The following is a 112,566-nucleotide window of genomic DNA, read 5'->3' as shown; positions in this document are numbered from 1 at the left end:
GCTGCCATGCCTTGTATCCCGCCCCTCGCTGGTCGACCTGTCGGCTCAACGCGGCACGCGGCGCAGCGATCCCGAGGCAAGTCGGGTTCCGGCGAAAGGATTCGGGCGCGGCCGTTTGATCGCGCCGGGCGGGGCGCGTGGCTCTTGCGCCGTCAGACGGCGCGGGGCGCCTTGTCGAAGACCTTGAGAACCTGGGCGAGGTCGTGACCGCGCTTCATCACGAGGCCGCCGGCCGCGATCACGGAGAACGCGCCCTGGCGGCGCGCGGTCTTCGGATTCTTCTCGATCCGATAGAGCGGCATCTCGGACGAGCGGCGGAACACGGAGAAGACCGCCCGGTCCTTCAGCGTGTCGATGGCGTAGTCGCGCCATTCGCCGCTGGCGACCATGCGGCCGTAGATTCGCAGGATTTCGGAGAGTTCGCGCCGATCGAAGGATACGAAGGGCGCCTGTGCGCGGGCCGAGCCGGGAAATTCCAGGAGGTTGGACGGCAGCTCGGCGGCGGATGCGGGGTCGATCAAGGGAGAGGCACCTCGTCTCGCATGCAGCGTTTCATGAACGCATCGTGACACGAAGTTGGCAATCGGCAAGCCCGTTCTCCAGGGGGGCTTGCTCGAAACTGAGGGGCGGAGCGGCGCTCAGGGAGCGTCCGGCTCGGCCTCGTCGGCGGTGAATTCCAGCTTGGCGGCGGCGAGGATGCGGCCCGGCTTGCCCTTGCGGCTGGTGGCCTGGAGGATGGCGGCGCAGCCTGTGCCGGCCAGCGCCGCGTCCGACAGGAGCGCCAGCGGGATCGACACCTCCATCGGCTCGCCCCGCCAGGTCCCGAGGACGCGCCAGTCGCGCACGGCATGGGCGTTGACGAGCGTCTGCCCGGCATTCTCGCCCTCGGATACCGGCACCTCGGCGCGGTCGTCGAAGGTGACGAGAAGGAGCACCGGCGGCGGCCCGGCGGCGGCTGCAGGGGCGGCCGGCCCTTCCGAGCCGGGCGCGACGCCCCTCGGCTGGGCGCTGATGCGCAGCATGTCGCCCGCGCGGCGCAGGACGAGGCGCGGCGGCGGCGAGGCGGGGGAGTTGCCGCCGAGGGCGAAGCGCGCCGAAACGGCGCCGTCGCGCCCTTCGGTGTCGAGGCCGGCCGAGAGGGCGGCGCGCAGCTTGCCCTCGTGCGAGCCGACCATCTCCGCCACGCCGTTCACCACGGCCTGGGGCGTGTAGAGCATCGAGGTCTTGAAGGCCTTGGCATAGGCGCGCTGGCGGGCGGTGTTGGCGTGCGAGCCGTAGGTATCGCTCCAGCCGATATAGTCCCAGTAGTCGACGTGATAGGCGAGGGCGAGGATGCCCGTCTCGTCCGCCAGATCGGCGAGCACCCGCTCGGCGGGCGGGCAGGACGCGCAGCCCTGCGCGGTGAAGAGCTCGACGACGCCGTGGATCTCGTCGCTCGTTGCCGTCTGCGCGCCGGCCGGCGACGCGGCGAGGAGCCCGGTGGCGGCGAGGAGGAGGGCGGAGGCGAGAAGCGCGCGCCCGCGCCCGAGGCCCCGCGCCGGAACCGTCACGGCCGGACCTGCGCGGCGGCGGGATCGGCGGCTCGGTCGTGGGACGGGGAGGGGATGCGGCGCTCGGTCATGGCGGCGAACCTAGAGGCGGCCCGTTTGACTCTCCAGTCAAAAGCGGGTGACGCCGTTGCGGTCGAGGTCACGAATGCGACAGCGCCCGGCCCGCGAAGCGCGGGGCCGGGCGCTGTGATGGGAGGAGGCGCGGGATCGCTCCCGCGCCGCTTTGGCGGGTCTCAGGCCGCGAGCTTGCGCAGCACGTAGTGCAGGATGCCGCCGGCGCGGAAGTATTCGAGCTCGTCCAGCGTGTCGATGCGGCAGAGGAGCTTCACCGTCTGCTTCGATCCGTCGGCCTTGGCGATCGTGGCCTCCATGATCTGCCGCGGCTTCACTTCCGTGAGGCCCTCGATGGTGACCGTCTCGTCGCCCTTGAGGCCCAGCGTCTGCCAGGACGTGCCTTCCTCCGCGAAGACGAAGGGCACGACGCCCATGCCGACGAGGTTCGAGCGGTGGATGCGCTCGAAGCTCTCGGCGATCACGGCGCGAACGCCGAGAAGCACGGTGCCCTTGGCGGCCCAGTCGCGGCTGGAGCCGGTGCCGTATTCCTTGCCGGCGAAGACGATGAGCGGCACGCCCTCGTCCTTGTACTTCATCGCCGCCGTGTAGATCGGCATCTGCTCGCCCGAGGGGAAGTGCTTGGTGATGCCGCCCTCGATGCCCGGAACCATCTGGTTCTTGATGCGGATGTTGGCGAAGGTGCCCCGCATCATGATTTCGTGGTTGCCGCGGCGGGCGCCGTAGGAGTTGAAGTCCACGGGACGGACCTGGTGGCTGACGAGGTAGTCGCCGGCCGGGCCGTTCGCCTTGATCGAGCCGGCGGGCGAGATGTGGTCGGTGGTGATCGAGTCGAGGAAGAGGCCGAGGATCCGCGCGTCATGGATGTCCGTGACGGGCTTGGGCTCCATCGTCATGCCCTCGAAGTAGGGCGGGTTCTGGACGTAGGTCGAGCGGTCGTCCCACTCGTAGGTCTCGCCGCCGGACGTCTGGATCTTCTGCCAGTGCTGGTCGCCCTTGAAGACGTCGGAATAGCGCGTCTCGAAGAGGTCGCGGGTGACGGTCTTGCGGACGATCTCCGAGACTTCCTGCGTCGTCGGCCAGATGTCCTTCAGGAAGACGTCGTTGCCGTTCTTGTCCTTGCCGAGCGGATCCTTGGTGACGTCCACGAACATCGAGCCGGCGATGGCGTAGGCGACGACGAGCGGCGGCGAGGCGAGGTAGTTCGCCCGCACGTCCGGATTGACGCGGCCCTCGAAGTTGCGGTTGCCCGACAGCACCGAGACGGCGACGAGGTCGTTCTTGTTGATCGCCTCGGAGATCGGCTCCGGCAGCGGGCCCGAATTGCCGATGCAGGTCGTGCAGCCGTAGCCGACGAGGTTGAAGCCCATGGCGTCCAGGTCCTTCTGGAGCCCGGCCTTCTCGAGGTACTCGGTGACGACTTGGCTGCCCGGCGCGAGCGAGGTCTTAACCCAGGGCTTCACCGTCAGGCCCTTCTCGTGCGCCTTGCGGGCGACGAGGCCGGCGGCGACCAGCACGTTCGGGTTCGAGGTGTTGGTGCAGGAGGTGATCGCCGCGATCACCACGTCGCCGTCGGCGATGCCGTGGGCCGCGCCCTCGACGTCGAAGCGCTGGGCAGCCGGCGAGGTTTCAGGCGTCTGGCCGGCCTGCGCCGCGCCTTCCGCCATGAAGCGCTCGTCACCCGCGGACTGGGCGGCCGTGGTCTTCTTGCGCCCGCCCTGGAGCTCGGGAAGGGCAGCGGCGAACTTCTCCGACGCCTCGGTCAGCGCGACGCGGTCCTGCGGGCGCTTCGGGCCGGCGAGCGAGGGGACGACGGTCGAGAGGTCCAGCGACAGCGTGTCGGTGAAGATCGGGTCTTCGCTCGACTCGTCGCGGAACATGCCCTGCGCCTTGGCATAGGCCTCGACGAGCGCGATGCGGTGCTTGTCGCGGCCGGTCGCCTCGAGATAGGCGAGGGTGTCCTTGTCGATCGGGAAGAAGCCGCAGGTCGCGCCGTATTCCGGGGCCATGTTGGCGATCGTCGCCTGGTCCTCGAGGGTGAGGTTGGCGAGGCCCGGTCCGTAGAACTCGACGAACTTGCCGACGACCTTCTTCTTGCGCAGCATCTCGGTCACGGTGAGGACGAGGTCCGTCGCGGTGGTCCCGTCCGGCAGCTTGCCCTCGATGCGGAAGCCGATGACCTCCGGCAGGAGCATGGAGACCGGCTGGCCGAGCATGGCGGCTTCCGCCTCGATGCCGCCGACGCCCCAGCCGAGGACCGACAGGCCATTGACCATGGTGGTGTGCGAGTCGGTGCCCACCAGCGTGTCGGGATAAGCGACGGTCTCGCCGTTCTCCTCGCGCGTCCAGACGGTCTGGGCGAGGTATTCGAGGTTCACCTGGTGGCAGATGCCGGTGCCCGGAGGCACGACGCGGAAGTTCTGGAAGGCGCCCGAGCCCCAGCGCAGGAAGGTGTAGCGCTCGCCGTTGCGGTCGTACTCGACGTCGACGTTCTTCTGGAACGAGTCCTTCTGGCCGAAATAGTCGACCATGACCGAGTGGTCGATCACGAGGTCGACTGGAACCAGCGGGTTGACCTTCTGGGGGTCGGCGCCGAGCTTGGCGGTCGCGTCGCGCATGGCGGCGAGGTCGACCACGGCCGGCACGCCGGTGAAGTCCTGCATCAGGACGCGCGCCGGGCGGTAGGCGATCTCGTGGCCGGCCGCGCCCTTGTCCTGGAGCCAGCGGGCGACGGCGCGGATGTCGTCGGCCTTGACGGTGCGGTCGTCCTCGAAGCGGAGCAGGTTCTCGAGCAACACCTTCATGGAAAAGGGCAGGCGCGAGACGCCGTCGAGGCCGTTCGCCTCGGCCGCCTTCAGGTCGTAATAAACGTAGGGGCGCCCGTCGACGGTGAGCGTCTTGCGGGATTTGAAGGTGTCGATGTTCTGGGACACGTTCTCAACCTTTTCGAACCGAACCGGGAGTCCGAAGGGCGAACGGCTTGAGCGCGGCGGAAAACGCGCTCGAAGATGCGGGTGCGACCATTTCCGCTCGTCCGCCCCTCGCTTTGCCGCGATGGGGCAAGGCGATGAGATCGGCGCTGTATGTTGGGGCCCTCCGGTCGCTGGAGGGGTTGGGGGCCTTATAATGAAGTTTGTAACGGCTATAAAGGGCGAAGATCGCAGCGCACGCGAAAAGCCCGCCGGAGCGATGAGTTTGAGTCAAGATCGGGTGAAGGCGGCGCCGCGCCGGAGCGGGCGCGGCCGATGACGGCGCTGCGCGTGCGCATCGAGGGCCTTGTTTGCGGCCGCGGCGGGGTTGCGGCGGCGGGGCCCGTCGACGCCGATCTCGCGGCCGGGGACGCGCTCGTCGTGTCCGGGCCGAACGGCGCCGGCAAGTCGACCTTGCTTCGAACGCTTGCCGGCCTCCTGCGGCCCCTCGCCGGCCGGATCTGCGTGTCCGGCATGGTCATGGCCGACGACGAGGCGCCGCTCGGCCTCTTCGAGATCGCCCACTACTTCGGCCACCGCAACGCCCTGAAGCCGGCGGCGACGGTCGCCGCCAATCTCGGCTTCTGGCAGCGCTTCCTCGGCGAGCCGGGAATGTCCGTCGGCGAGGCCTTGGCGCGTGTCGGGCTGGAGGGCGTCGGCGATCTGCCGGCCGGCCGCCTGTCGGCGGGGCAGGCGCGCCGCGCCGCCTTCGCCCGCCTCCTCGTCGCGCGTCGCCCGGTCTGGATCCTGGACGAGCCGACCACGAGCCTCGACGCCGCGTCGCAGGAGCGCATGTCGGAGATCCTCGCCACGCACCGCGCCGGGGGCGGCATCCTCGTCGCGGCGACGCACCTCGCGCTCGGCCTGACGGGCGCGTCGGAGCTGCGCCTCGCCGGCGCGCCGCTCTCCGCGCCCCCCGGTCTCGACCTCGACGAGGCCGCGCTCGCCCGCGCCGAGGGATGGCTGTGATCGCGCTCCTCAAGCGCGACCTCGCGCTCGCCCTGTCGGCCGGGGGCGGCGGTCTCGTCGGCATCGTCTTCTTTCTCGCCGTGGTGGCGACGATCCCCTTCGGGGTCGGGCCGGATCTCGCGCTCCTGTCCCGCATCGGGCCGGCGGTGCTGTGGATCGGGGCCCTCCTGTCCGCACTCCTGTCGCTCGACCGCTTGTTCCAGGCCGACCGCGACGACGGCACGCTCGACCTACTCCTGCGCGGCCCCGTGCCGCTGCCCCTCGCGGTTCTCGCCAAGTGCCTCGCCCACTGGTGCGCGACCTGCCTGCCGCTGGTCGTCGCCGCGCCCGTTCTCGGCCTGATCCTCGCCGTTCCGCCCGAGGCCCTCTGCGCCCTCGTCCTCACGCTCGTTGCGGGAACGCCGGCGCTCGCCTTCATCGGCGCGGTCGGGGCGGCGGTCGCGGTGTCGATGCCGCGCGGCGGTCTCCTCGTTTCGGTTCTCGTCCTGCCGCTGGCGATCCCGGTTCTCGTCTTCGGCGTTTCGGCCACCTACGCCGCCGTCAACGAGCCGGACCCGTTCCTGCCACCCTTCCTGATCCTTCTCGCGCTGACCCTGTTCTTCTCGGTTCTGGGGCCGGTGGCGGCCTCGCTGGCGCTGCGCGGCGCGGAGGACTGAGGCCGAGGCTTTTCGTAGGCGGCTCCGGGCCTCGGGAACGCCGGGGGCCGCGCCCGGTTCGGACCTCTTGAGCGAACCGGACGGAAGAACCCTCCCATGCCCTTGAAGCTTCAGCCCCTCAACGCCCAGGTCATGGTGATCACCGGAGCCAGTTCCGGCATCGGCCTCGTCACAGCCCGCGAGGCCGCCAAGCGCGGCGCCAAGGTGCTCCTCGTCGCGCGCGGCGAGGCTGCGCTGCGCGAGGCGGTGGAGGGCATCGTGGCGGCCGGCGGCGAAGCGGACTACGCCGTCGCCGACGTCGGCGAGATCGCCGAGGTGCGGGCCGCCGCCGACAAGGCGATCGCCCGCTGGGGCCGGATCGACACCTGGGTCAACGACGCCGGCGTCGTGATCTACGGCAAGCTCGCCGACACGCCCCTCGACGAGCACGAGCGCTTGTTTCGCACCAACTACTTCGGCGTCGTCAACGGCGCGCTGGTCGCGCTGGAGCACCTGCGGGGCCGCGGCGGGGCGATCGTCACCGTCGGGTCCATCGTGTCGGATCTCGCCGTGCCGGGGCAGGGCGCCTATTCCGCCTCCAAGCACGCGGTGCGCGGCTTCATCGAGGCGCTGCGCCGCGAGTTGATCGCGGAAGGCGCTCCCGTCTCCGTGACGCTGATCAAGCCCTCCGGCATCGACACGCCGATCACCCAGCACGCGGCGAACCATTTCGAGGACGAGGCGGCGCTGCCTCCGCCGGTCTACGATCCCGCACTGGTGGCCGAGGCGATCCTCCACGCCGCCGAGCATCCCCGCCGCGACATGACGGTGGGCGGCGGTGGCCGGGCGCAGGTCCTCTTCGCCGAGCACTTCCCCGGAATCGTGGATCGCTTGTCGGGTCTCATCATGCCGATCCTGACCGACCGGTCGCGGTCCAGGACGCCGGGCAGCTCGCTGTTCTCGGCCGGCACTGGCGGATACGAGCGCTCCGGTGCTCAGCCGGCGCGGCGCACCAGCCTCTACACCGCCGCCGAGCGCCATCCCGGCTCCGCGGCCCTCGTCCTGGCGGTGGGGGCCGTGGGTGTGATCGGCCTTCTCGCGGGCCGGCGGCGCAACGCCTCCGGGTTCGGCGAGCGGCGTCACCGTTCCTGGTGAGGCCGGCGCCCCGGCTTCAGCCGAACAGCGTCGCCGCGAGAGCCCGGGCATCGACGGGCTTCTCGCACAGGACCACCCCGTCATAGACCGAGGGGATGAACCGGCGGTCATAGCCGGTCGAGAAGACAAAGGGCACGCCGCGCGCCCGCAGCGCGTCCGCGAGCGGAAACACCGGCTTTCCCCGCAGGTTGACGTCGAGCACCGCTCCGTCGATCGCCCGCTCGGCGTCGAGGGCGGCGAGCCCCTCGTCGACCGTCGGGACCGGCCCCACCACTTCCGCGCCGAGGCCGCGAAGCTCGAAGGCCACGTCGTCGGCGATGTGGTACTCGTCCTCGACGACGAGGATGCGTTTGTCTCGAAGGCTGGAGACCGGCCGGGGCCGTGCGGGTCGGGCCTGATTGTGTCGCATGGCCATGTCGTTCATCCGCCGCCTCGCTTCGCCTTCGGCCCGCGCCAGGGACGCGGAGCGGCCGCGCCGCCTCCGCTCCACAGGGCACCAGAAGGTCAGCGCTTCGTTGCACAAATCAAGCGCGACTTCGTTAGTCCGCGGACAACCGCGAGGCGACGTAGTTTCGTCGCGCTGCGAAGGGGCGCGTCGCCTCAGTTGGCCGGCGGCGTTCCGGCCGAGGACTGGTCCGGGCTGTTGGCGGAGCCGGCGCCGTTGGTGGGCCCGTCGCCGCTGCCGGCGGAGTTGCCCGCATTGCCGGCGCTGCCGCTGCCGGAGCCGTCGCAGGCACCGAGCGCCAGGGCGGCAGCGATCATGGCGGGGACGAGGAATCGGGTTCGTGTCTGCATGTCGGCGTCGTCCGTTCGCGAGGGGTTTCGTCGCGCGGAAGAAGACCTCGCAGGTCGGATCGGTTGCTCGGCAAGGATCACGAAACGCGTAGCCTCGACCCTGAAAACAGCGAGCATCTCCCATGACTTAGACAGCCAAGGAAGCGGTTGGGCGATCGGCCGAACCGGCGCGAGCGTTGCGCCGTTGCTCCCCATGAAGCGGCCTTCGCGAAACTGAGGCGGGGCGCTGACGAGAAGCGGAGGCTTGGGACGCATGGACGCGCAACGCGGCGGCAAGAGCCGCGACAAGGGTATGGGTTGGATGGTCGCCGTGGGAGCCATCGTCGCTGCGGTCGTCGTGATCGGCGTCCTGACGAGCGGCTTCGGCCTCATGACGCCGGAACAAGCCCCCACCACGTCGGCCGCCGATCAGATCGAGCAATAGAACAGGGAGACTCCGACATGGCCAATGCCAGCAGGAACCACATCGGCGCGGGCGCGCAGGGCAAGCGGGCCGGAACCGGCGCGATGACCGACGTGCCGGCCGATCTCCTGGAAGAGAACATGGTGCTGAGCAACCGCGACAAGGCCCAGCATACCGGCGCCCGCGGCCTCGACGGCAAGGCGACGCAGGTCGAACAATTCCAGGACACGGTCATGAACCGCGGCGAGCGCGCCGACGATTCGAGCGACGAAGCCTGAACGGGAGGCGGACGAGGCCGAGTTCGGTCTCGCCCGCCTCCCTTCCGCCGTTCAGGCGGCCCGGCGACCCACCGGCGCCACGCTGCCCTGCGCTCGCCGCCCGCCCGCGGGGGCGGCGCCCGCCTTCCCCACGTCTTCGGCGAGGCCCTCCTGGCTCATCCGGTCGAGATGCTGGATCACGCCGTTGATCTGGTCGGACCCGATGGTCAATTCCCGGCAGGCATTGGAGATTTCGGACACGAGGTCCGCGGTCTGGCGGATGTCGGGCACGAGGGCTCCGACCTTGGCGCCGGCCTCCTCGGCGATGCCGACGGTCTTGGCCGTGAGCGCGCCGATATCGGCCGCGGCCACGGCCGCGCGTTCGGCGAGCTTGCGCACCTCCGATGCCACCACCGCGAAGCCCTTGCCGTTCTGCCCGGCGCGCGCCGCCTCGATCGCGGCGTTCAGGGCGAGAAGATCGGTCTGGCGCGCGATCTCCTGCACCACGCGGATCTTGTCGGCGATGTCGCGCATCGCCTGCACCGAGTGCTGCATGGCGTCGCCGCTTGCGGTCGCGCTCGAAGCCGCCTCCGCGGCGAGGCGCTCGGTGCGCGCGGCATTATCGGCCGTTTGACGAATGTTGGCCGTCATCTCCTCCATCGCCGTCGAGGCCTGCTCCAGCGAGTGGGCCTGTTCCTTGGCGAGGGTGCGCCGTCCTTCGGCCTCGGCGTTCCGCTGGCTCTCGAGCGCCTCGATATAGGTTGAGACGGAGAAATCCATGTCGAGAACGGCGAGCTTGATGAGAAGCGCGACGAGCTCGGCAGCCTCCTCGCCGCGCCGTTTGGAAAGCGGCATCCGGCCTGCGAGGAGGCGCGGCAGGATCACCTGGACCATCCGGCCGAGCGCGATGGCGTAGCCGCCCATGTACCAGCGCGGCTCGAGTCCGATGCGGGCGTGCCGGCGGCCGATTTCCTGGGCGTGGCCGACATAGTCGTCGTCGAGCTCGGCCGAGAGCAGCCGGTCCCAGTGCCGCGCCTGGCCCGACTTGGTCCGGGCCAGGTGCTCGCCGCTCTTGAAGAAGTGGGAGAGTTCGGGCGTCTGCGTGACGCGGGCGTAGAACTCGTCGAGGCCGGCCGAAACGCCCTCGCGGATCAGATCCGTGTGGCTCGCCGCCAGGGCGGTTTCCTGCCCGGTCAACTGGAGGAAGCGAAGGCGGGCTCGGAGGTCGTGATCTGAAGTCATCGGGGGCCGATCGGAGTTTCCTCGGGAACGAAGTTAATTGGCCATGATGACATTACCCAAGGCTGACGAACGCCGTGGCTCGGCCCGGCGAAACGAGTGGATCAAGGCCTTTTACGTACAAATACTGGTGGTCTTGTTCCTCAAGGTCGCGCGGTTGCCCGTCCGCCGTCGTTGGAACGATCGGCTTCGGGCGATGCTTTCGTAAGGAAACCCCCGACAAGGAGACGAGTCATGGATCGTGGATCAGGAACCACCCGCCGGCTGGACCAGTCGCCGACCGCGCCCGAAAGCGAGCGCGTGCGCCCCGACGCGATGGCGGCGAGCCCCTCCGACACCGAGATCCGGGCCGATCCCCGCTCGCCCGATCCCGATCTCCACCAGACGGCGGCCGCCGACGTGCAGGCCGACGCCGAGGCCGGCGCGCAGCCCGAGGACAGCAGCGGGCGCATCGAGCCGCTGAAGCGCCGCTGAGGTTGCACCTCTAGCCGTCCACGCGAACAAGAACGGGCCGGCCAGGAACAGCCCACAGGCCGCCCGTCTTGATGAAGCATCGCGGGCCGGCAACGGCCGGTTCGCCAAACGCCCGAGGAGCGACAAGAATGGCCAAGGAAAAGACGCTCGCAGACGCCTTCTACGAGACCCTCAAGGACGTCTACTACGCGGAGAAGCAGTCCGTGCGCGCGCAGAAGAAGTCGGCCAAGGCAGCGCAGTCCGCCGAGCTGAAGGACGCCTTCGAGACCCATGCCGAGGAAAGCGCCACCCAGGTCCAGCGCCTGGAAAAGGTGTTCGAGATCATCGGCAAGGCGCCGCGCGCCAAGACCTGCGAGGCGATGCAGGGTCTGACCGCCGAGATGGAGGAAGACCTCGAGGACTTCGGCTCCACCGAGGCCGCCGACGACGTGCTGATCGGCTGCGCGCAGGCGATGGAGCACTACGAGATCGCCCGCTACGGCCTCTTGAAGAGCTGGGCCGCCAAGCTCGGCTACGACGAGGCCGCGTCCCTGATCGAGGAAACGCTGGCCGAGGAGAAGAAGACCGACGAGCTTCTCACCCGCATCGCCGAAAGCATTCCCGCGGCGGGCGCGGCCGAGCAGACCGGCGGCAAGACCAAGAACGGTGCGCGCGCCGGCGCCCACTGATCCCTGCTTCCGACGCGACAGAACGGCCCGCCCGGCTCTGCCGGGCGGGCCTTTTCACGAGACCGGTTCCAGCGGGGAAGCGACGGCCGGCCACAGCCACCAGGCGAGCGCGGCGGCGAGAGCCATCCAGATCAGGACGATCGCGATCATGCCGGCCCGGCTGGCGGGGCGATCCCGCGCGGCTGCGGCGGCGCGGTACTCCCGCATCAGGTCTGGCGGGATCATCCGCACGATCAGCGCGATGGCCAGCGGCAGGAGGATGATCTCGTCGAGATAGCCGAGAATCGGGATGAAGTCGGGGATGAGGTCGATCGGGCTCAGGGCATAGGCCGCGACGGCGCCCGCGGCGAGCTTGGCCCGCCAGGGCGTGCGGGGATCGCGGGCGGCGATCCACAGCGCGACGACGTCCCGCTTCAGCGCCCGCGCCCAGGTCTTGATCCTCGTCAGCATGGCAGGTCCAATCCGCGAGGGTAGTGAGGCTCAACCCATACGCCGACGAGACCTAAGATTGTTCTGCGGGCCGCCCGCGACCCTAACCGCGACCCTAAAGGGCCAGAACCGCGCCCGTGCCGTCGCGCTTCAACCGCTCGGCCGCCTCGCGCGCGTCGAACATCATCGACACGCCCGTGCGCGCGCATTCCTCGATGAGGATGCGCGCCGCCACGTCCGACAGTTCCTCGCGGCTCTCGTCCCGGTCCGCGCCGGAGATCCGGCGCGCCGTGTCGCGAACGATCAGGAACGAGCCGGCGGCCCAGGCGCGGGCCACCGCTTCGCGCGCGGCCCGCTCGATCTCGACGACGTCCTTCTCCGGTCCGGTGCCGCGCCGCTCCCGCCGCGCACCCGGTTCGATGACCTGCATGTTCATGATGGTACTCCCGATGCCTGGGAATTGGTTCCCAAGCCGGAGATTGCAAGAGGCGGCGGATCACGGCTCGATGAGGTGACGGGGAGATGCCCGGGCCAGACCGATCCCCCGTCCGGCCACGGCGCCAGCGCCCGTTTCGCGCTCGTGCAAGGCTTCCTCAATCCGGCTCGGCCATCCTACCTCCGGAGAGTGCGAGCCGACGGCCCCGACTCTCACCCATGCGTCAAGGCGGACTCGACAATGACGGCTTGCTACGATATGCGAACGAGTGTTCGTTCTCAATCGGCTTCCGCCTTGTCCCTGTCATCGATTCCTTCCGACGAGCTCGCTCCCGCGGACCGACGGCGCCAGCAGATCCTGGCGGCCGCCCGCCGGGCCTTCACCCGCTCGGGCTTCCATGGCGCCTCGATGCACCAGGTCTGCGCCGAGGCTCAGATGAGCCCGGGCGCGGTCTACCGCTACTTCCCCTCCAAAGACGCCATCATCGAGGCGATCGCGGAAGAGGAGCAGGTGGCGGCCGGCGCCTGCATGGCCGCGCTCTTCGGCGAGGGCGACCTCGTCGACCGCATGACGACCGTCGCGATGGACTATCTGCGCGCGGCCCGCGATTCCGAGACGGGCGGCCTTCTCGTCGAGATCTGCTCGGAATCGCTGCGCAACACCACGGTCGGCGCCCGCTTCTACGAGATCCAGAAGGGCGTGCGGCTCGCGCTGCACACCGCCCTGGAGCAGGCGCAGGCGCAGGGCGAGCTGCGCCAGGACGCCGAGATCGATGTCATCCTGACCCTTCTCTTCGCCATCGGTGACGGCTTGATGATGCGCCTCCAGATCGAGCGCGACATCGAGCTCGATTCCGTCGAACCCTATCTCAGGCGGATGCTCTCCGCCCTCGTGGGCAAGGAGCGCCCGTGATGCCGCAGCGCCGTCTTTCTCGTGCCTCGGCTCTCGCCCTGGCGCTCGTCGTCCTCGCTCCGCCCGCCATCGCCGCCGGCGAAGGGGAGGGGGACCCGCCGCCGGCCCCGATCGCCGCGCCCGCGATCACCGTGGTGCGCGCGACGGCCGCGCCGATCGCCCAGCGCGCCAGCGTCACCGGCACGCTGACCCCGCGCGAGACGGTGAGCGTCGGCGCCGACGTCGAGGGCCTGCGCGTCGAGGCCCTGCTCGCCGACGAGGGCGACCGGGTCGAGGCGGGCCAAGTCCTGGCGCGGCTCGCCGCCGACACGATCGAGGTCAACCTCGCCCGGTCCGACTCGCAGATCGCCCGCGCCGAGGCGGGCATCGCTCAGGCAGAGGCGCAGGTGGCCGAGGCCGAGTCGGCCGCCGTCGAGGCGGAAGCGGCGCTGAAGCGCACGCAGGCCCTTTCGGGCAAGGGGATCGTCGGCCAGGAGATCCTCGACCAGCGCGTGTCGGGCGCCGCCGCGACACGCGCGCGCCTCGTGTCGGCCCGCCAGGGCATCGCGCTCGCCGAGGCCGACAAGGCGGCGGCCGAGGCCGAGCGGCGCGAGCTGGAGCTTCAGCTCTCCAAGACCGAGATCAAGGCGCCCACCGCCGGCCTCGTGCTGCAGCGCCAGGCGCGGCTCGGTCAGATCGCGTCCGTGGCGGGCGGGGCACTGTTCGAGATCGCCCGCGACGGCGAGATCGAGCTCGACGCCGACGTCAGCGAGACCGTGCTCGGCGCCCTCGCCAAGGGGCAGCCCGTGACGGTGACCCCGGCCGGCGGCCAGCCGGTGCAGGGAACCGTGCGGCTCGTCTCGCCCCGCGTCGACCAGGCGACGCGGCTCGGCCGGGTGCGCGTGGCGCTGCCGGCCTCGGACACGCTTCGCGTCGGCGCCTTCGCCCGCGGCGTCGTCGAGACGGCGAGCGCGCAGGGCATCCTCGTGCCGCGCACGGCTGTCGTCACCAACGAGCGCGGCACCACCGTGCAGGTGGTGACGAACGACGTCGTCGAGACGCGGGCGGTGACGCTCGGGCTCGCCGACGAGGCGCGCGTCGAGATCCGCGAGGGCGTCGCCGAGAACGAGAGCGTCGTCGCCCGAGCCGGCACCTTCGTGCGCGAGGGCGACCGCGTCCGGCCGATCGAGGCGGACGCCGCGACTGTGACGGCGGAGGCCGCCCGATGAACTGGAACATTTCCGGCTGGGCGATCCGCAACCCGGTTCCGCCCATCCTCCTGTTCGTGGTGCTGATGGCGCTGGGCGTCATCAGCTTCATGAACCTGCCGATCACGCGGTTTCCCAATATCGACGTGCCCGTGGTCTCGGTCACGGTGACGGAGTCGGGTGCGGCCCCGTCCGAGCTCGAAACGCAGATCACCAAGAAGGTCGAGGACGCCATCGCCGGCGTGTCCGGCATCAAGCACATCACCTCGACGATCACCGACGGCCAGTCGGTGACGGCGGCCGAGTTCCGCCTGGAGATCGAGACCGACCGCGCCGTCAACGACGTGAAGGACGCGATCGCAAAGATCCGCTCCGACCTGCCGCGCACGATCGACGAGCCGATCGTCCAGCGCATCGACGTCGAGAACCAGTCGATCGTCACCTACGCCGCCTCCTCGCCGGGCATGACGCCCGAGGAGCTCTCCTGGTTCGTCGACGACACGGTGGTGCGCGCGCTCCAGAGCCTGAAGGGCGTCGGGCGCGTCGAGCGCATGGGGGGCGTCGAGCGCGAGATCCAGGTCCGCCTCGATCCCGACCGCCTCGCCGCGCTGGGAGTGACGGCCGCGGACGTCAACGCGCAGCTGCGCGCGACCAACGTCGATCTTTCCGGCGGCCGGGCCGAGTTCGGCGGCCAGGAGCAGGCGATCCGCACCCTGTCCTCGGCCCAGACGGTCACGGGCCTCGCCTCGACGAGGCTGTCGCTGCCGGGCGGGCGCGAGGTGCGCCTCGACGAGCTCGGCACCGTCGCCGATTCCTGGGAGGAGCCGCGCTCCTTCGCCCGGCTCGACGGCCAGCCGATCGTCGCCTTCTCGATCTACCGCGCCAAGGGCGCCAGCGACACCGACGTGTCCGAAGTCGTCGCCGCCAAGGTGACCGAACTCGGCGCGGCCTATTCCGAGGTCCGCTTCAGCCGCATCGACGACAGCGTCACCTACACCTACGGCAACTTCGAATCGGCCATGGAGACGCTCGGGGAGGGCGCCTTCCTCGCCGTGGTCGTGGTGCTCCTGTTCCTGCGCGACTGGCGCGCGACGATCGTCGCGGCCATCACCCTGCCGCTCGCCGCCATCCCCACCTTTTGGGCGATGAGCATGCTCGGCTTCTCGCTGAACCTCGTCAGCCTCCTCGCCATCACCCTCGTCACCGGTATCCTCGTCGACGACGCCATCGTCGAGATCGAGAACATCGAGCGGCACATGGAGATGGGGAAGACGCCCTATCGCGCGTCCGTCGAGGCGGCCGACGAGATCGGCCTCGCCGTGATCGCCATCACCGCGACGATCATGGCGGTCTTCGCGCCCGTCTCGTTCATGGGCGGCGTTGCCGGCCAGTACTTCAAGCAGTTCGGCCTGACCGTCGCGGTGGCGGTGTTCTTCTCGCTGCTCGTCGCGCGCCTCATCACGCCGATGCTCGCGGCCTACTTCTTCCGGCCGCTGCGCCGCGAAGGGCCGGGCTTCTCCCGCCTCTTCGCGCGCTATCTTCTGATCCTCGGTCCGCTCGCGGGCCTCTGCGCCGGCGCGCTGTTCGCGCTCGCCGCCCTGCCGGAGGCCGCCGCCCGCGGCATCGGTGCGGCGGTGGCGCTGCAGCCGCTCGCGGTGCACCTGCCGCCGGTCTCCTGGGAAAGCGCGGGCGCGCTCTCGCGCGACATCCTGATCGGCGCCGCGGTGATGGTGGTGCTCCTCGCCTTCCTCAACCGGCCGCACCGCGAGGAGCATCGCGACGGCCTCCTGATGCGGGCCTATACCGGCTTCCTTGCCATCACGGTGAAGGTCCGCTGGCTGACGCTGGCGGTCGGCATCGGCCTCTTCGCCCTCGCGATCCACTCGATCCAGTACCTGCCGACCGGCTTCATCCCGAAGGAGGACGCCTCGCGCATCGTGGTGTCGCTGGAGCTGCCGCCCGGCGCGACGCTGGCCGAAACGCAGGCCATCACCGACAAGGCCGCGGCGAGCATCAAGGAGCTGCCCGAAGTCCGCTCCGTCCTGATCATCGGCGGATCGAGCCCGACGGGCACCCTGGAGGTGCGTCGCGCCGCGATGACCGTGGCGCTCACCCGCAAGTTCGAGCGCACCCGCTCGCAAGCCGAGCTGGAGCCGGTGATCGCCGACAGGCTCGCGGCGATCCCGGATCTGCGCTCCTTCTACGTCAACGAGCGCGGCGAGCGCGAGCTGTCGGTCGGCATCCTCGGCGAAGACGGCGAGGCGGTGTCCGAGGCCGCGGCGGCGCTCGAGGCCGAGATGCGGCGCGACCCGGTCTTCGTGAACCCGAGCGCCATGGCCTCCTTCGCCCGGCCGGAGATCCGCATCCGCCCGCGCCTCGACGAGGCGGCGGATCTCGGCATCGCGCCGAGCGCCATTTCCGAGACCGTGCGGGTCGCCACCATCGGCGACGTCGGGGCGAACCTCGCCAAGTTCAACGCCGGCGAGCGCCAGGTGCCGATCCGCGTGCAGCTGGCCGAAGACGAGCGGCGCGACCTCGCCGTGATCTCGAACCTGCGCGTGGCGACGGGCGCCGGCGGCACGGTGCCGCTCGACGCCGTGGCGGCGATCGACTTCGGCCAGGGGCCCTCGACGATCGACCGCTACGACCGCGAGCGCCTCGTCAAGGTCGGCTCCTCCATGGCACCGGGCCACGAGATCGGCGAGGGCACCGACCGCATCATGGCCTCCGAGGCCGTTCGGACCATGCCGCCCGGCGTGCGCCTCCAGCAGGTCGGCGACGCCGAGATCCAGGCCGAGGTCTTTTCCGGCTTCGCCTCGGCCATGGGCGCCGGCATCATGATGGTGCTCGTGGTTCTGATCCTCCTCTTCGGCTCGGTCTTCCTGCCGATCACCATCCTCGCCGCGCTGCCCTTCTCGGCCGGCGGCGTCGTCGGCGCGCTGCTCCTGACCAACACGGCGATCTCCATGCCCGTGGTCATCGGCATCCTGATGCTGATGGGCATCGTGACGAAGAACTCGATCATGCTGGTCGACTTCGCCGTGGAGCAGGAGAAGCACGGGATGAGCCAGCGCGAGGCGATCATCGACGCGGGCCGCAAGCGCGCCCGGCCGATCATCATGACGACGCTCGCGATGGCCGCGGGCATGGTGCCGGCGGCGATGGCGACGGGCGAGGGCGGCGAGTTCCGCGCGCCGATGGCGATCGCGGTGATCGGCGGCCTCCTCGTCTCCACCGTCCTCAGCCTCGTCTTCATCCCGTCCGTCTACACGATCATGGACGATCTGAGCCGCATCGTCGGGCGCCTCTTCCGCTGGGCCCTGAAGCCCAACGCCTCCGAGGACCTGACGCACGCAGCGCCCGTCACGGCCGGCGGGCACGGGCTGCCGGCCGTCGCGGCGCTGCCCGCGGGCGAGAACGACATGCGGGCGAGCTGGAAGCGCGTGACCGAGTACCGCAACCGCCTGGCGGACGAGCAGCGCGAGGACGACGCCCGCGGCAACGCCGACCTGCGCCCCGCGGCCGAGTAAAGCGCGGTCGACGCGACGAACGAAAACGGGCGGATGCGCAACGCATCCGCCCGTTTTCTTAACTGTCGCGGTGTTCGGCGTCTCAGGCCGCGAAGGGCTGCGGCTCCCACAGGGCGCGGCGCAGCCGCTCGATCTCGGCCCGGCCGGTGAAGGCGCCGCTCTGCCAGGGCTGCGCGACGACGAGCGGCTCGGGCTCGGGCTCGGGCGCCGCTTGCGCCGTCACCACCTCGCTCTCGATCTCCGCGGCCGCCTGCGCCCAATGCACGTGCTCGCGACCGCTCGGGCAGCCTTCGCGCATCCAGATCTCATAGGCGCGACGGCGCACGGCCTCGTCGAAATCCTGTTGAATCATGGTGTTGCACTCCCGTCGCCTTTTCGCAGGAACTGCGAAGGGCGCCGAAGGTTTCAAGGCCGCAACATGCTTTGCCGGGCAGAATGTCCCGTTATGGTTGCATGAGGGGGGTCAGGGCCCGCCCGCGACCGAGCCGGTGATCACCATCACGAGGTCGCCGAGGTCGATCGTGCCCGCGACGTTCAGCCGGTATTCTCCGAGGTCGCGCACGGTCAGTTCGCCGTCGCTGTTCTCGGCCTGGCGGCGCAGTTCGTCGAGGACGGCCTGCTTCAGCTTGTGTTCGAGCGGGGCGGTTTCCAAGGCGCTTCTCCTTCGTCGCGTCTGCCTGTTGTCCGATGTCAACGAGGCGAGGGCGCTGATGGTTCGAGGCGCGGGCTCGGATGGTCGCCGGTCAGCCGAAGGCCTTGAAGGCGACCGTCGTGAAGGTGTCGGCGACGCCGTTGATCGTTTGCAGCTGCTCGGTGACGAAGCGGCCGGTGTCCTGCCCGTCGTCGAGGTAGAACTTGGCGAGGAGGTCGTACTGGCCCGAGGTGGAATACACCTCGGAGATCTCCTCGATGCCTTGCACCAGCGCGTCCGCGACCTCGTAGGCCTGTCCCGGGCGGCACTTGAACTGGACGAAGATCGCTTTCATGACATGCCTTCCTGGCTGGACCCGTCCGCGAGATGCGCGACGAGGGGGCTCGCCGGGTCGAGAAGTTCGTCGACCACGTCGAAATGGTGGCGCCCCGGCGCTTCCAGCGCAACCGTGCGCGCGCCCAGCCCCGCCCAGGCATTGGCGAGAAGCGCGTTCTGCCGCCGGAACTCCGGCAACTCGGCGCCGCCGACGAGGCAGGTGATCGAAACGCCCGGCCGGGGCAGGAGGAGGGCGGGGCTCTCGGCCGCCGCCGAGATCGCGTCGAGACGTAGCGTCTCGTTCATGGCGGTCGCGAGGAGCGGGCGCAGGTCGTGGACGCCGCTGATCGAGAGGACCCGCGCGATCCGCGCGGCCGTGCCCGGCAGGATCGGCGCGTTCCGGCAGAGCATGCGCGAGACGAGGTGCCCGCCCGCCGAGTGGCCGGCGAGAACGATGTCGCCTTCCGGCACGGCGAGCGCCAGCGCGTCGAGGCAGGCGCCGACCTCCGCCACGATGCCGGCGATCCCGATGTTCGGGCAGAGCGTGTATTCCGGCAGCGCCGCGGCGAAGCCGCGCGCCAGCATGCCGCCGGCGAAATGCGACCAGTTGTTGATGTCCTGGCTCTTCCAGTAGCCGCCATGGACGAAGACGAAGAGGCCGCGCGGCGGCCCGTCCGGCAGGAACAGGTCGTAGTGCCGCCGGGGCGCGGCGCCGTAAGGGACGCGGAGCCGCGCCCGGCCCTTGGCCGACAGGCTGTCCCGGAAGGCTGCGGCCTCGCTTTGCCAGCGCGGCACGAAGGCTTCGGCGCCGCTGATCGAGCCGCTGTTGTCGTAGGCGGCGTCCCAGTCGGCGACGGGCGCGCCGCCCGTCCAGATGTCGTCGAAGCCGTTCATCCCACCCCTCCCTTGCACCCGTCGGCGATACAGCGCCCGGCCCCGCCACGGCAAGCCGCGCCGGCGTCGGGGAGCCGGCGAAGTTTCGTCGGGACGCGATGCTTCCCTTGCTCGGGCGCACCCCTATGTCGATCCTCGCGCCCGGACGGGTCGGCCTCGGGATACCTGCGCCCTGCTCGGTCGCGGGTGCTGCGGGTGGATCGGCCTCGCGGCCGGACGCGAAGTGAGGGGCTGCCGATGCGTGGTGTTGCCGATGTCCTCGTGGGGCTCGCGCGGGCGGTGCGCGCGCCGGTGCGGCCGTGACCATCCCCCGCAGCGGCGCGGCGGCGCCGGTTCGAAGCCGCGGCCGGCACGGATGGGCGCTTCTCGCGCTGGGCGCCTGCGCCCTTCTTCTCGCCGGCTGCGGCGAGATCTCGATCCTGCGGCCCGCCGGCCCGATCGGCGAGGGCAACCGGCAGATCCTCCTCAACTCGCTGGCCGTCATGCTGGTGATCGTGGTGCCGACCATGATCGCGACGCTGGCCTTCGCCTGGTGGTTCCGGGCCGGCAACCCGAAGGCCAAGTACCGGCCGGAATTCACCTATTCCGGCCGCATCGAGGTCATCGTCTGGTCCATCCCGATCCTCACCATCCTCTTCATCGGCGGCCTGATCTGGTACGGCTCGCACGAGCTCGACCCATTCAAGCCGCTCGATTCCGACGAGCCGACCCTGGAGGTCCAGGTCGTCTCGCTCGATTGGAAGTGGCTCTTCATCTACCCGGAGGCGCAGGTCGCCAGCGTCAACGAGCTGGTGATCCCCGTCGGACGGCCGGTCCGCTTCCGGATCACCTCGGCGAGCGTGATGAACACCTTCTTCATCCCCAATCTCGGCTCGATGATCTACGCAATGAACGGGATGGAAACGAAGCTCTACCTGCAGGCGGACCGGGAGGGCACCTTCTACGGCCAGTCGGCGCACTACAGCGGCGACGGCTTCTCGGGCATGAACTTCGACGTGCGCGCCGTGCCGGAGGCCGAGTTCTCCGCCTGGGCGGTCGGCCTCAAGGCGGCTGGGCCGGTTCTCAACGTCGAGACCTATCGCGAGCTGTCGCGCCAGAGCCGCGACGTCCTGCCCTACACCTACAGCCACGTCCAGGGTGGCCTCTTCGAGTCGGTGGTGGACCAGACGCTGCCGCCGGGGCCGGGGCCCGAATCCGGCCGAGGCGGGGCCGAGGAGATCCATCCCGAAAGCAGCCCGGAAGCCTCCGCCGAGCAGCCCGCGCCGGCCGCGGCACCCGCCTCCGCATCCGCCCACGGCGCGCATCACGAGGGATAGCAGAACATGCTCGGCAAGCTCGACTGGTCCGCCATCCCCTTCGACGAGCCGATCCCGCTCGTCGCGGCCGGAATCATCGGCCTCGGCGTCCTCGGCGTTCTCGCCTGGATCACCGTCAAGGGCTTCTGGCCCTATCTCTGGCGCGAATGGATCACCTCCGTCGACCATAAGCGCATCGGGGTGATGTACATCGCGCTCGCCCTCCTGATGCTGATCCGCGGCTTCGTCGACGCCATCATGATGCGCTCGCACCAGGCCATGGCGGTGAACGCGGAGGGCTTTCTTCCGCCCGACCACTACGACCAGATCTTCTCGGCCCACGGCACGATCATGATCTTCTTCGGGGCCATGCCCTTCGTGGTCGGGATGATGAACTTCGTCGTGCCGCTCCAGCTCGGCATCCGCGACGTCGCCTTCCCGACGCTGAACTCGATGTCGTTCTGGCTGACGGCCTCCGGCGCGCTCCTCGTCAACGTCTCGCTCGTCGTCGGCGAGTTCGCCCGGACCGGCTGGCTGCCCTACGCGCCGCTCTCCGAGCTCGACTATTCGCCGGGAGTCGGCGTCGACTATTATCTCTGGGCGATCCAGGTCGCCGGCGTCGGCACGCTGATGTCCGGCGTCAACCTCGTCACCACCATCCTGAAGATGCGCGCGCCCGGCATGGGGCTCCTGCGCATGCCGATGTTCTGCTGGACCTCGCTCGCCGCCAACCTCCTCATCGTCGCCGCCTTCCCGATCCTGACGGCGACGCTCGCGATGCTCACCCTCGACCGCTACCTCGGCTTCCACTTCTTCACCAACGAGGCCGGCGGCAACATGATGATGTTCGTCAACCTCATCTGGGCCTGGGGACACCCGGAGGTCTACATCCTGATCCTGCCGGCCTTCGGCATCTTCTCCGAGATCTTCGCGACCTTCTCCGGCAAGCCGCTCTTCGGCTACCGCTCGATGGTGGCCGCGACCCTGTTCATCGTGGTCGTGTCCTTCACCGTCTGGCTCCACCACTTCTTCACCATGGGCGCGGGGGCCAACGTCAACGCCGCCTTCGGCATCGCGACCTCGGTGATCGCGGTCGGCACCGGGGTGAAGGTCTACAACTGGATCTTCACCATGTACGGGGGGCGGCTGCGCTTCGCCACGCCCATGCTCTGGTCGGTTGCCTTCATCCTCGTCTTCGTCGTCGGCGGCATGACGGGCGTGCTCCTGGCGGTGCCGCCGGCCGACTTCATGCTCCACAACTCGCTGTTCCTCGTCGCCCACTTCCACAACGTCATCATCGGCGGCGTCCTGTTCGGCCTGTTCGCCGGCTACACCTACTGGTTTCCCAAGGCCTTCGGCTTCACCCTCGACGAATGGTGGGGGAAGGTCGCCTTCTGGCTGACGCTTCTCGGCTTCGTGCTCGTCTTCGGGCCCCTCTACATCCTCGGCCTCGAGGGCATGACGCGCCGTCTCCAGCACATCGAGGTCGAGCAGTGGGAGCCCTGGCTGATGGTGGCGCTCGCCGGCGTCGTGGTCATGATCGGCGGCGTGGCGGCCCAGGTCGTCCAGCTCGTCGTCTCGATCCGGCGCCGCCACGAGCTGCGCGACACGACGGGCGACCCCTGGGACGGCCGCTCGCTCGAATGGGCGACGCCCTCGCCGCCGCCGCCCTACAACTTCGCGGTGATCCCCGACGTCGAGAACGAGGAGGCCTACTGGTCGATCAAGCAGTCGGCGATCCGCTCGCAGTCCTTGGGGGAGGAGCCGGACTACAAGCCGATCGAGATGCCGCGCAACAGCCCGACCGGCTTCGTCACGGCCTTCTTCTCGACCCTCATCGGCTTCGCCCTGATCTGGCACATCTGGTGGCTGGCGGTTCTCGGCCTCGTCGGCGCCTACGCGACCTTCGTGGTCTTCGCCTGGCGCGACGAGGTGGAATACGAAGTCCCGCTCGAAACGGTGGTCGAGGCCGAGCGCGAGCGCCGCGCGGCGGCCCAGGCCTGGCTCGCCGAGCACGGAGGACGCACCGCATGAGCGCCACCACCGCATCGGGCGATCCCCGGCACATCGGCGCGACCACGGCCGGCCACGATCCCTACAATCTCGGGCACGGCCATGCCGGCCACGGGGCCGGCGTCGGCAGCCACCGCGAAGGCGGCATGGCCTCGAAGATCGTGGTCACCGGCTACGGCTTCTGGATCTACCTCCTCTCCGACATCATCATGTTCTCGGCCTTCTTCGCGGCCTATGCCGTCCTGTCGGGCGAGACTGCGGGCGGGCCGTCCGGCGCCGACCTCTTCGAGCTTTGGCGGGTCGCGCTCCAGACCTTCCTGCTCCTCACCTCCAGCTTCACCTGCGGCCTGGCGAGTCTCGCCACCGAGCGGCGCGACATGGTGTGGACGCAAGGGTGGCTCCTCGTCACCGGGCTTCTGGGTGCCGCCTTCATCTACCTGGAGGTCGACGAGTTCGCGCAGATGATCGGGGAGGGGGCCGGCCCCGGCCGCAGCGCCTTCCTGTCGGCCTTCTTCGCCCTGGTCGGGCTGCACGGCCTCCACGTCTCGGTCGGCCTTCTCTGGCTCGGCACGATGATGGCGCAGCTCTGGTTCAAGGGCTTCCGGCCCGACATCCTGCGCCGGCTTCTGTGCTTCAACCTGTTCTGGCACGCGCTCGACATCGTCTGGATCGCCGTGTTCACGATCGTTTATCTCATGGGAGCGGGCCGATGAGCGACAGCAGCCTGGACCAGGACTTCGGACAGCCCGGCGGCTCGGCGCCCGGCGAGGAGCGGATCAACACCGGCGAGGTCGCGAGCGGCCTTCGCGGCTACGCGCTGGGCTACGGCCTCGCCCTCCTCCTGACCGGCGCCTCGTTTCTCGCAGCCCAGAGCGATCTCATCTACCAGCCGGCGATCATCTCGGCACTGGTGGTGCTGGCCATCGCCCAGATGGGCGTCCACCTCGTCTTCTTCCTTCACGTGACGACCGGGCCGGACAACCTCAACAACATCCTGGCGCTCGCCTTCGGCGTCCTGATCGTCGCCCTCGTCGTTCTCGGCTCGATCTGGATCATGGCCAACCTCCACCACAACATGATGCCGATGGACGAGTTCATGCAGCACCTGCGCTGACGGCGCCCCGTCAGCGCGCAGGGTCGACCGGCACCGCAGGCTGGGGCGTGGCCTGCGCCGCGACGTCGACGCTCACCACCACCGAAAGACCGGGGCTCAGGCGGGCGACCGCCTCCTGGTCGGGCTCGAACTCGATGCGGATCGGCACGCGCTGCGGGATCTTCACGAAGTTGCCCGTGGCGTTGTCGGTGCGGATTACGCTGAACTCCGAGCCGGTCGCCGGCGAGAAGGAGCGGATCGTCCCTTCCAACGCGGCGCGGCCGAGCGCGTCGACGCGGACCGTGGCGGGCTGGCCCACCGCCATGCCGGCGACCTGCGTTTCCTTGTAGTTGGCGATCACCCACACTTCCGGCGGCACCAGCGAGACGAGCTGCGTGCCGGCCGCGACGTATTGCCCCTTTCGGATGCGTACCTCGCCGAGACGGCCGTCCTGGGGGGCGGTGATGCGGGTGTTGGCGAGGTCGATCTCGGCGAGGCGCAGGGCGGCCTCCGCCCCCTGCACCGCGGCTTCGAGGTTGGCGCGGCTGCGCTCCACCGTTTCCACCCGCTGGCGCGCCGCCGCGATCGAGGCCTCGGCCTGCGCGACGCTCGCCTCGGCCTGCGCCACGGCGACGTCGGCCTCGGTGCGCTGGGCCTCGCTGGCGAAGTTCTCGCTCACGAGCGGGGCGACGCGGGCGCGCGCGGTCTGCGCGCCCTGGAGGCCGGCCTGCGCGTTGCGAAGCTGCGCCTCGGCCACCTGGACCTCGGCCTGCGCGCTCGCGCGCTGCGCGTCGAAGCCGGCGAGCGAGCCTTGCGCGTCGGCGAGGTTCGCCGCCTGCTGGGCGAGCCGCTGGCGATAGATCCGGTCGTCGAGGTCGAGAAGCGGGTCGCCCGCCTTCACCGCCTGGAAGTCCTTGACGTGAACGGCGGCGACGGGCGCGGCGAGCTGCGAGCCGATCACCGTCACCGCGCCCCGGACATAGGCGTCGTCGGTGGTCTGGACGCTCGACGCGAAGGGCGGGAGATTCCAGGCATGGAGCACGAGAAGCACGCCCGCGACGCCGACGGCGAGGGCCGCGAGGGTGGTGGACGAGCGAAGAAAGGCCGGAGCGGCCATGGCGTCTCCTGAAAGGCTGCGTCAGGCGGGACGGGATCGGGGCGAGGGGGCTGCGGCGGGCGGCGAGCTTTCGGGCGCCGGCGCCGGATCGCCGCGCGCCCGAACGGCCGCCAGAAGCGAGTTGACGAGAAGAAAGGCGAGAGCGAGGAGCGCCACCCAGCCCACCAGCGCGAAGGTGTCGCGATAGGCCGCGACCTGCGCTTCGAGGCCGAGGCTCTGGCTGAGGCTGGCGAAGCCCTGCGCCTGGGCGAGCGCGGGATCGGGCAGCACCGGCGCGTAGCCCGCGCCGAGCTGGGCGATGCGGCCCGCCACGAGCGGCTCGGTGCCGGGCATCGCCGCGCCCATGTGCTGGAGCTGGGCCTGCGTGCGCACCGTCACGAAGCTCTGGAGGGCGGCGGCGGACACGAGGCCGCCCACCGACTGCGTCGCGGCGAAGACGATCAGGAAGCTCATCAGGTTGGGAACCCCGTGGATGATCGCCCGCCGCATGCCGGCCATCAGCGCTGAGGGCAGGAACAGCCCGCCCGCGAACCCGATGAGCGCTTGGCTCGTCATGAACTGCTCCGGCCGCCAGAGGCTCGTCGCCTGGGCGTCGGCGAAGGCGCCGAAGGCGATGAGGGCGAGCGCCGCCATGTGGATCGCCGGCTCGCGGCCGGGCTTCAGGATCAGCGCGTTGGTGGCGAAGCCCGCGGCCGTCGACAGGAGGATGACGCGGAAGAGCGCTTGCTCCCCCTCGTTGGTGAAGCCGAAGAGGCGCAGGAACTGGACGATGCCGAAGGTCTGCTCCGACAGCAGGAAGCGGAACACGAGCAGCGCGCCGGCCAGGCTCAGGATGTCGTAGGTCGAGATCCAGCGAAGGTTGATCGTCGGCCGCGCCCGGTTCAGCTCCACCGCGACCACCACCGTCAGGCAGAGGATGCCGAGCGCCAGGCAGACCCCGATCCAGGGCACCGAAGTCCACCAGAGGATCGGCCCGAAGGTCATCGCCACCACCACCAGTCCGAAGCCCAGCGCGAGGAGGGGCAGCGTGACGATGTCCATCCGGTCGAACAGCACCATGCGCGGCGGCGGGGTCAGCGGCAGGAGGTAGAGGAGCGGCAGGCAGAGGCAGGCGAGGCCGATCTCGAAGAGGTACAGCCCATGCCAGTCGCCCGCGGCCTGGAGAAGGTCGGGCGAGATGATGCGGGCGATCGGCGCCGCGAACTGCGTGCCGGCAAGGCCAATGCACAGACCCAGCGTGAAGCGCCGCGCCTGCGGCAGCGGCTCGAAGGCGTAGAGGATGGCGATCGAGGTGAGCGGCGCGGCGACGAGGCCGAGCACCGCCCGCGCCGCGATGGCCGAGGGGATGTCGTTGACGAGGAGGTGGGCGGCCTGGACCACGATGAACAGGACGAGCCCGAGCTCGGCGAAGATGCGCAGGCCGAACTGGAAGCGGATCTTGAAGAGCACGAGCGAAGCCGTGGCGCTCGTCGCGTAGTAGGCGGCTGTCACCGCCGAGGCTTCCACCGTGGTCACGCCGAAATAGCCCTGGAGGGCCGGCAGGTTCGCGGTGACGAGGTTGATGCCGAGGCCCTGCGTGATCCCGAAGACGAGCGAGGCGCACCAGTAGAGCAGTGCCCGGCCACGCGGCATGGTCAGGCCTGTCGCGTCATCGGCCGGGGGAGGAGGCGGGTCGGCCGGTTCGCGTGAAGGATCCGTCGCGCTCGGCTCCGCCGCCGCGGTCGCCGCGTCCCGGCGCGGGGCGACCGCGGCGGCCGGTCGCCCCGGCGCGTCGATGGGCGGCGCGCCTGTCTCGCTCGGATCGGACATGGGGTCTTCGGTTCACCTCGGGACGCTTGTCCCGGCGATGTAAGGCGCGCCGGCAGATGCGCAGGGCTTGCGCGTCGAAAATTCTCGCGGGGGCGGACGGGCCGGCTCGTCCGCCCCCGGCGCGTGCGCGGCTCAGGCGAGGGTGGAGGTGACCTCGATGTTGCCGCGCGTCGCGTTGGAATAGGGGCAGACCTGGTGGGTCTTCTCGATCAGCGTCTCGGCCGTGGCGGGATCGACGCCTGGCAGGTCGACGACGAGGTCCACGGCAAGCCCGAAGCCGCCCGCCGCGCGCGGCCCGATGCCCACCGTCGCGGTCACGGTGGCGTCGGTCGGCAGCTTGGTCTTGTCCTGCGCGGCGACGAACTTCATCGCGCCGAGGAAGCAGGCGGCATAGCCCGTGGCGAAGAGCTGCTCGGGATTGACGCCGTCGCCGCCGGCGCCGCCGAGTTCCTTGGGGGTGGTCAGCTTGACGTCGACGGCGCCGTCGGTGGTGGCGGAGCGGCCGTCGCGGCCACCGGTGGCACGCGCCGTGGCGCGGTAAAGGACGTTGACGGACATGGGGGCTTCCTTCGCGTTCAGCCGGCCGGGCCGGCAATTCATATCGATCGCGATTGTATCGCGTGCGATTTGATAGAGCGTGAGATCCTAATTGGTCAACCGCTTGCATTCGATCGCGCGCGATTTATTTTGTGCCCGTCACGCTTTCGGGAGTCTCGCAATGGCCGACCAACCCTCCGATCCGGATGACGGCACGGCGCTCGACGCGCTCCTGTGCTTCGCCGTCTACGAGGCCGGCCACGCCTTCAACCGGATCTACAAGCCGCATCTCGACGCGATCGGGCTGACCTATCCGCAATACCTGGTGATGACGCTGCTCTGGCAGCGCGACGACCGCACGGTGGGCGAGCTCGGCGCGGCCCTGTCGCTCGAATCCAGCACGTTGACGCCGCTCCTGAAGCGCCTCGAGGCCGCCGGCCACCTTGAGCGTCGCCGCGACGCCGCCGACGAGCGGCAGGTCCGCATTCGCTTGACGGAGACGGGACGGAGCCTCGCGCAGGCCGGTCAGGCGATTCCCCGCTGCATCGCGCAGCAGGCCGGCCTTCGCGCCGACGAGGCGGAGCGCCTTCGCGCCGCGGTCGCGGCCCTTGCGTCGAGGCTGCGGGGAGCGGATCCCGCGGAAAGCTGACGCGCCGGTCAGGCCGCGCCTGTTGTTCGCCTGTCCTTGTCCGCGCTTGCCGGAAGGCTGGCGAGGAACTGCGCCGGCGGCATCGGCATGGCGAAGTGATAGCCCTGGAAGGTGTCGAAGCCGAGGTCGCGCAGGGCCGCGAGCTGGCTCGCATCCTCGACGCCTTCGGCCACGCAGGCCAGCTTCATCGACCGGCTGAGCGCCAGGATCGCCGCGAGCAGCGTGCGGCCCGCCTCGTCGGCGACGCCGGTCACGAAGCTGCGGTCGATCTTGATCGCGTCGATCGGGAGCCGGTGCAGGTAGTTCAGGCTGGAATGGCCGGTGCCGAAATCGTCGAGCGCGAAGCTGACGCCGGGCGCGCGCAGGAGCCGGATCGACGCTTCTGCGATCGCGAAATCGCGCATGACGGCGGTTTCTGTCAGTTCGAAGATGATGCGCGAGGGCGCGACGCTCGACCGGCGGATCGCGGACAGGAGGCCGAGCACGGTCTTGGGATTGGTGAGGTCGTGGGCCGACAGGTTGAACGAGAGCCGGATCGTGTCCGGCAGAGTTTCGAGGGCGGCGAGAGACTTGCCGAACAGCGTGGTGGTGAGGCGGTGGATCATTCCGGTCCGCTCGGCGACCGGGATGAAGACGTCGGGCCGCACGCGCCCGAGCGTCGGGCTCGTCCAGCGCGCCAGCGCCTCGACGGAGATCACGGTCGGGGCATCGGCCGCCGCCTGGACGATCGGCTGGAGGTGGACCTCCATCTCGGCCGCGAGGTCGGCCGTTTGGAGCGCCGCCTCGACCGCGTGGCCGGAGCGAAGGCGCAGCTCGTGCTCGGCGGAATACAGCGCCGCGGCGCCCCGGCGCGACGCCTTGAGGCTGTAGAGCGCGTAGTCGGCGCGATCGAACAGGAGGTGGGCGGTGCATCCCTCCCCGGTCGGGGTCGCGAGGCCGCAGGTGGCGCCGATCGTCACCGTGACCTCGCCGAGGTCGAACGGCTCGGACAGCGCCGAGCAGACCCGCTGGGCGATGGCCAGCGCCTGCGAGCCCGTGCCGGTGACGATGAGGCCGAACTCGTCCCCGCCGAGCCGCGCGACGAGGGCGTCCGGACCGGCCGCCGCCCGCAGGCGCCCGGCGACGGCCTCGAGGAGCCGGTCGCCGACGAGGTGGCCGAACGTGTCGTTGACCGGCTTGAAGCGGTCGAGGTCGACGACGCCGACCGCGAAGGCGCGGTTCTGTTCCGCGGCGCTGTCGATGTGCGAGTCGAGCTCGGCGAAGAAGAGGCGTCGGTTTGGCAGGCCCGTCAGCGCGTCGGTGTGGGCGAGGCGCGCGTTCTCCCGCCCGAGCCGCTCGGTTTCCGCCTGCGAGCGCACGAGCGCGGCGAGCCCCGCGAAGGCGTTCAGGAGGACGCGCAGCATCACCGCCGTCACGAGGAAGATGTTCAGCGCGATGGCGATGAAGACCGGGTCCGAGCTGCCGACGTAGTAGGCGAGGTAGGGCGGCGAGATGATCGCGACGACGAGAACGGCGGCCTGCGGCAGGTAGCTGAGGCAGAACACGCAGCCGACGGCGGTGATCGAGATGAAGATGGCGAGATGGGCATGCTCGGCCCGCGCGCCGTAAAGCCCGAGCGACAGCGCCCACGCGATGTAGGCGCCGGCCAGGATCGCCGCGATCACGCTCGTGCGGCGCAGCAAGGCGACGGCGCGCGCTGGCGAGGGGGCCTCGCCCTTGTGCCGGATCCAGAACACGAACCGCAGCGTCGACAGGACGACGAGGATCGCCGGCACGATCGTCGTGAGCCAGGCCGGCGCCATGTCGGCATGGGTATAGGCGACCGCGACCGCGTTGACGGACAGGAGCGCGTAGAGCAGCGGCACCTGCCGGCTGAGGCCCATGAACTGGGCGACCGCCAGCTCGGGCTGGACGTCCTTGATCGCCATCCAGTTCCGGAACGCCGTCGTCCTTCGCATCGCCTGTCCCCGGCTCGGTTCGGCGCCGAGACTACGGGCGAGAAATGAAGGTCACGTTGCGGCATCGGGCGCGCGATGCGACCATGCGTTGGTGTTTAGTCCAGCGCCCGGTCGAGATGGGTGTAGCCGCCGTCGACGAAGAGCCACTGCCCGGTGGTGTGACTGGCCCGCGGCGACAGTAGGAAGACGGTCGTGTCGGCGATCTCCTCGGCGGTGGTCATGCGTCCTCCGAGCGGAATGCGCCGGGTGATCTCGGCGAGCTTGGCGTCCGGATCCTCGAAGGTCGCGATCCAGCGCTCGTAGAGCGGCGGCATCACTTCGGCGGGAATCACGGCGTTGACGCGCACGCCGTCGCGGCGCAGCGAGGCAGCCCATTCGCGGGTCAGCGAGAGCTGCGCGCCCTTGGCGGCAGTGTAGCCCGAAGTGTCGCCCTGGCCGGTCAGCGCGGTCTTGGAGGAGATGTTGACGATGGCGCCCTTCGCCGCCTTGAGGGCGGCGAGGCAGTGATGGGCCATGACAAAGGTGTGGACGAGGTTCTTCTCCAGCGAGGCGCGGAACGCCGCTGGGTCCGCTTCGAGCGACACGCCGTCGTTGACGCCGGCATTGTTGACGAGGCCGTAGATCCGCCCGAAGGCGTCGAGCGTGTCGGCCACCGCCGCCGCGCAGGCCGCGTCGTCGGTCAGCTCGGCCTGGACGAAGCGCGCCATCGGGGCGGCCGCGGAGAGCCTGTCCGCGAAAGCCGGGTCGAGCGGCGAGCGGGCGACCACGACGGGGATCGCGCCCTCCGCCGCGAGGCGCTGCGTGATCGCCCCGCCGATGCCGGCCCCGCCGCCCGTGACGATGACGACCTTGTCCGTCAGTTCGAGATCCATCGTGTCCTCAGGCCTGGAAGCGGTAGTCGCGCAGCGTGTCCGGCTTCATCTCGATCGAGTAGCCGGGCGCGGTCGGCGGCATGTAGGCCGCGCCGCGGATGATGCAGGGATCCTTGAAGTGCTCGTGGAGGTGGTCGACATATTCGATCACCCGGCCCTCGCGGGTGCCCGAGATCGCGACGTAGTCGATCATCGACAGGTGCTGGACGTATTCGCACAGGCCCACGCCCCCCGCATGCGGGCAGACGAGGAGCTTGTACTTCGCCGCCATCAGGAGGACGGCCAGGACCTCGTTGACGCCGCCGATCCGGCAGGCGTCGATCTGCACGACGTCGAGCGCGCCTCGCATGACGAACTGCTTGAACATCACCCGGTTCTGGCACATCTCGCCGGTCGCGACCTGCACCGGGGCAACGGCCTCGCGGATCTTTCGATGGCCCTCGACGTCGTCGGGGCTCGTCGGCTCCTCGATGAACCACGGCTTGGCGAAGGCGAGCTTCTTCACCCAGTCGATCGCCTGGTCCACCTCCCAGACTTGGTTGGCGTCGATCATCAGGTTGACGTCCGGCCCCACCGCCTCGCGGGCGATGGTGAGACGCCGGATGTCGTCGGCGAGGTCGCGCCCGACCTTCATCTTCACGTGCCGGAAGCCGGCATCGACGGCCTCTTTCGCCAGCCGCCGCAGCTTCTCGTCGGAATAGCCGAGCCAGCCCGCCGAGGTCGTGTAGCAGGGGTAGCCTTCACGGCGCAGCGTCTCGATGCGCTCGGCCTTGCCCGGCTCGATGGCGCGCAGCATCTCGACCGCCTCGGCCGGCGTGATGCAGTCGGTGATGTAGCGGAAGTCGACGCAGGCGACGAGCTCGTCCGGGCTCATCTCGGCGACGAGCTGCCAGACCGGCTTCCCCTCGATCTTGGCCCACAGGTCCCAGACCGCGTTGACCACCGCGCCGGTCGCGAGATGGATCGCGCCCTTGTCGGGCCCGATCCAGCGCAGCTGGCTGTCGGAGGTCACCTTGCGCCAGAAGCCGCCCATGTCTGCGGCGACCGCGGCCATGTCGAGACCCACCACGAGGTGGCGCATCGCTTCGATCGCGGCGCAACAGACCTCGTTGCCCCGCCCGATCGTGAAGGTCAGGCCGTGCCCTTCAAGCCCCGGCGTCGAGGTCTCGAGGATCACGTAGGCCGCGGAATAGTCCGGGTCCGGGTTCATCGCGTCCGAGCCGTCGAGCGCCTGGGACGTGGGAAAGCGCAGGTCGAGGACCTGCATGCCGGTGATCGTCGTCATGGGCCGGGGCTCGTCGCTTGTGGGGTGGCGCGGATCAGGCGGAAACGGTGCGCTGGCGCTGCTCGCCGAGGCCCTCGATGCCAAGCCGCATCTCCTGCCCGGCGGTGAGGTACACCGGCGGATTCTGGCCGAGGCCGACGCCGGGCGGCGTTCCCGTCGAGATCACGTCGCCGGGCTGGAGGCTCATGAACTGCGAGAGGTAGGAGACGATCTGGCGGACGGTGAAGATCATCGTCTGCGTCGAGCCGTCCTGGTAGCGCTTGCCGTCGACGTCGAGCCAGAGGCGCAGGTTCTGCGGGTCCGGCACCTCGTCGGCCGTCACCAGCCAGGGGCCCGTCGGCCCGAAGGTGTCGCAGCCCTTGCCCTTGTCCCACTGCCCGCCGCCGCGCTCGATCTGGTACTCGCGCTCAGACACGTCGTTGATCACGCAATAGCCGGCGACGTGGTCCATCGCTCGGTCCTCCGGGATGTAGCGCCCGCCGCGGCCGATCACCACGCCGAGCTCGACCTCCCAGTCGGTCTTCACCGAGCCGCGCGGGATCTCGACGTCGTCGTCGGGCCCGACGATCGCGCTCGTCCACTTGTTGAACACCACCGGCTCCTTCGGGATCGGCAGGCCGCTCTCGGCGGCGTGGTCGGCGTAGTTGAGGCCGATGCAGACGAACTTGCCGATCCGGCCGACGCAGGCGCCGAGCCGCAGGTCCTGCTGCGGCACGCCCTCGACGAGCGGCAGGCTGTCCGGGTCGATCGCGGCGAGGCGCTTCAGCCCCTCGGGCGTCAGCGCCTCGCCGGCGATGTCCTCGACGTGGGAGGACAGGTCGCGCACGCGCCCCGAAGCGTCGAGGAGGCCGGGCTTCTCGGCGCCCTTCGGGCCGAAGCGGAGGAGTTTCATGGGAACTCTCGGATGGCTGGTCGTCGAAAGGAAAGGGGCGGCCGGCGCACGAGCCCGGCCGCCCCCGAACAAGGTGTCTCAGTCGTAGAGGACGGCCGCGATCTCGGGGCTGTCCATGTTGGACTTGTCGTACCAGAAGAAGCCGGTGTCGATCGTCTTCGGCACGCTCTCGCCCTTGGCGGCCTGGACGGCGGCCTTGACGGTCTCGTAGCCGATGCCGACCGGGTTCTGGGTGATGGCGCCGGCCATCACGCCGTCCTTGATGGCCTGCTTCTGCTGGGCGCCCGAATCGTAGCCGATGATCACGATCTGCCGGCCGAGCTCGCGCGCGCCGTTGACCACCCCGATCGCCGAGCCCTCGTTGGCGCCGAAGATGCCCTTGAGGTCGGGATTGGCCTGGAGGATCGACTTGGTGATCTCGGTCGACTGGAGCTGGTCGCCGCCGCCGTACTGGGTCGAGACGATCTCGATCTCCGGGTACTTCTCGGTGATGCGGTTGGTGAAGCCGTCGCGGCGGTCGACGCCGGTGCGGCTCGTCTGGTCGTGGACGACGAGGGCGATCTGGCCCTTGCCGCCGATGAGCTCGGCCATCTTGTCGGCGGCGAGCGCGGCGGCCGCGACGTTGTCGGTGGCGGCCGTGGTCACCGGGATGTCGCTGTCGACGCCCGAGTCGAAGGCGATGACGGGGATGTTCGCGTCCTTGGCCTGCTGCAGGAGCGGGATCGCCGCCTGGCTGTCGAGCGCGGCGAAGCCGATCGCGGTTGGCTGCTTGGCGAGCGCGGCGGCCAGCATGTCGATCTGCCGGTCGACCTGGGACTCCGTGTCCGGACCCTCGAAGGTGATCTCGACGCCGAACTCGGCCGCGGCCTTGTCGGCGCCCGACTTCACCGCCTGCCAGAACTGGTGCTGGAAGCCCTTGGAGATGACGGGGATGTACATCTTTTGCCCGCTCTCCTGCGCGAGGGCGATGCCCCCGGTGGCGGCGAGCAGCGTGCCGGCGGCGAGCGCGGCGAGAACGTTGCGTCTGGTGATCATGCGTCTTCCTCCCGTTTCACCCCTTGCGGGGAGCCTGTTTTTCCTCGCCCGCGTCACACCTTCCGGCGGCGCAGCATGTCCGTGTAGACGGCGAGGATGATGATCGAGCCGGTCACCACCGTCTGCCATTCCTGCGCGACCGACAGGATGCGCAGACCGTTGGTGAGAACCGAGATGATGAGTGCGCCGATCAGCGTGCCGACGATCGTGCCCCGTCCCCCCGAGAGCGACGTGCCGCCGATCACGACGGCCGCGATGGCGTCGAGTTCGTAGCCCTGGCCGAGCGCCGGCTGGGCGGAGTTGAGGCGCGAGGAGATGAGGAGGCCCGCGACGCCGCAGATGCCGCCGGCGAGCGTGTAGACCGCGATCTTCCAGCGATCGACGTTGACCCCCGACAGCCGCACCGCCTCCTCGTTCGACCCCAGGGCGAAGGTGAAGCGACCGAGAATGGTCTTCCTGAGGATGATATGCGCGACGAGCGCGACCAAAAACAGGATCAGGACGCCGTTCGGCAGCGGCACGGAGGGGATCAGCGTTCCGACGAGCGACCCCTGCGCGATGTCGGTATAGCCGGGCGTCGCGTTGAAATAGATCGGCCGCGTGCCGGAGATGACGAGCGAGAGCCCCTTCAGGATCAGCATCATGCCGAGCGTCGCGATGAAGGGCGGCACTTTCAGCTTGGCGATGATGGTGCCCGAGCAGACGCCCGAGGCCGCACCCGCCGCGAGCGCGGCGAGGATGCCGACGGGCAGCGGCATGCCCCAATTGGTGAGGACGACGCCGGCGATCACGGCGCAGAAGGTCATCAGCGTGCCGACCGACAGATCGATGCCGCCGGTGATGATGACGAGCGTCGCCGCCACGGCCAGGACGCCGTTCACCGAGGTCGCCTGCAGGATCGCCAGGATGTTCGAGGTCTGCAGGAAGTTCGGCGAAGCCAGCGAGAAGCCGACCACGAGGACGATGAGGCTCGCGAAGGCGAGGAGCCGCTGCTGCGCCCCCGAGAAGCGCGCCTTGGCCGCGGCTCCCGGAGCCGCCGTGCCTGCCGGTGTTCCCGTGGTCGAGCTCATCGCCGTCCTCCCATGGCCGCGCTCGGGCGCGTGTCTCCGCTCGTCTCGCCCCGCTGGGTCGCGAGGCGCATGATCTCGTCCTGCGAGGCGCCGGCGGGCAGGACGCCGGTGAGCCGCCCCTCGCACATGACCGCGATGCGGTGGCTGAGCCGCAGCACCTCCGGCAGCTCGGACGAGATCACGATGATCGCGCGCCCTTCCGCCGCCAGCGCGTTCAGGAGCTTGTAGATCTCGGCCTTGGCGCCGACGTCGATGCCGCGCGTCGGCTCGTCGAAGATCAGGACCTCGCAGTCGCGCAGCAGCCACTTGGCGATCACGACCTTCTGCTGGTTGCCGCCCGACAGGAGCCGCGCTTCCTGCCGATCGGAGGGCGTCTTGATCGCGAGCTGGGCGATGTAGCGCTTGGCCGTTTCCGACATCGCGCCTTCGCGCAGGAAGCCGCCCGGCGTCGTGAAGCGCGACAGCGAGGCCATGGCGACGTTGTCGCGAACGTCCATGCCGGTGGCGAGACCGAAATGCTTGCGGTCCTCGGACAGGTAGCCGATGCCGGCGCGCACCGCGTCCTGCGGCCGGCGGATCGCGATTTCCTTGCCGCGCACCAGGATCGCGCCCGAATCCAGGGGGTCGGCCCCGAAGATCGCGCGGGCGACCTCGGTGCGGCCCGCGCCCATCAGCCCGGCGAAGCCGAGGATCTCGCCCGGCCGCACCGCGAAGGACACGTCGCGGATCGCGGCGCCGCGGTTCAGCGCGCGCACCTCCAGGAGCGGCTCGCGGCCGTTCTCCTCCGGCGCCGGCGGGCGCTCGTCGGAGAGCGCGCGCCCGACCATCATGGCGATGATGCGCTCCACCGGCGTCTCGGCCATCGGCACGGTCGCGACGTACTCGCCGTCGCGCATCACCGTGACCCGGTCCGCGATGCGCTTCAGCTCGTCCATCTTGTGCGAGATGTAGACGATGCCGACGCCTTCCGCCTTGAGGCGCGCGATGATGGCGAAGAGGTCGGCGATCTCCGCGTCGTTCAGCGCCGCCGTCGGCTCGTCCATCACGAGGACGCGCGAGCGGAAGGACAGGGCCTTGGCGATCTCCACCATCTGCTGCTTGGCGATCGAGAGCGTGCCGACCGGCGTTCGCGGGTCGAGCTTCAGGTGCATGGTCTCGAAGATGGCCGCGGCGTCGGCGTTCAGCTTGGCGTCGTCGGTGAAGAAGGAGAGGCGCTTTCGCGGCTCGCGGCCGATGAAGATGTTCTCGGCCGCCGACAGGTCCGGCATCAGGTTGAGTTCCTGATGGATGATCGCGATGCCGAGGTCCTGCGCCGCGCGGGGGGAGGGCACCTGGACGGGCTTGTTGTCGAGCCGGATCTCGCCCGCGTCCGGCTGGTAGATGCCGGACAGGATCTTCATCAGCGTGGATTTGCCCGCGCCGTTCTCGCCCATCAGGGCGTGGACCTCGCCGGCGCGAAGATCGAAGCGGGCCTGGTGCAGCGCCCGCACGCCGGGAAAGGACTTGTCGATCCCGTCCATCTGGAGGAGCGGAGCGGACATTTCCGTCGTCCCGCTCAGATCGTCACGCCGCCGTCGACGAGGACGGCCTGGCCCGTGACGAAGCGCGATTCGGAGGACAGGAGAAAGACCACCATGGGCGCGATGTCGTCGACGGTGGCGAGGCGCCCCATCGGCTGACGGGCGACGAAGTCCTTTTCCGCCTGCACGGGATCGGCGGCGGACGCGATGCGCCCGCGCAGCGAGGGCGTGTCGACCGTGCCGGGGCAGAGCGCGTTGCAGCGAAGGCCGCGGCGCACGTAGTCGGCCGCGACGCCCTTGGTGAAGCCGATCACCGCCGCCTTGGTCGTGCCGTAGAGCAGGCGGTTCGGGAAGCCCTTCACCGAAGAGGCCATGGAGGCCATGTTGAGGATCGAGGCGTCGCCGTTCGCGTCGGCGCGGTCGAGGAGGCCCGGCAGCAGCGCCTTGGTCACGCGGAACATCGAGCGGACGTTCAGGTCGAAGGAGAAGTCCCAGTCGGCGTCCTCGACCTCCAGGATCGTGCCGTTGTGGACGAAGCCGACGCAGTTGAAGATGCCGTCGAAGGGCTCCTGGGAATGGGCGAAGGCCGCGATCGCCGCCGCGTCCATGACGTCGAGCCGCCGCGTCTCGATGGCCGCGTTCTCGGCCGCGAGGCTTTCGAGCGCCGCCTCGTTGACGTCGGTCGCGACGACCTTTGCGCCTTCCGCGGCGCAGGCGAGCGCGCTGGCGCGACCGATGCCCTGGCCGGCGGCGGACACGAAGACGCGCTTGTTGTGAAGCCGCATGATCCCGGTGCCCTCCCAAGCCGATCTCGTCGCGTCATCTAAATACGAACGATCTATTCATATGTAAAGCGCGGATTGCTCGCGCCGACGGGGTGCCAAAGCGTCGCGCGCGGGGATAGAAGGTCAGTGAAGCGGAGGAGCCGGCCGGAAGGGCCGCTCCGGGGCAGAAGCCGATGGGAGTGGAACGATGAGCGAAGCGGTTGCCGATCTGGGCGTTCTGGGCATGGGAACGATGGGCGCGAACCTGGCGCTGAACTTCGCCGACCAGGGCGGCTTCACCGTCGCCCTGTTCAACCGGACGGTCGAGAAAGCCCGGCGCGTGCCCGCCGACAATCCCGAGCTCGCGTCCCGCCTCGCCCCCGCCGACACGCTGCAGGCCTTCGTCGCCTCGCTCAAGGCCCCGCGCGTCGTCGTCGTCATGGTGAACGCCGGCGCCCCCGTCGACGAGCAGATCGAGCACCTCGTGCCGCTGCTCTCGCCCGGCGACATCCTGATCGATGCCGGCAATGCCGACTTCAACGACACGGTGCGCCGCGACGCGGCGCTGAAGGATTCGGGCATCCTGTTCGTGGGCATGGGGGTCTCGGGCGGCGAGCTCGGCGCGCGCCACGGACCCTCCATCATGGTGGGCGGCGACGAGGCGGTCTGGCAGCGCCTGAAGCCGCTTCTGGAGCCGATCGCGGCCAAGTACGAGGGCTCGCCTTGCGTCGCCTGGCTGGGACCCGACGGGGCGGGGCACTTCGTCAAGACCATCCACAACGGCATCGAATATGCCGACATGCAGATGATCGCCGAGATCTACGGCATCATGCGCGACGCCCTGACCATGACCGCGGCCGAGATGGCGCCGGTGTTCAGCCGTTGGAACGAAGGGGGCTTGTCCTCCTACCTCATCGAGATCGCGGCGGTCACGCTGAAGGAGGTCGACCCTGAGACGAACCAGGCCATGGTCGACGTCATCCTCGACGAGGCGGGGCAGAAGGGCACGGGCCGCTGGGCGGTGATCGAGGCGCAGAAGCTCGGCATCGGCGCGACGACGCTTGAAGCCGCGGTGTCGGCCCGCGGCGTGTCCTCGCGCCGGAACGAGCGGCTCGCCGCCGCCAGGATCTACGGCGGCGTGTCCACCGAGCCCTCGGGCTTCGCGGCCGGCGAGGTCGGCCTGTCGGAGCTGGAGGCGGCGCTGGAAACGGCCAAGATCATCGCCTACGCTCAAGGCTACGCCACCATGGCCGAGGCGAGCCGGGCCTTTTCCTGGAACCTGCCGCTCGGCGAGATCGCCCGCATCTGGCGGGCGGGCTGCATCATCCGCTCGGTGTTCCTGGACGACATCACCAAGGCCTACGAGACGGGCGAGACGGTGGTGAACCTCCTGCAGGCGCCGAGCTTCACGAGCCGCGTCGCGGCGGGGGAGGGGGCGCTGCGCGGGGTGGTGGCGAAGGCGGCGCTCGCCGGCGTGCCGGTGCCGGCGCTCTCGGCCGCGCTCGCCTACTTCGACGACTACCGCCGGGCGCGCGGCACGGCCAACCTCATCCAGGCCCAGCGCGACCTCTTCGGCGCCCACACCTTCCGGCGGCTGGACAAGGAAGGCACCTTCCACCACCACTGGCCGGCGGTGTGAGGAACGGCGGTTGAGCTTGATCTGACAATCGGCGGCAGGGCGCTGTTTTCCTCGCCCGCTTGCGGGAGAGGGTGGCCGGCGAAGCCGGTCGGGTGAGGGTGTCGGCCTGCGAAAGCGGCCAAGCAAAGACCAGCGTCGCGAAGCGTCCTTCGCCTTCGTCGCCCCAGGGCGAGCCACGCGTCTCGCCCGCCCTTCGGGCCCCTCATCCCCCTGCCGGGACCTTCTCCCGCGAGCGGGAGAAGGGAGAAGTTTCGGTGCCGCGATCGCCCGCGCTTCAGGCCTCCGTGCCGCCCACCGTCACCTGGTCCATGCGCAGGTGCGGCTGGCCGACGCCGACCGGCACGCCCTGGCCGGCCTTGCCGCACATGCCGATGCCGAGATCGAGGGCGAGATCGTTGCCGACCATCGAGACGCGGTGCATCGCTTCCGGCCCGTTGCCGATCAGCATCGTGCCCTTCAGCGGCTCCTCCACCCGGCCGTTTCGGATCCGATAGGCCTCGGTGCAGTTGAACACGAACTTGCCGGAGGTGATGTCGACCTGGCCGCCGTTGAAGGACACGGCGTAGATGCCGTCCGTCACCGAGGCGAGGATCTCGTCCGGCGTGTAGGAGCCCCCCAGCATGAAGGTGTTTGTCATGCGCGGCATGGGCGCGAAGTCGAAGGACTGGCGCCGGCCATTGCCGGTCGGGGCGACGCCCATCAGTCGGGCGTTCTGGCGGTCCTGCATGTAGCCGACGAGCTTGCCGTCCTCGATGAGGACGTTGCGGCGCGTCGGCGTGCCCTCGTCGTCGATCGTGAGCGAGCCGCGCCGCTCGGCCACCGTGCCGTCGTCGACGACGGTGACGCCCTTGGCGGCAACCTGCTGGCCCAGGAGGCCGGCGAAGGCGGAGGTCTTCTTGCGGTTGAAGTCGCCCTCGAGCCCGTGGCCCACCGCCTCGTGCAGCATGACGCCCGGCCAGCCCGAGCCGAGCACGATGTTGAAGACGCCCGCCGGCGCGGGGACCGCGGTAAGGTTGACGCGCGCCTGGCGCAGCGCCTCGTCGGCGACCCGCTTCCAGTTGGCTTCAACCAGGAACTCGCCGAAGCCGGTGCGCCCGCCGGCGCCGGACGACCCCGTTTCCTGCCGCGACCCCTCGCCGCAAACCACCGACACGTTGATGCGCACGAGCGGGCGCACGTCCTTCACGAGGTGCCCGTCGGCGCGCAGGATCTCGACGACCTGCCATTGCGAGCCGAGCGAGACCGACACCTGCCGCACGTCCTCGCCCTGCGCGCGCAGATGCGCGTCGATGGCCTGGAGGAGGCGTACCTTCTCCTCGAAGCTCGGCGCCGGAATCGGATTCTCGTCGCCGTAGAGCTTCTGGTTGGTGCGCGGCGGCGCCTCCGAATAGGTGCCCGAGCGCCCGGCGCGCACGGCCGACACGGCGTCCGCCGCGCGCCGCAGGCCGCTTTCCGTCATCTCGCCGGAATGGGCGAAGCCGACCGCCTCGCCCGACACCGCGCGCAGGCCGAAGCCCTGCGCCGTGTTGAAGCTCGACCCCTTCAGGCGCCCGTTGTCGAAGCCGAGCGATTCGGATTCGCGGTATTCCAGGAAGAGCTCGCCGTCATCGGCGCTCTTGAGCGTTTCGCCGAGGATCGCCTCGATCTCGGCCTGCGATATGTCGAAGCGCTCGATCAGCGACGCGGCCATGCGGGACTCCTCGGACTTCAAGCAAGAATCGTCGAACTGGAGGCCCGCACATAAGCACGCGCGCCCGCGCTGCCAATGCGGCCTCAGGGAAGGGCGGCGAAGCCGTCCTTGAAGCCGGTGAGGTCGACGTCGACGCCGATGCCCGCTTCCGGCGTCTGGAAGATCGAGAACACCGCGCTCTTGCCGTTCGACAGGACGTCCAGGAGCGAGACGCTGCGCTGGTTGTCGGCGATCATGTCGAGCGAGGTTTCGGCGTAGCAGCCGTCCGAATAACAGCGCAGGAAGTTGATCGAGCCGAACTTCTTTCCGTCGACGAAGAGGCCGAGCCCGCCCTGCGGCGGCGACAGGATGACGCCGAGCGGGGCGCGCACGCGCAGGATCCGGGCCTTGCCGTCCGCCGTCTTGAAGGCGACCACCGACAGGTCGATCTCCGGCCGCGCCTCGTCGACGACGCGCTGCAGAAGCACGCACTGCTCGCTCGACGCCCCGGGCGGCTGGTCGCAGACGACGGCCCAGGCCCCGTGCTGCGAGCGCACCGTCCCGGTGACGTCGGACTGCGCGCGGGCGATCGTGGCCGGCGCGGCGGCCGCGAGAAGAGCGAGAAGGCCGGCGGCTGCGGCGCGAACCGACCGTGCGACGTGGCGAGAAAGGAGGAGCGGCATCTCGGCTTTCCGAATCGAAGAGGTGCCACAAGCTTCTGCAGCCTCATGGCGAATGAATGGTTACGAGGAGGCTTCGAGGCCCTGTTCGAACGGCCTCGCGCCAGTCCAAGGCTCGTCGGCCAAACGGCGACGCTCCGCTGTGGCCCGAAGAAACCATTGACGTCCAAAGGTTTTCTCCCGCAAGCCGTCGCCGGAGGCGCCTTTCTGTCGCAAGATGTGCGCTAGTTTGGAATGTTGCGAAACCGGCTTTTTCGTGGTTTGAAGCCGGGCGGGACCCCAACGCACCACCGGCGCCTCCGCGGCTTCGCGAGCCGCGCGCCCGTGCGCGAAAGGGACGAGGGCGAGGCGGCCGGTCCGCGCGCGACAGGAGAGAGCATTGGTGAGACGATCCTTCTTCGGGGCAGCGGCCCTTCTCGGCTCGGCCGGGGCGGCTCTGGCGCAATCGGCGGAGGAGCTTCCGCCCGGTCAGCCGCATCCCTGGCAGATCGACCTCCAGGAGGCGGTCTCCCCGATCCAGTCCCAGATCCATTGGTTCTCGAACTATACGCTCTGGTTCATCGTCCCGATCACGATCCTCGTCGCCGCGCTCCTCGTCTACGTGATCGTCCGCTTCGCCGAGCATCGCAACCCGACGCCCTCGCGCACCAGCCACAACACGGTGATCGAGGTGATCTGGACCGTCGCGCCGGTTCTGGTCCTCGTGTGCCTCGCCATCCCGTCCTTCCAGCTCCTCACCGCGCAGTACAATCCGCCGCGCGAGCCGGAGATGACGGTCAAGGCGACGGGCTACCAGTGGTACTGGGAGTACGAGTACCAGCCGGCCGCGCTGCCCGAGCCGGGCGCCGAGACGCCACCGAACGTGTCCTTCGGCTCCTATCCGCTCGGCGAGGACGACCGCGAGGCCTCGGGCAAGGTCGACCGCGTTCTGTACCCGCACCTCCTCGCCGTCGACCAGGAGCTCGTGGTTCCCGTCGACACCGAGATCCGCCTCCTGTCGACCTCCGCGGACGTGATCCACTCCTTCGCCATGCCCTCCATGGGCGTGAAGGTCGATTCCATCCCGGGCCGCATCAACGAGTACTTCTTCAATCCGCAGCGCGAAGGCATCTTCTACGGCCAGTGCTCGGAGCTCTGCGGCCAGAGCCACTACAACATGCCGATCGCCATCCGCGTCGTGTCCAAGGAGCAGTTCCAGCAGTGGTACACCGCCGCCGGCACCGATCTGGCGGGCGCCAACGCCCAGCTCAACGCGTCGATCGAGACGGCTCGGGGCGGCGTCGCCGTCGCCGCCCGCTGACGGACCTCATCAGGGAAGCCTCGCACCATGGCCACCAGCGCCGTACATGACGACGCCCACCACGACCACAAGCCGCACGGCTGGGTCCGCTGGGTTTATTCGACGAACCACAAGGACATCGGGACGCTCTACCTGATCTTTGCGATCTGCGCGGGCGTCTTCGGCGGCGCGCTCTCGGTCGCGATGCGCATGGAGCTCCAGCAGCCCGGGCTCCAGATCTTCTCCGACCCGGCCGTCTACAACGTCTTCACCACCGGCCACGGCCTCATCATGATCTTCTTCATGGTGATGCCCGCTCTGATCGGCGGCTTCGCCAACTGGATGATCCCGATCATGATCGGGGCCCCGGACATGGCCTTCCCGCGCCTGAACAACATCTCGTTCTGGCTGCTCGCCTGCTCCTTCCCGCTGCTCGTCCTGTCGATGTTCGTGGAAGGCGCGCCCGGCTCGCACGGCGCCGGCACCGGCTGGACGCTCTACCCGCCGCTCTCGGTCTCCGGACATCCCGGTCCAGCCGTCGACCTCGCGATCTTCGCGCTGCACCTGTCGGGCGCGTCCTCGATCCTGGGCGCGATCAACTTCATCACCACCATCCTCAACATGCGCGCCCCCGGCATGACGCTGCACAAGATGCCGCTCTTCGCCTGGTCCGTGCTGGTCACCGCCTTCCTGCTTCTCCTGTCGCTCCCGGTTCTCGCCGGCGCGATCACCATGCTCCTAACCGACCGCAACTTCGGCACGACCTTCTTCGCGCCCGAGGGCGGCGGCGACCCGATCCTGTACCAGCACCTGTTCTGGTTCTTCGGCCACCCCGAGGTGTACATCCTGATCCTGCCGGCCTTCGGCATCGTCAGCCACATCATCTCGACCTTCTCGAAGAAGCCGGTCTTCGGCTATCTCGGCATGGCCTATGCCATGGTCGCCATCGGCGTCGTCGGCTTCGTGGTGTGGGCGCACCACATGTACACGACCGGCATCTCGCTCAACACGCAGCGCTACTTCATGTTCGCGACCATGGTGATCGCGGTGCCGACCGGCATCAAGATCTTCTCCTGGATCGCTACCATGTGGGGCGGCTCGATGCAGTTCCGCACACCCATGCTCTGGGCGATCGGCTTCATCTTCCTGTTCACCGTCGGCGGCGTCACGGGCGTCAAGCTCGCCAACGCCTCGGTGGACCGCTACCTCCACGACACCTACTACGTCGTCGCGCACTTCCACTACGTGCTGTCGCTCGGCGCCGTCTTCGCCATCTTCGCCGCCTGGTACTACTGGTTCCCGAAGATGAGCGGCTACATGTACAACGAGACGATCGGCAAGGCGCACTTCTGGATCACCTTCATCGGCGTGAACCTCGTCTTCTTCCCGCAGCACTTCCTGGGTGCCGCCGGCATGCCGCGCCGCTACGTCGACTATCCCGAGGCCTTCGCCGGCTGGAACATGGTCTCCTCGATCGGCTCCTACATCTCCGGCTTCGCTGTCCTCGTCTTCCTCTGGGGCATCTACGAGGCCTTCCAGAAGAAGCGGATCGCCGGCGCGAACCCCTGGGGCGCGGGCGCGACCACGCTCGAGTGGCAGCTGTCCTCGCCGCCGCCCTTCCACCAGTGGGAGCAGCTGCCGCGGGTCCGCTGATCCCGGCGCCCATAGGAGGCCCGGCCGTCGCGCCGGGCCCGTTCCGGAAGCGGCCGCCATCGATGGCGCCGCACCCTTCCCCGAAAGAACCGGGCGGATCCTTCGCCCGGCACTCCTGTTCAAGGTGACGAGTTGAGCCTGATCGAGATCGACGACGGCCGCGCCGCGGGCGCGACGGTGAGCCTGGCGGAGCCCGGAGACTTCCTGGCGCTCATGAAGCCGCGCGTGATGTCGCTCGTGCTCCTCACCGCGGTCACCGGCTATGCCATGGCGCCGGCGACGCTGGACCCGGTGCTCGGCTTCATCTCCATGCTGTCGATCGCCGTCGGGGCGGGCGCGGCCGGCGCGCTCAACATGTGGTACGACGCCGACATCGACCGCCTGATGACCCGCACCGCCAAGCGCCCGGTGCCGACCGGCCGCGTCGCGCCGGAATCGGCGCTTGCCTTCGGCGTCGCGCTCTCGCTCCTGTCGGTGATGACCCTCGGTCTTGCCTCGAACTGGGTCGCGGCCGGCTTCCTCGCCTTCACCATCTTCTTCTACGCCGTCATCTACACGATGTGGCTGAAGCGCTCGACGCCGCAGAACATCGTGATCGGCGGGGCCGCCGGCGCATTCCCGCCGATGGTCGGCTGGGCCGCGGCGAGCGGCAACGTGACGGTGGAGAGCGTTACCCTCTTCCTGATCATCTTTCTTTGGACGCCGCCCCACTTCTGGGCGCTCGCGCTCTTCAAGATGCGCGACTACGGCGCGGCCGGCGTGCCCATGCTGCCGAACGTCTCCGGCGAGAAAGCGACGCGGCTGCAGATCCTCCTCTACAGCCTCGTGCTCGTACCGGTCGGCATCGCGCCCTTCGCCCTCGGCTTCGCCTCGCCCGTCTACGGCGTCGCCTCGATCCTTCTCGGTGCAAACTTCCTGCGCCACGCGCTCGCCGTCTACCGCATGGCCGACGGCGACGCCGCCATGGTGCCGGCCAAGCGCCTGTTCGGCTTCTCGATCCTCTATCTCTTCGCGCTCTTCGCCATCCTCCTGTGCGAGGCGCTCCTCGCGCGCGGGCTCGGCCTGCCGCTGATCGGGGGCTGAGATGGACGACGATCGCGTCACCCTCACGCCCGCGCAGGCCAAGGCGCGTCGCCGCCGCTCCATCGCCATCGGGCTCTTCCTGGTGGCGCTCGTCGTGATCTTCTACTTCGTCTCGCTCGCCAAGATGACGAGCGGCTGGTCCTCATGACGCGCGATCCCGCCCCGCCGCGCTCGATGCGCCGCGACGTCACCGTCGCTGTCGCCTGCGCCGCCTTCGCGCTCGGCATGGTCGGCGTGTCCTACGCCGCCGTCCCGCTCTACGAGCTGTTCTGCCAGGTCACCGGCTACGGCGGCACGACCCAGCGCGCCGAGGCCAACACGACGACGCTCTCCGACCGCAGCGTCACGGTGCGCTTCGATTCCAACGCGTCTCCCGGCGTGCCCTGGACCTTCCGGCCGGTGGAGCGCGAGGTGCGCGTGAAGCTCGGCGAAACCCGGCAGATCGCCTACCGCGTCCGCAACGACTCGGATCGCACGGTCACCGCGAGCGCGACCTTCAACGTGTCGCCGCCGCTCGCCGGCGTCTACTTCAACAAGATCCAGTGCTTCTGCTTCAACGAGCAGACGCTGAAGCCCGGCGAGGAGGTCGACATGCCCGTCGTCTTCTTCGTCGACCCGGACGTCGCGACCGTGCCGGAGCTGAAGAGCTTGCCGGCGATCACGCTGTCCTACACCTTCTTCCCCGTCGAGGGGCCGGCAGACGTCGCCGGGGGAGCCGTCACCCCGACGGTCGGCGACGCCATCCCCGCGCCCCGAGGCGGTTGATCAGCCGGGCCGGACCCCTTGCGGGCCCGGCTTGACGATCCCGCCGCGGCGGGATGAATGAAGACGAGGGCGGCCGCTCGGAGCTTGGCTTCGCGGTCGCCGGCACGGAACCAGACGTCGGAGTGTCGACGGGCGCCGCCCGGGGGGACGCGACGGCACGCCGAACTGAGGAAGCGGGAAGACCCATGGCCGAGGCGCACGCCAAGCATCACGACTACCACATCATCGACCCGAGCCCGTGGCCCTTCCTCGCCTCGCTCGGCGCCTTCGTCATGCTGTTCGGCGCCGTCGCCTGGATGCGCCACATCTCGGCGCAGCAGATGCTGCTGTTCGGGATCGATTTCGCGACGCCCTGGATCTTCTTCCTCGGTCTCGCGCTGGTCCTCTACTGCATGTACGCCTGGTGGTCGGACACCATCAAGGAAGGCCAGGAAGGGCACCATACCCGGGTCGTCGCGCTGCACCTGCGCTACGGCATGATCATGTTCATCGCCTCCGAGGTGATGTTCTTCGTCGCCTGGTTCTGGGCCTTCTTCGACGCCAGTCTGTTCCCGAACGAGGCCGTGCAGGTCTCCCGCACGCAGGTCCTCGGCGGCGTCTGGCCGCCGGCTGGCATCGAGGTCCTCGATCCGCTGCACCTGCCGCTGTTCAACACGGTGACGCTGCTGCTCTCGGGCACGACCGTCACCTGGGCGCACCACGCCATGCTGCACAACGACCGCAAGGGCCTCGTCTGGGGCCTGACGCTGACGGTCATCCTCGGCGCGATCTTCTCCTACGTCCAGTACTACGAATACGCCCATGCGCCCTTCGCCTTCGCCGGCTCGATCTACGGTTCGACCTTCTTCATGGCGACGGGCTTCCACGGCTTCCACGTCCTCGTCGGCACGATCTTCCTCCTGGTCTGCCTGATCCGCGCGGTGCGCGGCGGCTTCACCCCGGAGAAGCACTTCGGCTTCGAGGCGGCGGCCTGGTACTGGCACTTCGTCGACGTCGTCTGGCTGTTCCTGTTCTTCGCCATCTACGTCTGGGGCAGCTGGGGCGCGCCGCTCCACGCCGGCTGACGGGCCGCGGCGTGCCGCCCCGTGGCGGCCGCCCGCGACGATCGCCATATCCGCGAAAGGCGGCCGGCCCGACCGGTCGCCTTTCGCGCGTTCTGAAGGACCCACGATCATGGCCGACGCCCCCTCGCTTCGCGCCGCGCCCGCCGCCGACCCGGTCAAGGCGGGGCTGTCCGGCCGCTGCCCGCGCTGCGGCCGGGGGAAGCTCTTTTCCGGCTTCCTCAAGCTCGCGCCGGAATGCCCGCGCTGCCGGCTCGATTACGCCTTCATCGACTCGGGCGACGGTCCGACCGCCTTCGTGATCCTTCTCGTCGGCTTCGTGATCCTGGGCGGCGCGCTTTGGCTGGAGCTGACGCTGGCGCCCCCGATCTGGGTCCACTTCGTCCTTTGGCTCCCTTTGACGCTGATCCTGTCGTTGCCGCTCCTGCGCATGATGAAGGGTCTCTTGGTCGCCGTGCAGTATCGCAACAAGGCCGCGGAAGGGCGCCTCGACGTGCCGCCGGAAACGCGGGCATGAGCGGGACCGAAACGATGCTCGCCGAGCCGCGCGAGCCCTCGCGCCTGCGCCGCTGGGTCGCCCATGCCGGCGTCCTCGTCGCTCTCGCGATCCTTCTGGCTCTCGGCACCTGGCAGGTCGAGCGGCTGCACTGGAAGCAGGGCATCATCGACACGATCGAGGCGCGCCTCGGCGCCGCGCCCATGCCGATCGCCGAGATCGCGGCCATCGCTGCCGAGACCGGCGACGTCGACTACCGGCCCGCGGTCGCCAAGGGCCGCTTTCTCAACGCGGACGAGCGCTTCTTCCTGTCGACCCATGCGGGCCAGGCCGGCTGGAACGTCTACGTGCCCATGGTGCTCGACGACGGGCAGGGGATCCTCTTCGTCAATCGCGGCTTCGTCCCCTACGAGCGCAAGGATCCCGCGACGCGGCGCGAAGGTCAGGGCGAGGGCAGCACGGAGGTGCGCGGCCTTGCCCGCAACGAGCGGCCGAGCCAGTCCGGCTGGTTCGTGCCGGAGAACGATCCGGAACGAAACGTCTTCTTCTGGGCCGACATCGCCGACCTTTCGGCCGGGCTCGACCTTCCCGCCGGCCAGCGCGTGCTGCCCTTCCTTCTCGATGCCGGCCCGGGTGCCGCACCCGGCGGCTGGCCGGTCGGCGGCACGACCATCGTCGACGTGCCCAACAACCACCTGCAATACGCGATCACCTGGTACGGCCTCGCGCTGACCCTCGCCGTCATGTATGGCGGCTTCCTCGTCAAGCGCTGGCGCCGACCGGCCACGCCTTGACAGCGAGCGGCGCCATCCCTTCATTCGGCCGGAGCCGCCAAGCCTCGCCTCGCCTTGCCCCGCCGCCCCGCTCCCGGAGCCACCATCCCCGTGTCATCCATCCTCGATCGCCGCCCGACCCTGCCGCCGCTGACGCTCCGCATGTGCGAGCCGCGCGGCTTCTGCGCGGGCGTCGACCGGGCGATCCAGATCGTGGTGCTCGCGCTGAAGAAGCACGGGGCGCCGGTCTACGTGCGCCACGAGATCGTCCACAACCGCTACGTCGTGGAAGGCCTGAAGGCCATGGGCGCGGTCTTCGTCAAGGAGCTCGACCAGATCCCCGACGACGGACGCCCGGTGGTGTTCTCCGCCCACGGCGTGCCCAAGTCCGTGCCGGCCGCGGCCGAAGCGCGCGAGATGCTCTATCTCGACGCGACCTGCCCGCTGGTCTCCAAGGTCCACAAGCAGGCCATGCTGCACGTGAAGCGCGGCCGCCACGTCATCCTGGTCGGCCACAAGGGTCATCCGGAGGTCGTCGGCACGATGGGCCAGCTGCCGGAGGGCACGATCACTCTCGTCGAAACGCCGGAGGACGTCGGCCGGCTCCAGCCGCTCGATGCCGCGCAGCTCGGCTTCGTGACGCAGACGACGCTGTCGCTCGACGACACCGCCGAGGTGATCGCCGCGCTTCAGGCGCGCTTTCCTCAGATGGCGGCGCCCTCCAGCGACTCGATCTGCTACGCCACCACCAACCGCCAGGAAGCGGTGAAGGCGGCGGCGCCCGGCGCAGACTTCTTTCTCGTCGTCGGCGCGCCGAACTCGTCCAACTCCAAGCGCCTCGTCGAGGTCGCGACGCGCGCCGGCGCCAAGGGCTCGATCCTCGTGGAAGGCCCGCAGGACCTGCCCTTCGACCGCATCCCGGCCGGCGGCGTCCTCGCCATGTCGGCCGGCGCTTCGGCCCCGGAAGTCCTCATCGACGGCATCGTCGAGGCCCTGCGCGCCCGGTTCGACGTGACGATCGAGCTGGTGCGAACCGCGATCGAGGACGAGAACTTCCCCGTCCTGCGCACGCTTCGCGACGTGCCGCTGGAGAGTGCCGACATGGCCTTCGTCAACGGCGAGCGCCGCTCGAGCCCCGTTTCCGACGCCGCCTGAGAGCCGAAGCGAGACCCATGGCCGTCTACACCGACGTCACCGAGCCCGATCTCTCGGCCTTTCTCGGCCTCTACGATCTCGGCCGCCTCCTGTCCTACAAGGGCATCGCGGAAGGCGTGGAGAACTCCAACTTCCTTCTGCGCTGCGATGCCGGCACGTTCATCCTGACGCTCTACGAGAAGCGCGTCGCCAGGGGCGACCTTCCCTTCTTCGTCGGCCTGATGGAGCACCTGTCCGCCCGCGGCCTGTCCTGCCCGCTGCCCGTCGCCAACGGGGCAGGCGAGACGCTCGGCGAGCTCGCCGGGCGCCCGGCCGCGATCTTCACCTTCCTGGAAGGCATGTGGACGCGCCGCCCCTCGGCCGACCAGTGCCGCGAGGTCGGCGCCGCCATGGCCCGCATGCACCGCGACGCCGCGGACTTTCCCATCCCGCGGCCCAACGCCCTGTCCGTCGCCGCCTGGCGCCCGCTCTTCGAGGCCTGCGACGGCCGAGCCGACGAGGTCCGCCCCGGTCTGGGCGAGACCATCCAGGCAGAGCTCGACCACCTCGAGGCGAACTGGCCGACGGATCTGCCCGCCGGCGTCATCCATGCCGACCTCTTTCCCGACAACGTCTTCTTTCTCGGGGGCGAGCTGTCGGGCCTCATCGATTTCTACTTCGCCTGCAACGACTTCCTCGCCTACGACCTCGCCATCGCGCTCTGCGCCTGGTGCTTCGAGCCCGACGGCTCGTTCAACGCGACCAAGGGCGCCAAGATGCTCGGCGGCTACGCCGGCGTGCGCCCGCTCACACCGGCCGAGATCGAGGCCCTGCCGCTGCTCGCCCGCGGCGCGGCCATGCGCTTCTGCCTCACCCGCCTCTACGACTGGCTGAACACGCCGGACGGCAGCTTCGTGACGAAGAAGGATCCGGTCGAGTACCTTCGGAAACTCCTCTTTCACCAGCGCGTGCGAAGCGTCGCCGAATATGGCGTGCCCGCGGAAAGGCTGACGAGTTGAGCGAAACCGAGACGACCACCACCGCCCCCAAGCGCGTCGCCATCTTCACGGACGGCGCCTGCTCCGGCAATCCCGGCCCCGGCGGCTGGGGCGCGATCCTGCGCTTCGAGGGCACCGAGAAGGAGCTGAAGGGCGGCGAGCCCGTCACCACCAACAACCGCATGGAGCTCCTCGCCGCCATCGAGGGGTTGAGGCTCCTCAAGCGTCCCTGCGTCGTCGACCTGCATTCCGACTCGCAATATCTGCGCGACGGCATCACCAAGTGGATCCACGGCTGGAAGCGCAACGGCTGGAAGACCGCCGACCGCAAGCCCGTCAAGAACGCCGAGCTCTGGCAGGCCCTGGATGCCGAGCGCGACCGCCACGACGTGACCTTCCACTGGGTCCGCGGCCATGCCGGCCACGTCGAGAACGAGCGCGCCGACGCCCTGGCGCGCGCGGGCATGGAGCCCTTCAAGACCAAGCGCCGCGCGGCGGGCTGAGCGGCTTTTCAGGATAAGGCGCTGCCTTCCCTCGCCCGCTTGCGGGAGAGGGTGGCCGGCGCAGCTGGCCGGGTGAGGGTGTCGGCCGCGCAAGCGGCCCAACGAGGAACTTCGCGACCGCGACGCTCGCCTTCGGCACCCCTGGGCGAGCCACGCGTCTCGCCCGCCCTTCGGGCCCCTCATCCCGCTGCCGCGACCTTCTCCCGCCAGCGGGAGAAGGGAGCAGCGTCGGAACATCGGCTTCCGAGCGTTCAAGCCGCTCGTACCGTCTCCGGCGGGTGGCCCAGCGCATGAAGGATGCCACGAAGCTCGGCCAGTCCCCGCATCCGGCCGATCGCCGGGTAGCCGGGCGTCACCGTCTTCGACAGGTCGTCCAGCATCCGGTGGCCGTGGTCGGAGCGGAACACGATCGTCTCGCCGGCGCTTCGCCGCTTGTCCTCGGCCGCCAGCTCCTTGAGCACCGCGACCATGTCGGTGTCGCCGTCGAGATGCGCGGATTCGTGGAAGGTCCTCGGATCGGCCTCCCGTCGCGTGTTGCGCAGGTGCGCGAAGTGGATGCGGGACGCGAAGCGGCGGGCGATCGCGGGCAGGTCGTTGTCCGCCCGCGCGCCGAGGCTGCCCGTGCAGTAGCACATGCCGTTGGCGGGGGAGGGGACCGCCTCGAAGAGGGCGGCGTAGTCCTCGGCCGTGGACGCCACGCGCGGCAGGCCGAAGAGCGGGCGCGGCGGATCGTCCGGGTGCAGCGTCAGCTTCACGCCGACGCTCTCGGCCGCCGGCGTCACCGCTGCCAGGAACTCGATCAGGTGCTGGCGGAGCTTGGCCGAATCGATCGCGCGATACTGCTCCAGCTTGTTGCGGAAGGCGGGGATCGTCAGCGGCTCGGTGGTCGATCCGGGCAGGGCGCTCGCGATGTTGCGCACGAGATTGGAGACCGCCTGGTCGTCCATCGCCTCGAAGATGGTCTTGGCGCGGGCGCGGTCCTCGGCCGACCAGTCGGCCTCTGCGCCCGGGCGCTCCAGGATGAAGAGGTCGAAGGCCGCGAAGGTGTCGACGTCGAAGCGCATGGCGGTCGCGCCCGTGTCGGTGACGAAGTCGAGCTCCGTCCGGCACCAGTCCACCACCGGCATGAAGTTGTAGCAGACGATCGGAATGCCGACCCGGCCGACGTTCTCGAGGCTCGCGATCCAGGCCTCGATCTCCGGCTTCGCCGCCCCGCCCGTGCGCTTCACCGCGTCGGGAATCGGGATGCTCTCCACCACCGACCAGCGGAGCGGCACGCGCCCCGGCGCGGTCGTCTCGATCATCTCGCGCCGCGCTTCGACGGCCTCGGCGCTCCACACCGCGCCGATCGGCACCTCGTGCAGCGCGGACACGACGTCCGTCGCTCCGACCTGGCGCACCTCTTCCAGCGTCACCGGCGCCGCCGGCCCGAACCATCGCCATCCTTGGCGCATGCCTGTCCTCCCGTCCGGCCCGTTCTGGTTGCCGGAACTCTGCTCAAACGAAATAGGTGGGGTAGCGCCCCTTCAGCGCGTCGACGTCGGGGATGACCGCGCTCAGATGCACGGTCATGGCCGCCTTGGCTCCCGCCGCGTCGTTGGCCGCGAGGCAGGCGCGGATCGTCTGGTGCTCGGCGATGACCTGCTCCATGCGCCCGAGCACCGGCAGGGTCAGGCGCCGCGCCCGGTCCATCTGCACCTTCACCAGCGCGAGCAGGGACCAGATGCCGGGATGGCCGGCGACCTCGGCGATCGCCGCGTGGAAGGCCTCGTCCGCCTCGTGGAAGGCGTCGACGTCGTCGGCGGCCGCGGCCTGCTTCTGCCGGCGGATCGTCGCGTCGACGCCGCGAAGGCCAAGCTCCGTCGCGCGCTCGGCGGCCTTTTCAACCGTGATGCCTTCCAGCGCCTTGCGGATCAGGACGGCCTCGGGGATCGCGTTGACCGGCACGCGCGACACGAAGGTCCCGGCCTGCGGGCGCACGTCCACGAGCCCGATCTCGGCGAGGCGGATCAGCGCCTCGCGCACGGGCGTGCGGCTGACGCCGAAGCGCTCGATCAGCATCCGGTCCTGCAGCGGCGTGCCGGGCGGCAGGCGCGAGGCGACGATCTCGGCCCGCAGGGCCTCGAAGATCTGGGTGGCGGACGTGATCCGGCGCGCCTTGGCGACGGGACGCGCCGCGGCGGAGACGGCATCGAGAAGGGCCTCGTCGGACATCAGGATTCCTTACGGTCCGGAATTGACATGCTAGTATATCAATTGTACCAACCTGCCAAGGCCGGACGGAGACCCGCGCGGCGGGCCGGCGAAAGGGAGGACGGATGGGCTTGCACCCGGATAGGCTTCTGCCGATCGAGCCGGAAGCGCGCGATGTCGCGCGGCGCCTGTTCTCGGGCGTCGAGATGCTGCCCATCCTGTCCCCGCACGGACATACCGAGCCGTCCTGGTACGCCGAGAACGGGCGCTTTCCCGACCCGGCGGCACTGTTCGTCGTTCCCGACCACTACATCTTCCGCATGCTGTTCTCGCAGGGCGTGCCGCTCGAAGCGCTCGGCGTGCCGCGCACCGACGGCGGCGCGGTCGAGACCGACGGGCGCCGGATCTGGCGCCTCTTCGCCGAGCACTACCACCTCTTCCGGGGCGCCCCCTCGCGCCTCTGGTTCGAGCACTCGCTCCAGACGGTGTTCGGCATCGAGGAGCGGCTCACGGCGGACAATGCCGACGCGCTCTACGACCGGATCGCCGAGGCGCTCGGGCGCGACGACATGCGCCCGCGCGCCCTTTACGAGCGCTTCCGCATCGAGGCGATCGCGACGACGGATTCGGCGCTCGACGATCTGAGGCACCACGACGCGGTGCGCGCCAGCGGCTGGCGGGGGCGGGTGCTTCCGACCTACCGGCCGGACGCCGTGGTCGATCCCGAACGTCCGGGCTTCCAGGACGCCCTCGCGCGCTTCTTCGAGCTGACCGGCGAGACCGAGACCTGGGCCGGCTATCTCGCGGGGCACAGAACCCGCCGCGCCTACTTCAAGGCGCGCGGCGCGACGGCCACCGACCACGGCCATCCCTCGGCGCGAACCGCCGACCTTCCCGCGGCCGACTGCGAGCGCTTGTTCGAGGCGGTGCGCTCGGGCCGCTCGAACCCGGCCGAGAACGAGCTGTTCCGCGCCCAGATGCTGACCGAGATGGCCCGCATGAGCCGCGAGGACGGCCTCGTCATGCAGATCCATCCGGGCTCGGTGCGCAACCACAACGCCCCGCTCTTCGCCCGCTTCGGCTTCGACAAGGGCGCCGACATTCCGAGCCGCACGGACTACGTCGAGGCGCTGCGCCCGCTGCTCGCCGCCGTCGGCAACGATCCAAGCGTCACCGTGATCGTCTTCACGCTCGACGAGACGTCCTATTCGCGCGAGCTGGCGCCGCTTGCCGGGCACTATCCCGCGCTTCGGCTGGGGCCTGCCTGGTGGTTCTTCGACAGCCCCGAGGGCATGCGCCGCTTCCGCGAAACGACGACGGAAACGGCCGGCTTCTACAACACCGTCGGCTTCAACGACGACACGCGCGCCTTCCTGTCGATCCCGGCGCGGCACGACATGGCGCGGCGCGTCGACTGCGCCTTCCTCGCCCGGCTCGTCTGCGACGGCCGGCTCGACGAGGACGAGGCGCACGAGGTCGCCCACGATCTCGCCTACCGGCTGGCGAAGAACGCCTACCGGCTCTGAAGAATGCCAGCCCCGGTCGGGAGCCGCGGGCGACAAGGGAGGACCACACCATGCGCATGACCCGCAGACGCTTCATGGGGACCACCGCGGCCGCCGCCGGCGCGACGCTCTTCGGCGGCAAGGCCTTCGCCGCGCTCGCCGCCCCGTCGAGCCCGGTGACCATCACCGTCGCCGACGTCGCCGGTAACCTGGCGCTGACCCAGGCGGCCATGGAGCGCTACACCGAGGCCAAGCCCGAATGGGCGAGCCGCATCGCCTTCACCAAGGCGCCGGCGCCCGAGCTTCCCGCCAAGCTGAAGGCGCAGCAGGCCGCCGGCCGCGTCGACATCGACCTCGTGCTGACCGGCACGGACGCGCTCTCGGCCGGCCTCGACCAGGGCATCTGGACCGACCTCTCGCCCTATAAGGCCGACCTGCCGAACCTCGAAGGCATCTACATCCCCCAGGCCTTCAAGATGCAGGGGATGGCCAAGGACCACGGCGTCGTCGTGTCCTATTATCCGTCCGGCCCGCTGATCGAATTCATGCCCGACCGCGTGGCGACGCCGCCGAAGACCGCCGAGGAACTCCTCGCCTGGACCAAGGCGAACCCGAACAAGTTCATCTACGCCCGCCCCTCCAATTCCGGGCCGGGGCGCACCTTCCTGATGGGCCTTCCCTACCTCCTGAAGGACGCCGATCCGCGCGATCCCGAAAAGGGCTGGGACAAGACCTGGGCCTATCTCGAGGAGCTCGGCCAGAACATCGAGTACTACGCCTCGGGCACGACGCAGACCATGCGCGAGTTCGGCGAGGGCACGCGCGATATCGTCGTCACCACCACCGGCTGGGACATCAACCCGCGCGTTCTCGGCACGGTGCCGGCCGAAGCCGAGGTCGGCACGCTCGCCGGCTTCCACTGGGTGACGGACGCCCACTACATGGTGGTTCCGAAGGGCGTGCCGGAGGAGAAGCTCGCCGTTCTCCTCGACCTCATGAACTTCATGCTGACGCCCGAAAGCCAGGCCTACGCCTACGACCAGGGCTACTTCTATCCCGGCCCGGCGGTGAAGGACGTGCCGCTCTCCATGGCGCCGGAGGAGAGCCGCCTCGCGATCGAGGAGTTCGGCCGTCCGCAATACGACGAGTGGATCGCCAACAACCCGATGGAAACGCCGCTCGACGCCGACAAGCTCGTGACGGCCTTCCGCCTCTGGGACGAGCGCATCGGCGCCAAGAAGGGCTGAGCCCGGTCAACAGAGACAATCGACGTTTCGGCTCCTTCCCGGTCGGGGAGGGGCCGCGACCCGTCACGACAGGAAGCCGCCCGGATCGGGCGCTTCGGCGGCCGGCCTCGCGCCCGGCGCTTCTTCTTCGATCCGTTCCGGAGCCATCGCGATGAACGCCCACACGATCAGCCCCAAGGCCGCGGCTCGCGCCGTCCCGCCCCAGGCGGGCGGCGGACGCCTCGAACTCGTCGGGCTCAAGCGCGCCTTCGGCGACTACAACGCGCTGGCCGGCATCGACCTCACCGTCGAGCGCGGCGAGTTCATCGCGCTGCTCGGCCCCTCCGGCTGCGGCAAGTCGACGGCGCTGAACTGCATTGCCGGTCTTCTCGCCCTCACCGGTGGCGAGATCCGCCTCGACGGGCGGCCGATCCACGAGCTGGAGCCGGAAAAGCGCGGCTTCGGCATGGTGTTCCAGTCCTACGCGCTGTTTCCCCACCTGACGATCCGCAAGAACGTCGGCTTCGGCCTCGCCATGCGGGGCGTGCCCAAGGCCGAGGCCGAGGAGCGCATCGACGCCGCGCTCGACCTCGTGCGCCTGCGCGAGCAGGGCGCCAAGCTGCCGGGACAGCTGTCCGGCGGCCAGCAGCAGCGCGTGGCGATCGCCCGTGCCATCGTCATCCGCCCGCCCATCGTCCTCATGGACGAGCCCTTGTCTAACCTCGACGCCAAGCTGCGGCTCGAGATGCGCGCCGAGATCCGGGCGATCCACGAGGCGATCGGCTCCACCACCATCTATGTCACGCACGACCAGGACGAGGCGCTCTCGCTCGCCGACCGGATCGTCGTCATGTCGAACGGCGTGATCCGCCAGGTCGGCGGCCCCGAAGACCTCTACGAGCGGCCGAACCACGTCGACGTCGCCGACTTCATGGGCTTTCGCACCCGCATCGCCGGCCGCGTCGCGGACGCGTCGGGACTGGTGGAGGCGGCCGGCGGGCGCCTGACGCTTCCCGCCGCGCGCGACCACGCGCCGGGCGCGAGCGTCACCGTGTCGGTCCGGCCGGAGGACCTCGTGGCGACGCGCGGGACCGGCGAGGGCGTGCCGGCGAGCGTGCGCTCGATCGAATATCGCGGCCGGGCCTGGTTCGGCTCGGCAGCGCTGAACGACGGCACGGTCGTCTTTTTCCGGGCCGAAACCTCGCTGCCGAGCGGCGAGAGCGTGACGCTGCGCTTCGACCCGGCCCGCACCCTCGTGTTCGCGGGAGGGGGGCGATGACCGACGCGGCCTTTTCCGCCCCGGGCCGGTCCTCGGCCCCCGAACGGCTCTCCTTGAAGACGCGGCTCGCCGCGCGTGGGCTCGACGGCACGACGCTTCTCGTCCTGCCCGGTCTCCTCGCGATCCTGGCGCTCTTCGTCTACCCCTTCGTCTACGGGATCGTCGATTCGGTCACGCCGGAGACCGGCGCCTGGTACGAGAACTACCGGCGCTTCTTCTCCGAGCCCTTCCTTTACAACACGATCGCCGCGACGCTCTGGCTCGCTCTGCCGGTGACGCTGGTCAACCTCGCGCTCGCCGTGCCGATCGCCTTCCGGGTGCGGCTGATGCGGCGCCAGCGCCTGCTCACCACCATCCTCGTCCTGCCGATCACGCTTGGCACCGTGCTGGTCGCCGAAGGGCTCCTGAACTTCCTGGGGCCGCGCGGCTGGTTCAACCAGGCGCTTCTCTTCATCGGCCTCATCGACGGGCCGCTGCGCCTCACCAACAATTACTGGGGCGTCTTCGCCTCGCTCCTGATCACCGGCTTTCCCTTCGCCTTCCTGCTGACGCTCTCCTACGTGTCGGGCATCGACCCGGCGATCGAGCAGGCGGCCGCGACCCTCGGGGCGAATGCCCGTCGGCGCTTCACCCGCGTCTTCCTGCCGCTCCTGGTGCCGGGCCTGGCGGTCACCTTCTGCCTCGCCTTCGTCCAGGCCTTCGCGGTGTTCCCCTCGGCCGTGCTTCTCGGCGCGCCGGCGGGCCCCACGCGCGTCATCTCGATCGCGGCCTATTCGGCGGCCTTCGAGGAATACAACCATTCCCTGGGCTCGGCGATCGCCATCATCATGGGCGTCGTCCAGCTCGCCGTGGTGCTCGCGGTCCTCGGCCTTCGCGGGCTCTTCTATCGCGGCCCGGCCGGCGGAACGAAAGGCTGACCTCATGATCCGCGATCAGGGCATCGGCTCGAAACTCTGGCGCGCCGCCGTCTGGGCGCTCGCCATCCTCTTCGTCCTCAACCTCCTCGGCGTCATCGCGGCGGTGGTGACGAACTCGCTGGCCACGCGCTGGCTCGGCACGCTCCTGCCGGTCGGCTGGACGACGCGCTGGTACTTCTCCGCCTGGAGCGAGTTCCAGCTCACCGACGTCCTTCTCGTCACCTTCCAGATCGTCTTCCTGGTGACGCTCCTGTCGGGCCTCATCGGCATCACCGCGGCCTACGCGCTGGCGCGGCGGGACTTTCCCGGCAAGCGCTTCGCCGTCCTCCTGTTTCTTCTGCCGCTCCTCGTGCCGCCGCTGACCTACGGCATCCCGCTCGCGACCCTCCTCTACCAGGTCGGTCTCGGCGGCTCCTTCTGGGGCGTCGTGATCATCAACCTCGTGCCCTCGATCCCCTTCGTGGTGCTGGTGATGATCCCCTTCATCGAGCAGATCGACCCCCGCGTCGAAGCGGCGGCCCGCGTCTTCGGCGCCGGCACCTGGAGCCTCTTCGCGCGCATCCTCCTGCCGCTCCTCCTGCCGGGCATGCTGGCGGCACTGCTTCTCGTCCTGGTCCGCACCATCGCGATGTTCGAGCTGACCTTCCTCGTCGCCGGGCCGACCAGCCAGACCCTCGTCGTCTCGCTCTACTACGCGGTCTTCGCCTCGGGTGTTCGCGCCTCGCAGTCGATCGACGCCATGGCCGTCGTCTACATGGTGACGACGCTCTTCTGGCTCGTCCTGGCGCTGCGCTTCGTCAACCCGACGCAGATCGTGGCGCGCGCCAAGCAGTCGCAGCCGGCACACTGAAAGGACCTCGCATGACCCGCTTGTCGCAGACGACGCTCGCCGCGCTGCCGGAGGGCGTCGCCCGCCCCGCCTACGACCGCGCGGCCCTGCGCGAGGGCATCGTCCATCTCGGCCTCGGCGCCTTCCACCGCGCCCACCAGGCGGTCTACACGGAGGACGCGCTGGCGGCGGGCGATCCCGCCTGGGGCATCGTCGGCGTGTCGCTGCGCAGCCCCGACACGCGCGACGCGCTGGCGCCCCAGGACGACCTCTTCACGCTCGCGGTGCGCAGCGGCGAGGGCACGCGCCTGCGCGTCGTCGGCTCGATCCTGCGCTGCCTCGTCGCCCCGGAGGACCCGGAGGCCGTGCTCGCCGCGATGACCGCGCCGGACACGCGCATCGTGTCCCTCACCGTCACGGAAAAAGGGTACTGCCACCGTCCGGCGACGGGCGAGCTCGACGAGACCCATCCAGACATCCGCCACGACCTCGAGAATCCGGCCGCGCCGCGTTCGGCGCCGGGCTTCCTGGTCGAGGCGCTGGCGCGCCGCCGCGCCGCGGGCGTGCCGCCCTTCACCGTCCTGTCCTGCGACAACCTTCCGGCCAACGGCCACACCGCGGCGCGCGTTGTGGCCCGCTTCGCCCACCTGCGCGACCCCGAGCTCGGCGCCTTCGTCGAGCGCGAGGTGGCCTTTCCCTCGACCATGGTCGACCGCATCGTGCCGGCGACCACCGACGCCGACCGCGCCATGGTCGCCGAGGCGCTCGGCCAGGACGACGCCTGGCCGGTGATGACCGAGCCCTTCACGCAGTGGGTGGTCGAGGACCGCTTTCCTGCCGGCCGGCCCGACTGGGGTTCGGCTGGGGCGACCTTCGTTGCCGATGTCGAGCCCTTCGAGCTGATGAAGCTGCGCCTCCTCAACGGCTCGCACTCGACGCTCGCCTATCTCGGCTACCTTGCCGGCCACGAGACCGTCGCCGACGCCATGGCGGCGCCGGGCTTCGCCGAGCTCCTGGCGGGCCTCATGGAACGCGAAGCCTCGCCGACCCTGCCGAGCCTGCCCGGCTTCGACCTGGCGGCCTATCGCGCCGAGCTTCTCGACCGCTTCCGCAATCCGGCCCTGCGCCACCGCACCTGGCAGATCGCCATGGACGGCTCGCAGAAGCTGCCGCAGCGCCTCCTCGGCACGATCCGCGACAACCTCGCGGCCGGCCGTCCGATCGACCGCGCCGCCCTCGGCGTCGCGGCCTGGATGGTCTACGCCACCGGCCGCAACGAGGCCGGCGAGCCGATCGACGTGCGCGACCCGCTCGCCGACCGCTTCGCGCAGGCGACGAGCGAGCGGCCGCGCGACGTCGACGGCCTCCTCGACGCCTATCTCGGCTTCGCGGAGGTGTTCGGCACGGACCTGCCGGCCTCCGAGCCCTTCCGGGCGGCGGTGGCGCGGGGGCTGTCGTCCCTTCTTTCGGACGGGGCGGCCCGCACCGTCGCCCGTTTCGGTCCGGCGTCATCGAGCTGACGCCGCGGCGTCATCGCAGCTTCGCAGACTTCTGGAAGAACCCGGCGACCCGAACCCGCTTCCGGCCGCCGCCATGCATTATCCCGAACTCACCTATGCCCGCCCGAACGACCGGCTGATCCGCCGCGTCGTGATCCGCTCGATGGAGGCGGCGGCCGGCCGGCGAAAGCTCGCCCGCCTCTACGGCGTCTGGCGCCAGCGGGCGGCCGAGGCGCCGGGTTGGGAGTTCCGCTCCATGCTGGATCTCATGCGCATCCGGCTCGACGTCGGCGGCGCCTGGCCGGTGCCCCGGCCGGTGCCCGAGCGGCTGATCATCGTCGCCAACCATCCCTTCGGCATCGGCGACGGCGTGGCGCTCCTGGCGCTGGCCGAGTCGCTCGGCCGCCCGTTCCGCATCCTGATCGCCAACGACCTGATGAAGGTCCGCGAGATGGCGGCCTACGGCCTGCCTGTCTCCTTCCAGGAGACGCGGGAGGCGCAGGCGCTGAACCTCGCCACCCGCCGCGAGGCGATGCGCCTCCTCGCCGAGGGCACGACGATCATCGTGTTTCCCGCCGGCGGCGTCGCCACCGCCAATCGCATGTTCGGCGCGGCCGAGGACCTGCCCTGGAAGCAGTTCACCGCCCGGCTCGTGCGCGCCGGCCGGGCGGCCGTCCTGCCCGTCCATGTCCGGGGCCAGAACGGGCCGCTCTTCCACCTCGTCAGCAAGTGGTCGCAGACCATGCGCTACGGGCTCCTGATCGGCGCCTTCGCCAAGCTCTACGGCCGCTCGATCCGCCTCACCGTCGGCGAGGTCATTCCCGCGCCGGAGGCCGACGTCCTGCCGGACGGCCGCCAGCTCACCGAGAGCCTGCGCGCGGCGGTCCTGGCGCTCGCCTGAGGTGGGTCTTGACGCCGGCCCCGGGCGCTGCGAATCCCTGGGTTCATGGGCTTCTCGACGATCGTCGTCCTCAACGGACCGAACCTCAACCTTCTCGGCACGCGCGAGCCGGGGATCTACGGCGCCAAGACGCTGGCCGACATCGAGCGTGACCTGCGCGCGCGGGCGGGGACCCGCGCCGAGCTGGTCTTCCGCCAGTCCAACATCGAGGGCGAGCTCGTGTCCTTCGTCCAGGAGGCGGGCCTTGCCGGCGCGGGCGTCATCATCAACGCGGGCGCCTATACCCACACCTCCATCGCCCTCGCCGACGCGATCAAGGCGTCGAAGGCCGTGGCGATCGAGGTGCACCTCTCCAACGTCCACGCCCGCGAGAGCTTCCGCCACCATTCCTACCTGTCGCCCGTCTGCCGCGGCGTCATCGCGGGCTTCGGCGACCGCTCCTACCACCTCGCTTTGGAAGCGCTGCTGGAGGGCTGACGCCGCCGCTTCCGGGCGGTCTTGCGGAGGCGGGCAGCTGCCCGGCTCCTCGTCAGTGCTTGTGGCGGCGGTGGATCCGGCGGATGCCGAGCCAAGTGAGGAGCAGAACGAGCGGCGCGAGCGCGGCGAGGATCAGCGCCTTCTGGTGCTCCGTCCCGTCATAGACGCCCTTCAGCACCGTCGAGACGATGCCGAGCGCGTAGTAGGAGATCGCGATCGTCGAAAGACCCTCGACCGTCGTCTGCAGCCGGAGCTGGCTCTGGGTGGTCTGCGACATGGTGGCGAGGATCGTCTGCGTCTGGGCCTGGACGTCGATGCCGATGCGCGCGTTCAGCATGGCGGTGGTGGTGGCCATCTGCTCGTTCAGCGCATCCTGGCGGCGCTGGATCGACTCGAAGGTCCAGAGCGCCGGGTCGAGCCGGTGCGTCAGGTAGCGCTTCAGCGAGCGGAACTCGCCGGACGGCGTTTCACCCATGCTGTCGAGCCGCCGCGCCAGGATGCGGCCGTAGGCCCGGCTCGCGGCGAAGCGGTAGCGCGTCTCGTGCCCCAGCGCCTCGGCCTCGATCTGGAGCTGGTGGAGGCGCGACAGGGCCGCCTGATTGTCGGCCGTGGTGCTGGCGCGACCGATCGCTTCGAGCACCTCGGCGAGCCGGCGCTCCAGGGCGCCGATGGCCGGCGACACGGCCCGCGAGAGCGGGATGCCGATCAGCGACAGGACGCGATAGGTCTCGATCTCCAGGATGCGGCGCACGATGATGCCGGTGAGCGTGGGCCCGAGCTGCCCGGCCGCGAATTCGAAGCGCGTGTAGCCCGCCGCGTCGATGGTGAAGTCGGTCGCGATCTCGGCGCGGCCCTCCTCGATCACCGAGCGGCAGAGATGCAGCCCGTCGAAGCCGGCGATCGCCTGGACGGGGATCGTCGCCAGATCGAGGAGGTCGACCCGCGTGGCGAGCCCGACGCTGTTCCCCGCCTCGGTCTCCATTTCGAGACCGATCGTGTCCGGCCAGGGCTCGGCATCGTCTGCCCGGCCGGTCCAGGTGAAGGTGACGAACTCGTTGTGGAGCTCCCAGACGACCTGCCGCTCGCCCACCCGGTAGCTGAAGCGCCTGAGGTCGGCCGAGGGCCCCGGCCGACCGTTCGCCCGGCACCAGGCGGCGAGCCGCTCGGCGGCGGCACGCCCGGCCTCGGGCTCGCGGGGCAGGAGAAAGACGACCCGGCGCACGCGCGCCGGGGCGACGATCGGCACGATGGGCCGCGCGTGGATCTCGTCCTGCGCGGCCGCCCGGTCCGGATGGTCCGCAAAGAGCGCGCGGCGGGACCGGGGAGGGGCGGGCTCGTCGGCATGCGTCCCGTCCATCCCCGCGTTCCCCCGTTCCGTTTCAGCCGAGCTTGCCGTCGGTGCGCACCGGCAGGCCCAGCGGGTTGCCGTCGCGCAGGGCTTGCGGAAGCAGGTCCTGCGGCATGTCCTGGTAGGAGACTGGCCGCAGGAAGCGGGCGATGGCAAGGCTGCCGACCGAAGTCGTGCGCCCGTCCGAGGTCGCCGGATACGGCCCGCCATGCACCATGGCATGGCCGACCTCGACGCCCGTGCCGAAGCCGTTGACGAGAAGGCGCCCGGCCTTCAGCTCGAGCTTGGGCAGAAGCGCCTTGGCGCTCGCATGGTCCGGCTCGTCGATGTGGAGCGCGATGGTGAGCTGGCCTTCCAGCGCGTCGATCACGCGGGCGAGCTCCGCCTCGTCGCGGCAGCGCACGATCAGCGAGGACGAGCCGAAGACCTCCTCCTGGAGCTCCTTGTGCGACAGGAAGTCGGCCGCCCGGGTGGCGAAGAGGGCCGCTTGGCCCTGGAAGCGCTCGCCGACCTGACCCTCGGCCAGCTTCTCGACGCTGCCGTGGCTCGTCAGCTTGGCGACGCCCTCGCAGTAGCTCTTGTGGATGCCGGGCGTCAGCATGGTGGAGGCGGGCGCGGCCTTCAGGGCCTCGGAGGCGCCGGCGATGAAGCTCTCCAGACCGTCTCCCTCGACGGCGAGGATGAGGCCGGGATTGGTGCAGAACTGCCCCGCGCCCATGGTGAGGGAGGCGGCGAAGGCCCTACCGATCGCCTCGCCGCGGTTCGAGAGCGCGGCGCGGAAGAGGATCACCGGGTTGATCGAGCTCATCTCGGCATAGACCGGGATCGGCTCGGGGCGCTCGGCGGCGATTTTCATCAGCGCCGTGCCCCCGGTGCGCGAGCCGGTGAAGCCGACCGCCTTGATGCGGTGGTCGGCGACGAGCCCCTGCCCGACGGCGCGGCCGGAATCGAAGAGGAGCGAGAAGGTGCCGGCCGGCAGGCCGCAGTCCTTGACCGCCTTGGTGACGGCGCGCCCGACCAGCTCGGAGGTGCCGGGATGGGCGGAGTGCGCCTTCACGACGACGGGGCTGCCGGCGGCGAGCGCCGAAGCCGTGTCGCCGCCAGCGACGGAGAATGCGAGCGGGAAGTTGGAGGCGCCGAAGACGGCGACCGGGCCGACCGAGACGTTGCGCAGGCGCAGCTCGACGCGCGGCAGGGGCTTGCGGTCGGGGATCGCCGGATCGACGCGCAGGCCGAGGAACGAGCCCTCGCGCACGACGCTCGCGAAGAGGCGGAGCTGGCCGACGGTGCGGCCGCGCTCGCCCTCGACGCGGGCGCGCGGCAGGCCGCTTTCCAGGACGCAGCGCTCGACGAGCTCGTCGCCGATGTCGAGGATGTTCTGCGCGATCGTCTCGAGGAACTTGGCGCGGTCCTCGAGGCTCGTTTCGCGATAGGTGTCGAAGGCTTCGGCCGCCAGGCGGCAGGCCTCGTCGAGGTCCTGAAGCGTCGCGCCGCCGAAGGCGGGCTCCAGCTTCTCGCCCGTGGCGGCGTCGAGCCCGCGGATCTCGCCGTTGGTGCCGCGGCGCTCGGTGCCCCCGATCAGGAGGCTTCCGGTCAGTGTCATGGCCCAGGTCCCATCATTGCGTTGCCGCGCCGGACGGGAAGGGGAAAATCGGGATCGAACGGGCGGCGGGACTGGCCCGCGCGATGCCGCGCCGGATCCGCCTCTCCCCGAAGCGGCGCTCCGACGAGCTGTTTAGCCGCTCGAAACGCGCTTGTCCCGCCCGGCGAATGCAAAAGTAAGACTTTTTTGCCGGGCTCGACGCGAGCGCGCCTCAGGCAACCTTGGGAAGCACGGCCGGCGCGGGCGTCGGCGCGGCACTGACGCTACCCAGCGCACCGCGCATGGCGAGAAGCAGCGCTTCCAGCGTTTCCACCGAGAGCGGGCCGACGCTGGTCGTCACCTCGTCGAAGATCGATCCGACGGGCACGCGCAGGCGCTCGAACACCTCGAAGGCGGCGGGCGTCGCCTCGATGACCTTGGCCCGGCGGTCGGTCGGATCCACCGAGCGCGTCACCAGACCCTGCTTCTCCAGCGGCTCCAGGAAGCCCGACAGCGTCATCGGCTCGATGCCCATGCGCTCGGCGAGCGCGGTCTGGCGCAGGCCGCCGTAATGGGCGACGTTGGCGAGGGTGCGCACCTCGCCGGCGGTCAACGCGAGGCCGGAGGAGCCGACGGCGCGTTCCAGGGCCTGGCGCCAAAGGCGGGCCACGTCCCACAGGAGGAAGTAAAGGTCGCTGCCGGGCAGGAGCTGAGGCATGGGTCCGTCCTTCTGGTCGGTCGAAGGGCGGAACCCTGCGAGCCGGCAGCTTCTACAGGATCGCAGATGCCGCGGCAGCTTAAAAATAATTCATTCTGATTTATTCCGACCCTAGGATGAATCGCCGCGACGTCAGCGGTCTTCCACCGACCTCACGTCGGGCAGGTCGTCCTGCCCTTCGGCCCGGTCGCGATAAAGGGCCGAGCGCGTCAGCAGCATCAGGGTCACCGGCGTCGTCATGGTGATGAACAGGAAGATCAGAACCTCGTGAACGACGACGCGCTCGCGCGTCACCGAGAAGAACAGCATGGAGGCCGCGAGCACGCCGACCGTTCCGAGACTGGCGCCGAGCGTCGGGGCGTGGACGCGCTCGTAGAAGGTCCGGAAGCGCAGCAGGCCGAGCGCGCCGATCAGCGTCATCGCCGAACCGGCCAGGACGAAGATCGAGACGAGGATGGCCGCCCAGAGCGGCAGGTCGGTCAGGCCGCTCATTCGATCACCTCGCCGCGCATCAGGAATTTGGCCAGCGCCACGGTGCCGACGAAGCCGAGCACGGCGATGACGAGGGCGGCCTCGAAGAAGATGTTGGTGCCCGAGCGGATGCCGAAGGTGAGAAGCACCAGCATGATCGTCACGTAGAGCGTGTCGAGGCCGAGGATGCGGTCCTGGGCGCGGGGGCCGGCCAGGATGCGGGAGGTGGCGCAGGCGCAGGCCAGGCCCAGCATGACCTGGGCGATCGTGATCGACCAGCTGAGGATGACGAGGCTCATCGGAAGATCTCCTTCAGGCGCGCCTCGTAGCCCGCCACGATGCTGGCCCATTCCGCCTCGTCGATGAGGTCGAGGACGTGGAGCAAGAGGAGGCCGGTGCGCGGGTCGTAGTTGACCCACAGGCTGCCGGGCGTGGCCGTGAGGATGCAGGCGAGGACGGTCAGGGCATAAGGGTCGTCGATCTCCAGCTTGATCGTGAGGAAGCCGGAGCGCCGCTCGGCGCGCGGTCGCAGGACGATGCGGGCGACGGCGATGTTGGAGCGCACGATCTCCAAGCCGACGAAGCCGACCAGGCGCAGGATCGCGACCGGATTGCCGGCGCGAAGGCCCGGCTGCTGGAGCGCCGACAGGGTCACGGCGGCGAAGAGGCCGAGCGCGGTGCCGATGATGATCTGTCCCGGCGAGATGCTCTGGTTCAGCGTCAGCCAGACGATCAGCACGAACACCGACAGGCGGGGATAGGCGAAGACGCGCGCCATCATTGGATCGCCTCCACGCCGTTCTCGTTCTCGCCGTCCGGCACGGCCGGCGAGCCGTCGGGCAGGACGCCCCTGACATAGGCGTCCGGCGCATGGACCGCGGTCGCGGCGGCCCGCATGAAGGACATGACCGGCTCGCCCGCGGCGGTCATGGCGACGCAGAGCGCGAGGAGGCCGACCACGGGCGCGTATTCGATGACGCGCACGCGCTGGACCATGGATCCCTCGTTCGGCACCCAGAAGATGCGGATGCCGGTGCGCAGCATGGCGAGAAGCGTGGCGAGGCCCGACAGGATCAGGAGTGCGACGAAGCTCCAGCCCCAGACCCCGACGGGGGCATTCGCGCTCTCGGCACCGAAGCCGGCGGGGTTGAGGACGGCGGTCAGCATCGCGACCTTGGCGACGAAGCCCGACAGGGGCGGCAGGCCGGCGATCAGGAGGGCGCAGGCGAAGAAGCCGATGCCGAGGAAGGCGATGGTCGCGGGGATCGCGACGCCGACCTCCTCGCTCTCGTGCAGCACCTCCTCCTCGTCCGGCTCGTCGAGGCCGTAGGCCTCGGCCGTCACGGCGAAGACGTCGGCGCCCGGCTCGCGGCCGCGCTCCACGAGTTCGATGAGGAGAAAGAAGGCGCAGATCGTGAGCGTCGAGGAGACGAGGTAGAAGAGCGCGCCGGCCGTCACCGCGGGGCTGGAAAAGCCGATCGCGGCGAGAAGCGTGCCCGACGAGACGAGAACCGAGAAGCTGGCGATGCGGCCCATGGCCTGCGAGGCGAGGACGCCGATCGCCCCGAAGGCGATGGTGGCCAATCCCCCGGCGAGCAGCACCTCCGAGCCGAAGCTCGCTTCCTGCCCGAAGATCAGCAGCGACAAGCGCAGGATCACGGCGATGCCGACCTTGGAGGTGATCACGAAGATCGCCGCGACCGGCGCCGAGGCCACCGAATAGGCCTGCGGCAGCCAGAAGCACAGCGGCCACATGCCGGCCTTCACGAGGAAGGAGACCGACAGGAGCGCCGCGCCGGCCTCCAGGAGCGTCCGGTCGCCGGGCGCCACCATCGCCATGCGCAGGCTCAGGTCCGCCATGTTGAGCGTGCCGGTGACGCCGTAGATGAGGCTCACCCCGAGAAGGAAGAGCGAGGAGGCCGCGAGGTTGATCGCGATGTACTGGAGGCTCGCGCGGATGCGCGGGGCGCCCGAGCCGTGCAGCAGCAGGCCGAAGGAGGCCGCCAGCATGATCTCGAAGAACACGAAGAGGTTGAACAGGTCGCCGGTCAGGAACGAGCCGTTGAGGCCCATCAGGAGGATCTGGAACAGCGAGTGGAAGTGCGCGCCGGAGCGGTGCCAGCGGGCGAGCGAGAAGGTGAGGCTGGCGAGCGCGAGGAGGCTCGTCAGCATCACCATCAGGGACGCCAAGGGGTCGGCGACGAGAACGATGGCGAAGGGCGCCGGCCAGTCGCCGAGGCGGTAGACCTGGGCGGTGTTCGGATCGGCCGCCGTCTCGACGAGGAGCGCCAGGGAAGCGAGGGCGAGGACGATGGTGGTCGCGACGTTGATGCGGGCCTTCAGCCGCCGACGCCGCTCGTCGAAGAACAGCATGATCGCCGCCCCGGCAAGCGGCACGAGGATCGGCAGGACCGGAAGATGGGCGAGAAAGCCGCTCACGAGCCGCTCTCCCGCCCGTCGACATGGTCGGTGCCGGTGAGGCCGCGCGCGGCGAGCAGCACGACGAGAAACAGCGCCGTCATGGCGAAGCCGATGACGATCGCGGTGAGGACGAGGGCTTGCGGCAGGGGGTCGGCATGAATTCCGAGGGCGCCGGCCTCGCCCTTTTCGAGGATCGGCGGCAGGCCGAGCATCGGCTTGCCGAGACCCATCGAGAAGATGAAGAGGTTCACCCCGTAGGAGATCAGCGAGAGGCCGATGATCACCTGATAGGTGCGCGGGCGCAGGATCAGCCAGACGCCGGAACCCACGAGGACGCCGATGGCGGCGGCAAGAACGAGTTCCATCAGCGGCCTCCGGTCTCTGACCCGACGGGCGGGGGTTGGGCACCCGGCGACCGTGCGACGCGCGGCGCGCGGATCGACTGGTGGGCGATGGCGATGAGCATCAGAACCGTCGCGCCGACGACGAGGGCGAAGACGCCGAGGTCGAAGAGGAGGGCGCTCGCGGTCGGCACCTCGCCGATGAAGGGGATGTCCGTGTACTGGAAGAAGGAGGTCAGGAAGGGATAGCCGAAGACCCAGGCGCCTGCGCCCGTGACGAGCGAGAGCAGGAGGCCGAAGGCCATCCAGCGCACGGGCCGGATGCGCAGGCGCGCTTCCACCCAGCGCGTTCCCCCCGCCATGTATTGCAGGATGAAGCCGATCGACATCGTGACGCCCGCCGCGAAGCCGCCGCCGGGAAGGTCGTGGCCGCGCAGGAAGAAGTAGACGGCGAGCGTCCCGATCAGCGGGAACATCAAGCGCATGATGACGCTCGGCACGAGCAGCGCGTCGGCCACCGTGTCGCCGGCCTCTCGCCCTTCCGCCGCTTCGTCCAGCTCGTTCTGGAGCCGCTGCTGCTCGGGCATCTGCCGGGAATCGGCAGCCGGCCGGAAGCGCAGAAGAAGCGCGAAGACGGTGAGGCTGACGGCGGCGAGCACGACGATCTCGCCGAAGGTGTCGAAGCCGCGGAAGTCGACGAGGATGACGTTGACGACGTTGGTGCCGCCGCCCTCCGAATAGGCCCGCTCCAGGAAGAAGCCGGCGATGGAGTCGGTCAGCGGCCGGTTCATCACGGCGAAGGCGACCACCGCCGTGCCGAGGCCGGCGCAGACCGCGAGAACGAGGTCGCGCGAGCGGCGCAGGCGCGCGACGATGCTCGTGGATTCGTCGCCGTCGTGGCCGCGCACGCGCTTGGGCAGCCAGCGCAGGCCGAGAAGCAGGAGCACGGTCGTCACCACCTCGACGAGCAGCTGGGTGATGGCGAGGTCGGGGGCCGAGAGCCAGACGAAGGTCACGCAGGTGACGAGGCCGGCGCCGCCGAGGAGAACGAGGGCGGCGAGGCGGTGGAACTTGGCGCTGAGCGCGGCGCCGATGGCGCAGACGATGCCGATCAGCCAGAGAAGGGCGAAGGGCGCGTCGATGTCGATCGGCCATTCCTGGCGCGAGCCGAAGCCGTGGGTGGCGATCGGGGCGACGCCCGCCAGAAGCGCGGCGCCGACGAGAAGGCGCATCTGCGGCTGCAGGCGGCGCGTTTCGACCCAGCCTTCCAGCGTGCGGGCCCAGCGCCAGGACACGGTGACGAGCACAGCCTCGAAGATGCGCGGCGCGTTGAGGCGGCGCAGCAGCGGCGGCCCCTCGACGCCGGATTCGAGCGTACGGCGCAGCAGGAGGTACAGGATCACGCCGCTGACCATGGCGATGATGCTCATCATCAGCGGCTCGTTGAAGCCGTGCCAGAGCGAGAGCGAGTAGTAGGGCAGGTCGCGTCCGACCACGGCCTGCGCCGCCGTGTTCAGGATGCCGCCGACCGCCAGCGCCGGCACGATGCCGACCACGAGGCAGAGAACGACCAGGAACTCGACGGGAAAGCGCATGAGGCGCGGCGGCTCGTGCGGCACCTTGGGCACGTCCGTCGGCGGCGGGCCGAAGAAGACGCGGTGCATGAAGCCGATGGAATAGGCTACCGAGAAGGCGCCGGCGAGCGTCGCGGCGTAGGGCAGGGACCGGTCGAGAAGCGAGCCCTGGTGGAACTCCACGGCCTCGGCGAAGAACATCTCCTTGGAGATGAAGCCGTTGAGCAGCGGCACGCCGGCCATGGCGGCGCAGGCGACCATGGCGAGCGTCGCGGTCACCGGCATGAAGCGGTAGAGGCCCGACAGGCGGCGCATGTCGCGCGTGCCGGTCTCGTGGTCGATGATGCCCGCCGCCATGAACAGCGAGGCCTTGAAGGTCGCGTGGTTGAGGATGTGGAAGGTCGCCGCGATCGCCCCGAGCGGGCTGCCGAGGCCCAGAAGCACGGTGATGAGCCCGAGATGGCTGATCGTGGAATAAGCGAGGAGGCCTTTGAGGTCCTGCTGGAAGATCGCGATCCAGGCGCCGAGGACGAGGGTGATCAGGCCCGACGAGCAGACGATGTAGAACCAGGTCTCGGTCTCGGCGAGAACCGGCCAGTAGCGGGCGAGAAGGAAGACGCCCGCCTTCACCATGGTCGCCGAATGGAGGTAGGCCGAGACCGGCGTCGGGGCGGCCATGGCCTGGGGCAGCCAGAAGTGGAACGGGAACTGCGCGCTCTTGGCCAGCGCGCCGATGAGAATGAGGACGAGCGTGGGCGTGTAGAGCTCGTGCGCCTGGACGCGGGCGCCGGCGGCCAGCACCGCGTCGAGGTCGTAGGATCCGACGATGTGGCCGAGCATCAGCGTGCCGGCGAGAAGCGCCAGGCCGCCCATCCCCGTCACCGTCAGCGCCATGCGCGCCCCGTCGCGGGCGGCGAGGTTGTGGTGCCAGTAGCCGATGAGGAGGAACGAGAAGAGGCTCGTCAGCTCCCAGAAGAAGACGATCTGGACGATGTTGCCGGACAGGACGACGCCGAGCATCGCCCCCATGAAGGCGAGAAAGAAGGCGAAGAAGCGCGCCACCGGGTCGTCCGGCGACATGTAGTAGCGGGCATAGATGACGACGAGGAGGCCGATGCCGGTGACGAGCAGGCAGAAGAGCCAGGCGAGGCCGTCGATGCGCAGGACGAAGTCGAGGCCGAAGCTCGGCATCCAGCCGATGCGCCAGGAGACGACGCCGCCGTTCGTCACCGCGGGATAGAGCGCGATCGTGGCGAGAAGGCCGGCCAGCGCCACCGAGCCCGCCAGAACGGCGTTCACGCCGCGCGCGTCCGTCGGCAGGATCAGGGCCGCGACGCTTCCCAGGAAGGGCAGGAGGAGGAGAACGAGAAGCAGGTACTCGTCCAGCATGGGCGGGATCTGCCTCCTTGCGTGGGGCCTTCAGACCGGATTGTTGCTAAAGCTCGCCCAATATGGTTGACTATGCTGCCGTATTCAAGGTGCCAATCCGATGAATCTGACGCCCGAGCAGTGTCGGGCCGCTCGCGGCCTTCTGGACTGGACGCAGGAGCAGCTCGCCGAGGCGGCGGGCGTGTCGCGCTCGACCGTGCGCGACTTCGAGAAGGAACGCCACCACCTCAACCGCTCCTCCGAGCAGCTCATCGTCGAAGCCTTCGAGGGGGCTGGCGTCGTGCTGATCGCGGCTGCCGGGGAGGGAGCGGAGGATCCGGGCGCCGGCGTGCGCCTGGCCAGCGCGGCGCCGCGCTGAACGCGGCGAGACGGCGCGCGTTGCCGCGAACCGTCTGTTCCGGTCCGATCCGTCGGAGCGCATCAGCCCGTACATGACCGTCGGCGTCCCTAGGCGGCGCCCGGTGCCGGCTTGTCGCTGCCGCCGCGGGTCATGCGGTCGAGCGTCGCGTCCCGCCAGACGAGGCCGTGGATCAGCGCCATGGCGACGTGCCCGACGATCAGCGCCAGGAGCACCCAGCCGAGAAGGCCGTGCAGCGCGTTGGCCGGCTCGGTCAGCATCGGGTTCGGCTCGCCGCCGGGGGCGACGAGCTGCAGCCCGTAGACCGAGAGGCCCCGCCCGCCTCCGGCGGCGCGCAGGATGGCGAGGAACGGCACGACGATCATCAGGACGTACATCGCCAGATGCCCGAGCGGCGCCGCTCGGTCGAGGAGCGAGCCGCCATGCGACGGCCGCCGCTTCAGGTTGGCGAGGCCCCAGATGCCTCGAACCACCGCAAGGACGTAGATCGTGAAGCCGACGGAGTAGTGCGTCGACCAGAAGAAGCCCTCGATGGCCGTGTCCTCGGCGAAGACGCGCAGCAGCGCCGACGTGAACTGCCAGACGATCAGGAGCGCCATCAACCAATGCAGCGATCGCGACACGAGGCCGTAGCCGGCCGGCGTGTCGGACAGGCCCTTGGCTGGCGGGGCGGCGCGGGAGGTCGAGTGCATCGAAAGGTCCCTCGATTCGGTCTCGTGTGCGTTGCAGCACGAGATTTGCCGCTCGATCGCCGAACGGCAACCCTACCGCGAGCAAAGGGGCGTGAGCCCGGCATTGCGAAACGTTGCAAAACCTCTCCCGCGACGAACGAAGGGCCGGCGGATCGCTCCGCCGGCCCTCGCCGTCCATCGTTCAAAACACGTCGTTGGGCTTAGCGCATCACGGGCATGGAGAACTCGGCGCCCTCCTTGATGCCGCTCGGCCAGCGGCTCGTCACCGTCTTGGTGCGGGTCCAGAACTTGATCGAGTCCGGACCGTGCTGGTTGAGGTCGCCGAAGGAGGAGCGCTTCCAGCCGCCGAAGGAGTGGTAGGCGAGCGGGGTCGGGATCGGCACGTTGATGCCGATCATGCCGACCGGCACGCGGGCGGCGAAGTCGCGCGCCGCGTCGCCGTCGCGGGTGAAGATCGCGACGCCGTTGCCGTATTCATGGCGCGTCGGCAGGTCGAGCGCGTCCTCGTAGGTCTTGGCGCGCACCACCGAGAGGACGGGGCCGAAGATCTCCTGCTTGTAGATGTCCATGTCCGGCGTGACGTGGTCGAACAGGCACGAGCCGACGAAGAAGCCGTCCTCGTAGCCCTGCATCTTGAAGCCGCGGCCGTCGACGACGAGCTTGGCACCCTCCTCGACGCCCTTGTCGATGAGGCCGAGGATCTTCTGCTGGCTCGCCTTGGTCACCACCGGGCCGTAATCGGCGGCCGAGTCGGTGTAGGGGCCGATCTTCAGCGCCTCGATCTTCGGGATCAGCTTCTCGACGAGCGCGTCCGCCGTCTTCTCGCCGACGGGCACGGCCACCGAGATCGCCATGCAGCGCTCGCCGGCCGAGCCGTAGCCCGCGCCGATCAGCGCGTTGGCCGCCTGATCGAGGTCGGCGTCGGGCATGATGATCATGTGGTTCTTGGCGCCGCCGAAGGTGTGGGCCCGCTTGCCGTGGCGCGTCGCCTCGGCATAGACGTGCGCCGCGATCGGGGTCGAGCCGACGAAGGACACCGCGCCGATGTCGGGATGCTTCAGGATCGCCTCGACGGCGGAGGCGTCGCCGTTGACGACCTGGAGGATGCCCTTGGGCAGGCCGGCTTCCATCATCAGCTCGGCGAGGCGCATCGGCACGGATGGATCGCGCTCGGAGGGCTTCAGGATGAAGGCGTTGCCGCAGGCGATGGCCGGAGCGAACATCCACATCGGGATCATGGCCGGGAAGTTGAAGGGCGTGATGCCCGCGCCGATGCCGACCGGCTGACGCATCGAGTACATGTCGATGCCCGGCCCGGCGCCTTCGGTGAACTCGCCCTTGATGAGGTGCGGGATGCCGATCACGAACTCGCAGACCTCGAGGCCGCGGATGATGTCGCCCTTGGAGTCCTCAACGGTCTTGCCGTGCTCGGCCGACAGGAGCTCGGCGAGCTCGTCCATGTGGGCGTTGAGGAGCTCGACGTAGCGGATGAAGACGCGGGCGCGGCGCTGCGGGTTGGTCGCCGCCCACTTGGGCTGCGCGGCCTTCGCCGCGTCGACGGCCGTCTGAAGCTCGGCCTCGCTGGCGAGCGACAGGCGCGCCGACACCTGGCCGGTCGCGGGGTTGAAGACGTCGGCCTGCCGGCCGCTGGTGCCGGCCACGCGCGCGCCGTCGATGAAGTGCCCGATCTCGTTCATGCCTGTTCCTCCGCTGGCTTTCGTCTGGACGAGGGTTTGCGCTTCGCAGCACTTGAACGCAAGCAGAACCCATGCGCATCCATTGTGCATGAAATCGAGTCCTGCCCCCGAAACCGACTGGGACGACCTGCGCGTCTTCCTCGCCACCGCCCGTGCCGGGCAGATCCTCGCGGCCTCGCGCCGCCTCGGGCTGAACCACGCCACCGTCGGCCGGCGCCTCGACGCGCTCGAAGCCTCGCTCGGCCACCGCCTGTTCGAGCGCCGCCCCAGCGGCTGCGTCCTGACGCGCGAGGGCGGCGCCTTTCTCGCCTTCGCCGAGCGGATGGAAGCCGAGATGGCGGCGGCCCGCGCGAGCCTGGCGGAAGCGGAAACGGGCCTTGCCGGCACGGTGCGCATCGGCGCGCCCGACGGCTTCGGCGCCGCCTTCCTCGCGCCCCGCCTGACCGCGCTGATCGAGCGCCATCCGAGCCTCACCGTCCAGCTCGTGCCCGTGCCCCAGGCCTTTTCGATCTCCCGGCGCGAGGCCGACATCGCGATCACGGTCGAGCGCCCGAGCCAGGGCCGCCTCGTCGCCCGCCGCCTCGTCCCCTACGCCCTCGGCCTCTACGCGTCCCGCGCCTATCTCGACCGCTTCGGCCGCCCCGAAACTGCGGCGGACCTCCAGCATCACCGGCTCGTCGGCTACGTCGACGACCTCGTCTTCTCGCCCTCGCTGCATTACGCCGCCGAGATCGCCGCCGACTGGCGGAGCCGCCTGGAAATCTCCTCCGCGCTCGGCCAGTTCGAGGCGGTGGCCGCGGGGGCCGGCATCGGCATCCTCCACGCCTTCGTCGCCGCGCGCCGTCTGGACCTCGAGCCGGTCCTGCCCGAGCACCGCATCGAGCGCGAATACTGGCTCGCCTTCCACGAGACCTCGCGAGGCCAGGCCCGCATCCGCGCCGTCGCAGACTACATCGCCGAGGTCGTGAAGGCGGACGAGGACGTCTTCCGCTGAAAACGCGAACCGCCGCGCGTTCGGGAAAACGCGCGGCGGTCGCTGTGATCTCCTCCCGCTCCCAAGGGAGAGGGGAGGCACCCCGTCCGAAGACGGCGGCGTCGGGATTTCAGAAGTTATAGAAGGCCGGCTTCTCCGGCATGGTCACCGGCACGATCTGGCCCGACTTCTGCGCCTCGACGCAAGCGTCGGCCGCCACCGCCGCGGCGTAGCCGTCCCAGGAGCTCGGGCCCGCGGCCGTACCCTTCGAGGCGGCCTCGATGAAGTCGCGCAGCTCGACGTCGTAGGCGTCGATGAAGCGGTCCTTCCAGTCGGTCAGGATCTCGTTGGACAGGCGCGCCTTGGAGCGCGTCTGGATCGACATCGGCTCGGGGAGCTTGGCCAGACCCGTCTCGCCGACGACCTCGCACTGGATGTCGTAGCCGTAGACGCAGTTGACGAAGATCTCGACGTCGATGCGCACGCCCTTCGCCGTCTCGATCAAAACGATCTGCGGGTCGCGCAGGTTCTCGTGCGCATTCGGCGAGCGGCGGGGATAAACCACCTGCACGGTCTTGTAGTCGTCGTCGAGCAGCCAACGCAGCACGTCGATCTCGTGGATCAGCGTGTCGTGGATGGCCATCTCGGTCACGTAGTTCGTGCCGACGCCCGGGTTGCGGTGGGCGGCGTGGACCATCAGCGGCGCGCCGATACCGTCCTCGGCGATGATCTTGCGCAGCATGCGGTAGCCCGCGTCGTAGCGGCGCATGAAGCCGACCTGCACGAGGCGGCGCCCGCCGGCGACCTCGGCCTCGACGATGTTGCGGCAGCCCTGCGCCGTCGTCGCCAGCGGCTTCTCGCAGAAGACCGGCTTGCCCGCCTTCACGGCGGCGAGGACGTCCGGCTCGTGCGCGGCACCGAAGGAGGTGACGAGCACCGCGTCCACCGAGGGGCTGGCGATGAGGTCCGGCCCGGTCAGGAAGATTTCCGCCTCGAGCCCGAGGGGCGCGATGGCGCTCTCCGCCGCCGCGCGGTTAACGTCGGTCACGGCCGAGATGCGCGCTCCCGACAGGACCTGCGTGATGCGCCGCATGTGCTCGCGGCCGATCGCGCCTGTTCCGATGACGCCGATATTGAGGGTCATGTCGCTCACTTTCCAAAGTGCTTGTCGATGTAGTGCTGGATGCGCTCGCGCATGAAGCGCCCGGAGGCGTCCGCCCGCTCCTCCCAGCCGAAGACGCAGGCCGTGACGATGCCGTCGAAGCCGACGGCGGCCAGGGACGAGAAGAACACGTCCCAGTCGATCTCGCCGTTGCCGATGTCCATGTGCTGGTGGATCGTCACCTTCGCGCCCGGCGGGTTGACGATGTAGCGGAGGCCGGACGACGCCCGGTGGTTGTAGGTGTCGGCGACGTGGACGTGGGCGATCAGCGGCCCGGCGTCGCGGATCATCTGCGCCATGTCGTCGCCGAAGTGGAAGGTGTGCGGCGCGCAGTAGAGGAACTTGACGTTGTCGGAGCCGATCGTCTTCAGCATGTCGATCGCCGGGTGGAGCGTTTCGCACCAGTCCTCCGGGTGCGGCTCCATGTTGAGGGTCACGCCCTCCTTCTCGAAGACCGGCACCAGCTCCTCCATCGAGCGCCACCAGGCGGCCTCGGAGTGCTCGTGGCTGAAGTGGCCGCCGCAGCAGTTGGAGCGGTGCGAGCGGTCGGGCGAGGGGCCGCGCCCGAACTCGGAGTTCATCGTGTCGCAGTCCATCGCGACGGTCGCGCGGATGGCTTCCTTCCAGTAGCCGACCGCAGCTATGCGCTCGTCCTCGTGCGGGCTCGCCCAGCGATACATCGGGAGCACCGAGGCGAGCTTCACGCCGTGGTCGGAAAGGGCCTTCTTGAACTCGGCCACCCGTTCCTTGTGGGCGCGCGGGCGCACCCACCAGGGCAGGAAGTCCTCGCGCGGGCTCATCTCGATGTATTCGTAGCCGAGCTCGGCGGCCTTGCGGCACAGCGCATCCAGCGGCAGGTGCCGGTGCATGTAGGGGTCGAGGGCGATCTTCATGGCTGGTCTCCTCCCGGTCTCGTCGTCAGCTCTGGTCGAGCCCGGCCTCGCGGGCGAAGCCCTTCAGCGAGCGGTGCCCGAGCGACTGGTATTCGAAGGGGTTGCGCACGGCCGAGTCCTGCTCGGCCTCGATGACGAGCCATCCGGAATAGTTGTGCTCGGCCGCGACCTTCAGCACCGGCACGAAGTCGACCGCGCCTTCCGCGTCGCCCGGCACGGTGAAGACGCCGCGCCGCACGCCTTCCAGGAAGGACAGGTTCTCGGAGCGAACCTCCTGCGCGATGTCGGGGCGCACGTTCTTGCAGTGGATGTGGCGCACGCGGCCCATATGCTTCTTCGCCACCTCGACCGGGTCGGAGCCGCCGAACCAGGCGTGGCCCGTGTCGAGGAGGAGCTTCGTCGCCGGGCCGGTGGCCGCCATCAGCCGGTCGATCTCCTCGCCGGTTTGGACGATGGAGCCCATGTGGTGGTGGTAGACGAGGTCGATGCCCTGTTCGGCCGTATAGGCCGCCAGCTGCTCCAGCTTCGCCCCGAAGTCGCGGAACTCGGCCTCGCTCAGGACCGGTCGGTCGCGGATCACGGCCTTGGTGTCGTCGCCGTGGATCGTGTTCGAGCACTCGCACACGATGCAGACGGTCGAGCCGTTGGCCTTCAGGAGGTCGAGATGCGGCTGGATCGCCGCCTTCTCCGCCTCGACGTCGTTGACGAGGAGGTTGGTGGAGTGCCAGCCCGAGACGAAGACGAGCCCGTACTCGGCGAGCTTGTCCTTCAGCTCCTGCGGGTCGGAGGGCATCAGGTGCCCCTTCTCGATCCCGTCGAAGCCGATGCGCTGGCAGTCGGACAGGCAGTCCTCGAGGGTCAGGTGTCCGCCGATCGACCAGTCGTCGTCGTTGGTCCAGGCGATGGGGTTCGTGCCGTAGCGGATCATGGAAGAGACCTTGCGGATGATGGGATTGAATGGGGTGGGCGAAGCTGCCTCCTTCTCCCGTTTCGGGAGAAGGTGCCGGCAGGCGGATGAGGGTCTCCAGCCGCAGCGCCTTCTGGAAAAACCCTCACCCGCCCCTTCGGGGCACCCGTTCCCGTGGGCGGGAGAGGGGTAGGGCGTCTCGTTCGGACGCGCGGCGGAAGCGTCTCACCCCACCCGCTGGAAGGCGCGCGCTTTCTCGTAGCCGCGGCGCGCCTCGACAACTTGCGCGCGCTCGGACACTTCCGGCACCGCGACGTCCCACCAGTGGCCGCCGGCCGTGGTCGTGATCAGGTGGTCGGTGTCGATGACGAGGACGACCGGCCGGCTCTCGTTCTTGGTGTCCTTCAGCGCCTGCTCGAGCTCGGCGATCGAGGCGACCTTCCGCGAGACCGCGCCCATGGCCGCGGCGTGCGCGGCAAAATCGATCTGGGGCAGCTCGACGTGGAAGGTGTCGTCCAGCATGTTGTTGAAGTTGGCGCCGCCGCATTCCATCTGCAGGCGGTTGATGCAGGCATAGCCGCGATTGTCGAGGACGACGATCGTGTACCCGGCGCCCACCATCGCGGCGGAGTAGATCTCCGAGTTCAGCATCATGTAGGAGCCGTCGCCGACCATCACGATGACGTCCTTCTCGGGATGGGCGAGCTTCACGCCGAAGCCGCCGGCGACCTCGTAGCCCATGGTCGAGAAGCCGTATTCCATGTGGTAGCCGCCCGGCGCCTCGGCCTGCCAGAGCTTGTGCAGCTCGCCCGGCAGTCCGCCGGCGGCGCAGACGAGCACGGTGTCGTTCGAGTTGCGGGCGCGGTGCACGGCGCCGATCACCTGCGCGTCGGAGGGCAGCGCCGCGTTGGTCGGGGCGATCGCCGCGTTCGTCGCCTCCATCCATTCGCGCTTGGCGTCCTCGGCCTTCCCCGTCCAGGTCGGGTCGACCTGCCAGCCGCCGAGCTTCTCCTCCAATGCCTCGATGCCGGCCAGCGCGTCGCAGACCACGGCCTGCGCGTCGTGCTTGGCCGCGTCGAAGGGCTGGACGTTCAACCCGACGATCTTGAGGTCCGGGTTGCGGAACAGCGCCCAGGAGCCCGTGGTGAAGTCGGCGAGGCGCGTGCCGACCGCGAGGATCAGGTCGGTGTCGGCCGCAAGCACGTTCGAGGCCGAGGAGCCGGTGACGCCGATCGCGCCCATGTTGAGGCCGTGGGAATGGGGCAGCGCCGACTTGCCGCCATGCGTCTCGGTGACGGGGATGCCGTGGCTCTCGGCGAAGGCCTTCAGAGCCTGCGTCGCGCCGGAATAGAGAACGCCGCCGCCGGCGACCACCACCGGCTTCCTGGCCGCCCGGATCAGCTCGACGGCCGCCTCGACCTCCGCCTCGTCCGGCCGGGCGCGACGGGGCACCCAGACCTTCTCGGCGAAGAAGCTCTCGGGATAGTCGAAGGCCTCGGCCTGGACGTCCTGGCAGAGCGCCAGCGTCACCGGGCCGCACTCGGCCGGATCGGTCAGGACCTGCATCGCCCGGCGCAGCGCGGGGACGATCTGCTCGGGCCGGGTGATCCGGTCGAAGTAGCGCGACACGGGGCGGAAACAGTCGGTGGCCGAGACCGTGCCGTCGTTGAAGTCCTCGACCTGCTGGAGCACCGGGTCCGGCAGCCGGTTGGCGAAGACGTCGCCGGGCAGGAGCAGGACGGGGAGGCGGTTGGCGTGGGCGAGCGCCGCCGTCGTCACCATGTTGAGCGCGCCCGGCCCGATCGAGGTCGTGCAGGCCATGAAGCGGCGGCGGAAGCTGGCCTTCGCGAAGGCGACCGCCGCGTTCGCCATGCCCTGCTCGTTCTGGGCGCGATAGGTGGTGATCTCGTCCTTCACGCCGTACAGCGCCTCGCCGATGCCGGCGACGTTGCCGTGGCCGAAGATCGCGAAGACGCCGCCGAAGATCGGCACCGTCTTGCCGTCCACCACCGTCATCTGGCGCGTCAGGAAGCGCGCAACCGCCTGCGCCATGGTCAGGCGAACCGTCCGAGCCGTCATGGCCTCATCTCCTCCCGCGGCGCCCGAAGGCCGGCCGCATCCCATTCGTCGTCAGGCTGCGAGCCGTTTCAGGCGGCCAGCGTCTTCTTCGGCGCCGACCAGAGGTCGGTGAGCTGGCGGAAGCGCCCCGCCATGTCGGCCACCGCCGCCTCGTCGTCGATCTCCCCGGCGAGCCACTTGCGCGCCGCGTCCACCCAGATCGTCCGTCCCACCGCGAAGCCCTTGACCGAGGACACGCTCTTGGCCGCGGCGAAGCCTTCCGCCAGGCTCTCGATCGAGGCTTCCAGTCCCAGCAGCATGACGCCGCGGCAGAAGGGGTCGCGGCTCGCGATCACCCGGTCGATCGCCTCCCAGGCGGCCGTGCTCGCCTGCGGCTCCAGCTTCCACCAGTCGGGCTTGAGGCCGGCATCGTAGAGCTCGGTCAGCGCGCGGGCGATCGTGTCGTCGCCGAGCTTGCCGTTCTTGCCGGCGATGATCTCGATCAGGATCTCGCGGCCGATCTTGCGGGCCGCCTCGTAGGCCTGGCGCAGCTTGTCGATCTGCGTCGCCTTCAGCTCGGCCGGATCGTCGGGATGGTAGAAGCACAGAACCTTGACGCAGTGGTCCACCGGCCAGTCGATCAGGCGGCTTCCCAGGTCCTGCCCGAACTCGAAGCGAAGCGGGCGCGAGCCCGGATCCTCGATCGGCTTGCCGATCCAGAAGCCCGGCGCCTTGGCCGCGGCGAACAGCGCCTCGCGGCCGTGCTTGTCGTCGAGCAGCATGCCGAAGCCCGAGCGCCCGTCGGCGACGCGCGTGGCGGCTTCCACGGCCAGCACCTTGAAGGCGGGGATGCGGGAAAGCTTGTCCGCGTCGCCCTCCGCGAGGTCCTCGACCTGCATGCGGTGGTCGAAGGCGAGCGCCATCACCTGCGGGATCTCGCGCCGGCGCGTCGTCGCCCAGTGGACGTGGTTGATCGCGGCGTCCTTGCGCAATGCCCGCTCGGGGCTGCCATGCTCCAGGAAGAACTGCAGCTCGGTGAAGGTCGGGATCTCCGGCGCGCAGAGGAGGCGCGAGACCGCGAAGGCGCCGCAGGCGTTCGCCCAGGTCGCCGCCGTCTCGTGCGGCTCGCCGCGCAGCCAGCCGCGCAGGAAGCCGGACATGAAGGCGTCGCCGGCACCGAGAACGTTGTAGACCTCGATCGGGAAGCCGCGCCCGACGATCCCGTCCTCCAGGTCGTCCGAGATCGCGCCGTCATAAACGATGCAGCCCATCGGCCCGCGCTTGAGGACGATGGTCGCCTTGGACAGGGCGCGGATGGTCTTCAGCGCCGCGAGAAGGTCGTCCTCGCCCGAGGCGATCAGCACCTCTTCTTCGGTGCCGACGATGAGGTCGCAGTCGGCCAGCACCGTCTTCATGTGGTCGGACACGGCGGCCGAGGCGATGTAGCGGTTGTCGCCCGCGTCGTGGCCGGCAAGGCCCCAAAGGTTCGGCCGGTAGTCGATGTCGAGGACGATCCGCCCGCCACTGGCTTTCGCGAGGCGCATGGCCTTGCGCTGCGCGGCATCGGTGTTCGGCTTGGAGAAATGCGTGCCGGTAACGAGCACCGCGCGCGAGGAGGCGATCAGCGCCTCGTCGACGTCGTCCTCGCAGAGCGCGTTGTCGGCGCAGTTGTCGCGGTAGAACAGGAGCGGGAAGCTCTTGTCGCTCTCGACGGAAAGGATGGCGAGGGCCGTCAGCCGCTCGGGATCGGTGACGATCCCCTTCGTCTCGACGCCTTCGCGGGCGAGCTGCTCGCGGATGAAGCGGCCCATCTGCTCGTTGCCGACGCGGGTGAGGAGCGCGCTCTTCAGACCGAGGCGGGCGGTGCCGACGGCGATGTTGGTCGGGCAGCCGCCGACCGACTTCGCGAAGCTCGCGACGTCTTCCAGTCGGGTGCCGATCTGCTGGCCGTAGAGATCGACGGAGGCGCGCCCGATCGCCACGATGTCGAGGGTCTTCTGGGTCTCGCTCACGTCGGCTCCTCCCTATGGGTTCGTCGTTATAGAACAAATAATCCATTCTATTTCAAGATGGATTATTTGTTCTGAATTATTCTTCCGCCCGCGCCTGCCGCTCCTCGGCCACCGCGACGGTGAGCGCCATGGCGAAGGCCATGGAGGCCGACAGCAGGCGAAAGCCCGCATGGTCCGCCTCGGCGAGTTCGAACCACTCGGTCGAGGACTCCACCAGCGGCGAGAAGGCCGAGTCGGTCAGCGCCACCACCGGCACGCCCCGCCGCGACAGGCTGCGCGCCTGCGCGACGGTCTCGGAGGCGTAGGGCGAAAAGGACACGGCGAAGGCCGCGTCGTCCTTTTCGGCCAGCGCCAGGATGTCCTCGTCGATGCCGGCCGCCGTTCCCACCAGCTGGCAGCGAACGCCGAGCTTGCCGAAGGCGTAGGCCATGTAGACGCCGATCGGATAGGAGCGGCGCTTGGCGACGAGGTAGATCGTGCGCGCGCCCGCCAGAAGCTTGACCGCGCGCTGAAAGGCTTCGAGGTCGACGCCCGTCGCCAGCCGGTCGAGCGAGGTCTTGGCCGCGGCGACGAAGCCGAGAAGGATCGAGGGCGGCTCGGAATCTTCGCCCTGGAGCGCCTTCAAGCGGTCGGTGTAGACGGGATGGCGCTCGCGCAGGCGGTCGCGAAACAGCGCCTGCAGCGAGGAGAAGCCCTCGAAGCCGAGCGACTGGGCGAAGCGCACCAGCGTCGAGGGCTGGACGTTGGCGGCCTGCGCGATCGAGGCGACGGTGCCGAAGGCGATGTCGTCGGGGTTCTGCAGCGCGTAGGCCGCGACCTCGCGCAGGCGCTTGGGAAGCCCCGCATTGCGCTGAAGGATCTCGATCTTCAACTGCTCGAAGTCGGCGGGAAGCGTGGTTTCGGACGGGTCAAGCGGGGTGGACGGCATGCTGCGGCTGGATCTCCGGGGGCGCTCGGCGCCGCGCTCGTGCGCGATGGAAAAGCTCGCCATGGAATATCCATTCCGTCCATGTTCCGCCAGCCGCCGCGCGGCCGGCCGCTCAGTCCAGCTCGACCCAGCGCGATTCCGCCGCCGAGCGCTGCACCGCCGCCATCACCCGCTCGACCTCGCTCGCCTCGCGGAAGTCCGTCGCGGGCTTGGCGCCGCCAGCGATGGCCTCGACCAGCTCCTTGACCTCGATCGCCTTCAGCTCGTTGAAGCCGATGTGGTGGCCGGGCGCGACGCAGAAGGCGCCGTAGGGCTCGTGCGCCGGCCCGCTCCAGATCGTCTTGAAGCCGCGGGTCACATCCGGCTCGCCGACCTTGAAGAGCCTGATCTCGTTCATCCGCTCCTGGGTGAAGGCGAGCGAGCCCTTCGAGCCGTAGATCTCGAAATCGTGCTGCATGTGGCGCCCGGTCGCGATCCAGTTCGCCTCGAAAGAGCCGCTTGCGCCGCTCTCGAAATCGAGGAGTGCCCGCGCCACGTCGTCGACCTCGACGGCCCGCGTCTCGGCCGAGCCGCGCGCGACCGGCCGCTGCGCGACATGCGTCGAGAGCTGGCCGAGCACCCGCCGCACCGGCCCGACGAGGTGGCGCAGCGCCGCCACGATGTGGCTGCCGATGTCGGCGATCGCCCCGCCGCCGCCGGCCGGATCGAGGCGCCAGCTCCAGGGGATGGTCGCGTCCGCCATGAAGTCCTCGGCGTGGATCGCCCGCACCGAGCGGATCTCACCGATCTCGCCGGAGTCGATGATGTCCTTGGCGAGCGCGATCAGCGGGTTGCGGAGATAATTGAAGCCGACCTGCGTCACGAGCCCCGCGCGCTCGGCCGCGTCCGTCATCTCGCGGCAGTCGGCGAGCGTCGGGGCGAGCGGCTTCTCGCAGTAAACGTGGCGACCCGCCGCGATGGCGGCGAGCGCCATCTCCTTGTGCAGCGCGTTCGGCGTCGTGATCGCGATCACCTGCACCGACGGGTCGGTCAGGAGATCGCGCCAGTCGTCCGTCGCCCGCGAAAAGCCCAGCCGGTCGGCCGCGGCCCGAGCGGCATCCAGCCGGATGTCGGCCAGCGCCGCGAGCTCGACCCGCATCGGCAGGTCGAAGGCGCGCGCCGCCAGGTTGAAGGCCAGGCCATGGGTCTTGCCCATGAAGCCCGTGCCGATCAGTCCGACGCCCAGGCGTGGCTTGCCGCTCATCGCCCGGCCTCTCAGACCTTGGCTTCGATGAAGTCGACCGAGCGCTTCAGCGAGCCGGCGATGTCGGCGTCGTCGCGTACCTCGTCGGCGAAGGGCTCGAAGGAGAGGGCGCCCTTGTAGCCGGCGGCCATGAGCGCGCGGATCTGCCCGACATTGTCGAGCCGGTCCTTCTCGCCGACGAGCAGGCGGTGCGCGTCGAGCATGTCGTCGAGCGCCAGACCCGGATCCTCGACGCCCGAGATGTGGACGAGGCCGGTCAGCTCGGGGAAGAGCCGGTCCTCGCCGGCCAGGCTGTGGTGGAAGGTGTCGTGGACGAGGCGGAACACCTCGCCGCCCTTCGTCTCGCCGATCGCCTCGACGGCTTCCGACTTGAGGCGCAGCGAGCAGATCGGAAAGCCCAGCGGCTCAACGAGGCCGGTGACTCCGGCATCCGACAGGATGGGCGCGAGGCCCGCCAGCGCCTGGCGCAGGTTGCGCTGGCGCACGCCGTCCTCGCCGTTGGTGTCGTCGTTGAGCGGCACTAGGACGAGGCCCTTGGCGCCGCAGTCGCGGGCATAGGCCGCGAGCTTGGCGGCGGCCGCCTCGCGCTCGCCGTTCCAGATGTTGAAGGGGTAGAGCGCGTTGATCGAGAGGATCTCGAGCCCGTGCCGCTCGGCGAGCTCGCGCACGGCCTGCGGCGAGGTGCCGTCGGCGATAGCGTTGCCGGCGAGGTCGTTGCGGATCTCCACCGCCGACATGCCGAGCTGGCTCGCCAGCGCGAAGAAGGCGTCGAGCGGCAGCTTGGGGGCGGCCATGTGGTTGAGGGCGAAAGACAGGCGCGTCACGGCGGAGCAGTCCTCATGGGAGTTGAGACGGCGGAGAAAAAGGGACGGGACGGCAGGGAGGCACCGCCCCGTCCAGGTGGTCCTCAGCGCTTGGCGCGCTTCTTCTGGCGGTAGACGTCGGCGACGACCGCGGCGACGATGATCACGCCCTTCACGATCTCCTGGTAGTAGGCGTCGACCCGGAGGAAGGTGAAGCCGGAGGTCATGATGCCGAGGATGATGGTGCCGATCACCGTGCCGGTGATCCGGCCGACGCCGCCGGTGAGCGAGGTGCCGCCGATGACGGCCGCGGCGATGGCGTCGAGCTCGTAGGAGATGCCCATGCCGGCCTGCGCGGTCTGGGCGCGGGCGGCGGTGACGATGCCGGCGAGACCCGCCAGGAGCCCGGCGATGGCGTAGACCTTCACGAGGTGGCGCTCGACGTTGATGCCCGAGACGCGCGCCGCCTGCATGTTGGCGCCGATGGCGTAGGTGAACTTGCCGTAGCGGGTGTAGCGCAGCGCGACGTGGAAGATCACGGCGACGGCGAGGAAGACGATCACCGGCCAGATGCCCGAGCCGATGAAGTTGAACTGCTCGGTGAGGCCCGAGACCGGCTGGCCCTTGGTGTACCACTTGGACAGGCCGCGCGCCGAGACCATCATGCCGAGCGTGGCGATGAAGGGCGGGATCCTCGTATAGGCGATGAGCACCCCGTTCACGATGCCCGCCGCCAAGCCGACGCCGAGGCCGATGGCGATCGGCACGATCGCCGGCAGGTCGGTGAGGGCGGGATAGAGCGCCCGGCTCCAGGTCGAGGCCTGGGCGAAGCTCGCCGCGATCATGGCGGTGAGGCCCACCACCGAGCCGGAGGACAGGTCGATGCCGCCGGTGATGATGACCTGGGTGACGCCGACCGCGATGATGCCGATCACCGACACCTGCAGGATCATGATCGTCAGGCGCTGCTGGTTGCCGAGGAAGCTCTGGCCGATCATGGTCCAGCCGAGCAGCTCGTAGATCAGCGCGATGCCGATCAGCACCAGGAAGATGTTGAACTCGGGCGGCATGCGCCGGCGGCGGATGGCCTCGGGGCGCGTCGTGCCGGCGCCGGCAGCGACCGACCCCGCGGTCGTGTTGGTCGGGTTGGCGATGTCGCTGCTCATGGGAGTGCTCCTCCTAGAAATCGGGCGGCGGGCGCCCGGCGCGGCGGGGTTCGTGTCGTCCTTGGGATGCGTTTGGCCGGGGTCCCGCGCTACTGCGCGGCGAGCTCCATCACCCTGACCTGCGTGGCCTCGGCCCTGTCGAGGAAGCCGGTGACGCGGCCCTCGTGCATGACCATCACGCGGTCGCTCATGCCGAGCACCTCGGGCATCTCCGAGGAGATCATGACCACCGCCACGCCCTGCCGGGCGAGTTCGGTGACGAAGCGGTGGATCTCGGCCTTGGCGCCGACGTCGATGCCGCGCGTCGGCTCGTCGAGGATCAGGATGCGCGGGTTGGTGAGCAGCCAGCGGCCGATCAGCACCTTCTGCTGGTTGCCGCCCGAAAGGTTCTCGATGCGCTCGTAGAGGTTCGGCGTCTTCACCCGCAGCTTGGCGCTCATCTCCTGGCAGTCGCGCGCGAGCTTGCCCTCCTGCACGAAGCCGGCCCGCGTGTAGCGGTCCTGGAGGACGGCGAGCTGCATGTTCTCCAGGATGTCGAGCGGCAGGAAGCAGCCCGTGTCCTTGCGGTCCTCGGTGAGGAAGGCCATGCGGTTGCGGATCGCCTCCGTCGGGGAGGAGATGTCGACCTGGCGGCCGTCGATCGAGATCGTGCCGGAGGTTGCGGGCGTCACGCCGAAGATCGTCTCGGCGACGTTGGAGCGCCCCGAGCCGACGAGGCCGGCAAGCCCGAGGATCTCGCCCGAGCGCACCTCGAAGGACACGTCGCGGAAGACGCCGTCGAGCGTCAGGTTCTCGACCTTCAGGAGGACGTCGCCGATCGGCACCTCTTCCTTCGGGAACATCTGGGTGATCTCGCGCCCGACCATCATGCGGATGATGTCGTCGCGCGTCACGTCGGTGGAAGCGTGCGTGCCGATGTACTTGCCGTCGCGAAACACCGAAAACTCGTCGGCGATCTCGAACAGCTCGTTCATCTTGTGGGTGATGTAGACGATGCCGATGCCCTGGGAGCGCAGGTCGCGGATGATGGTGAAGAGGTGCTCGACCTCCGTCTCGGTCAGCGCCGAGGTCGGCTCGTCCATGATCAGGACGTCGCTCTCGTAGGAGACCGCCTTGGCGATCTCGACCATCTGCCGGTTCGCCACCGACAGCTCGCCCACCAGGCTCTCGGGGTCGAGGCCGATGTTGAGGCGGCGGAAGAGGTCGGCGGTCTGCCGGTTCATCGCGCCGTGATCGACGAAGCCGAGGCGGTTCTTGGGCTCGCGGCGGATCCAGATGTTCTCGGCCACCGTCATGAAGGGCATCAGGTTCAGTTCCTGATGGATCATGGCGATGCCGTTCTCCAGGGCATCGAGCGGCGAGGCCAGGCGGATCGCCTGGTTCTTCATGCGGATCTCGCCCGCGTCCGGCTGGTAGATGCCGGCGAGGATCTTCATCAGCGTGGATTTGCCCGCGCCGTTCTCGCCCATCAGGGCGTGGACGGTGCCGCGCTTCAGCTTGAACTGCACGTCGTCGAGCGCGACGACGCCGGGAAAGGCCTTGCGCACACCTTCGGCGGAAAGGAGGTATTCGGCGCCGGGGATCGCGCCGGACTGGCGGACCGCCGCCATGGTTTGCGGGCTGAGCACCATCGAAGTCGTCCCTTGCCGGCTGACGGTCGGAGGAAGGGGGCGCGCGCTCGTCACGCGCGCCCGCCCGTTCGGATCAGTTCTTCGCCTGGTACTCGGCGAGATTGGCCGGGGTGACGAGCTCGAAGGGCACGAAGGTCTTCTTCTCGATCGGCTCGTTGCGGGCGAGCTTCAGGGCCGCGTCGACCGCGCCCTGGCCCTGGCCGGCGGCGTTCTGGAAGACGGTGACGTCGAGGTCGCCGGCTTCCATCGCGGCGAGGGCGTCCTGCGTGGCGTCGATGCCGGCGATGATCACCGAGTCCATCGAGCGCCCGCCCGACTTCAGCGCCTGGATGGCGCCGATGGCCATCTCGTCGTTGTTGGCGATCACGGCGTCGAACTCGATGCCGGCCGAGAGCCAGTTGGTCATCAGGTCGGCGCCCTGGGTGCGCGACCAGTTGGCGGTCTGCTCCTCGACGATCTCGATGCCCTTGCAGGCGTCGGTGGCGATGACGTCCTTGATGTCCTGGGTGCGCACGCGGGCGGCCTGGTTGGACAATTCGCCCATCATGACCACGGCCTTGCCCTTGCCGTTCAGGAGCTTGCAGACTTCCTGGGTCTGCAGCGTGCCGGACTCCTTCTCGTCGGAGGCGACGAAGGCCTGGCGGTCCGGCAGCTCGTCGACGTTGGCCGGCTGGCGGTTCACGTAGACCAGCGGGATGTTGGCGTCGGCGGCGATCTTCGAGATGGCGGCCGTGGCGTCCGTGTCGACCGGGTTGACGATGATCGCGTCGACGCCCGAGGCGATGAAGTTCTGGATCTGGCTCTGCTGGCGGGACACGTCGTTCTGCGCGTCCTCGATCTGCAGCGTGACGTTCTCCATGCCGTCGGCATGGCTCTGCATGCCGCCGCGCAGGACGGTCAGGAAGTTGTCGTCGAACAGCGCCATCGACACGCCGATGGTCTCGGCATGGGCCGCGCCCGAGATCATGGCAGCCATGGCGGTGCCGATCAGAAGCTTCTTCATGCGTGTCTCCTCCCGATGATGCCGCGCCGGTGGGCGAAACGGCAGCCCGCGCTCGACGCCGGGCGATGATCACGGCGCCCGTCCCCCCGGACGGGTTGGCCGAATTGGAATGCATGTTCCATATGCCGGCGGATGGAACGCGGATGCCGTTCCGGCCGGCGCGGCTCCGCCTAGCGGTTGGCGGCCTCGTACTTGGCCATGGTTTCGGGCGTCACGAGCTGGAACGGGATCCAGATGTTGCGCTCGACGGCCTCGCCGCGCGCCAGCTTCACCGCAGCGTCCACCGCCGCGGCGCCCTGGGACAGGCCGTCCTGGAAGACGGTGACCTCGAGGTTGCCGGCCTTCATCTCCTTCAGGCCGTCCGGCGTCGCGTCGATGCCGGCGACGACCACCTTGCTCATGTCGTGCCCGGCCGAGCTCATCGCCTGGATGGCGCCGATGGCCATCTCGTCGTTGTTGGCGATCACGGCGTCGAAGCCCATGCCGGCCGAGAGCCAGTTGGTCATGATGTTCGAGGCCTCGAGCCGGTCCCAGTTGGCGCTCTGCTCCTCGACGATGCTCATGCCCTTGCAGTCGTCCGTCGCGAGGACGTCGTGGACGTCCTTGGTGCGGATCAGCGAGGAATGGTTGTTGAGCGGCCCCATCAGCAGGAGGACGTCGCCCTTGCCGCCGAGCAGCCGGCAGACTTCCTTCGCCTGGAGCGTGCCCGAGTCGACCTCGTTGGAGCCGACGAAGGCGGTGTTGGCGGGCAGCGCCGCCGGGTCGGCCGGCGGGTGCAGCACGTAGACCAACGGGATCTTGGCTTCTTCCGCCATCTTGGTGATGACGTCGGTGCCGTCCGAGTCGACCGCGAGGACGACGATCGCGTCGACGCCGGCCGAGATGAAGTTGCGAATCTGGTCCATCTGGCGGCTCGGATCGCTCTGCGCGTCCTCCATCTGGAGGGTGACGCCGTCGAGCTTGGCGGCCGCGTCCTCCATGCCGTTGCGCACGATGGTCTGGAAGGTGTTGTCGAAGCGAGCCACGGAGACGCCGATCTGCTCGGCCGAGGCGAGCCCGGGAACGAGCAGGGACCCGGCGAGCGACAGCGATGCGGCGAGCGCGTGCAATTTCATGACAAACCTCCCACCCGGCCGTCGGCGCCTCTCCCGCGCCTTGATTTTACATCGTTCGGCCGTTCCAGTGATGGAATGAATAATTCATTGACTTGGCCCCGTCAACCATTCGTTCTATTTTTGGCTGAAACAGCTTCGGGCAAGCACGGCGTGCCTCGTCGCGCGGTCCGCACGCATAACACGAAAGGGGAGAAGCATGTCGAAACTGAAGGTAAGGCCGCAAGCCGCGCGAGGGCTCGTCCACGAGGTGACGCCGCAAAGCGCGGGGTGGGGACATGTCGGTTTCGCCCTGCACCGCCTGGAGCCCGGAAACCGCGTCGAGGCGGAAACGGGCGACCGCGAGGTCTGCCTCGTCCTCGTCACGGGCAAGGCGCGCGTGTCCGTCGACGGTCGTGACTTCGGCGAGATCGGCGAGCGCATGAGCCCCTTCGAAGGCCCGCCCCACGCGCTCTACGTTCCCGCGGGCTCGCGCTTCTCGGCCGAGGCGACCACGGATGCCGAGCTCGCCCTCTGCTCGGCGCCCGGCGGCGGCGACTTTCCCGCCCGCCTGATCCCGCCCGGCACCCATCCGCAGGCCACCCGCGGCAAGGGCACCAACACGCGCTACGTCACCAACATCATGCCCGAGACCGACGGTGCGGCGAACCAGCTCCTCGTGGTCGAGGTGATCACGCCGGGCGGCCATACCTCGTCATACCCGCCGCACAAGCATGACCAGGACGACCTCCCGCGCGAGAGCTACCTGGAGGAAAGCTACTACCACCGCCTGAACCCGCCCCAGGGCTACGCCTTCCAGCGCGTCTACACGGACGCCGACGAGACCGGCGCGCGCGCGCTCGACGAGGCGATGGTGGTGGAGGACGGCGACGTCGTGCTGGTGCCGAAGGGCTACCATCCCGTCGCCACCGTCCACGGCTACGACAGCTACTACCTCAACGTCATGGCCGGCCCGCACCGGGCCTGGAAGTTCCACAACGAGAAGCCGCACGAGTGGCTGTTCTCGGGCGTCTGAGGCCGCTCGCCTACTTTTCCGACCCGGCCGAGCGGTCGTCCGGGTCGAAGGCGATGAAGAAGGAGTAGACGGCGTAGGCCGTGATCGCGAGCGCGATCATCATCCAGGTCGGCTCGCCGTTCCACCACTCGAAGGCGGACCAGCCGGCGCAGACCGCGAGGATCAGGAGCCGCACCCAAAGCGGGCGGTAGAACGGGTTCTTGCGGTCCTGCAGCATCGGAACTCCTCCTGGGACGCGTCCGCCATAGCATGCAACCGGCTCTGTCGGGACCCATTTGCCGCCCTTCGCGGTTGATGCGGACAAACGGCGGGAAGGCGGGCGGCGGCGATGGCGGCAGGGATCGAAACGCGGGCGACGGAGCGCAGCGAGGCGCGCAACGAGCGGCTCGACGCCCTGGAGCCCGGCGCTCTCCTGGAAGCCCTGCTCGACGGCCAGGCCGCGGCCGTCGCGGCGGTGCGCGCCGCGCTTCCCGCCATCGAGGCCGCCCGCGCCCCCGCGCTCGAGCGCCTGCGCCGCCCGGCCTCGCGCCTCGCCTATGCCGGTGCCGGCACTTCGGGGCGGCTCGCCATGCTCGACGGCGTCGAGCTCGGGCCGACCTTCGACTGGCCGGCGGAGCGCCTCGTCGTCATCCTCGCCGGCGGCGAGGCCAGCATCGCCCAGGCCCGCGAGGGCGCCGAGGACGACCGCGAGGCCGCCGCCCGGGCCGTCGAGGCGAACGCGCTCGGGCCGAACGACGTCCTGGTCGCGCTCGCCGCCAGCGGCGGCACGCCCTTCACGCTCGCCGCCGTGGAGACGGCGCGCTCGCGCGGCGCCCTCACGATCGGCCTCGCCAACAATCCCGGCTCTCCGCTCCTCCAGGCCGCCCAGTGCCCGGTCCTCCTCGACACCGGCCCGGAGGTTTTGGCCGGCTCCACGCGTCTCGCCGCCGGCACCGCCCAGAAGATCGCGCTGAACCTTCTCTCCACCGCCCTCATGGTCGGCCTCGGCAAGGTTTATCGCGGCCGCATGGTCGACATGCGCCCCACCAACGCCAAGCTCCAGGCGCGCGCCGTCGCCATGGTCCAGGACCTCGTCCCCTGCGACGAGCCCGCCGCCCGCGCCGCCCTCAACGCCACGGGCTTTCGCGTCAAGCCCGCCATCCTCGTCGCCCGCGGCCTTTCGTCCGACGAGGCCGACCGCCGCTTGGCTGCCGCCGGCGGCAGCCTTCGCGCCGCGCTGGCCGAGAGCGGCTGAGTTTTCCACGATTCTCTGCGGCAATCCGCAGCACGGGGTGGCACCATCCGCCCGGTGAAGCATTTGGCTGGCCAAACGTTGCCTCTTGAGCCGGACCGCACCGCTTGCAGGACATCCTGAATCGCCCCGCCGACGCCTCGTCGAATGCCCTTCGAGCGCTGCTGACCTCGCCTCGTATCCCCGAGCGCCTGCGCGCCGAGCTGCTGCGCCGCGCGGCGCCCGACGATCCGGCCTACGAGCCGCGCGCCTTGTCGGACGCGCAGCTCGACGCGCTGCGCGCGCTCGCCTCCCGCATCCTGCCCCAGGACGGGGACGAGCCGATCGATCTCGCCGCCCGCCTCGACGCGATGATGGCGGAGGCCACCGGCAACGGCTGGCGCTACGAGGCGCTGCCCTCCGACCCAGACGCCTATCGCTACGGCCTCGACACGCTGGACGACCTCGCCAAGGCGCTCGGCGCCTCGCGCTTCGCGGGACTTTCGGGCGGCGAGCAGGACGAACTCCTGCGCCGCGTTCAGGCCGGCGAGGCGAGGGGCGGGGAGGGGCGGCCGCGCCGCCTCGACGCCGCCCAGCTCGCGCTCTGGTTCGAGGAGGTGCGCTCCGATGCCGTCCGCCTCTTCGTCGCCCATCCCGCCATCATGGCGCGGCTCGGCTATTCCGGCCCGCTCGACGGCCACGAGGGCGGCCCGGCCTTTGCCGGTTTCGACGCCGTCGGCATCGGCGAGCGCGAGTCCTTCGAGCCGCTTCTTCCCGGGGAGGGCGCCCCGTGAACCTCGACAGGATGCGGCGCTACGCCGAGACCGAGACCGTCGACGTCGTGGTGATCGGCACGGGGGCGGGCGGCGCGCCGCTTCTCGCGCGCCTCGCCGCCGCCGGCCTCACCGTCGTGGCGCTGGAGGCCGGCGCCAATCGCGACCCCGCCACCGAATTCGTTCCCGACGAGGCGATGTCGGCGGACCTCTACTGGATGAACGAGCGCGTATCCGGTGGAAAGACGCCCGAAGCCTTCGGCGCCAACAACAGCGGCGTCGGCGTCGGCGGCTCGACGCTCCACTGGGGCGCCTTCGTTCCCCGCGCCGACGCGCGCGATCTTCGCCTGAAGACGGAAACCGGCAAGGGCGAGGACTGGCCGCTCTCCTTCTCCGACCTCCTGCCCTATTACGAGGAGGTCGAGCGCTTCATCGGCGTTTCCGGCCCGGCGAACTATCCCTGGGACGCGGATCGCCGCTATCCGCTCCCGCCGGTGAAGCGCAACGCGCCCGCTCAAGCCATGATCGCGGGGTGCGAGGCACTGGGTGTCAAAGCCAGCGATGGTCCCGTCGCCGTGGTCTCCGAGCCCTACGCGGTCGGCGGCATCCCCGCCCGTGTCCCCTGCCGCAATTGCGGCTACTGCCACCAGGGCTGCCGCAACGGTGCCAAGACCTCGATGGACGTGACCTACCTGCCGCTCGGGCTGGGGCACGGCGCCGAGATCCGCCCGAACAGCTTCGTCCACGGCTTCGAGCGCGACCGGCAGGGGCGTATCACCGCCGTCCTCTACCGCCAGGGCGAGGTCGAGAAGCGCCAGCGCTGCGCCGCCGTGTTCCTCTGCGCCGGCGCCGTCGAGACGCCGCGCCTCCTCCTCGTCAACGACCTCGCCAATTCCAGCGGTCAGGTCGGGCGCAACTACACCGCCCACGTCGCGACTCAGGTCTGGGGCACCTTCGACAAGCCCATGCGCATGAACAAGGGCTACCCTTCCGCGATCATCACCGAGGACATGGTGCGGCCGAAGGACGCCGACTTCGCCGGCGGCTATCTCGTCCAGAGCCTCGGCGTCGTTCTTCAGACCTGGTCGGACCAGGTGGCGCGCGGCCGCGGCCTGTGGGGCCGGGACCTCGTGCGCTATCTCGACCGTTACAACTGGACCGCCGGCATCGGCATCAACGGCGAGAGCCTGCCGTCCGAGGAGAACCGCCTGACCCTGTCCGACGAGAAAGACGCGACCGGCCTGCCCAAGCCCCTGATCCGCTATTCCGAAGGAGAAAACGAAGCGCGCCTGAAGCGCCACGCCGTCGCCTTCATGCGCCAGGTCTGGGAAGCGGCCGGCGCCTCCGACATCTGGGTTCTGGAGCGCACCGCCCACACGATCGGCACCTGCCGCATGGGGACGGATCCCGACCGCGCCGTGGTCGATCCCTTCGGGCGGAGCTTCGACACCCCGAACCTCTGGATCTGCGACAATTCCGTGTTTCCGAGTTCGCTCGCCGCCAACCCCGCCCTCACCATCATGGCCCTGTCGCTGCGTGCCGCCGACCGCTTCCTCGACCGCGCGGCGCCCACTGCCGTGGGACAGGCCTGATGGACGGCCCCGCTACCAGCCCGGAGGCCGAGCGCATGGCCACCCGCGCGATCCAGGCCCGCGCCGCCGACCGGGCGGCCAAGCGCCGCGCCGACGGCTTCCTGCCGCTGCGCGCCTACGCCGCGCTTGGCGACGGGCGCTCCGTCGCCCTCGTCGGCGGAGACGGCTCCATCGACTGGTGGTGCGTTCCCAACATCGACTCGCCCGCGCTCTTCGACCGCATCCTCGACGAGGATTGCGGCGGCTGCTTCGTGATCGCTCCGACCGAGCCCTTCTCGTCGACCCGCAGCTATCGCGAGAACTCCAACGTCCTCGAGACCGAGTTCGCGACGGCGAGCGGGCGGGCGCGCCTCGTCGAGGCGCTGAACAGCGGCTCGGGCGGGCGGCTTCCCTGGTGCGAGCTCGCGCGCCGCGTCGAGGGCCTCGAGGGCACCGTCGAGTTCGAGATGCGCCTCGTCTTCGGCACCCGCGCCGACACGATCTGCCCCTATCTCGCGCGCAACGACAACGCCACGACCTTTCACGTCGGCGACGTCACCGGCATGCTGCGCTACGGCGACGGCGTCGAGATCGTCGCCGAGGACGATAGCGGCATCACCGCGCGCATCCGCGTCTCGGCCGGCACGCGCGAAACCGTCGCGATCATCGCGGGCGAGAACGAGCCGCTCGTTTCCGAGCCTCCGGCCGTGATCGACGCGCGCATCGACACGACCGACGCGGAATGGCGGCAATGGTGCGACAACGTCGCCTATGACGGCGAGCGCCGCCCGCTCGTGATCCGCTCGGCCCTGGCGCTGAAGCTCCTGCTCTACTCGCCCACCGGCGCCATCGCCGCCGCGGCCACCACCTCGCTGCCCGAGGGGATCGGCGGCGCCAAGAACTACGACTACCGCTATGCCTGGGTGCGCGACGCCTCCTATACGATCAAGGCCTTCATGCGCATCGGCGCCATGGCCGAGGCCAAGGCCGCCTTCACCTGGCTGATCAAGCGCCTTGCCGAGCACGGCCCCCGCGTCTGCTTCGCGCTCGACGGCCGCATGCTCGATCCCATGCGCGAGGTGGACCTTCCGGGCTATCGCGGCTCGCGGCCCGTTCTCGTCGGCAACCAGGCCGCCGACCAGTTCCAGCAGGGCATCTTCGGCGACATCTTCGAGACCGCCAAGCGCTTCGTCGCCGCCGGCCACATCATCGATCCCGCCAGTGCCAAGGTCCTGTCGGACGTCGCCGACATCTGCGCGGAAGGCTGGCGGCGCAAGGACGCCGGCATCTGGGAGCTGGAGGAGTACGAGCACTACACCATGTCGAAGATCAGCGCCTGGCAGGCGCTGGCGCGCGCGGTGGAGCTCGCCGACGGCAACCACATCCCCTCCACCTGCCGCGAGCGCTGGGCGCGCACACGCGACCGCATCGCGGCCTGGATCGACGAGCATTGCTGGTCGCAGGAGCGGCAGGCCTACACCATCTTCCCCGGCTCGACGAAGCTCGACGCGAGTCTGGCGCTCGCCGTGCGCTTCGGCTTCGACGGGCAGGGGCGCCTGGAACAGACGCTACGCGCCATCGACGCGGAGCTGCGCCGGGGCGAATACCATTACCGCTATCACGGGGTGGAGAACGACGAGGGCTGCTTCCTCGCCTGCTCCTTCTGGGTGATCGAGGGGCTCGCCCTTCTCGGCCATCACGACGAGGCCTGCGGGCGGTTCGACGCGCTTCTCGCCGCCCTCGATCCCGGCTGCGGCATCCTTCCCGAGATGGTCGACCCGCAGACCGGCGACTATCTCGGCAACATGCCGCAGGGGCTCAGCCACCTCGCCCTGATCCAGACCGCCGCGACCCTGTCGGGGCGGGAGGTGTAGTGGCATCGCATGACGTATAGGAGCGGCGCCAGCTGGTCAGGCTGGCGTCGTACGCGAAAGCGCGGGCTCCAGGAAAGGTTGAAACGCTAGATCGCGGCCCGTCGGTCTGAAATCAAGCGACTCGACAGGCGATGAAAATCCGCAAGGGAAGCTGATGATCACCAGAAAAAGACGGAGATCAGGCCAGCCCACAAGAATGCACTGATTCCCAGACCGATCATCAGGCCGCGCGCCGGACGGAGCGCGTCGTTCGGTACGCGGTCGCGCTTCGTGGCATTCATCGACCAGACCGTGTGGTGTGCGTTGGCGTGATGGACCCTCATAGCAGCCTCCACATTGCGGAATTCTTTAGGGCCAATCTAAGCATGCAATCGCTACAAACAATAACCGGGGTGCGAAAAAATTAGTAAGAGTTACTAGTTTATTTATTGCACTGCAAACAAGCTGCATAGCGAGCTTAGGATCGGCTTCGGATATTGCGTCTGTTCTTACGACGAGATCTGTTTTTTCTGTAAAGCAGGTGGAATTAAAGAGAATGTCCGCTCGTCGGATGATTAATGCATCCTTGCCCCAATTTGGCCTAGATGAGAGCTCTTTGAAATCAGACTGTGCGCCTGATTGTATCAATATGGGACTTAACCTATCCTGTTAACGCAGTGGAAAATGGCTAGGTGTGCAGAGGCTAATCCAGTTGACCTGGAGCATTAACGTTCGGTAAACCGTCTTCGGCAGCGCGATGGTCTGACCTTAGGCATCTCGCCCGGCGTCCCGATCGTTGGAGATTTTAGGTGGTAGATAATTCTGCAGACGTGACGCAGCCTCTTCCTCGGCGCCGCCTCGGCTTCGTGCCGTTCGAGGCGCGTCGACGCCTCGGCCGTCACCGCCAGTCGCAGACGAGCCTCGCAGGGGCGCCGACGATCGCCGGGTCCGCCTGGAAGCGACGGTTCGACGTCGTCTTCGCGGCTGCGGTGCTGCTCGCTCTCGCGCCGCTCCTGCTCCTGATCGCGGCCGGGCTGCTGATCGCCGACGGACGGCCGATCTTCTACAGCCAGCGTCGGATCGGACGGAACGGGCAGATGTTCTCGTGCCTGAAGTTCCGCAGCATGGTCAAGGACGCCGACGCCCAGCTGCAGGCCCTTTTGGCCAGTTCGCCGTCGTGCCGCGCCGAATGGGACGAGACCCAGAAGCTGCGCAGCGATCCCCGGATCCATTGGATGGGCCGTATCCTGCGCAAGACGAGCCTCGACGAGCTTCCCCAATTCATCAACGTCCTGCGCGGCGACATGAGCGTCGTGGGTCCGCGGCCGATCGTCCAATCGGAAGTCGCCCGCTACGGCCAGGATTTCGCCCACTACAAGTCCGTCCGTCCCGGCGTGACCGGCCTGTGGCAGGTCAGCGGACGCAACGAGCTGAGCTACAACGAGCGGGTCGCCCTGGACGTGCGATACGCCTCGAACGTGAGCTTCTCCGAGGATTTGCGGATCATTTCCAAGACCGTCGGCATCGTCGCCTTGGGGACGGGCGACCACTGATCACCCGCACGGCCACGATCGGCATCGAAGAAAGCGGGTCTCGTCCCGCTTTTTTGTTGTCTGCCTTCCATCCCGCAGGCGGGGCTGCGTCACCCAGAGGCGCTGAACATGATGTTTGCCTGCGCCGGCAGTGGCCGCGCGATCTCAAAAAGCGCGAGATGAAGTAGCTCCGAAGCAATCGATGGCGGGCGCTATTTTGAGCCCTCGTGTTCCGCCCAGCTTCGATAGGCCGGATCTCCGCTGCCCGACCAGCGTCGCTTCGCGCCCTGCGCGCTCTCGGCCGGGCATTAATGTGTCGTCAATCATACCGCGCCACTTTCTTGGCCAAGGTGCGATCCAAGCTGTAACCGGAGCTTCGAAGGAACCGGTTCGGCTCGAGCTCGCGGGATGGATCGTCCCGCCAGAGTCTGTCGCGGGATCGGCGCCGACGCGGAATGAACGGGATGCCGGCTTGAACCGATCGGTCGCAGATGCGTCGCCACACCTGTTCCAAGGCCGCCGATTCGCTCTTTGCGGGAGGCGTTTGGATCGTCGCTACCGAGAAGTGAAGGTGCGTGGGTCCCGCACGACACGCCACGAGCTGGTTGATGTGACTCCCCCTCTGCAGACTGTTGGCGTCGCTCGAAATGGGGTTGCCGGTTCGAAGGTTTCCGGCTTCTGATGAAGTCGGGATGGGGAGCGCGATGAACAGGTCCGATGTTTCGTTTGTGCCTGCATCAGCGCCGATGCGGGAGCGTAAGGTATTCTGGCGTGACGCGGCGACGTCTTCGACAGCCGGCCTGAGATCTCGGACCGGCTCTCTGCTGCTCCCATCGACCGGATACGTCGACCTTTGCCGGTGAGGTGCGTGATCCGTTGGCCTGAATCGGGTGTCCCGCGCCTTCGGAGTGCCGTGTAAGTGACGCGTCGGGTCATCGATCTTGCAATCAACGGGCGCTTCATCAGCCAGAAGATTACGGGAGTTCAGCGCGTCGCTCGCGAGCTGGTGCGCGAGATCGATCACATCGTGACCGAAGGAGACGATCGGTTCCGCGTGCAGCTGATCTGCGAGCCCGCGCCCGATCTCGGCGCACTCGCCCTGCGCTCGATCGATGTCGTCGAAGCGCCCGGTGCCAAGGGATGGGTATGGGAGCAGTTCGTGCTTCCCTTCGCCGCGCCGAAGAGCAGCCTGCTGTGCCTCGGCAACACGGCTCCGCTCCTGAGCATGGTGCGCCGCCAGCCGGTCGGCGTGATGATCCACGACCTGTCCTATCGGCAGTTCCCCGCCTCCTACAGGAAGCGGTACCGGATCTTCCACTCGCTGATCCTGCCGACGCTGATGCGCCGCGCCGATCCGATCTTCACCGTGTCCAAGACGGAACGGAACGCCCTGTCGGACGTGGCGCCCGCCTCGCGCCATAAGCTTGTCGTGGCGCAGAACGGAGGCTGGCGCCGCAGCCGGGAGGGTGACGAGTTGGGCGAGGATCCTGTCGCCCAAGAACTGCCCGCCAACTTCGTCGCCTATGTCGGCTCCCTATCCCTGCGCAAGAACTTCGCCGGTCTTCGGGATCTCGCCGTGCGGCTCGCGCGGGAGGACGGGATCGACTTCGTCTTCGTCGGGACGGCCGGACGCATCCTGACGCCGGTGGACATGAAGCTGCCGGACGACGTGCGCCGTCACGTTCACTTCCTCGGGCAGGTCGAGGACCCCCGGCTCCTGGGCGCGGTTTATCGCAAGGCCCGCTGCCTCGTCTTCCCGTCGTTCTACGAGGCTTCCGCCATACCGCCTCTCGAGGCGATGCACTTCGGCTGTCCCGTCGTGACGTCCCATATCCCCTCCATGGTGGAGCGCTGCGGCGAGGCGGCCGAGTATTGCAACCCTTACGACGTGGCTTCGATCCTGGCTGCCACGCGCTGCGTACTGCATGACCAGGATCGAGCGGCGGAATTGATCCGGCTCGGCCACGAACGGGAAAGGCGCTTTTCCTGGCGAAGCCAGGCCGAGCTGGTCCTGGACAGCATCTACGAGGCTCACGCGCCGCTCGTCGGAGCCTGAACCGCGCTTAGCGGAGGGCGTCGGCATCGCTCTCGATCGGCGTCGCTTCCAGAAGCCGTCCATGCAGACGGCGGTCAAGCCGCAACCCGTCCCATGCTGGACTCGCGCCGAGGTGCGTCAGGCCATCTTGCTCTGTTGCCGGAGCATCGATGCGATACGCTTCAGGCGGGGGAGAAGGGCGAGGACCGCGATCAGCCAGCCGCCCATGCCGGTGGCGATGGCCGCGACCAGCAGCGCAATGGGATCCATGCCGGCGGTCCCGAGCATCAGGATCAATCCCGCGGCGGCGGCGAAGGTGGCGAGGGGCGGCAGGAGCGCGGCCGGCAGGATCTTCGCGAGCGCGGTGCCGGAGCCCGACAGGCGGCGATGCGCGAGGCTGTAGATCAGCAGGCTGTTGCAGGCCGCGGCAAGGGCGGCCGCGACGCTCGCCGCGAGGACGCCATGCGGGGCGGCGGCGATCATGAACGCCAGCAGGAGCGCCGTCGTCACGACCTGCATGTAGAAGACGGACTTCTGGTGGTTGTGGGCCACCAGAGCCGGCATCATCGCCGAATCGAAGAGCATGAAGGCCCGGGCCACGCACAGGACGGCCACGACCGGTGCTGCGGCGCTCCATTCCGGCCCCATGAGGACGGGCACGAGAAGGCCCGAAACGCTGCCGAGGCCCGCCAGCGCGGATAGGCCGACGACGGCCGCGACGGCGAAGATGAGCGTCCAGGTCGAGGTCACGGGGCGCCCGGCCGCGACGTTCCTCGAGATCATGGTCATGCTGATGATGCGGGTCGGCTGATTGAAGATGTCCGCGACGGCCGTGACGAGCCGGCTGCTCGCGCGATAGATGCCCGTCGCCGCCGGCGACATGAAGATGCCCAGGAGGAGGTCGACCGCGTAGGTCGAGGTCATGTTCAGCGAGATCGAGCCGTAGCGCGGCAGCGACCACAGCGTCATCGCTCGCAGGGCGGTCGTCGAGAAGCGTTCGGAGAACACCGGCCGCTGGAGCGCGAGGTAGAAGGCGGCGATGAGGATGTTGCGCGCATAGATCTGGCCGACCAGGGCCAGCAGCCCGAATCCGGTCGCGAACATCGCGACCGCGACCAGCATGGAGAGCAGCTCGGCCGCGAAGGTCAGCATGTAGTAGGGCGTCAGCCGATTCGACCGGAGAAGAAGCGATTCCTGCCAGGCTCCGAGCGCCGCGATGAAGTTCGACGGAACGAGGATCAGGAGAAGGCTGGTGATGTCTCCGGCATAGCCGAGGCTGTCGGCCAGCCACAAACCGCCGAGCACCAGGAGGTTGAGCACCGTCACGAGGAGGACGTTGAAGACCAGCGTTTCCGTCGAGGCCTGCCGCGCCGACGGCGCCTTCAGGAGATACTCGAACGCGCCGCTGTAGAGCAGGGTGCGAATCACCGTCACGGCGATCGAGGCCAGCGCGAAGGCGCCGAACTCGGCGGGGCTGAGGTAGCGGATGGCCACCAGGGTCAAGGCGAAGGTGACGAGCTGGTTGGAGGCACGGGCGACCGGCCCGACGGCCACGGACGCGACCGAAGACAGCTTGCGCAGGCGTCCCGAAGGCTGGTTCATCGACGTAGGATCTCAACGGCCGGAGGCGGGGCGCCACCATCTCGGGCCGCAATAGCAGCAAGCGCCCCCGGTCGCATCAGGTCTCGGAGCATGGCTGCGGTGCATGACGTGTCAGGCGGCATCTTGCGATAGAGGTGCCCATGATCGGACCACGCTTGAGCCGGAGATCGGCGGAGTCGATCTCGATCGAAGGATTCGGCCAAGTTCGGCAGAGGTGCGTCCATGAGTGTCACCGCCGCTTCTTCTCAGGATGGATAAACGTCGCCTGTGCGAGGCTTCACGCGATATAGATACTGCTGATGACCTGCATCTAAGTATATCGCATCTGCGCAGGAGAGGGCGTCAGCGGCCGTTCTATGGGTCAGTAGTTCACCCCGGCCGGCAAATCGCTCGAATGTGGCGAGGAGGCCGGAGCGGCTGAACTGCCAAGTTGCGGTGGCGCATGGCGCGGCTGTGACGAAGCCTTGATGTGATCGATCGTGTGCTTAATGGGGAGCGGCGGTCTCATACCGCCGCACCTACGCATTGACCTGTTGCAGGTAAGGGTATGCGGTGAGGGATCGGACGCGTTCCGGCTCGTCGGCGAGTGCATTCCAGGCTTGGCAGCAGGCGTCGATAACGGCGTCGAGATCGGGCAGCATGCGATGCGAGAGGAAGCGCTCGCGCAGGTACAGCCAGATGCGCTCGACCGGGTTGAGATCGGGACAGTAGGGCGGCAGCGGCACGAGCGTGATATTGCTCGGCACGACGAGCGCCTTGGCCCCGTGCCAGCCGGCCTGATCGAGCACCATGACGACGTGCCGGCCGGGCGCGATGGTAGCGGCGAACTCGGCCAGGAAGACGCTCATGGCCGCCGTCGAGACGTGCGGGATTACCAGCGCGAAGGCGTCGCCGGTGGCGGGCCGCACGGCGCCGAACAGGTAGGCCGAGGCGAAGCGCTTGTCGCAAAGGCCGGGCGGGCGCCTGCCGCGCAGCCACCAGCGGTGACCTGTTCGCCCCTTCTGCCCGACCCTCGCCTCGTCCTGGAACCACAGCTCGATCTGTGCCTCGGGATGGGCCGCCCGCGTGGCCTCTACGGCAGCAAAGAGCCCCCCTTTGCGAAGGCTTGCGCCGCCTTGGCGCTGCGCTGGGGATGCACGGGCCGAGCCTTCTGCCGCGACAGGCCGAGACGGCGCACGACCCGCGACATCGATTGCGGACACATCGTCTTGTTGAACCGCGCCTCGATGAAGCGGCAAAGGTCAGGCAGGGTCCAACTCGACGGATCGCCGCGCTCGGGATCGGGCCCGCGCAGGACATGCGCCACCAGGGCGGCCTGCTCGCCATCGGTCAGGCGCTCGGGCCGGCGGCCGTTGGGGCGATCCACCAGCCCGGCCAACCCTTCGGCGTTGAAACGCAGCACCGCGTCGCGCAGCGACTGCCGATCGATCCCCGCCGCCCGCGCCGCATCCGCCCGGCTCAGGCCTTCCAGCGCGTTGGCGATCGCCAGCATCCGCTGCACCGTGCGCCGCCGCGGCTCCTTCTTGGCCAGGCGTCGTAGCTCGGACGGGCTCGCCACGTCCGTTCGGATCGGCAAACCGTGGGCCATCACTGCCTCCCTCTCATGGGACACGGCAATGAATCACGTCCTGAACGACGGGAAAACCCTCGTCGAGTCACGCAAAAAGTGCGGCGGTATCAAGCCTTGCGAGGACCGAGATCACAAGGCCGGCAGCGAGGTTTTCGCTGCCGGCCTTGTGACAATCTATTCCAGTCTCGCGCTACAAGCACGCATTGATACGTGCCTACGAACGAGATGGTTTACGAGATAATCAAACTTGATCCGGGTTCGGAGAAGCAGCCAGAATCCTCGCGACGAGCTCGTCGTGAGATATGGTATAGGTTTGGAAATTCTGGCCGGTGACGTCGTCGACATTCCGGAACGTGAAGTACTCGGCGCCCCGGAAGGTCACCGCCACGCCGTCGACGTCGCCATTGTCGCCGACGTACTGAATCTTGAGACCGCCATCCGAACGGACGGTGTACTTGTAGTCGTCTAGCTGGAAGCCGAGGAACACGCCGTCGTTGCCGCCGGTGCCGAGGTCAACGATGCCGTTGACGCGATCGACGTTCTGCGGGAGCCGGCTCTCGGATCCGTTGAAGTTGAAGATGTCGTCGCCCGCTCCGGTCTTGATGATCTGATCGTTGTCCTTGACGAGGTCGGAGATGCTGACGCGATCGTTGCCGTCGCTGCCGGTGTACTTGCCCGGGCTGACTTCGAACACCTTGGCGAAGCCCTTGGTCGGGGTGCCATCATTGTTCGGATTCGGCTCGGCAGAATACGTCTCATTGTCCGGAAGAATAACGCCCTGTCCAGATGCCATTTCGATCACTTCCCTTTGGTTGAACTCGATGGGCGCGTTTAAGCATTTTTTAAGCGTGATTGCTAGAGGGGAGAGCGGCTTCTAACCTAGAGGGACCCGCTGCAAACGCTTGCTCCGTTGCCCCTCGAGCCCTTGATAACTCGAAGAAAAGTTGATTGAAGCGCGCTTCTAAAAGTATTTTTGTGAAAGTTCAGCTGTTTCATTCGAGGGCTATAAGACGTCAGGCGAATGTGCACTGGATCAGAAATTTTTTTACGCAACGGTAGATCTGGAGCTGTTTTGTGATCGGCGGGCCAACGTGGCGTGGAATCTCGCGTGAGAGCGGATCGTTACGTCCCTGCCACCGCATTTTTTGGGATGCCCGACGCGTCGATCATTCCCTTCCCAGTAGTGTGAGCAGCTGGAGCGCGGGGCATCATTGCACTCATTAGTTGGCGGACCACATAAACCATGCGGCAGGAAAATCGCACCCTTCTTCGGCAGTGCGGCATCGGCGCTTCAAGTTGACGTGACCGCTCCTTTTTCGGACTTCGTGACCGCGTCGGTCGCCCGCTTCGGCAGAATCGCCACACTCGTGCCGTTTCTCAAAAGGGACGAACGAATCGCAACCGATAGTTGACGAGAAGCCCTTCGGAGGTGGTCTATGCCTGCTATGCGTCTCGGTACCCCGTCAGGCCTGGGGGTGCTTCTCGCCGCCGTCGCCTTCACGGCGATGGGTGGTCCCCTTCGCCCGGCGGACGCCATGGAGCTCGGTGTCCAAACGCACTTCAGCCAAGGCTGGCCGATCGAGGCCTTGGACGAGGCCGTCGCGCTGAAGGCGCCGGCGCTTCGCGATTCGCTGCCATGGAACCAGGGCGAGCCGAGCCGCGGCACCTATGCCATCAAGGAGCGCTCGTCGCACATCCGGGCGATCTGCGAGGCCGGGCTCGACGTCATGCTCACCCTCGTCCCGGAGAACCGAAACTACGACAACGGTGAGACCGTCCATACGGATGAAGGCCGGCGAGCCTTCGCCGACTACGTGCGGGCCGTGCTCGACCAGGGCCCCGACTGCATCGTCGCTGTCGAGATCGGCAACGAGATCAACGGCAAGGGCGGGATCAAGGGGCCTGCCGCGCAGGACGTGCCGCACTCCTATACCGCGCTCCTCAAGGCCGTGTACGACGCGGTCAAGCCCGACCATCCGGACGTCGCCATCCTCGGCGGCTCGACCAACGTCATCGGGACCGGCTTCCTGGAACAGCTCTTCGAGGCCGGCGCCCTCGAGGCGATGGACGCCGTGGTCGTCCACCCCTACCGCTCCCATCCCGAGAACGTGGCTCTCGAGCTCGACCGCCTGAAGGCGGCCATGGCGCGGCACGGCGGTGAGAAGCCGATCTGGGCGACCGAGTTCAGCGACAACTACGCCACGCCGGAACTGGCGGCCTCGGGTCTCGTCAAGATGACGGCGCTGATGAGCGCGGCCGGCGTCGAGCGGGCTTATTGGTACGCGCTTCGGGACCAGAGGTGGTTCCGCAACATGGGCCTCCTGCGCCCGAACGGCGCCACCAAGCCCGCCGCCCGGGCCTTCGAGCTCGCCCAGGCGCTCCTGCGCGAGGGGCCGGCCCGCTCGGACGACATGGGGCAGTCGCTGATCAAGCGCGTGGTCTTCGGCGAGACCGCCCAGGTGGTCTGGGGCGCGCCCTTCGCCATCGAGGTGCCGGAAGGCGCGCGCGTCGTCGACGTCGAGGGCCGCGAGGTTCGTCCGCCCTACCGTCTCGGCGAGGATCCCCTGATCGTGCTCGGCTCGGCGGACCTCACGCTCGGCAGCGGCCCCGTCGTCGCCGACACGCTTCTTCAGTTCGCGCAGGAGCCCTGGTCCTATCTCGCGGCGACGCCGAAGTCGAAGGAGGAAACCCTCTCCATGAACGACTGGGAATGGACGTCCTATCTGGGAAGCCGATGGCTGCGTCCGTTGCGCATCAACGATTCCAGCCTCGCCCCGAGCGGGGACCCGGCCGATCCGAACCGGCCCGTCGTCCGCTACACCGCTCCCGCCGCGCAGAGCGTCACGCTCAGCGCCTGCTTCGCCAAGGAGGAGAAGGGCGACGGCGTCGAGGTCGAGATTCGCCGCAATGACGAGGTTCTCAGATCGGAGACGGTCACGTCCGATCTGTCCTTCGACGATCTCGCGCTGGATCTCCAAGCGGGCGACAGGCTCGACCTCGTCGTCGGGCCGAACAAGGAGAACGGCGGCGATGTTCTGCGCTACCGGCTGCGCCTGTTCGCACCCGGCGAGGCCGCCGCGCCCACGCCGTGCTGAGAATCGGACGCCAAGAGGGGAGGGGGCGAGCAGGCTTTGCGCTCGCCGCTCCGTTCAGAACCCGGGTGGTGCACCGAAGGCGACGTGCTATCGATCCGCTCGTCACGACTCCGCTCACCTTCCACGACGAGATCCGATGCGTCCGATAGTGTTCAACGGAAAGTTCTACGGCGCCGGCCTGAACGGCGTCCATCGCGTGGCCGACCGGATGATTCGGGAGGTCGACGCGCTCCTGGCGGCGACCGATCCGGCGAGCCGCCCCGCCGCGTCGCTGATCCTGCCGACACGCCGCGACTGGACGCCGGAGTTGACGACGATCCGGCTGGAAGAGGACCCGAAGGCGACCTCGCAGGTCTGGGAGCAGTTCACCCTTCCGCGACGCGCCAAGGGGGCGGTGCTCGTCAACCTGTGCAACCTGGCGCCCGTCCTGCACCGGTCCAAGCTCCTGATGCTCCACGACGTGCAGTTCCTGTTCTCCGACAGTTCCTATCCGGCGCGCCAGCGCTGGGGTTACCGGCTGATCACGCCCTGGATGGCGCGAACGAGCCGCGAGGTCCTGACGGTGTCGGAGTTTTCCCGGCAGATGCTCGACTTGTGCCGAGTCTCGCCGCGCGAGCGCACCGTCGTGATTCACAACGGCGTCGACCACCTCCGGGAAGAAGCCGCGCAGGCCGGCGTCATCGAGCGTCTGGGGCTCTCAAATCGCCCCTTCGCGGTCCATATCGGCAGCCCGAAGGCCTACAAGAACACGGGCGTCCTGGCGAAGGCCTTCTCGGATGACCGGTTGGGCGACGTCGTTCCTGTCATCGTCGGAACGACAGAAGCCGCCCTGGCAAAGGTCGGGATCGCCATGCCGCCTCGCACCGTGTTCGCCGGCCGGGTGAGTGACGGGGAACTGCGCTCGCTCTACGAGCACGCCCTCTGCGTCCTGATGCCCTCGCGAACCGAAGGATTCGGCCTGCCGCCGCTCGAGGCCATGAGCGTGGGGTGCCCGGCCGTCATCGCGCCGGCGGGCGCCATGCCGGAGGTCTGCCGCGACGCCGTGCTCTACGCCGATGTCGACGCGGTGTCGGACTGGATCGCTGCCGTGCGGCGACTGCGGGACGAGCCCGGCCTTCGGGAGGAGCGGATCAGGCGAGGCCGAGAGCGCGCCGGCGCCTTCCTGTGGTCGGCGGCGGGCGCCAGGCTCTTCGAGCGCATCCTTCTGGCGGCTCGGGACGACGTGCCCTCCGGCCGGCCGTAGATCGTCGGACGTATCAGAGCATGAAGTCGCCGGCCGCCAGCGGGCCGTGCGTGACGACCTTGATCGCGATGTCGGCAAGGCCGTCGCCGTTCACGTCTCCCGACACGAGATAGCCGTCTCCCTGCTTCTCGATCATCAGCTGGCCAGCCCGGCGCGTGAAGGCCTCGACCAGGACGAAGGCGTCGTCCGCGGCCGTGCGGGTGTTGGCGTCGATGCCGGCGAGCGAGATGCGGTCGCGGTCCGCCGACGAGAAGTCCGCGATCGTGTCCATCGCCTTCGGCCGGCTGTCGCCGACGGCGTCGTAGACGAAGACGTCCGAGCCCGATCCGCCGTGCAGGATGTCGGCTCCCCCGCCGCCGCGGATCTCGTCGTTGCCCGCACCTCCCTTGATCTCGTTGGTGCCCGCGTCTCCGGTCAGCCTGTCGTCCCACTGCGAGCCGACCAGGTCCTGGAAGCGGCGGATCGTGTCCGTGCCGGCTCCGCCCGTGTCCTGCGCCGTCTCGATCGCGAGGCTTACCCGAACGCCGCTCGAGGTCGCCTCGAACGACACGGTGTTGCGGCCCGCGCCACCATTGAGGTCGTCGTTGCCCGCTCCGCCCAGGATGACGTCGTCGCCGCGCCCGCCGACAATGGTCGTGCCCGCGTCGCTCGCCTGAAGCCTGTCGTCGAACTCGGAGCCGACGAGAACCTCGATCGATCGGATTTCCAAGGTCCCGTTGGGAGCGAAGCTCTGGGGCGAGGCATCCGCGAGGTTCACGACGACGCCCCCGCCGAAGCTCTGGAAGGTCAGCGTGTCGCGGCCCGCACCGCCGTCGATCAGGTCGCGCCCGGCGGAGGCGTGGAAGGTGTCGTTTCCTTCGCCGCCGAAGAAGCTCTCGCTGTTGTCCGATCCCGAGAACCGGTCGTCATGGCGCGAGCCGACGACGGCCTCGATGTCGACGAGGCGATCTTCGATCGAGGCGGAGATCCTCTGAAGAGCCGGGTTGGACAGGCGCACGTCGACGCCTGCCTCCGCCTCCGCATAGCTGACCGTGTCGACACCCGCGCCGCCGTCGATCAGGTTGCGCCCGATGCCGCCCACCAGAAGGTCGTCGCCGTCCCCGCCCGAGATCTGATCGTTGCCCATTCCTCCGAAGAGGCGGTCTGCGAAATTCGTGCCGACGAGCGGCCCGCCCTCGGCAAACGCCCGCAGTTCCACGCCCGCTTCCGGAGCGGCGACCGGCTGGTGCCCGCCCTCCTGCGACACGCGCGTCAGCGTGATCTGCCGGGAGGTCGAGTCGCCCTGGACGTACTGATTGGGGCCGACGACGAAGTCCAGCGTGTCGCCGGTCTTCAGCGTGACCTCGAAGCCCTCGAGGTTGAACTGCCCGACGAAGATGCGGCTGAGGATCTCGGTCCCGTTGACGCGCAGGTGGAGATCGACGCCGTCGCCTTGGCCCGTGCGCCAGGTGCCGTCGATGCTCAGGACTTGGTCCCGGTCGGACACGAAGCGCTCCACCACGCGGACGGGCTTGTTGCCGTCGCCCGCCGGCGCGATGGAGTCGGCGTTGACGCGCAGCGGCTTGGTGTACTTGCTGCCGTAATAGGACGTCCAATCCCAATCGACCAGCGAGAGTTCGGTCAGCGTACCGTTCGGGTTCTCGGCGAAGTAGCTCCACTCCTTGCCGCCGAACTGCATCAGCGTATCGGCGACGACGGTCCCTTCCGCGAGCTGAAAGCCGGCGCCCTTGAAGATGATGGGCTCGCCGGAGAGCGTGTCCGGTCGGGCGATCTGCTGGCCCTGCGCGTTCCAGAACGTTCCGCCGGCCGCGAAGGAGACCGGCCGGTCGACGCCCCACATGACGTAGGTGTCGGACCCGAAGCGGTAGACGAGCGTCAGGTCGTCGTCGCCGCCTATGCGGACCGGGTCGCCCAGCGGCAGGAGGTTCTTCTTGATGAACTCGAACGTGTCGGCCGCGGGTTTATCCTCGCCGGATCGCGTCAGGAGGCCCATGTTCTTGAAGTGGTCCTGGTCGATCAGCGCGTACCAGTAGCTTTCCTTGACGCCGGCCGAGGCCATGAGCGTCGCCATCTTGAGCATGTAGGCGGGCGCCTCGGACGCGTCGGCGAACTCCTTGCCGAACTCCGTGGCATAGATCGGCTTGACCTCTCCGTAGCGCGCCATCACGCTCTGCAGGTGCGCGATCTCGGCATCGACGTGCTCGGGCTGCGGGCGGTAGGGATGAATCGCCACCGCGTCCATGTAGTCGAGGGCGCCCTTGGCGAAGATCTCTTCCAGCGCGCCGGTTCCGACGACGTTCACCGAGCCGCCGAGGATCACGACGTCGGGATGCTTCGTCTTGACCGTTTCCCACACCACCTTCAAAAGCTCGGTGTAGTAGAACGCCTCGTTGCTCAAGGCCGGCCCCTTGAAGTTGCCGGTGTTGAACTCGTTCCAGATCTCGATTTCCTGGACCTGGTCGCCGTACTTCTTCAGGACGGCCATGATGTGATTCGCGTAGGCCTGCCGGCCCTCGGCCGTGTAAGGCGTCAGGCCGCTGTCGTAGAGCGCGTTGGCACTGGCGAACGTCAGGAGGGAGGCGATGCCGGCCTTGTCGGCGGCGTCCATATAGTTGACGAGCTGCGAGGGAAACACATACTGCCCCTGCGTCGTTTCGACCTTGCCCCAAGGCTGAGAGTCCCGAATCTCCTCGACACCGAGCTGCTTGGCCTTCTCGATGAGCTTGGTGTTCCAACCTTGAGAAAAGTGCGTTTGAACATCCAGTTTCACGATGCGATCCTCGGCTTGATGTCCCGATGATCAGTCTCGCTCCTGAATTCGAGGTGAAGTATCATCCTCACCGAATTGGAAATGCTGCTCCGCGTTCCTACGATCAACCAGTGGTAAAGCCGAGCAAATGTTTTGTGTGAATATTTATCATCCTGTTTGCCGATCCCATCCATGACAGTCGGGACATGTTGAGGCGACGAACGCCACGAGGCCGACGCCACTCTCGACGACATGCGTTGTAAACGCTTCTCGCCTAGAGTGGCGTCGGGCGTGCCGATCCTCGCGTGCGCGAGGGGAATTTTCGGGTGCCGTCGCCTCGCGGTGCCGGCGGAGTTTCAAGCGAATCACGAGAGCCGGCCTGAGCTGGCAGGACAGTCGACATGACCGAACGCATGCCCCGCATCCGCCTCTTCAACGTGAAGTTCAGTCCCAATCTCGGCGACGGGCTCCTGGCCGAATGCCTGGAGATGGCGATGAAGGAGTGCGGCGGCGACGCGTCGGGGACCTATTCGGTCGACCTCAGTGCCCGCACGCGCTACGCGCGCGGCGATGCGTCCCGCTCGACCGTCTTGAGAGTGCTGGACGGCCTGCCGTCATCCCTGCGGTCGCTGGCGACCGCGCCGCCGCGGGAGCTGCTGCTCAGGCGCAAGTGGCGCCCTCATTACGAGCAGCACCTGAAGGGCGCCGACGCGGTCGTGATCGGCGGCGGCAACCTCCTCACCGACATGGACCTCAACTTCCCCGTCAAGGTCGCCTCGGCCCTGGAGATGGCCGCCCGGCAGGGGCTGCCGTCCGCCATCTACGGCGTCGGCGTGGCCTCACACTGGTCCGCCAAGGGAACCGCGCTCATGCAGCGCGCGCTGGAGCGAGCCAAGCCCATCTACGTCTCGGTGCGCGACGAGAACTCGAAGCGCAACTTCGACTCGCGCTTCGCCGCAGCCGCCGGGCGTCTCGCGATCGTGGTCCGCGATCCCGGCCTGATGATCGGACGCTACCTGCCGACCGATCCGGCCGGGCGTCGAGAGGGCATCGGCCTCTGCGTGACGAGCGCCGTCGCGATCCGGTATCATTCGACGCAGGTCGTGTCCGACGAGGACCTTGCGACATGGTACGCCAACCTCTGCAAGGGCTTGTCCGCTGAGGGCTTCAAGGTCGTCGCCTTCACCAACGGAAGCCCGGAGGACGAGGTGGTGCTCGACCAGATCGAGCCCGTTCTTCGCGAGGCGGCCGGCAGCGGCTTCGAGCGTCGGCGGCCCGACACGCCGACGGAATTGGCGAGCTTCATCGCCTCGTTCTCCGGCCTCGTCGCTCATCGCATGCATGCCATCATCGCGGGAGTCTCGCTCGGCGTTCCGGTCTTCGCGCTTCTCTGGGACGAGAAGCTGACCGCCTTCATGCGTTCCATCGAGCGGGCCGACTGCATGGCCTTCGTCCAGCCCGGCAACGAGCCCGAAGTCGTCTCGAAGCTCGTCGCGAGCCTGGATGGATCGGCGGCCGCCGCGCAAACCGCCCTTCTCGACGAAACGTTCGAGGCAGCCCGCGATCTCTTCCGCGTCCTTGCCCGATAGCGCTTGGGGGGAGGGGGAGGTGCTGTGCCCACCCCTCGCCATGCCCTTCCGGTCGGGACGGGGACAGGGCCGCCTGCGGTCCTTCTGACGGCTCCCGTCGTCAGCGCCCTTTGAGTGCGTTTTGTGCGGCTTTGAGGCCCCAGGCGAGGCGGGTGTTTGCGGCGTCCTGGCTTGGCGCCTCGACGTAGCAGCGCAGCTCGGGCGCGTTGCCCGAGGCGCGGTAGTGCACCACCGAGCC

Annotated in this window: 105 protein-coding genes and 1 pseudogene (1 of these 106 only partly in view); 47 read left to right on the top strand and 59 right to left on the bottom strand. The window is 69.0% G+C overall.

The window, feature by feature from the left end:
* From FZN60_RS08965 to acnA, 4 genes are all read right to left on the bottom strand, one after another.
* Positions 1-8, bottom strand: partial view of a YihY/virulence factor BrkB family protein gene (locus FZN60_RS08965; protein WP_158873138.1) — the 5' end (the start) only. Its footprint begins 1,141 nt before the window's first position; the window shows 8 of its 1,149 coding nt (coding positions 1-8); it begins with the start codon at positions 6-8; its stop codon lies off the left edge, out of view.
* Positions 9-152: 144 nt separating this feature from the next.
* Entirely contained in the window at positions 153-494 is a 342-nt protein-coding gene (locus tag FZN60_RS08960) for a DUF2794 domain-containing protein (RefSeq protein WP_422570277.1), read from the bottom strand.
* 144 nt (positions 495-638) lie between these two features.
* A complete protein-coding gene (locus FZN60_RS08955; protein ID WP_158873136.1) occupies positions 639-1,550 on the bottom strand; it encodes a DUF1223 domain-containing protein in 912 nt (303 codons plus the stop codon).
* A gap of 233 nt (positions 1,551-1,783) precedes the next feature.
* Complete coding sequence (gene acnA / locus FZN60_RS08950; protein WP_158873135.1) at positions 1,784-4,555, bottom strand: aconitate hydratase AcnA; 2,772 nt, start codon at positions 4,553-4,555, stop codon at positions 1,784-1,786.
* 312 nt (positions 4,556-4,867) lie between these two features.
* Between acnA and ccmA the strand changes: the two genes are divergently transcribed.
* The 3 genes from ccmA (at position 4,868) to FZN60_RS08935 (ending at position 7,350) form a co-directional block, all read left to right on the top strand.
* On the top strand, positions 4,868-5,560 hold the full coding sequence (gene ccmA, locus FZN60_RS08945) for a heme ABC exporter ATP-binding protein CcmA (RefSeq protein ID WP_158873134.1): 693 nt from the start codon (positions 4,868-4,870) through the stop codon (positions 5,558-5,560).
* A complete protein-coding gene (gene ccmB / locus FZN60_RS08940; protein ID WP_158873133.1) occupies positions 5,557-6,216 on the top strand; it encodes a heme exporter protein CcmB in 660 nt (219 codons plus the stop codon). Before ccmA ends, ccmB begins: the two co-directional genes overlap by 4 nt.
* A gap of 102 nt (positions 6,217-6,318) precedes the next feature.
* A complete protein-coding gene (locus tag FZN60_RS08935; protein WP_199266530.1) occupies positions 6,319-7,350 on the top strand; it encodes an SDR family oxidoreductase in 1,032 nt (343 codons plus the stop codon).
* 16 nt (positions 7,351-7,366) lie between these two features.
* Here the strand turns inward: FZN60_RS08935 and FZN60_RS08930 are convergent, their stop codons facing one another.
* Both FZN60_RS08930 and FZN60_RS08925 read right to left on the bottom strand, forming a co-directional pair.
* A complete protein-coding gene (locus FZN60_RS08930; RefSeq protein WP_422570130.1) occupies positions 7,367-7,765 on the bottom strand; it encodes a response regulator in 399 nt (132 codons plus the stop codon).
* A gap of 185 nt (positions 7,766-7,950) precedes the next feature.
* A complete protein-coding gene (locus FZN60_RS08925) occupies positions 7,951-8,145 on the bottom strand; it encodes a hypothetical protein (RefSeq protein ID WP_158873131.1) in 195 nt (64 codons plus the stop codon).
* A 253-nt stretch (positions 8,146-8,398) separates the two neighbouring features.
* On the opposite strand from FZN60_RS08925, the gene FZN60_RS08920 reads away from it, so the two are divergent.
* Together FZN60_RS08920 and FZN60_RS08915 are read left to right on the top strand one after the other, a co-directional pair.
* Positions 8,399-8,569: a hypothetical protein gene (locus tag FZN60_RS08920; protein WP_158873130.1), complete on the top strand. Its 171-nt coding sequence runs from the start codon at positions 8,399-8,401 to the stop codon at positions 8,567-8,569.
* Between the two features lie 17 nt (positions 8,570-8,586).
* Positions 8,587-8,826, top strand: coding sequence for a hypothetical protein (locus tag FZN60_RS08915; RefSeq protein WP_158873129.1), 240 nt, complete (start codon positions 8,587-8,589; stop codon positions 8,824-8,826).
* Positions 8,827-8,877: 51 nt separating this feature from the next.
* Here the strand turns inward: FZN60_RS08915 and FZN60_RS29405 are convergent, their stop codons facing one another.
* Positions 8,878-10,047, bottom strand: coding sequence for a protoglobin domain-containing protein (locus FZN60_RS29405; protein ID WP_158873128.1), 1,170 nt, complete (start codon positions 10,045-10,047; stop codon positions 8,878-8,880).
* Between the two features lie 231 nt (positions 10,048-10,278).
* Here FZN60_RS29405 and FZN60_RS08905 point away from each other — a divergent pair, with 231 nt between their 5' ends.
* Both FZN60_RS08905 and FZN60_RS08900 read left to right on the top strand, forming a co-directional pair.
* Positions 10,279-10,518, top strand: coding sequence for a hypothetical protein (locus tag FZN60_RS08905; protein ID WP_158873127.1), 240 nt, complete (start codon positions 10,279-10,281; stop codon positions 10,516-10,518).
* Between the two features lie 128 nt (positions 10,519-10,646).
* Positions 10,647-11,186: a YciE/YciF ferroxidase family protein gene (locus FZN60_RS08900; RefSeq protein WP_158873126.1), complete on the top strand. Its 540-nt coding sequence runs from the start codon at positions 10,647-10,649 to the stop codon at positions 11,184-11,186.
* A 54-nt stretch (positions 11,187-11,240) separates the two neighbouring features.
* On the opposite strand, the gene FZN60_RS08895 is transcribed toward FZN60_RS08900, so the two are convergent.
* Both FZN60_RS08895 and FZN60_RS08890 read right to left on the bottom strand, forming a co-directional pair.
* Positions 11,241-11,636 (bottom strand): YkvA family protein, encoded by a 396-nt coding sequence (locus tag FZN60_RS08895; protein WP_158873125.1) that lies wholly within the window; start codon positions 11,634-11,636, stop codon positions 11,241-11,243.
* 94 nt (positions 11,637-11,730) lie between these two features.
* The gene (locus FZN60_RS08890; protein WP_158873124.1) at positions 11,731-12,051 is read right to left on the bottom strand and encodes a hypothetical protein; all 321 of its coding nucleotides are present in this window, start codon (positions 12,049-12,051) and stop codon (positions 11,731-11,733) included.
* A gap of 294 nt (positions 12,052-12,345) precedes the next feature.
* Here FZN60_RS08890 and FZN60_RS08885 point away from each other — a divergent pair, with 294 nt between their 5' ends.
* From FZN60_RS08885 to FZN60_RS08875, 3 genes are read left to right on the top strand one after another with little or no spacing between them, the layout of a single operon-like run.
* The gene (locus FZN60_RS08885; RefSeq protein WP_246726671.1) at positions 12,346-12,963 is read left to right on the top strand and encodes a TetR/AcrR family transcriptional regulator; all 618 of its coding nucleotides are present in this window, start codon (positions 12,346-12,348) and stop codon (positions 12,961-12,963) included.
* Entirely contained in the window at positions 12,963-14,171 is a 1,209-nt protein-coding gene (locus tag FZN60_RS08880; RefSeq protein WP_158873122.1) for an efflux RND transporter periplasmic adaptor subunit, read from the top strand. Before FZN60_RS08885 ends, FZN60_RS08880 begins: the two co-directional genes overlap by 1 nt.
* Complete coding sequence (locus FZN60_RS08875; protein ID WP_158873121.1) at positions 14,168-17,680, top strand: efflux RND transporter permease subunit; 3,513 nt, start codon at positions 14,168-14,170, stop codon at positions 17,678-17,680. The genes FZN60_RS08880 and FZN60_RS08875 overlap by 4 nt, the downstream gene beginning before the upstream one ends.
* Before the next feature lie 82 nt (positions 17,681-17,762).
* On the opposite strand, the gene FZN60_RS08870 is transcribed toward FZN60_RS08875, so the two are convergent.
* From FZN60_RS08870 to FZN60_RS08855, 4 genes are all read right to left on the bottom strand, one after another.
* On the bottom strand, positions 17,763-18,032 hold the full coding sequence (locus FZN60_RS08870; protein ID WP_158873120.1) for a DUF2934 domain-containing protein: 270 nt from the start codon (positions 18,030-18,032) through the stop codon (positions 17,763-17,765).
* Between the two features lie 111 nt (positions 18,033-18,143).
* On the bottom strand, positions 18,144-18,332 hold the full coding sequence (locus tag FZN60_RS08865; protein WP_158873119.1) for a hypothetical protein: 189 nt from the start codon (positions 18,330-18,332) through the stop codon (positions 18,144-18,146).
* A 91-nt stretch (positions 18,333-18,423) separates the two neighbouring features.
* Complete coding sequence (locus FZN60_RS08860) at positions 18,424-18,666, bottom strand: Lrp/AsnC ligand binding domain-containing protein (protein WP_158873118.1); 243 nt, start codon at positions 18,664-18,666, stop codon at positions 18,424-18,426.
* On the bottom strand, positions 18,663-19,541 hold the full coding sequence (locus FZN60_RS08855; protein WP_158873117.1) for a hormone-sensitive lipase: 879 nt from the start codon (positions 19,539-19,541) through the stop codon (positions 18,663-18,665). The genes FZN60_RS08860 and FZN60_RS08855 overlap by 4 nt, the downstream gene beginning before the upstream one ends.
* A 299-nt stretch (positions 19,542-19,840) precedes the next feature.
* Here FZN60_RS08855 and cyoA point away from each other — a divergent pair, with 299 nt between their 5' ends.
* The 4 genes from cyoA to cyoD are packed head-to-tail and all read left to right on the top strand — an operon-like array spanning position 19,841 to position 23,963.
* Positions 19,841-20,857, top strand: coding sequence for a ubiquinol oxidase subunit II (gene cyoA, locus FZN60_RS08850; RefSeq protein ID WP_158873116.1), 1,017 nt, complete (start codon positions 19,841-19,843; stop codon positions 20,855-20,857).
* 6 nt (positions 20,858-20,863) lie between these two features.
* Positions 20,864-22,870 carry a cytochrome o ubiquinol oxidase subunit I gene (gene cyoB, locus FZN60_RS08845; RefSeq protein WP_158873115.1) on the top strand — a complete coding sequence of 669 codons (2,007 nt, stop codon included), beginning with the start codon at positions 20,864-20,866 and terminating at the stop codon, positions 22,868-22,870.
* A complete protein-coding gene (cyoC, locus tag FZN60_RS08840) occupies positions 22,867-23,562 on the top strand; it encodes a cytochrome o ubiquinol oxidase subunit III (protein WP_158873114.1) in 696 nt (231 codons plus the stop codon). The genes cyoB and cyoC overlap by 4 nt, the downstream gene beginning before the upstream one ends.
* Positions 23,559-23,963 (top strand): cytochrome o ubiquinol oxidase subunit IV, encoded by a 405-nt coding sequence (gene cyoD / locus FZN60_RS08835; RefSeq protein WP_158873113.1) that lies wholly within the window; start codon positions 23,559-23,561, stop codon positions 23,961-23,963. The genes cyoC and cyoD overlap by 4 nt, the downstream gene beginning before the upstream one ends.
* Positions 23,964-23,973: 10 nt before the next feature.
* Here cyoD and FZN60_RS08830 read toward each other — a convergent pair whose 3' ends face one another.
* The 3 genes from FZN60_RS08830 to FZN60_RS08820 all read right to left on the bottom strand — a co-directional run bounded on the left by FZN60_RS08830 (position 23,974) and on the right by FZN60_RS08820 (position 27,426).
* A complete protein-coding gene (locus tag FZN60_RS08830; protein WP_158873112.1) occupies positions 23,974-25,059 on the bottom strand; it encodes an HlyD family secretion protein in 1,086 nt (361 codons plus the stop codon).
* A gap of 21 nt (positions 25,060-25,080) precedes the next feature.
* On the bottom strand, positions 25,081-26,868 hold the full coding sequence (locus FZN60_RS08825) for an MFS transporter (RefSeq protein ID WP_158873111.1): 1,788 nt from the start codon (positions 26,866-26,868) through the stop codon (positions 25,081-25,083).
* A gap of 132 nt (positions 26,869-27,000) precedes the next feature.
* Positions 27,001-27,426, bottom strand: a complete 426-nt coding sequence (locus tag FZN60_RS08820) for an organic hydroperoxide resistance protein (RefSeq protein ID WP_158873110.1) — start codon at positions 27,424-27,426, stop codon at positions 27,001-27,003.
* Positions 27,427-27,586: 160 nt separating this feature from the next.
* Here FZN60_RS08820 and FZN60_RS08815 point away from each other — a divergent pair, with 160 nt between their 5' ends.
* The gene (locus FZN60_RS08815) at positions 27,587-28,054 is read left to right on the top strand and encodes a MarR family winged helix-turn-helix transcriptional regulator (RefSeq protein WP_158873109.1); all 468 of its coding nucleotides are present in this window, start codon (positions 27,587-27,589) and stop codon (positions 28,052-28,054) included.
* Positions 28,055-28,062: 8 nt separating this feature from the next.
* Here FZN60_RS08815 and FZN60_RS08810 read toward each other — a convergent pair whose 3' ends face one another.
* From FZN60_RS08810 to FZN60_RS08775, 8 genes are all read right to left on the bottom strand, one after another.
* Positions 28,063-30,012 (bottom strand): putative bifunctional diguanylate cyclase/phosphodiesterase, encoded by a 1,950-nt coding sequence (locus FZN60_RS08810; RefSeq protein WP_158873108.1) that lies wholly within the window; start codon positions 30,010-30,012, stop codon positions 28,063-28,065.
* Positions 30,013-30,107: 95 nt separating this feature from the next.
* The gene (locus FZN60_RS08805) at positions 30,108-30,884 is read right to left on the bottom strand and encodes an SDR family oxidoreductase (RefSeq protein WP_158873107.1); all 777 of its coding nucleotides are present in this window, start codon (positions 30,882-30,884) and stop codon (positions 30,108-30,110) included.
* 7 nt (positions 30,885-30,891) lie between these two features.
* Complete coding sequence (locus tag FZN60_RS08800) at positions 30,892-32,169, bottom strand: L-fuconate dehydratase (RefSeq protein ID WP_158873106.1); 1,278 nt, start codon at positions 32,167-32,169, stop codon at positions 30,892-30,894.
* 34 nt (positions 32,170-32,203) lie between these two features.
* Positions 32,204-33,061: a fumarylacetoacetate hydrolase family protein gene (locus tag FZN60_RS08795; protein ID WP_158873105.1), complete on the bottom strand. Its 858-nt coding sequence runs from the start codon at positions 33,059-33,061 to the stop codon at positions 32,204-32,206.
* Between the two features lie 78 nt (positions 33,062-33,139).
* On the bottom strand, positions 33,140-34,096 hold the full coding sequence (locus FZN60_RS08790; RefSeq protein WP_158873104.1) for an ABC transporter substrate-binding protein: 957 nt from the start codon (positions 34,094-34,096) through the stop codon (positions 33,140-33,142).
* Positions 34,097-34,149: 53 nt separating this feature from the next.
* On the bottom strand, positions 34,150-35,166 hold the full coding sequence (locus FZN60_RS08785) for an ABC transporter permease (RefSeq protein ID WP_158873103.1): 1,017 nt from the start codon (positions 35,164-35,166) through the stop codon (positions 34,150-34,152).
* Positions 35,163-36,707, bottom strand: coding sequence for a sugar ABC transporter ATP-binding protein (locus FZN60_RS08780; protein WP_158873102.1), 1,545 nt, complete (start codon positions 36,705-36,707; stop codon positions 35,163-35,165). The genes FZN60_RS08785 and FZN60_RS08780 overlap by 4 nt, the downstream gene beginning before the upstream one ends.
* A gap of 14 nt (positions 36,708-36,721) precedes the next feature.
* Positions 36,722-37,471, bottom strand: coding sequence for an SDR family oxidoreductase (locus tag FZN60_RS08775; protein ID WP_158873101.1), 750 nt, complete (start codon positions 37,469-37,471; stop codon positions 36,722-36,724).
* A 187-nt stretch (positions 37,472-37,658) separates the two neighbouring features.
* Here FZN60_RS08775 and gnd point away from each other — a divergent pair, with 187 nt between their 5' ends.
* On the top strand, positions 37,659-39,089 hold the full coding sequence (gnd, locus tag FZN60_RS08770; protein WP_158873100.1) for an NADP-dependent phosphogluconate dehydrogenase: 1,431 nt from the start codon (positions 37,659-37,661) through the stop codon (positions 39,087-39,089).
* 274 nt (positions 39,090-39,363) lie between these two features.
* Here gnd and tldD read toward each other — a convergent pair whose 3' ends face one another.
* Positions 39,364-40,779 (bottom strand): metalloprotease TldD, encoded by a 1,416-nt coding sequence (gene tldD, locus FZN60_RS08765; RefSeq protein ID WP_158873099.1) that lies wholly within the window; start codon positions 40,777-40,779, stop codon positions 39,364-39,366.
* Between the two features lie 83 nt (positions 40,780-40,862).
* A complete protein-coding gene (locus FZN60_RS08760; RefSeq protein WP_158873098.1) occupies positions 40,863-41,441 on the bottom strand; it encodes an invasion associated locus B family protein in 579 nt (192 codons plus the stop codon).
* A gap of 379 nt (positions 41,442-41,820) precedes the next feature.
* On the opposite strand from FZN60_RS08760, the gene coxB reads away from it, so the two are divergent.
* The 11 genes from coxB to rnhA all read left to right on the top strand — a co-directional run bounded on the left by coxB (position 41,821) and on the right by rnhA (position 51,183).
* Positions 41,821-42,738, top strand: coding sequence for a cytochrome c oxidase subunit II (gene coxB, locus FZN60_RS08755; protein ID WP_246726670.1), 918 nt, complete (start codon positions 41,821-41,823; stop codon positions 42,736-42,738).
* Positions 42,739-42,765: 27 nt separating this feature from the next.
* Positions 42,766-44,370, top strand: a complete 1,605-nt coding sequence (gene ctaD / locus FZN60_RS08750; RefSeq protein WP_158873096.1) for a cytochrome c oxidase subunit I — start codon at positions 42,766-42,768, stop codon at positions 44,368-44,370.
* A gap of 132 nt (positions 44,371-44,502) precedes the next feature.
* Entirely contained in the window at positions 44,503-45,453 is a 951-nt protein-coding gene (gene cyoE / locus FZN60_RS08745; protein ID WP_158873095.1) for a heme o synthase, read from the top strand.
* A 1-nt stretch (position 45,454) separates the two neighbouring features.
* Entirely contained in the window at positions 45,455-45,601 is a 147-nt protein-coding gene (locus FZN60_RS08740; RefSeq protein ID WP_158873094.1) for a cytochrome c oxidase system small membrane protein, read from the top strand.
* Positions 45,598-46,218, top strand: a complete 621-nt coding sequence (locus tag FZN60_RS08735; RefSeq protein WP_158873093.1) for a cytochrome c oxidase assembly protein — start codon at positions 45,598-45,600, stop codon at positions 46,216-46,218. The genes FZN60_RS08740 and FZN60_RS08735 overlap by 4 nt, the downstream gene beginning before the upstream one ends.
* Positions 46,219-46,403: 185 nt before the next feature.
* Positions 46,404-47,282 (top strand): cytochrome c oxidase subunit 3, encoded by an 879-nt coding sequence (locus FZN60_RS08730; RefSeq protein ID WP_158873092.1) that lies wholly within the window; start codon positions 46,404-46,406, stop codon positions 47,280-47,282.
* Positions 47,283-47,391: 109 nt separating this feature from the next.
* Entirely contained in the window at positions 47,392-47,796 is a 405-nt protein-coding gene (locus tag FZN60_RS08725; RefSeq protein ID WP_158873091.1) for a DUF983 domain-containing protein, read from the top strand.
* A complete protein-coding gene (locus FZN60_RS08720) occupies positions 47,793-48,569 on the top strand; it encodes an SURF1 family protein (RefSeq protein ID WP_246726669.1) in 777 nt (258 codons plus the stop codon). The genes FZN60_RS08725 and FZN60_RS08720 overlap by 4 nt, the downstream gene beginning before the upstream one ends.
* A gap of 99 nt (positions 48,570-48,668) precedes the next feature.
* Positions 48,669-49,703, top strand: coding sequence for a 4-hydroxy-3-methylbut-2-enyl diphosphate reductase (gene ispH, locus FZN60_RS08715; protein ID WP_255475925.1), 1,035 nt, complete (start codon positions 48,669-48,671; stop codon positions 49,701-49,703).
* Positions 49,704-49,720: 17 nt separating this feature from the next.
* Positions 49,721-50,701: a homoserine kinase gene (locus tag FZN60_RS08710; RefSeq protein ID WP_158873090.1), complete on the top strand. Its 981-nt coding sequence runs from the start codon at positions 49,721-49,723 to the stop codon at positions 50,699-50,701.
* Positions 50,698-51,183: a ribonuclease HI gene (gene rnhA / locus FZN60_RS08705; RefSeq protein WP_158873089.1), complete on the top strand. Its 486-nt coding sequence runs from the start codon at positions 50,698-50,700 to the stop codon at positions 51,181-51,183. Before FZN60_RS08710 ends, rnhA begins: the two co-directional genes overlap by 4 nt.
* Positions 51,184-51,434: 251 nt before the next feature.
* On the opposite strand, the gene uxuA is transcribed toward rnhA, so the two are convergent.
* Together uxuA and FZN60_RS08695 are read right to left on the bottom strand one after the other, a co-directional pair.
* Positions 51,435-52,637: a mannonate dehydratase gene (uxuA, locus tag FZN60_RS08700; RefSeq protein ID WP_158873088.1), complete on the bottom strand. Its 1,203-nt coding sequence runs from the start codon at positions 52,635-52,637 to the stop codon at positions 51,435-51,437.
* 43 nt (positions 52,638-52,680) lie between these two features.
* Positions 52,681-53,397 carry a GntR family transcriptional regulator gene (locus tag FZN60_RS08695; RefSeq protein WP_158873087.1) on the bottom strand — a complete coding sequence of 239 codons (717 nt, stop codon included), beginning with the start codon at positions 53,395-53,397 and terminating at the stop codon, positions 52,681-52,683.
* 104 nt (positions 53,398-53,501) lie between these two features.
* Here FZN60_RS08695 and uxaC point away from each other — a divergent pair, with 104 nt between their 5' ends.
* From uxaC to aroQ, 8 genes are all read left to right on the top strand, one after another.
* Positions 53,502-54,902, top strand: a complete 1,401-nt coding sequence (gene uxaC, locus FZN60_RS08690; RefSeq protein ID WP_158873086.1) for a glucuronate isomerase — start codon at positions 53,502-53,504, stop codon at positions 54,900-54,902.
* 50 nt (positions 54,903-54,952) lie between these two features.
* A complete protein-coding gene (locus FZN60_RS08685) occupies positions 54,953-56,128 on the top strand; it encodes an ABC transporter substrate-binding protein (protein ID WP_158873085.1) in 1,176 nt (391 codons plus the stop codon).
* Between the two features lie 151 nt (positions 56,129-56,279).
* Positions 56,280-57,386 carry an ABC transporter ATP-binding protein gene (locus FZN60_RS08680; protein ID WP_158873084.1) on the top strand — a complete coding sequence of 369 codons (1,107 nt, stop codon included), beginning with the start codon at positions 56,280-56,282 and terminating at the stop codon, positions 57,384-57,386.
* A complete protein-coding gene (locus tag FZN60_RS08675) occupies positions 57,383-58,303 on the top strand; it encodes an ABC transporter permease (RefSeq protein WP_158873083.1) in 921 nt (306 codons plus the stop codon). The genes FZN60_RS08680 and FZN60_RS08675 overlap by 4 nt, the downstream gene beginning before the upstream one ends.
* Positions 58,304-58,307: 4 nt before the next feature.
* Complete coding sequence (locus FZN60_RS08670) at positions 58,308-59,153, top strand: ABC transporter permease (protein WP_158873082.1); 846 nt, start codon at positions 58,308-58,310, stop codon at positions 59,151-59,153.
* Positions 59,154-59,164: 11 nt separating this feature from the next.
* Positions 59,165-60,652: a mannitol dehydrogenase family protein gene (locus FZN60_RS08665; protein ID WP_158873081.1), complete on the top strand. Its 1,488-nt coding sequence runs from the start codon at positions 59,165-59,167 to the stop codon at positions 60,650-60,652.
* Between the two features lie 73 nt (positions 60,653-60,725).
* On the top strand, positions 60,726-61,532 hold the full coding sequence (locus FZN60_RS08660) for a 1-acyl-sn-glycerol-3-phosphate acyltransferase (protein WP_158873080.1): 807 nt from the start codon (positions 60,726-60,728) through the stop codon (positions 61,530-61,532).
* A gap of 45 nt (positions 61,533-61,577) precedes the next feature.
* Positions 61,578-62,009 carry a type II 3-dehydroquinate dehydratase gene (gene aroQ, locus FZN60_RS08655; protein ID WP_158873079.1) on the top strand — a complete coding sequence of 144 codons (432 nt, stop codon included), beginning with the start codon at positions 61,578-61,580 and terminating at the stop codon, positions 62,007-62,009.
* Between the two features lie 52 nt (positions 62,010-62,061).
* Here aroQ and FZN60_RS08650 read toward each other — a convergent pair whose 3' ends face one another.
* The 9 genes from FZN60_RS08650 to FZN60_RS08610 form a co-directional block, all read right to left on the bottom strand.
* Positions 62,062-63,366: a DUF3422 domain-containing protein gene (locus tag FZN60_RS08650; protein ID WP_158873078.1), complete on the bottom strand. Its 1,305-nt coding sequence runs from the start codon at positions 63,364-63,366 to the stop codon at positions 62,062-62,064.
* Positions 63,367-63,388: 22 nt separating this feature from the next.
* On the bottom strand, positions 63,389-64,960 hold the full coding sequence (locus FZN60_RS08645; protein ID WP_158873077.1) for an aldehyde dehydrogenase (NADP(+)): 1,572 nt from the start codon (positions 64,958-64,960) through the stop codon (positions 63,389-63,391).
* A 211-nt stretch (positions 64,961-65,171) separates the two neighbouring features.
* Positions 65,172-65,657: a MarR family winged helix-turn-helix transcriptional regulator gene (locus tag FZN60_RS08640; RefSeq protein WP_158873076.1), complete on the bottom strand. Its 486-nt coding sequence runs from the start codon at positions 65,655-65,657 to the stop codon at positions 65,172-65,174.
* Positions 65,658-65,789: 132 nt separating this feature from the next.
* Positions 65,790-66,149: a monovalent cation/H(+) antiporter subunit G gene (gene mnhG / locus FZN60_RS08635; protein WP_158873075.1), complete on the bottom strand. Its 360-nt coding sequence runs from the start codon at positions 66,147-66,149 to the stop codon at positions 65,790-65,792.
* Positions 66,146-66,427: a K+/H+ antiporter subunit F gene (locus FZN60_RS08630; protein WP_158873074.1), complete on the bottom strand. Its 282-nt coding sequence runs from the start codon at positions 66,425-66,427 to the stop codon at positions 66,146-66,148. The genes mnhG and FZN60_RS08630 overlap by 4 nt, the downstream gene beginning before the upstream one ends.
* A complete protein-coding gene (locus tag FZN60_RS08625) occupies positions 66,424-66,909 on the bottom strand; it encodes a Na+/H+ antiporter subunit E (RefSeq protein ID WP_246726668.1) in 486 nt (161 codons plus the stop codon). The genes FZN60_RS08630 and FZN60_RS08625 overlap by 4 nt, the downstream gene beginning before the upstream one ends.
* Positions 66,906-68,567 (bottom strand): monovalent cation/H+ antiporter subunit D, encoded by a 1,662-nt coding sequence (locus tag FZN60_RS08620; protein ID WP_158873073.1) that lies wholly within the window; start codon positions 68,565-68,567, stop codon positions 66,906-66,908. Before FZN60_RS08620 ends, FZN60_RS08625 begins: the two co-directional genes overlap by 4 nt.
* The gene (locus FZN60_RS08615; RefSeq protein WP_158873072.1) at positions 68,564-68,914 is read right to left on the bottom strand and encodes a Na+/H+ antiporter subunit C; all 351 of its coding nucleotides are present in this window, start codon (positions 68,912-68,914) and stop codon (positions 68,564-68,566) included. Before FZN60_RS08615 ends, FZN60_RS08620 begins: the two co-directional genes overlap by 4 nt.
* Positions 68,914-71,853, bottom strand: a complete 2,940-nt coding sequence (locus FZN60_RS08610) for a monovalent cation/H+ antiporter subunit A (RefSeq protein WP_158873071.1) — start codon at positions 71,851-71,853, stop codon at positions 68,914-68,916. The genes FZN60_RS08615 and FZN60_RS08610 overlap by 1 nt, the downstream gene beginning before the upstream one ends.
* A gap of 100 nt (positions 71,854-71,953) precedes the next feature.
* On the opposite strand from FZN60_RS08610, the gene FZN60_RS08605 reads away from it, so the two are divergent.
* Positions 71,954-72,211, top strand: coding sequence for a helix-turn-helix transcriptional regulator (locus FZN60_RS08605; RefSeq protein ID WP_158873070.1), 258 nt, complete (start codon positions 71,954-71,956; stop codon positions 72,209-72,211).
* A gap of 89 nt (positions 72,212-72,300) precedes the next feature.
* On the opposite strand, the gene FZN60_RS08600 is transcribed toward FZN60_RS08605, so the two are convergent.
* Positions 72,301-72,903: a cytochrome b gene (locus FZN60_RS08600; protein ID WP_158873069.1), complete on the bottom strand. Its 603-nt coding sequence runs from the start codon at positions 72,901-72,903 to the stop codon at positions 72,301-72,303.
* A 200-nt stretch (positions 72,904-73,103) separates the two neighbouring features.
* Complete coding sequence (locus tag FZN60_RS08595; protein ID WP_158873068.1) at positions 73,104-74,600, bottom strand: CoA-acylating methylmalonate-semialdehyde dehydrogenase; 1,497 nt, start codon at positions 74,598-74,600, stop codon at positions 73,104-73,106.
* 88 nt (positions 74,601-74,688) lie between these two features.
* On the opposite strand from FZN60_RS08595, the gene FZN60_RS08590 reads away from it, so the two are divergent.
* Entirely contained in the window at positions 74,689-75,594 is a 906-nt protein-coding gene (locus FZN60_RS08590) for a LysR family transcriptional regulator (RefSeq protein WP_158873067.1), read from the top strand.
* Between the two features lie 109 nt (positions 75,595-75,703).
* On the opposite strand, the gene iolG is transcribed toward FZN60_RS08590, so the two are convergent.
* From iolG to FZN60_RS08530, 12 genes are all read right to left on the bottom strand, one after another.
* Complete coding sequence (iolG, locus tag FZN60_RS08585) at positions 75,704-76,717, bottom strand: bifunctional inositol 2-dehydrogenase/D-chiro-inositol 1-dehydrogenase (RefSeq protein WP_158873066.1); 1,014 nt, start codon at positions 76,715-76,717, stop codon at positions 75,704-75,706.
* Between the two features lie 5 nt (positions 76,718-76,722).
* Positions 76,723-77,628, bottom strand: coding sequence for a sugar phosphate isomerase/epimerase family protein (locus tag FZN60_RS08580; protein WP_158873065.1), 906 nt, complete (start codon positions 77,626-77,628; stop codon positions 76,723-76,725).
* 25 nt (positions 77,629-77,653) lie between these two features.
* On the bottom strand, positions 77,654-78,556 hold the full coding sequence (iolE, locus tag FZN60_RS08575; RefSeq protein WP_158873064.1) for a myo-inosose-2 dehydratase: 903 nt from the start codon (positions 78,554-78,556) through the stop codon (positions 77,654-77,656).
* A 204-nt stretch (positions 78,557-78,760) separates the two neighbouring features.
* Entirely contained in the window at positions 78,761-80,614 is a 1,854-nt protein-coding gene (iolD, locus tag FZN60_RS08570) for a 3D-(3,5/4)-trihydroxycyclohexane-1,2-dione acylhydrolase (decyclizing) (RefSeq protein ID WP_158873063.1), read from the bottom strand.
* A 68-nt stretch (positions 80,615-80,682) separates the two neighbouring features.
* Positions 80,683-82,605 (bottom strand): bifunctional 5-dehydro-2-deoxygluconokinase/5-dehydro-2-deoxyphosphogluconate aldolase, encoded by a 1,923-nt coding sequence (locus tag FZN60_RS08565; RefSeq protein ID WP_158873062.1) that lies wholly within the window; start codon positions 82,603-82,605, stop codon positions 80,683-80,685.
* Positions 82,606-82,681: 76 nt separating this feature from the next.
* Positions 82,682-83,533 (bottom strand): MurR/RpiR family transcriptional regulator, encoded by an 852-nt coding sequence (locus FZN60_RS08560; RefSeq protein WP_158873286.1) that lies wholly within the window; start codon positions 83,531-83,533, stop codon positions 82,682-82,684.
* 112 nt (positions 83,534-83,645) lie between these two features.
* A complete protein-coding gene (locus tag FZN60_RS08555) occupies positions 83,646-84,776 on the bottom strand; it encodes a Gfo/Idh/MocA family protein (protein ID WP_158873061.1) in 1,131 nt (376 codons plus the stop codon).
* An 11-nt stretch (positions 84,777-84,787) separates the two neighbouring features.
* The gene (locus tag FZN60_RS08550; RefSeq protein WP_158873060.1) at positions 84,788-85,600 is read right to left on the bottom strand and encodes a TIM barrel protein; all 813 of its coding nucleotides are present in this window, start codon (positions 85,598-85,600) and stop codon (positions 84,788-84,790) included.
* Between the two features lie 83 nt (positions 85,601-85,683).
* Positions 85,684-86,649 (bottom strand): ABC transporter permease, encoded by a 966-nt coding sequence (locus FZN60_RS08545; RefSeq protein ID WP_246726680.1) that lies wholly within the window; start codon positions 86,647-86,649, stop codon positions 85,684-85,686.
* Positions 86,650-86,834: 185 nt separating this feature from the next.
* Entirely contained in the window at positions 86,835-88,376 is a 1,542-nt protein-coding gene (locus FZN60_RS08540; RefSeq protein ID WP_158873058.1) for a sugar ABC transporter ATP-binding protein, read from the bottom strand.
* 73 nt (positions 88,377-88,449) lie between these two features.
* Positions 88,450-89,379 carry a sugar ABC transporter substrate-binding protein gene (locus FZN60_RS08535; RefSeq protein ID WP_158873057.1) on the bottom strand — a complete coding sequence of 310 codons (930 nt, stop codon included), beginning with the start codon at positions 89,377-89,379 and terminating at the stop codon, positions 88,450-88,452.
* Positions 89,380-89,549: 170 nt separating this feature from the next.
* Positions 89,550-90,494 carry a sugar ABC transporter substrate-binding protein gene (locus tag FZN60_RS08530; protein WP_158873056.1) on the bottom strand — a complete coding sequence of 315 codons (945 nt, stop codon included), beginning with the start codon at positions 90,492-90,494 and terminating at the stop codon, positions 89,550-89,552.
* A 196-nt stretch (positions 90,495-90,690) separates the two neighbouring features.
* On the opposite strand from FZN60_RS08530, the gene iolB reads away from it, so the two are divergent.
* A complete protein-coding gene (gene iolB, locus FZN60_RS08525) occupies positions 90,691-91,506 on the top strand; it encodes a 5-deoxy-glucuronate isomerase (protein WP_158873055.1) in 816 nt (271 codons plus the stop codon).
* A 10-nt stretch (positions 91,507-91,516) separates the two neighbouring features.
* Here iolB and FZN60_RS08520 read toward each other — a convergent pair whose 3' ends face one another.
* Positions 91,517-91,723: a hypothetical protein gene (locus FZN60_RS08520; RefSeq protein WP_246726667.1), complete on the bottom strand. Its 207-nt coding sequence runs from the start codon at positions 91,721-91,723 to the stop codon at positions 91,517-91,519.
* Between the two features lie 111 nt (positions 91,724-91,834).
* On the opposite strand from FZN60_RS08520, the gene FZN60_RS08515 reads away from it, so the two are divergent.
* From FZN60_RS08515 to FZN60_RS08500, 4 genes are all read left to right on the top strand, one after another.
* Entirely contained in the window at positions 91,835-92,740 is a 906-nt protein-coding gene (locus tag FZN60_RS08515; protein ID WP_158873054.1) for an N-acetylmuramic acid 6-phosphate etherase, read from the top strand.
* Between the two features lie 104 nt (positions 92,741-92,844).
* Positions 92,845-93,510 carry a gluconate 2-dehydrogenase subunit 3 family protein gene (locus tag FZN60_RS08510; protein ID WP_158873053.1) on the top strand — a complete coding sequence of 222 codons (666 nt, stop codon included), beginning with the start codon at positions 92,845-92,847 and terminating at the stop codon, positions 93,508-93,510.
* Positions 93,507-95,081, top strand: coding sequence for a GMC family oxidoreductase (locus FZN60_RS08505; RefSeq protein ID WP_158873052.1), 1,575 nt, complete (start codon positions 93,507-93,509; stop codon positions 95,079-95,081). Before FZN60_RS08510 ends, FZN60_RS08505 begins: the two co-directional genes overlap by 4 nt.
* Positions 95,081-96,934, top strand: a complete 1,854-nt coding sequence (locus tag FZN60_RS08500) for a glycoside hydrolase family 15 protein (RefSeq protein WP_246726666.1) — start codon at positions 95,081-95,083, stop codon at positions 96,932-96,934. The genes FZN60_RS08505 and FZN60_RS08500 overlap by 1 nt, the downstream gene beginning before the upstream one ends.
* Before the next feature lie 158 nt (positions 96,935-97,092).
* Here FZN60_RS08500 and FZN60_RS08495 read toward each other — a convergent pair whose 3' ends face one another.
* The gene (locus FZN60_RS08495) at positions 97,093-97,257 is read right to left on the bottom strand and encodes a hypothetical protein (protein ID WP_158873051.1); all 165 of its coding nucleotides are present in this window, start codon (positions 97,255-97,257) and stop codon (positions 97,093-97,095) included.
* Between the two features lie 486 nt (positions 97,258-97,743).
* On the opposite strand from FZN60_RS08495, the gene FZN60_RS08490 reads away from it, so the two are divergent.
* Together FZN60_RS08490 and FZN60_RS08485 are read left to right on the top strand one after the other, a co-directional pair.
* Positions 97,744-98,466, top strand: a complete 723-nt coding sequence (locus tag FZN60_RS08490; RefSeq protein ID WP_246726664.1) for a sugar transferase — start codon at positions 97,744-97,746, stop codon at positions 98,464-98,466.
* A gap of 898 nt (positions 98,467-99,364) precedes the next feature.
* Positions 99,365-100,501: a glycosyltransferase family 4 protein gene (locus FZN60_RS08485; RefSeq protein ID WP_158873049.1), complete on the top strand. Its 1,137-nt coding sequence runs from the start codon at positions 99,365-99,367 to the stop codon at positions 100,499-100,501.
* Between the two features lie 117 nt (positions 100,502-100,618).
* On the opposite strand, the gene FZN60_RS08480 is transcribed toward FZN60_RS08485, so the two are convergent.
* From FZN60_RS08480 to FZN60_RS08465, 4 genes and pseudogenes are all read right to left on the bottom strand, one after another.
* Complete coding sequence (locus tag FZN60_RS08480) at positions 100,619-102,082, bottom strand: oligosaccharide flippase family protein (RefSeq protein ID WP_158873048.1); 1,464 nt, start codon at positions 102,080-102,082, stop codon at positions 100,619-100,621.
* A gap of 518 nt (positions 102,083-102,600) precedes the next feature.
* Positions 102,601-103,137: pseudogene (locus FZN60_RS28850) on the bottom strand (IS630 family transposase); the annotation flags it as partial.
* 17 nt (positions 103,138-103,154) lie between these two features.
* Positions 103,155-103,670, bottom strand: a complete 516-nt coding sequence (locus tag FZN60_RS08470; RefSeq protein WP_158873046.1) for a winged helix-turn-helix domain-containing protein — start codon at positions 103,668-103,670, stop codon at positions 103,155-103,157.
* 223 nt (positions 103,671-103,893) lie between these two features.
* Positions 103,894-104,445, bottom strand: coding sequence for a hypothetical protein (locus FZN60_RS08465; RefSeq protein WP_158873045.1), 552 nt, complete (start codon positions 104,443-104,445; stop codon positions 103,894-103,896).
* A 643-nt stretch (positions 104,446-105,088) separates the two neighbouring features.
* Between FZN60_RS08465 and FZN60_RS08460 the strand changes: the two genes are divergently transcribed.
* Positions 105,089-106,747: a glycosyl hydrolase gene (locus tag FZN60_RS08460; protein WP_158873044.1), complete on the top strand. Its 1,659-nt coding sequence runs from the start codon at positions 105,089-105,091 to the stop codon at positions 106,745-106,747.
* 136 nt (positions 106,748-106,883) lie between these two features.
* Entirely contained in the window at positions 106,884-107,990 is a 1,107-nt protein-coding gene (locus FZN60_RS08455) for a glycosyltransferase family 4 protein (protein ID WP_158873043.1), read from the top strand.
* A 13-nt stretch (positions 107,991-108,003) separates the two neighbouring features.
* Here FZN60_RS08455 and FZN60_RS08450 read toward each other — a convergent pair whose 3' ends face one another.
* Positions 108,004-110,760, bottom strand: coding sequence for a calcium-binding protein (locus FZN60_RS08450; protein WP_158873042.1), 2,757 nt, complete (start codon positions 110,758-110,760; stop codon positions 108,004-108,006).
* 380 nt (positions 110,761-111,140) lie between these two features.
* Here FZN60_RS08450 and FZN60_RS08445 point away from each other — a divergent pair, with 380 nt between their 5' ends.
* On the top strand, positions 111,141-112,328 hold the full coding sequence (locus FZN60_RS08445; RefSeq protein WP_158873041.1) for a polysaccharide pyruvyl transferase family protein: 1,188 nt from the start codon (positions 111,141-111,143) through the stop codon (positions 112,326-112,328).
* Positions 112,329-112,428: 100 nt separating this feature from the next.
* Here FZN60_RS08445 and FZN60_RS08440 read toward each other — a convergent pair.
* Positions 112,429-112,566 (bottom strand): hypothetical protein (locus FZN60_RS08440; protein WP_158873040.1); only part of this gene is annotated, 138 nt, incomplete at its 5' end.

The sequence above is a fragment of the Antarcticirhabdus aurantiaca genome, assembly GCF_009765365.1.
GTDB classification, from domain to species: domain Bacteria; phylum Pseudomonadota; class Alphaproteobacteria; order Rhizobiales; family Rhizobiaceae; genus Antarcticirhabdus; species Antarcticirhabdus aurantiaca.
The sequence above is the reverse complement of the archived record's forward strand: the minus strand, read 5'-3'. Positions and strand labels throughout refer to the sequence as shown.

Excerpts from the sequence above, each read along its gene's own strand:
- ccmA (WP_158873134.1), top strand. The coding sequence starts at position 4,868 with ATGACGGCGCTGCGCGTGCGCATCGAGGGCCTTGTTTGCGGCCGCGGC.
- FZN60_RS08930 (WP_422570130.1), bottom strand. The coding sequence starts at position 7,765 with ATGGCCATGCGACACAATCAGGCCCGACCCGCACGGCCCCGGCCGGTC.
- FZN60_RS08925 (WP_158873131.1), bottom strand. The coding sequence starts at position 8,145 with ATGCAGACACGAACCCGATTCCTCGTCCCCGCCATGATCGCTGCCGCC.
- FZN60_RS08920 (WP_158873130.1), top strand. The coding sequence starts at position 8,399 with ATGGACGCGCAACGCGGCGGCAAGAGCCGCGACAAGGGTATGGGTTGG.
- FZN60_RS08915 (WP_158873129.1), top strand. The coding sequence starts at position 8,587 with ATGGCCAATGCCAGCAGGAACCACATCGGCGCGGGCGCGCAGGGCAAG.
- FZN60_RS29405 (WP_158873128.1), bottom strand. The coding sequence starts at position 10,047 with ATGACTTCAGATCACGACCTCCGAGCCCGCCTTCGCTTCCTCCAGTTG.
- FZN60_RS08905 (WP_158873127.1), top strand. The coding sequence starts at position 10,279 with ATGGATCGTGGATCAGGAACCACCCGCCGGCTGGACCAGTCGCCGACC.
- FZN60_RS08900 (WP_158873126.1), top strand. The coding sequence starts at position 10,647 with ATGGCCAAGGAAAAGACGCTCGCAGACGCCTTCTACGAGACCCTCAAG.
- FZN60_RS08895 (WP_158873125.1), bottom strand. The coding sequence starts at position 11,636 with ATGCTGACGAGGATCAAGACCTGGGCGCGGGCGCTGAAGCGGGACGTC.
- FZN60_RS08890 (WP_158873124.1), bottom strand. The coding sequence starts at position 12,051 with ATGAACATGCAGGTCATCGAACCGGGTGCGCGGCGGGAGCGGCGCGGC.
- FZN60_RS08880 (WP_158873122.1), top strand. The coding sequence starts at position 12,963 with ATGCCGCAGCGCCGTCTTTCTCGTGCCTCGGCTCTCGCCCTGGCGCTC.
- FZN60_RS08875 (WP_158873121.1), top strand. The coding sequence starts at position 14,168 with ATGAACTGGAACATTTCCGGCTGGGCGATCCGCAACCCGGTTCCGCCC.
- FZN60_RS08870 (WP_158873120.1), bottom strand. The coding sequence starts at position 18,032 with ATGATTCAACAGGATTTCGACGAGGCCGTGCGCCGTCGCGCCTATGAG.
- FZN60_RS08860 (WP_158873118.1), bottom strand. The coding sequence starts at position 18,666 with ATGAAAGCGATCTTCGTCCAGTTCAAGTGCCGCCCGGGACAGGCCTAC.
- FZN60_RS08855 (WP_158873117.1), bottom strand. The coding sequence starts at position 19,541 with ATGAACGGCTTCGACGACATCTGGACGGGCGGCGCGCCCGTCGCCGAC.
- cyoB (WP_158873115.1), top strand. The coding sequence starts at position 20,864 with ATGCTCGGCAAGCTCGACTGGTCCGCCATCCCCTTCGACGAGCCGATC.
- cyoC (WP_158873114.1), top strand. The coding sequence starts at position 22,867 with ATGAGCGCCACCACCGCATCGGGCGATCCCCGGCACATCGGCGCGACC.
- cyoD (WP_158873113.1), top strand. The coding sequence starts at position 23,559 with ATGAGCGACAGCAGCCTGGACCAGGACTTCGGACAGCCCGGCGGCTCG.
- FZN60_RS08830 (WP_158873112.1), bottom strand. The coding sequence starts at position 25,059 with ATGGCCGCTCCGGCCTTTCTTCGCTCGTCCACCACCCTCGCGGCCCTC.
- FZN60_RS08825 (WP_158873111.1), bottom strand. The coding sequence starts at position 26,868 with ATGTCCGATCCGAGCGAGACAGGCGCGCCGCCCATCGACGCGCCGGGG.
- FZN60_RS08820 (WP_158873110.1), bottom strand. The coding sequence starts at position 27,426 with ATGTCCGTCAACGTCCTTTACCGCGCCACGGCGCGTGCCACCGGTGGC.
- FZN60_RS08815 (WP_158873109.1), top strand. The coding sequence starts at position 27,587 with ATGGCCGACCAACCCTCCGATCCGGATGACGGCACGGCGCTCGACGCG.
- FZN60_RS08810 (WP_158873108.1), bottom strand. The coding sequence starts at position 30,012 with ATGCGAAGGACGACGGCGTTCCGGAACTGGATGGCGATCAAGGACGTC.
- FZN60_RS08805 (WP_158873107.1), bottom strand. The coding sequence starts at position 30,884 with ATGGATCTCGAACTGACGGACAAGGTCGTCATCGTCACGGGCGGCGGG.
- FZN60_RS08800 (WP_158873106.1), bottom strand. The coding sequence starts at position 32,169 with ATGACGACGATCACCGGCATGCAGGTCCTCGACCTGCGCTTTCCCACG.
- FZN60_RS08795 (WP_158873105.1), bottom strand. The coding sequence starts at position 33,061 with ATGAAACTCCTCCGCTTCGGCCCGAAGGGCGCCGAGAAGCCCGGCCTC.
- FZN60_RS08790 (WP_158873104.1), bottom strand. The coding sequence starts at position 34,096 with ATGATCACCAGACGCAACGTTCTCGCCGCGCTCGCCGCCGGCACGCTG.
- FZN60_RS08785 (WP_158873103.1), bottom strand. The coding sequence starts at position 35,166 with ATGAGCTCGACCACGGGAACACCGGCAGGCACGGCGGCTCCGGGAGCC.
- FZN60_RS08780 (WP_158873102.1), bottom strand. The coding sequence starts at position 36,707 with ATGTCCGCTCCGCTCCTCCAGATGGACGGGATCGACAAGTCCTTTCCC.
- FZN60_RS08775 (WP_158873101.1), bottom strand. The coding sequence starts at position 37,471 with ATGCGGCTTCACAACAAGCGCGTCTTCGTGTCCGCCGCCGGCCAGGGC.
- gnd (WP_158873100.1), top strand. The coding sequence starts at position 37,659 with ATGAGCGAAGCGGTTGCCGATCTGGGCGTTCTGGGCATGGGAACGATG.
- tldD (WP_158873099.1), bottom strand. The coding sequence starts at position 40,779 with ATGGCCGCGTCGCTGATCGAGCGCTTCGACATATCGCAGGCCGAGATC.
- FZN60_RS08760 (WP_158873098.1), bottom strand. The coding sequence starts at position 41,441 with ATGCCGCTCCTCCTTTCTCGCCACGTCGCACGGTCGGTTCGCGCCGCA.
- ctaD (WP_158873096.1), top strand. The coding sequence starts at position 42,766 with ATGGCCACCAGCGCCGTACATGACGACGCCCACCACGACCACAAGCCG.
- FZN60_RS08740 (WP_158873094.1), top strand. The coding sequence starts at position 45,455 with ATGGACGACGATCGCGTCACCCTCACGCCCGCGCAGGCCAAGGCGCGT.
- FZN60_RS08735 (WP_158873093.1), top strand. The coding sequence starts at position 45,598 with ATGACGCGCGATCCCGCCCCGCCGCGCTCGATGCGCCGCGACGTCACC.
- FZN60_RS08730 (WP_158873092.1), top strand. The coding sequence starts at position 46,404 with ATGGCCGAGGCGCACGCCAAGCATCACGACTACCACATCATCGACCCG.
- FZN60_RS08725 (WP_158873091.1), top strand. The coding sequence starts at position 47,392 with ATGGCCGACGCCCCCTCGCTTCGCGCCGCGCCCGCCGCCGACCCGGTC.
- FZN60_RS08720 (WP_246726669.1), top strand. The coding sequence starts at position 47,793 with ATGAGCGGGACCGAAACGATGCTCGCCGAGCCGCGCGAGCCCTCGCGC.
- FZN60_RS08710 (WP_158873090.1), top strand. The coding sequence starts at position 49,721 with ATGGCCGTCTACACCGACGTCACCGAGCCCGATCTCTCGGCCTTTCTC.
- uxuA (WP_158873088.1), bottom strand. The coding sequence starts at position 52,637 with ATGCGCCAAGGATGGCGATGGTTCGGGCCGGCGGCGCCGGTGACGCTG.
- FZN60_RS08695 (WP_158873087.1), bottom strand. The coding sequence starts at position 53,397 with ATGTCCGACGAGGCCCTTCTCGATGCCGTCTCCGCCGCGGCGCGTCCC.
- uxaC (WP_158873086.1), top strand. The coding sequence starts at position 53,502 with ATGGGCTTGCACCCGGATAGGCTTCTGCCGATCGAGCCGGAAGCGCGC.
- FZN60_RS08685 (WP_158873085.1), top strand. The coding sequence starts at position 54,953 with ATGCGCATGACCCGCAGACGCTTCATGGGGACCACCGCGGCCGCCGCC.
- FZN60_RS08680 (WP_158873084.1), top strand. The coding sequence starts at position 56,280 with ATGAACGCCCACACGATCAGCCCCAAGGCCGCGGCTCGCGCCGTCCCG.
- FZN60_RS08675 (WP_158873083.1), top strand. The coding sequence starts at position 57,383 with ATGACCGACGCGGCCTTTTCCGCCCCGGGCCGGTCCTCGGCCCCCGAA.
- FZN60_RS08670 (WP_158873082.1), top strand. The coding sequence starts at position 58,308 with ATGATCCGCGATCAGGGCATCGGCTCGAAACTCTGGCGCGCCGCCGTC.
- FZN60_RS08665 (WP_158873081.1), top strand. The coding sequence starts at position 59,165 with ATGACCCGCTTGTCGCAGACGACGCTCGCCGCGCTGCCGGAGGGCGTC.
- FZN60_RS08660 (WP_158873080.1), top strand. The coding sequence starts at position 60,726 with ATGCATTATCCCGAACTCACCTATGCCCGCCCGAACGACCGGCTGATC.
- aroQ (WP_158873079.1), top strand. The coding sequence starts at position 61,578 with ATGGGCTTCTCGACGATCGTCGTCCTCAACGGACCGAACCTCAACCTT.
- FZN60_RS08650 (WP_158873078.1), bottom strand. The coding sequence starts at position 63,366 with ATGGACGGGACGCATGCCGACGAGCCCGCCCCTCCCCGGTCCCGCCGC.
- FZN60_RS08645 (WP_158873077.1), bottom strand. The coding sequence starts at position 64,960 with ATGACACTGACCGGAAGCCTCCTGATCGGGGGCACCGAGCGCCGCGGC.
- FZN60_RS08640 (WP_158873076.1), bottom strand. The coding sequence starts at position 65,657 with ATGCCTCAGCTCCTGCCCGGCAGCGACCTTTACTTCCTCCTGTGGGAC.
- mnhG (WP_158873075.1), bottom strand. The coding sequence starts at position 66,149 with ATGAGCGGCCTGACCGACCTGCCGCTCTGGGCGGCCATCCTCGTCTCG.
- FZN60_RS08630 (WP_158873074.1), bottom strand. The coding sequence starts at position 66,427 with ATGAGCCTCGTCATCCTCAGCTGGTCGATCACGATCGCCCAGGTCATG.
- FZN60_RS08625 (WP_246726668.1), bottom strand. The coding sequence starts at position 66,909 with ATGATGGCGCGCGTCTTCGCCTATCCCCGCCTGTCGGTGTTCGTGCTG.
- FZN60_RS08615 (WP_158873072.1), bottom strand. The coding sequence starts at position 68,914 with ATGGAACTCGTTCTTGCCGCCGCCATCGGCGTCCTCGTGGGTTCCGGC.
- FZN60_RS08610 (WP_158873071.1), bottom strand. The coding sequence starts at position 71,853 with ATGCTGGACGAGTACCTGCTTCTCGTTCTCCTCCTCCTGCCCTTCCTG.
- FZN60_RS08605 (WP_158873070.1), top strand. The coding sequence starts at position 71,954 with ATGAATCTGACGCCCGAGCAGTGTCGGGCCGCTCGCGGCCTTCTGGAC.
- FZN60_RS08600 (WP_158873069.1), bottom strand. The coding sequence starts at position 72,903 with ATGCACTCGACCTCCCGCGCCGCCCCGCCAGCCAAGGGCCTGTCCGAC.
- FZN60_RS08595 (WP_158873068.1), bottom strand. The coding sequence starts at position 74,600 with ATGAACGAGATCGGGCACTTCATCGACGGCGCGCGCGTGGCCGGCACC.
- FZN60_RS08590 (WP_158873067.1), top strand. The coding sequence starts at position 74,689 with ATGAAATCGAGTCCTGCCCCCGAAACCGACTGGGACGACCTGCGCGTC.
- iolG (WP_158873066.1), bottom strand. The coding sequence starts at position 76,717 with ATGACCCTCAATATCGGCGTCATCGGAACAGGCGCGATCGGCCGCGAG.
- FZN60_RS08580 (WP_158873065.1), bottom strand. The coding sequence starts at position 77,628 with ATGAAGATCGCCCTCGACCCCTACATGCACCGGCACCTGCCGCTGGAT.
- iolE (WP_158873064.1), bottom strand. The coding sequence starts at position 78,556 with ATGATCCGCTACGGCACGAACCCCATCGCCTGGACCAACGACGACGAC.
- iolD (WP_158873063.1), bottom strand. The coding sequence starts at position 80,614 with ATGACGGCTCGGACGGTTCGCCTGACCATGGCGCAGGCGGTTGCGCGC.
- FZN60_RS08560 (WP_158873286.1), bottom strand. The coding sequence starts at position 83,533 with ATGCCGTCCACCCCGCTTGACCCGTCCGAAACCACGCTTCCCGCCGAC.
- FZN60_RS08555 (WP_158873061.1), bottom strand. The coding sequence starts at position 84,776 with ATGAGCGGCAAGCCACGCCTGGGCGTCGGACTGATCGGCACGGGCTTC.
- FZN60_RS08545 (WP_246726680.1), bottom strand. The coding sequence starts at position 86,649 with ATGCCGCCCGAGTTCAACATCTTCCTGGTGCTGATCGGCATCGCGCTG.
- FZN60_RS08540 (WP_158873058.1), bottom strand. The coding sequence starts at position 88,376 with ATGGTGCTCAGCCCGCAAACCATGGCGGCGGTCCGCCAGTCCGGCGCG.
- FZN60_RS08535 (WP_158873057.1), bottom strand. The coding sequence starts at position 89,379 with ATGAAGAAGCTTCTGATCGGCACCGCCATGGCTGCCATGATCTCGGGC.
- FZN60_RS08530 (WP_158873056.1), bottom strand. The coding sequence starts at position 90,494 with ATGAAATTGCACGCGCTCGCCGCATCGCTGTCGCTCGCCGGGTCCCTG.
- iolB (WP_158873055.1), top strand. The coding sequence starts at position 90,691 with ATGTCGAAACTGAAGGTAAGGCCGCAAGCCGCGCGAGGGCTCGTCCAC.
- FZN60_RS08520 (WP_246726667.1), bottom strand. The coding sequence starts at position 91,723 with ATGCTGCAGGACCGCAAGAACCCGTTCTACCGCCCGCTTTGGGTGCGG.
- FZN60_RS08515 (WP_158873054.1), top strand. The coding sequence starts at position 91,835 with ATGGCGGCAGGGATCGAAACGCGGGCGACGGAGCGCAGCGAGGCGCGC.
- FZN60_RS08500 (WP_246726666.1), top strand. The coding sequence starts at position 95,081 with ATGGACGGCCCCGCTACCAGCCCGGAGGCCGAGCGCATGGCCACCCGC.
- FZN60_RS08495 (WP_158873051.1), bottom strand. The coding sequence starts at position 97,257 with ATGAGGGTCCATCACGCCAACGCACACCACACGGTCTGGTCGATGAAT.
- FZN60_RS08480 (WP_158873048.1), bottom strand. The coding sequence starts at position 102,082 with ATGAACCAGCCTTCGGGACGCCTGCGCAAGCTGTCTTCGGTCGCGTCC.
- FZN60_RS08470 (WP_158873046.1), bottom strand. The coding sequence starts at position 103,670 with ATGGCCCACGGTTTGCCGATCCGAACGGACGTGGCGAGCCCGTCCGAG.
- FZN60_RS08465 (WP_158873045.1), bottom strand. The coding sequence starts at position 104,445 with ATGGCATCTGGACAGGGCGTTATTCTTCCGGACAATGAGACGTATTCT.
- FZN60_RS08460 (WP_158873044.1), top strand. The coding sequence starts at position 105,089 with ATGCCTGCTATGCGTCTCGGTACCCCGTCAGGCCTGGGGGTGCTTCTC.
- FZN60_RS08455 (WP_158873043.1), top strand. The coding sequence starts at position 106,884 with ATGCGTCCGATAGTGTTCAACGGAAAGTTCTACGGCGCCGGCCTGAAC.
- FZN60_RS08445 (WP_158873041.1), top strand. The coding sequence starts at position 111,141 with ATGACCGAACGCATGCCCCGCATCCGCCTCTTCAACGTGAAGTTCAGT.